The 115,343-nt window shown below is 70.8% G+C and carries 99 protein-coding genes and 4 pseudogenes (2 of these 103 only partly in view); 50 read left to right on the top strand and 53 right to left on the bottom strand.

Going from position 1 to position 115,343, the window contains the following annotated elements; genetic code table 11:
- The 3 genes from J3486_RS14840 to J3486_RS14830 all read right to left on the bottom strand — a co-directional run.
- Positions 1-943: the start of a DUF6493 family protein gene (locus J3486_RS14840; RefSeq protein WP_207820754.1), read on the bottom strand. It extends 1,694 nt beyond the left edge of the window; only the first 943 of its 2,637 coding nucleotides appear in the window; the start codon lies at positions 941-943; its stop codon lies beyond the left edge, outside the window.
- A complete protein-coding gene (locus J3486_RS14835) occupies positions 940-2,343 on the bottom strand; it encodes an SWIM zinc finger family protein (RefSeq protein WP_207820753.1) in 1,404 nt (467 codons plus the stop codon). The genes J3486_RS14840 and J3486_RS14835 overlap by 4 nt, the downstream gene beginning before the upstream one ends.
- A gap of 175 nt (positions 2,344-2,518) precedes the next feature.
- On the bottom strand, positions 2,519-4,102 hold the full coding sequence (locus J3486_RS14830) for an alkaline phosphatase (protein ID WP_207820752.1): 1,584 nt from the start codon (positions 4,100-4,102) through the stop codon (positions 2,519-2,521).
- Between the two features lie 240 nt (positions 4,103-4,342).
- Between J3486_RS14830 and J3486_RS14825 the strand changes: the two genes are divergently transcribed.
- Complete coding sequence (locus tag J3486_RS14825) at positions 4,343-4,759, top strand: VOC family protein (RefSeq protein WP_207820751.1); 417 nt, start codon at positions 4,343-4,345, stop codon at positions 4,757-4,759.
- Here J3486_RS14825 and J3486_RS14820 read toward each other — a convergent pair.
- Positions 4,717-6,168, bottom strand: coding sequence for a PLP-dependent aminotransferase family protein (locus tag J3486_RS14820; RefSeq protein WP_207820750.1), 1,452 nt, complete (start codon positions 6,166-6,168; stop codon positions 4,717-4,719). The two genes, J3486_RS14825 and J3486_RS14820, sit on opposite strands and share 43 nt — an antisense overlap.
- Positions 6,169-6,274: 106 nt before the next feature.
- On the opposite strand from J3486_RS14820, the pseudogene J3486_RS14815 reads away from it, so the two are divergent.
- Positions 6,275-7,102: pseudogene (locus J3486_RS14815) on the top strand (EamA family transporter); the annotation flags it as partial.
- 39 nt (positions 7,103-7,141) lie between these two features.
- On the opposite strand, the gene J3486_RS14810 reads toward J3486_RS14815, so the two are convergent.
- Both J3486_RS14810 and J3486_RS14805 read right to left on the bottom strand, forming a co-directional pair.
- A complete protein-coding gene (locus J3486_RS14810) occupies positions 7,142-7,972 on the bottom strand; it encodes an alpha/beta fold hydrolase (protein ID WP_207820749.1) in 831 nt (276 codons plus the stop codon).
- A gap of 122 nt (positions 7,973-8,094) precedes the next feature.
- Positions 8,095-8,751, bottom strand: coding sequence for an NADPH-dependent F420 reductase (locus J3486_RS14805; protein WP_207820748.1), 657 nt, complete (start codon positions 8,749-8,751; stop codon positions 8,095-8,097).
- 112 nt (positions 8,752-8,863) lie between these two features.
- Here J3486_RS14805 and sigJ point away from each other — a divergent pair, with 112 nt between their 5' ends.
- Both sigJ and J3486_RS14795 read left to right on the top strand, forming a co-directional pair.
- Entirely contained in the window at positions 8,864-9,745 is an 882-nt protein-coding gene (sigJ, locus tag J3486_RS14800; RefSeq protein ID WP_207820747.1) for an RNA polymerase sigma factor SigJ, read from the top strand.
- A 231-nt stretch (positions 9,746-9,976) separates the two neighbouring features.
- The gene (locus J3486_RS14795) at positions 9,977-10,738 is read left to right on the top strand and encodes a GntR family transcriptional regulator (RefSeq protein WP_207820746.1); all 762 of its coding nucleotides are present in this window, start codon (positions 9,977-9,979) and stop codon (positions 10,736-10,738) included.
- Between the two features lie 65 nt (positions 10,739-10,803).
- Here J3486_RS14795 and J3486_RS14790 read toward each other — a convergent pair whose 3' ends face one another.
- The 4 genes from J3486_RS14790 to J3486_RS14775 form a co-directional block, all read right to left on the bottom strand.
- Positions 10,804-11,166 (bottom strand): DUF1304 domain-containing protein, encoded by a 363-nt coding sequence (locus J3486_RS14790; protein ID WP_207820745.1) that lies wholly within the window; start codon positions 11,164-11,166, stop codon positions 10,804-10,806.
- 93 nt (positions 11,167-11,259) lie between these two features.
- The gene (locus J3486_RS14785; RefSeq protein WP_207820744.1) at positions 11,260-12,417 is read right to left on the bottom strand and encodes an ROK family transcriptional regulator; all 1,158 of its coding nucleotides are present in this window, start codon (positions 12,415-12,417) and stop codon (positions 11,260-11,262) included.
- A gap of 131 nt (positions 12,418-12,548) precedes the next feature.
- Entirely contained in the window at positions 12,549-13,199 is a 651-nt protein-coding gene (locus J3486_RS14780; RefSeq protein WP_207820743.1) for a response regulator transcription factor, read from the bottom strand.
- A gap of 14 nt (positions 13,200-13,213) precedes the next feature.
- On the bottom strand, positions 13,214-14,431 hold the full coding sequence (locus J3486_RS14775) for a sensor histidine kinase (RefSeq protein ID WP_207820742.1): 1,218 nt from the start codon (positions 14,429-14,431) through the stop codon (positions 13,214-13,216).
- Positions 14,432-14,539: 108 nt separating this feature from the next.
- On the opposite strand from J3486_RS14775, the gene J3486_RS14770 reads away from it, so the two are divergent.
- From J3486_RS14770 to J3486_RS14755, 4 genes are all read left to right on the top strand, one after another.
- On the top strand, positions 14,540-15,463 hold the full coding sequence (locus J3486_RS14770; RefSeq protein ID WP_207820741.1) for an ATP-binding cassette domain-containing protein: 924 nt from the start codon (positions 14,540-14,542) through the stop codon (positions 15,461-15,463).
- Positions 15,464-15,466: 3 nt separating this feature from the next.
- Complete coding sequence (locus tag J3486_RS14765; RefSeq protein ID WP_207820740.1) at positions 15,467-16,213, top strand: ABC transporter permease; 747 nt, start codon at positions 15,467-15,469, stop codon at positions 16,211-16,213.
- A 44-nt stretch (positions 16,214-16,257) separates the two neighbouring features.
- A complete protein-coding gene (locus J3486_RS14760) occupies positions 16,258-16,677 on the top strand; it encodes a hypothetical protein (RefSeq protein ID WP_207820739.1) in 420 nt (139 codons plus the stop codon).
- A gap of 93 nt (positions 16,678-16,770) precedes the next feature.
- Positions 16,771-17,583, top strand: coding sequence for an SAM-dependent methyltransferase (locus J3486_RS14755; protein WP_207820738.1), 813 nt, complete (start codon positions 16,771-16,773; stop codon positions 17,581-17,583).
- A 15-nt stretch (positions 17,584-17,598) separates the two neighbouring features.
- Here J3486_RS14755 and mug read toward each other — a convergent pair whose 3' ends face one another.
- The 7 genes from mug to J3486_RS14720 form a co-directional block, all read right to left on the bottom strand.
- Positions 17,599-18,144, bottom strand: coding sequence for a G/U mismatch-specific DNA glycosylase (mug, locus tag J3486_RS14750; protein ID WP_207820804.1), 546 nt, complete (start codon positions 18,142-18,144; stop codon positions 17,599-17,601).
- A complete protein-coding gene (gene purB, locus J3486_RS14745) occupies positions 18,141-19,580 on the bottom strand; it encodes an adenylosuccinate lyase (protein WP_207820737.1) in 1,440 nt (479 codons plus the stop codon). Before purB ends, mug begins: the two co-directional genes overlap by 4 nt.
- Before the next feature lie 2,123 nt (positions 19,581-21,703).
- Positions 21,704-22,390: a TetR/AcrR family transcriptional regulator gene (locus J3486_RS14740; RefSeq protein WP_307804814.1), complete on the bottom strand. Its 687-nt coding sequence runs from the start codon at positions 22,388-22,390 to the stop codon at positions 21,704-21,706.
- A complete protein-coding gene (locus tag J3486_RS14735; RefSeq protein ID WP_207820736.1) occupies positions 22,372-23,583 on the bottom strand; it encodes a globin domain-containing protein in 1,212 nt (403 codons plus the stop codon). The genes J3486_RS14740 and J3486_RS14735 overlap by 19 nt, the downstream gene beginning before the upstream one ends.
- A 128-nt stretch (positions 23,584-23,711) precedes the next feature.
- The gene (locus J3486_RS14730; RefSeq protein ID WP_207820735.1) at positions 23,712-24,623 is read right to left on the bottom strand and encodes an alpha/beta fold hydrolase; all 912 of its coding nucleotides are present in this window, start codon (positions 24,621-24,623) and stop codon (positions 23,712-23,714) included.
- 297 nt (positions 24,624-24,920) lie between these two features.
- A complete protein-coding gene (locus J3486_RS14725; protein ID WP_207820734.1) occupies positions 24,921-25,502 on the bottom strand; it encodes a hypothetical protein in 582 nt (193 codons plus the stop codon).
- A gap of 199 nt (positions 25,503-25,701) precedes the next feature.
- Complete coding sequence (locus J3486_RS14720; protein WP_207820733.1) at positions 25,702-26,607, bottom strand: RNA polymerase subunit sigma; 906 nt, start codon at positions 26,605-26,607, stop codon at positions 25,702-25,704.
- A 240-nt stretch (positions 26,608-26,847) separates the two neighbouring features.
- Here J3486_RS14720 and J3486_RS14715 point away from each other — a divergent pair, with 240 nt between their 5' ends.
- The 3 genes from J3486_RS14715 (at position 26,848) to J3486_RS14705 (ending at position 31,185) form a co-directional block, all read left to right on the top strand.
- Positions 26,848-27,582 carry an alpha/beta fold hydrolase gene (locus J3486_RS14715; protein WP_207820732.1) on the top strand — a complete coding sequence of 245 codons (735 nt, stop codon included), beginning with the start codon at positions 26,848-26,850 and terminating at the stop codon, positions 27,580-27,582.
- Between the two features lie 214 nt (positions 27,583-27,796).
- Positions 27,797-29,740: an N-acetylmuramoyl-L-alanine amidase gene (locus J3486_RS14710; protein ID WP_207820731.1), complete on the top strand. Its 1,944-nt coding sequence runs from the start codon at positions 27,797-27,799 to the stop codon at positions 29,738-29,740.
- An 86-nt stretch (positions 29,741-29,826) separates the two neighbouring features.
- Positions 29,827-31,185, top strand: coding sequence for an NAD(P)/FAD-dependent oxidoreductase (locus J3486_RS14705; RefSeq protein WP_207820730.1), 1,359 nt, complete (start codon positions 29,827-29,829; stop codon positions 31,183-31,185).
- Here J3486_RS14705 and J3486_RS14700 read toward each other — a convergent pair.
- From J3486_RS14700 to J3486_RS14690, 3 genes are all read right to left on the bottom strand, one after another.
- The gene (locus J3486_RS14700; protein WP_207820729.1) at positions 31,175-31,708 is read right to left on the bottom strand and encodes a hypothetical protein; all 534 of its coding nucleotides are present in this window, start codon (positions 31,706-31,708) and stop codon (positions 31,175-31,177) included. The genes J3486_RS14705 and J3486_RS14700 overlap by 11 nt on opposite strands.
- 211 nt (positions 31,709-31,919) lie before the next feature.
- Entirely contained in the window at positions 31,920-32,171 is a 252-nt protein-coding gene (locus J3486_RS14695; protein ID WP_229377988.1) for a hypothetical protein, read from the bottom strand.
- A gap of 190 nt (positions 32,172-32,361) precedes the next feature.
- The gene (locus J3486_RS14690) at positions 32,362-32,796 is read right to left on the bottom strand and encodes a cupin domain-containing protein (RefSeq protein WP_207820728.1); all 435 of its coding nucleotides are present in this window, start codon (positions 32,794-32,796) and stop codon (positions 32,362-32,364) included.
- A gap of 233 nt (positions 32,797-33,029) precedes the next feature.
- On the opposite strand from J3486_RS14690, the gene J3486_RS14685 reads away from it, so the two are divergent.
- Complete coding sequence (locus J3486_RS14685; protein ID WP_207820727.1) at positions 33,030-33,911, top strand: RNA polymerase subunit sigma; 882 nt, start codon at positions 33,030-33,032, stop codon at positions 33,909-33,911.
- A gap of 7 nt (positions 33,912-33,918) precedes the next feature.
- Here J3486_RS14685 and J3486_RS14680 read toward each other — a convergent pair whose 3' ends face one another.
- Positions 33,919-34,845, bottom strand: coding sequence for an RNA polymerase sigma-70 factor (locus tag J3486_RS14680; RefSeq protein ID WP_207820726.1), 927 nt, complete (start codon positions 34,843-34,845; stop codon positions 33,919-33,921).
- Between the two features lie 208 nt (positions 34,846-35,053).
- Here J3486_RS14680 and J3486_RS14675 point away from each other — a divergent pair, with 208 nt between their 5' ends.
- Positions 35,054-35,317, top strand: a complete 264-nt coding sequence (locus tag J3486_RS14675) for a WhiB family transcriptional regulator (protein ID WP_207820725.1) — start codon at positions 35,054-35,056, stop codon at positions 35,315-35,317.
- 102 nt (positions 35,318-35,419) lie between these two features.
- On the opposite strand, the gene J3486_RS14670 is transcribed toward J3486_RS14675, so the two are convergent.
- Complete coding sequence (locus tag J3486_RS14670; protein ID WP_207820724.1) at positions 35,420-36,169, bottom strand: SDR family oxidoreductase; 750 nt, start codon at positions 36,167-36,169, stop codon at positions 35,420-35,422.
- A 119-nt stretch (positions 36,170-36,288) separates the two neighbouring features.
- Positions 36,289-38,019 carry an L-aspartate oxidase gene (locus J3486_RS14665; RefSeq protein ID WP_207820723.1) on the bottom strand — a complete coding sequence of 577 codons (1,731 nt, stop codon included), beginning with the start codon at positions 38,017-38,019 and terminating at the stop codon, positions 36,289-36,291.
- Between the two features lie 170 nt (positions 38,020-38,189).
- Here J3486_RS14665 and fdxA point away from each other — a divergent pair.
- A pseudogene (gene fdxA, locus J3486_RS14660) lies at positions 38,190-38,477 on the top strand (ferredoxin); the annotation flags it as partial.
- An 82-nt stretch (positions 38,478-38,559) separates the two neighbouring features.
- Here fdxA and J3486_RS14655 read toward each other — a convergent pair.
- Both J3486_RS14655 and J3486_RS14650 read right to left on the bottom strand, forming a co-directional pair.
- The gene (locus tag J3486_RS14655) at positions 38,560-39,057 is read right to left on the bottom strand and encodes an Ohr family peroxiredoxin (protein ID WP_207820721.1); all 498 of its coding nucleotides are present in this window, start codon (positions 39,055-39,057) and stop codon (positions 38,560-38,562) included.
- A gap of 113 nt (positions 39,058-39,170) precedes the next feature.
- Entirely contained in the window at positions 39,171-40,067 is an 897-nt protein-coding gene (locus tag J3486_RS14650) for an RNA polymerase sigma-70 factor (RefSeq protein WP_207820720.1), read from the bottom strand.
- A 180-nt stretch (positions 40,068-40,247) separates the two neighbouring features.
- Between J3486_RS14650 and J3486_RS14645 the strand changes: the two genes are divergently transcribed.
- Positions 40,248-40,799, top strand: a complete 552-nt coding sequence (locus J3486_RS14645; RefSeq protein WP_207820802.1) for a DUF5134 domain-containing protein — start codon at positions 40,248-40,250, stop codon at positions 40,797-40,799.
- Positions 40,800-41,543: 744 nt separating this feature from the next.
- Here the strand turns inward: J3486_RS14645 and J3486_RS14640 are convergent.
- The 4 genes from J3486_RS14640 to J3486_RS14625 all read right to left on the bottom strand — a co-directional run bounded on the left by J3486_RS14640 (position 41,544) and on the right by J3486_RS14625 (position 46,192).
- Positions 41,544-42,929 (bottom strand): aldehyde dehydrogenase family protein, encoded by a 1,386-nt coding sequence (locus tag J3486_RS14640; RefSeq protein ID WP_207820719.1) that lies wholly within the window; start codon positions 42,927-42,929, stop codon positions 41,544-41,546.
- On the bottom strand, positions 42,929-44,029 hold the full coding sequence (locus J3486_RS14635; protein ID WP_207820718.1) for a phenazine antibiotic biosynthesis protein: 1,101 nt from the start codon (positions 44,027-44,029) through the stop codon (positions 42,929-42,931). The genes J3486_RS14640 and J3486_RS14635 overlap by 1 nt, the downstream gene beginning before the upstream one ends.
- Before the next feature lie 62 nt (positions 44,030-44,091).
- Positions 44,092-45,324, bottom strand: a complete 1,233-nt coding sequence (locus J3486_RS14630) for an NAD(P)/FAD-dependent oxidoreductase (RefSeq protein ID WP_207820717.1) — start codon at positions 45,322-45,324, stop codon at positions 44,092-44,094.
- A 103-nt stretch (positions 45,325-45,427) separates the two neighbouring features.
- Positions 45,428-46,192: a class I SAM-dependent methyltransferase gene (locus J3486_RS14625; RefSeq protein WP_207820716.1), complete on the bottom strand. Its 765-nt coding sequence runs from the start codon at positions 46,190-46,192 to the stop codon at positions 45,428-45,430.
- A 182-nt stretch (positions 46,193-46,374) separates the two neighbouring features.
- Between J3486_RS14625 and J3486_RS14620 the strand changes: the two genes are divergently transcribed.
- The 6 genes from J3486_RS14620 (at position 46,375) to J3486_RS14595 (ending at position 52,011) form a co-directional block, all read left to right on the top strand.
- Complete coding sequence (locus J3486_RS14620) at positions 46,375-47,313, top strand: 2-hydroxyacid dehydrogenase (RefSeq protein WP_207820715.1); 939 nt, start codon at positions 46,375-46,377, stop codon at positions 47,311-47,313.
- An 87-nt stretch (positions 47,314-47,400) separates the two neighbouring features.
- On the top strand, positions 47,401-49,020 hold the full coding sequence (locus J3486_RS14615) for a ubiquinol-cytochrome c reductase cytochrome b subunit (RefSeq protein WP_207820714.1): 1,620 nt from the start codon (positions 47,401-47,403) through the stop codon (positions 49,018-49,020).
- A 151-nt stretch (positions 49,021-49,171) separates the two neighbouring features.
- Positions 49,172-50,032 (top strand): alpha/beta fold hydrolase, encoded by an 861-nt coding sequence (locus J3486_RS14610; protein WP_207820713.1) that lies wholly within the window; start codon positions 49,172-49,174, stop codon positions 50,030-50,032.
- 128 nt (positions 50,033-50,160) lie between these two features.
- Positions 50,161-50,679, top strand: coding sequence for a GNAT family N-acetyltransferase (locus tag J3486_RS14605; RefSeq protein WP_229377987.1), 519 nt, complete (start codon positions 50,161-50,163; stop codon positions 50,677-50,679).
- 518 nt (positions 50,680-51,197) lie between these two features.
- Positions 51,198-51,503, top strand: coding sequence for a hypothetical protein (locus J3486_RS14600; protein ID WP_207820712.1), 306 nt, complete (start codon positions 51,198-51,200; stop codon positions 51,501-51,503).
- 67 nt (positions 51,504-51,570) lie between these two features.
- A complete protein-coding gene (locus J3486_RS14595) occupies positions 51,571-52,011 on the top strand; it encodes a hypothetical protein (protein ID WP_207820711.1) in 441 nt (146 codons plus the stop codon).
- An 88-nt stretch (positions 52,012-52,099) separates the two neighbouring features.
- On the opposite strand, the gene J3486_RS14590 is transcribed toward J3486_RS14595, so the two are convergent.
- The 3 genes from J3486_RS14590 to J3486_RS14580 form a co-directional block, all read right to left on the bottom strand.
- Positions 52,100-53,371, bottom strand: coding sequence for a 2-oxo acid dehydrogenase subunit E2 (locus J3486_RS14590; RefSeq protein ID WP_207820710.1), 1,272 nt, complete (start codon positions 53,369-53,371; stop codon positions 52,100-52,102).
- Between the two features lie 101 nt (positions 53,372-53,472).
- Entirely contained in the window at positions 53,473-56,160 is a 2,688-nt protein-coding gene (gene aceE / locus J3486_RS14585) for a pyruvate dehydrogenase (acetyl-transferring), homodimeric type (RefSeq protein ID WP_207820709.1), read from the bottom strand.
- Positions 56,161-56,265: 105 nt separating this feature from the next.
- Positions 56,266-57,006 carry an SDR family oxidoreductase gene (locus tag J3486_RS14580; protein WP_207820708.1) on the bottom strand — a complete coding sequence of 247 codons (741 nt, stop codon included), beginning with the start codon at positions 57,004-57,006 and terminating at the stop codon, positions 56,266-56,268.
- A gap of 271 nt (positions 57,007-57,277) precedes the next feature.
- Between J3486_RS14580 and J3486_RS14575 the strand changes: the two genes are divergently transcribed.
- Positions 57,278-57,739, top strand: coding sequence for a cupin domain-containing protein (locus J3486_RS14575; protein ID WP_207820707.1), 462 nt, complete (start codon positions 57,278-57,280; stop codon positions 57,737-57,739).
- Positions 57,740-57,770: 31 nt separating this feature from the next.
- Here the strand turns inward: J3486_RS14575 and J3486_RS14570 are convergent, their stop codons facing one another.
- From J3486_RS14570 to J3486_RS14560, 3 genes are all read right to left on the bottom strand, one after another.
- Positions 57,771-58,265 (bottom strand): cupin domain-containing protein, encoded by a 495-nt coding sequence (locus tag J3486_RS14570; protein WP_207820706.1) that lies wholly within the window; start codon positions 58,263-58,265, stop codon positions 57,771-57,773.
- Positions 58,266-58,333: 68 nt separating this feature from the next.
- On the bottom strand, positions 58,334-59,881 hold the full coding sequence (locus J3486_RS14565) for an MFS transporter (RefSeq protein WP_207820705.1): 1,548 nt from the start codon (positions 59,879-59,881) through the stop codon (positions 58,334-58,336).
- A gap of 128 nt (positions 59,882-60,009) precedes the next feature.
- Positions 60,010-60,480, bottom strand: a complete 471-nt coding sequence (locus J3486_RS14560) for a carboxymuconolactone decarboxylase family protein (protein ID WP_207820704.1) — start codon at positions 60,478-60,480, stop codon at positions 60,010-60,012.
- A 155-nt stretch (positions 60,481-60,635) separates the two neighbouring features.
- On the opposite strand from J3486_RS14560, the gene J3486_RS14555 reads away from it, so the two are divergent.
- The 5 genes from J3486_RS14555 to J3486_RS14535 all read left to right on the top strand — a co-directional run bounded on the left by J3486_RS14555 (position 60,636) and on the right by J3486_RS14535 (position 66,525).
- On the top strand, positions 60,636-61,424 hold the full coding sequence (locus J3486_RS14555) for a DUF427 domain-containing protein (protein WP_207820703.1): 789 nt from the start codon (positions 60,636-60,638) through the stop codon (positions 61,422-61,424).
- Positions 61,425-61,532: 108 nt separating this feature from the next.
- Positions 61,533-62,483 (top strand): alpha/beta hydrolase, encoded by a 951-nt coding sequence (locus J3486_RS14550; protein WP_207820702.1) that lies wholly within the window; start codon positions 61,533-61,535, stop codon positions 62,481-62,483.
- A gap of 35 nt (positions 62,484-62,518) precedes the next feature.
- Positions 62,519-63,238 carry an alpha/beta fold hydrolase gene (locus tag J3486_RS14545; protein ID WP_207820701.1) on the top strand — a complete coding sequence of 240 codons (720 nt, stop codon included), beginning with the start codon at positions 62,519-62,521 and terminating at the stop codon, positions 63,236-63,238.
- Between the two features lie 98 nt (positions 63,239-63,336).
- Entirely contained in the window at positions 63,337-63,678 is a 342-nt protein-coding gene (locus tag J3486_RS14540) for a hypothetical protein (protein WP_207820700.1), read from the top strand.
- Between the two features lie 75 nt (positions 63,679-63,753).
- The gene (locus J3486_RS14535) at positions 63,754-66,525 is read left to right on the top strand and encodes a LuxR family transcriptional regulator (protein WP_207820699.1); all 2,772 of its coding nucleotides are present in this window, start codon (positions 63,754-63,756) and stop codon (positions 66,523-66,525) included.
- Positions 66,526-66,541: 16 nt separating this feature from the next.
- On the opposite strand, the gene J3486_RS14530 is transcribed toward J3486_RS14535, so the two are convergent.
- A complete protein-coding gene (locus tag J3486_RS14530) occupies positions 66,542-66,967 on the bottom strand; it encodes an OsmC family protein (protein WP_207820698.1) in 426 nt (141 codons plus the stop codon).
- A gap of 91 nt (positions 66,968-67,058) precedes the next feature.
- The gene (locus J3486_RS14525) at positions 67,059-69,803 is read right to left on the bottom strand and encodes an AAA family ATPase (protein ID WP_207820697.1); all 2,745 of its coding nucleotides are present in this window, start codon (positions 69,801-69,803) and stop codon (positions 67,059-67,061) included.
- A 212-nt stretch (positions 69,804-70,015) separates the two neighbouring features.
- On the opposite strand from J3486_RS14525, the gene J3486_RS14520 reads away from it, so the two are divergent.
- Together J3486_RS14520 and J3486_RS14515 are read left to right on the top strand one after the other, a co-directional pair.
- Positions 70,016-71,449, top strand: a complete 1,434-nt coding sequence (locus J3486_RS14520; RefSeq protein WP_207820696.1) for an aldehyde dehydrogenase family protein — start codon at positions 70,016-70,018, stop codon at positions 71,447-71,449.
- A gap of 97 nt (positions 71,450-71,546) precedes the next feature.
- Positions 71,547-72,407: a helix-turn-helix transcriptional regulator gene (locus J3486_RS14515; RefSeq protein ID WP_207820695.1), complete on the top strand. Its 861-nt coding sequence runs from the start codon at positions 71,547-71,549 to the stop codon at positions 72,405-72,407.
- A gap of 10 nt (positions 72,408-72,417) precedes the next feature.
- On the opposite strand, the gene J3486_RS14510 is transcribed toward J3486_RS14515, so the two are convergent.
- Positions 72,418-73,026 (bottom strand): malonic semialdehyde reductase, encoded by a 609-nt coding sequence (locus J3486_RS14510; protein ID WP_207820694.1) that lies wholly within the window; start codon positions 73,024-73,026, stop codon positions 72,418-72,420.
- Positions 73,027-73,131: 105 nt separating this feature from the next.
- On the opposite strand from J3486_RS14510, the gene J3486_RS14505 reads away from it, so the two are divergent.
- The gene (locus J3486_RS14505) at positions 73,132-73,533 is read left to right on the top strand and encodes a helix-turn-helix domain-containing protein (protein ID WP_207820693.1); all 402 of its coding nucleotides are present in this window, start codon (positions 73,132-73,134) and stop codon (positions 73,531-73,533) included.
- Between the two features lie 21 nt (positions 73,534-73,554).
- On the opposite strand, the gene J3486_RS14500 is transcribed toward J3486_RS14505, so the two are convergent.
- The gene (locus J3486_RS14500; RefSeq protein ID WP_207820692.1) at positions 73,555-75,237 is read right to left on the bottom strand and encodes an FAD-dependent oxidoreductase; all 1,683 of its coding nucleotides are present in this window, start codon (positions 75,235-75,237) and stop codon (positions 73,555-73,557) included.
- A gap of 210 nt (positions 75,238-75,447) precedes the next feature.
- On the opposite strand from J3486_RS14500, the gene J3486_RS14495 reads away from it, so the two are divergent.
- From J3486_RS14495 to J3486_RS14485, 3 genes are all read left to right on the top strand, one after another.
- The gene (locus J3486_RS14495) at positions 75,448-78,261 is read left to right on the top strand and encodes a LuxR family transcriptional regulator (protein WP_207820691.1); all 2,814 of its coding nucleotides are present in this window, start codon (positions 75,448-75,450) and stop codon (positions 78,259-78,261) included.
- Between the two features lie 221 nt (positions 78,262-78,482).
- Entirely contained in the window at positions 78,483-79,214 is a 732-nt protein-coding gene (locus J3486_RS14490) for a sigma factor (RefSeq protein ID WP_207820690.1), read from the top strand.
- Positions 79,215-79,318: 104 nt separating this feature from the next.
- Positions 79,319-80,086 carry an SDR family NAD(P)-dependent oxidoreductase gene (locus J3486_RS14485; protein ID WP_207820689.1) on the top strand — a complete coding sequence of 256 codons (768 nt, stop codon included), beginning with the start codon at positions 79,319-79,321 and terminating at the stop codon, positions 80,084-80,086.
- 23 nt (positions 80,087-80,109) lie between these two features.
- Here J3486_RS14485 and J3486_RS14480 read toward each other — a convergent pair whose 3' ends face one another.
- Positions 80,110-80,880, bottom strand: coding sequence for a GNAT family N-acetyltransferase (locus tag J3486_RS14480; protein WP_207820688.1), 771 nt, complete (start codon positions 80,878-80,880; stop codon positions 80,110-80,112).
- 358 nt (positions 80,881-81,238) lie between these two features.
- On the opposite strand from J3486_RS14480, the gene J3486_RS14475 reads away from it, so the two are divergent.
- From J3486_RS14475 to J3486_RS14460, 4 genes are all read left to right on the top strand, one after another.
- Positions 81,239-82,042 (top strand): SDR family oxidoreductase, encoded by an 804-nt coding sequence (locus J3486_RS14475; protein ID WP_207820687.1) that lies wholly within the window; start codon positions 81,239-81,241, stop codon positions 82,040-82,042.
- 55 nt (positions 82,043-82,097) lie between these two features.
- Positions 82,098-82,925 (top strand): hypothetical protein, encoded by an 828-nt coding sequence (locus J3486_RS14470; protein WP_207820686.1) that lies wholly within the window; start codon positions 82,098-82,100, stop codon positions 82,923-82,925.
- Positions 82,926-82,966: 41 nt separating this feature from the next.
- Positions 82,967-83,947, top strand: a complete 981-nt coding sequence (locus J3486_RS14465; protein WP_207820685.1) for a Dyp-type peroxidase — start codon at positions 82,967-82,969, stop codon at positions 83,945-83,947.
- 122 nt (positions 83,948-84,069) lie between these two features.
- Complete coding sequence (locus tag J3486_RS14460) at positions 84,070-85,488, top strand: sugar porter family MFS transporter (protein WP_207820684.1); 1,419 nt, start codon at positions 84,070-84,072, stop codon at positions 85,486-85,488.
- A gap of 84 nt (positions 85,489-85,572) precedes the next feature.
- Here the strand turns inward: J3486_RS14460 and ilvC are convergent, their stop codons facing one another.
- Positions 85,573-86,571 carry a ketol-acid reductoisomerase gene (gene ilvC / locus J3486_RS14455; RefSeq protein ID WP_207820683.1) on the bottom strand — a complete coding sequence of 333 codons (999 nt, stop codon included), beginning with the start codon at positions 86,569-86,571 and terminating at the stop codon, positions 85,573-85,575.
- A 304-nt stretch (positions 86,572-86,875) separates the two neighbouring features.
- Here ilvC and J3486_RS14450 point away from each other — a divergent pair, with 304 nt between their 5' ends.
- Positions 86,876-87,943 carry a ferritin-like protein gene (locus J3486_RS14450; protein WP_207820682.1) on the top strand — a complete coding sequence of 356 codons (1,068 nt, stop codon included), beginning with the start codon at positions 86,876-86,878 and terminating at the stop codon, positions 87,941-87,943.
- Between the two features lie 33 nt (positions 87,944-87,976).
- Here the strand turns inward: J3486_RS14450 and J3486_RS14445 are convergent, their stop codons facing one another.
- Positions 87,977-89,158: a low temperature requirement protein A gene (locus J3486_RS14445; protein ID WP_207820681.1), complete on the bottom strand. Its 1,182-nt coding sequence runs from the start codon at positions 89,156-89,158 to the stop codon at positions 87,977-87,979.
- Between the two features lie 280 nt (positions 89,159-89,438).
- Between J3486_RS14445 and J3486_RS14440 the strand changes: the two genes are divergently transcribed.
- Positions 89,439-90,686, top strand: a complete 1,248-nt coding sequence (locus J3486_RS14440) for a cytochrome P450 (RefSeq protein ID WP_207820680.1) — start codon at positions 89,439-89,441, stop codon at positions 90,684-90,686.
- Between the two features lie 129 nt (positions 90,687-90,815).
- Here J3486_RS14440 and J3486_RS44055 read toward each other — a convergent pair.
- The 4 genes and pseudogenes from J3486_RS44055 to J3486_RS14420 all read right to left on the bottom strand — a co-directional run.
- Positions 90,816-91,025, bottom strand: a pseudogene (locus tag J3486_RS44055) (cysteine hydrolase family protein); the annotation flags it as partial.
- Positions 91,026-91,250: 225 nt separating this feature from the next.
- Positions 91,251-91,448 (bottom strand): hypothetical protein, encoded by a 198-nt coding sequence (locus J3486_RS44940; protein ID WP_207820679.1) that lies wholly within the window; start codon positions 91,446-91,448, stop codon positions 91,251-91,253.
- A 257-nt stretch (positions 91,449-91,705) separates the two neighbouring features.
- Positions 91,706-91,936 (bottom strand): zeta toxin family protein, encoded by a 231-nt coding sequence (locus J3486_RS44045; RefSeq protein ID WP_307804813.1) that lies wholly within the window; start codon positions 91,934-91,936, stop codon positions 91,706-91,708.
- Positions 91,937-91,966: 30 nt separating this feature from the next.
- Positions 91,967-92,398, bottom strand: coding sequence for a VOC family protein (locus J3486_RS14420; RefSeq protein ID WP_207820677.1), 432 nt, complete (start codon positions 92,396-92,398; stop codon positions 91,967-91,969).
- A gap of 323 nt (positions 92,399-92,721) precedes the next feature.
- Between J3486_RS14420 and J3486_RS14415 the strand changes: the two genes are divergently transcribed.
- From J3486_RS14415 to J3486_RS14405, 3 genes are all read left to right on the top strand, one after another.
- Complete coding sequence (locus J3486_RS14415; RefSeq protein WP_207820676.1) at positions 92,722-92,958, top strand: hypothetical protein; 237 nt, start codon at positions 92,722-92,724, stop codon at positions 92,956-92,958.
- A gap of 315 nt (positions 92,959-93,273) precedes the next feature.
- Positions 93,274-95,997 (top strand): AAA family ATPase, encoded by a 2,724-nt coding sequence (locus tag J3486_RS14410; protein ID WP_207820675.1) that lies wholly within the window; start codon positions 93,274-93,276, stop codon positions 95,995-95,997.
- Between the two features lie 766 nt (positions 95,998-96,763).
- A complete protein-coding gene (locus J3486_RS14405) occupies positions 96,764-97,153 on the top strand; it encodes an SsgA family sporulation/cell division regulator (protein WP_229377986.1) in 390 nt (129 codons plus the stop codon).
- 42 nt (positions 97,154-97,195) lie between these two features.
- Here J3486_RS14405 and J3486_RS14400 read toward each other — a convergent pair whose 3' ends face one another.
- The 3 genes from J3486_RS14400 to J3486_RS14390 all read right to left on the bottom strand — a co-directional run bounded on the left by J3486_RS14400 (position 97,196) and on the right by J3486_RS14390 (position 102,506).
- A complete protein-coding gene (locus tag J3486_RS14400; RefSeq protein ID WP_229377985.1) occupies positions 97,196-99,442 on the bottom strand; it encodes a DUF1735 domain-containing protein in 2,247 nt (748 codons plus the stop codon).
- A gap of 477 nt (positions 99,443-99,919) precedes the next feature.
- Positions 99,920-101,848, bottom strand: a complete 1,929-nt coding sequence (locus J3486_RS14395; protein ID WP_207820673.1) for an N-acetylmuramoyl-L-alanine amidase — start codon at positions 101,846-101,848, stop codon at positions 99,920-99,922.
- Positions 101,849-102,152: 304 nt separating this feature from the next.
- Positions 102,153-102,506 (bottom strand): antibiotic biosynthesis monooxygenase family protein, encoded by a 354-nt coding sequence (locus tag J3486_RS14390; protein WP_207820672.1) that lies wholly within the window; start codon positions 102,504-102,506, stop codon positions 102,153-102,155.
- A gap of 213 nt (positions 102,507-102,719) precedes the next feature.
- On the opposite strand from J3486_RS14390, the gene J3486_RS14385 reads away from it, so the two are divergent.
- From J3486_RS14385 to J3486_RS44680, 6 genes are all read left to right on the top strand, one after another.
- Positions 102,720-103,484: an ABC transporter ATP-binding protein gene (locus J3486_RS14385; RefSeq protein ID WP_307804812.1), complete on the top strand. Its 765-nt coding sequence runs from the start codon at positions 102,720-102,722 to the stop codon at positions 103,482-103,484.
- Positions 103,481-104,194, top strand: coding sequence for an ABC transporter ATP-binding protein (locus J3486_RS14380; protein WP_207820670.1), 714 nt, complete (start codon positions 103,481-103,483; stop codon positions 104,192-104,194). The genes J3486_RS14385 and J3486_RS14380 overlap by 4 nt, the downstream gene beginning before the upstream one ends.
- Positions 104,195-104,241: 47 nt before the next feature.
- A complete protein-coding gene (locus J3486_RS14375) occupies positions 104,242-105,114 on the top strand; it encodes a branched-chain amino acid ABC transporter permease (RefSeq protein WP_207820669.1) in 873 nt (290 codons plus the stop codon).
- Positions 105,111-106,166, top strand: a complete 1,056-nt coding sequence (locus tag J3486_RS14370) for a branched-chain amino acid ABC transporter permease (RefSeq protein ID WP_207820668.1) — start codon at positions 105,111-105,113, stop codon at positions 106,164-106,166. Before J3486_RS14375 ends, J3486_RS14370 begins: the two co-directional genes overlap by 4 nt.
- Positions 106,167-106,183: 17 nt before the next feature.
- Positions 106,184-107,353 (top strand): ABC transporter substrate-binding protein, encoded by a 1,170-nt coding sequence (locus tag J3486_RS14365; protein WP_229377984.1) that lies wholly within the window; start codon positions 106,184-106,186, stop codon positions 107,351-107,353.
- 140 nt (positions 107,354-107,493) lie between these two features.
- Positions 107,494-107,628 (top strand): hypothetical protein, encoded by a 135-nt coding sequence (locus J3486_RS44680; RefSeq protein ID WP_267878190.1) that lies wholly within the window; start codon positions 107,494-107,496, stop codon positions 107,626-107,628.
- A gap of 352 nt (positions 107,629-107,980) precedes the next feature.
- On the opposite strand, the gene J3486_RS44935 is transcribed toward J3486_RS44680, so the two are convergent.
- From J3486_RS44935 to J3486_RS14345, 4 genes and pseudogenes are all read right to left on the bottom strand, one after another.
- Positions 107,981-108,109: a hypothetical protein gene (locus tag J3486_RS44935; RefSeq protein ID WP_307804811.1), complete on the bottom strand. Its 129-nt coding sequence runs from the start codon at positions 108,107-108,109 to the stop codon at positions 107,981-107,983.
- Positions 108,110-108,367: 258 nt separating this feature from the next.
- Positions 108,368-108,760 (bottom strand): annotated as a pseudogene (locus tag J3486_RS45185) (NAD-binding lipoprotein); the annotation flags it as partial.
- A gap of 239 nt (positions 108,761-108,999) precedes the next feature.
- The gene (locus J3486_RS14350) at positions 109,000-112,722 is read right to left on the bottom strand and encodes a S8 family serine peptidase (protein ID WP_207820666.1); all 3,723 of its coding nucleotides are present in this window, start codon (positions 112,720-112,722) and stop codon (positions 109,000-109,002) included.
- Positions 112,723-113,024: 302 nt separating this feature from the next.
- Complete coding sequence (locus tag J3486_RS14345; RefSeq protein ID WP_207820665.1) at positions 113,025-113,288, bottom strand: DUF2630 family protein; 264 nt, start codon at positions 113,286-113,288, stop codon at positions 113,025-113,027.
- A gap of 369 nt (positions 113,289-113,657) precedes the next feature.
- On the opposite strand from J3486_RS14345, the gene J3486_RS14340 reads away from it, so the two are divergent.
- Both J3486_RS14340 and J3486_RS14335 read left to right on the top strand, forming a co-directional pair.
- Complete coding sequence (locus J3486_RS14340) at positions 113,658-114,545, top strand: aromatic prenyltransferase (protein ID WP_207820664.1); 888 nt, start codon at positions 113,658-113,660, stop codon at positions 114,543-114,545.
- Positions 114,546-115,045: 500 nt separating this feature from the next.
- Positions 115,046-115,343 carry the 5' portion of a sigma factor-like helix-turn-helix DNA-binding protein gene (locus J3486_RS14335; RefSeq protein WP_229377982.1) on the top strand. It continues 209 nt past the right edge of the window, so only the first 298 of its 507 coding nucleotides appear in the window; the start codon lies at positions 115,046-115,048; the stop codon falls past the right edge of the window.

The following is a 115,343-nucleotide window of genomic DNA, read 5'->3' as shown; positions in this document are numbered from 1 at the left end:
GCAGCACCAACTGCGCCCGCACCAGCTTCTTCTCCGGCCGGAACAGCACCGCCACCGACACTTCGGCGAGCGAGCGGACCGGCACGTCGCCGTCCAGCGCCAGGGCGCCGAGCACCTTCTGCGCGTACCCGGCGACCGGCCCCGCCCCGTCCGCGCACAGCGCAGCCCAGTCGGCGAGCCGCTCCCGCTCCTCGTCGCGGCTCAGCGCCAACCGATCCAGCACCTTCAGGAACAACCGCAGGTCCGACGGTCGCCCGCCGCGCACCAGCCGGGCGACACAGCCGTCGACGACGACCTTGCGCTCCAGCACGCCTTCGGCCGTCAACGTGGCCAGACCGTGCGACCAGCTCACCGGGCTGTCCGCCTCGAACCAGTCCAGACGACCACCGATGTCATCCGTCTCGAACAGCGCCGCCGTCAGCGCCGCCAGATGAGGCTCGGCGCGCAACCGGTCGGCCAGCGAACGGCGGCCCCTGACCTCCCCGTTGACGTGATCCACCCAGCCGACGACGTACGCCTCCGTCGTCGGCACCGGGCAGCCGGACAGCGCGACCAGGCCCGAGACCACCTCGAACGACACACCACGCGACAGCGGCAGCGCGGCGAGGCGGTGCGCCACATCGGCCTGCCACTCCTTCTCGCGGTCGCCGAGCACGCGCAGCAACTCCGGCACGGCCTGCCCCGACCACCTCCAGTCGGCCGCCCCGATCCACGCCGCTGCCGCCGCCGCACCGGTGTGGCAGGCCGCCCCGGCCACGCGCAGGGCCGGATAGGCGGCCCGCGCCGGACGGCCCCACGGCTCCACGCGCAGTTCCTTGCGCAGGTCCTTCAGCGCCGGAACGCAGGCACGGCGCTCCGCGTCCGTCATCCCGCCGAGCAGCTGTGCCACCTGGTCCGGATCACCCTTGCGCACCCACTGCACCAGCGTCGTCCCGTCGCTCATCGCGCGCCCTCCACGACCGTCGCCGCCACGGTGCTCCCCGCGCCCGGAACGGCCTGGCCGCGGCGCGCCATCCGCACCGCGAGCGCGTGCTTGCAGGGCCCGCGCCCACCTCGATACCTGGCCCACCACACGCACGTACAACTCGACTTCCCCCCGTCCTCACGGACCCGGTGCACATGACCGTCCTCCGCCGTGACCGTGCTCAGCTCCCCGTCCAGCGCCACCGCTCCCGCCGCGACGAGGGCCCGGGCGTCCCGCAGCCGTGGATTGTGCCGCTCCACCCGGCTCGCGTCGTAGGGCAGTTCACGGTGGAAGTACGCCGCTTCCGCCGTGTCGTACCCGACCCGCCCCGACGTGCCGAGCCGGACCAGGGCAGCCCGCACCCGGTCCACCGGCAGCCCCGACGACGCGGCCAGATCGGCGAGATCGATGCGCGGCTCCCACGCGAGCAGCACGGAGATCAACTCGGCGTCCTCGGCGGCCTGGTCCGTGGCCAGTGCCTCCAGTACGCCGCCCTCGCCGGAGAATCCGCGCGCGGCGTCCGGAGAGAGGGTCAGCGTGAGCCGCATCCCGGGCAGCACCGCCTCCCACGCGCCGGCCACCGCCGCACCCGAGCCGACGGACGGGCCGTACACCCGCAGCGCCGTCGCGTGCCGCAACACCCGCTGCAGAGCGACGAGCCGCTCGGGACCCGGCAGACACACGGCGCCGGGCACCGCGCGCGTCGTCGGCCGCAGGGAGCGGCCCGCGGGCACCACCCAACGCGCCCCGCGCCCCGCCGAGCGCGGCAGCGACCGCAGGAACCGCACCGCCTCCGCCGCCGTCAGCTCGGCGCGCAGCTCGAAACCGGCCGCGATCACCTGTGCCTCGGCGAAGCCGCGCAGCCAGCGGTCCGGCAGGGGCACCTTCTTCTCCACCACAGGACCGTCGAGCGTCGTCACGGCCAGGGCGTCGGGGCCCACCCGAAGATGCAGCGGGTCGTCGGATCCGATCCGTGAAAGGGCCTGCCGCAGCGGGTTGTTGACGTCGACATTCGTCGTGCCGTGCCGTATGTCGTCGCCGTCGAGACCTTCCGCCAGGACGTCCAGGCGCGCATACACACCCCCGCAGCCGGAGAACGACTCGAACCGCAGCCGATCGTCGCTGCCCGTCACGACCGGGTCGAGCGAGGCCCGCAGTTGCGGCTGGTAGTAGCGGGCCGCCGCCACGTCCGCCACCGCGAGCAGTCCCGCCGACGCCACCTGGGGCGCCGTCAGGAACCCGGCGAAGAACTGCGGATGGTCCCGGGGGCCGGCGGGGGTGGCACCCCGCGAGGTCTCCAGTCCCAACTGCCGGGCGCCCGCGGCGGACTCCAGCGCGGAGGGTCGACGATAGGTCACGGCCTGTGTTGATCGCGTCATGGGAAAACCGTAGAGGCGACCACTGACAATCGGCCCTGACCTGCGACTACGGCCGTTTCAGTGGGAGTTGGCGGACGGCGTGGGCGGGTCGGGAACGGTCACTCTCCGCGCCCGGTCCGGGCGGCTGTCCTCCGCGCCCGGCCCGGTCGGCCGTTCTCCGCGCCCGCCCACCCCGTCACTGCCCGACCCGCCCCGGCTGCAGCGTCTGCGCGAAGAGAACGTCCCCGCCCTCCTGGCGCAAGCGCACCGTCAGCTCGCCGCTGTCGCCGTCGATGTCGACCTCGCCGAAGTACGGCGATGTCTCCATCGGGGAGGTGTTCGCCCGGTCCGGTGCCTTGATGAACGCCTGCCGCGGGCCGAACGTGCCGTCCAGCTTCGTCGCCTGGAAACCGCCCGCGGCCAGCGGGCCCGACACGAACTCCCAGAACGGCTCGAAGTCCTGGAACGCGGCCTTCGACGGCTCGTAGTGCTGCGCCGACGTGTAGTGCACGTCCGCCGTCAGCCACAGCGTGCCCGTGATCCGCTGGTGCTTGATGTGCCGCAGCAGCTCGGCGATCTGCAGCTCGCGGCCGAGCGGCGCACCCGGGTCGTTCTGCGCGACGGCCTCGAAGTTCGTCGCCCCGTCCGTCACGACCAGACCCAGCGGCATGTCGGAGGCGATCACCTTCCAGGTGGCTCGCGAACGCGACAACTCCCTCTTGAGCCAGGCGAGTTGCTCGGCGCCGAGGATGCCCGTGGTGTCGTCGGGCTGCCGGTCCGGCGAGTTGGCGTTGCGGTACGTGCGCATGTCGAGGACGAACACGTCGAGCAGCGGGCCGTGCCGCAGCACCCGGTACACGCGGCCCTCCGCGTCACCCGGCGGCAGCGTCGACACGGGGAAGTACTCGCTGAACGCGCGCAGGGAGCGCGCCGACAGCACGTCCACGTTCTTCTCCGTGTAGCGGGCGTCGCTGAGGATCTGGCCCGGGTACCAGTTGTTGTGCACCTCGTGGTCGTCCCACTGGGTGATGGTGGGGACCTGGGCGTTGAAGCGACGCAGGTTCTCGTCGAGCAGGTTGTAGCGGAACGCGCCGCGGAACTCGGCCAGCGTCTCGGCGACCTTCGACTTCTCCTCGGTGGTCACATTGCGCCACACCCGCCCGTCGGGCAGCGTCACGCTCGGCAGGATCGGGCCGTCCGCGTAGATGTTGTCGCCGCTGCACACGAAGAAGTCCGGGTCCAGGGCGAGCATGTCCTGGTAGACCCGGTAGCCGCCGCGGTCGGGGTTGATGCCCCAGCCCTGGCCCGCGATGTCACCGGACCACAGGAACCGCACCCCGTCGCGCCGCCGGACGGGCGCGGTGCGAAAGGTGCCCGGCACCGGAGCGCCGGTGCGCCGCGGGTCGTCCGGGTCGGCGAGCAGGACGCGGTAGTGGACCTGTTCGCCGGGCGGTAGCCCGTGCAGCCGCGTTGTGCCGGTGAAGTCGGTGTCGGGACCGACCAGCGGCCCGCGCCATCTGGTCGGGTTGCGGAACGACTCGGTGGCCGACGTCTCCACGATCATCCGGGCCGGCCGGTCCGAACGCACCCAGATCAGGCCCGAGTGCGCGGTCACATCGCCGGCCTGCACTCCCCAGCCCGCCTCGGGCCGGCCCGACAGGGCGAACGCGGGCGCCGCCGCGCCGCCGACCGCAGGCAGGGCGAGCCCCGCCGACGCGGCGAGCGCGCCGCGCAGCACTCCTCGACGGCCGGGCAGGGGACGTGACGGACGGTGCGACATGGGCGCCTCCAGTGACAGTCGGGACAGCGGTGCGGTGCCATGGCCACACCTACGGGGACGCCACGACGCGCACACGAACCCCAAGTGAACAACTGCCCCCACCGTCAGGGGAACCGGGCGCGCGCGGCCGCGTCCCGCGACCTAGGTCGCGAGACGGTCCAGGACCGGGCCACCGGCCGATGCCGGCAAGATCGCAGGGGCCCTACCGTCGGCATCACCTGACCGACGAAGGGAACTCCGATGACCGCAGTGCCGCAGCCCACCGCCCACCTCCGCATCGCCCGCCCGTCCCGCGACCTGGCCGCCGCCGAGGAGTTCTGGGCGCGCGGGCTCGGCCTGAGCGTCGTGTACCGGGCCGAGGGCGGGCACGCGCCCGGGGAGCACGATCTGCTGATGCTCGGCTGGCCGGAGGCCTCGTGGCACCTCGAACTCGTCCATGAGCAGGCGGCCCCGGTGACACCCCGGCCCACCGAGGAGGACCTGCTCGTCGTCTATCTGGACGGGCCCGTCCCGGACGAGCTGCTCGCGCGCCTCGAAGCGCACGGCGGCAAGCGCGTGACCTCGCCCAACCCCTACTGGAACGAGTGGGGCGCCACGGTCGAGGACCCCGACGGCTACCGGCTCGTGCTCTGCACGCGCGCGTGGTCCAACTCCTGAGCGGCGCCCGCGAGCAGCCGTACCCCCTCGGTGATCCGGGCGGGGGAGAGATGGGCGTAGCCGAGGACCAGGGACACCCCGTGACCACGCTCGTGCGCGCGCCCGTAGTGGCCCAGTGGGCGGACCGCGACACCTGCGGCGGCACACCGCTCCACGAGGCCGCTCGCGGGGTCGTAGGTGTCCGGAAGCGTGGCGATGGCGTGCAGGCCCGCCGCGATGCCCGAGACCTCGGTGCCGGGCAGGTACCTGTGCAGCGCGGCGACCAGGGCGTCCCGCCGCTCCTTGTAGGCGCGCTGGCAGCGGCGCAACTGCCGGTCGTAGTCGCCGCGTTCGACGAACCGGGCGAGCGTCGCCTGGTCGAGCGCCGGATTGCCCAGGTCCATGTAGCGCTTGCGCTCCACCACCTCGTCGGCCAGGGCGTCGGGCACCACCATCCAGCCGAGCCGGAGACCGGGCGCCAGCGACTTGCTCACCGAGCCCGTGTAGGCGACGTGTTCGGGATCGAGACCCTGGAGCGCGCCCACGGGGGCACGGTCGTAGCGGAAGTCGCCGTCGTAGTCGTCCTCGACGATCAGACCGCGCACGTCCCGCACCCAGTCCAGGAGGTCGGTCCTGCGCGCCGCCGAGTATGCGATGCCGGACGGGAAGTGGTGCGACGGCGTCGTGACCACGGACCGCACGCCCGAGGCCCGCAGCGACTTCATTTCGAGCCCCTCGGCATCCATGGCGACACGTACCGCCTCGGGTCCCGCCGCCGCGAACAGGTCCTCGTACTGCGGGCTCCCGGGATCCTCCACGCCGACGCCCTGCTCCCCGCGCGCGTGCAGTACGAAGCCGAGCAGCGTCACCGCCTGCGTCACCCCGGAGCAGACGATGATCCGCTCGGGGTCGGTCACCACGCCCCGGCGCCGGGCGAGCAGTTCGGCGAGGGCGGTGCGGAGCCGGGGGAGCCCGCGCGGGTCCGGGTAGCCGAGCCCCTGGTGCGGCAGGGCGGACAGCACGTCGCGCTGGGCCGCCGCCCAGGCGGCCCGGGGGAACAGCGACAGATCGGGGGTGCCCGGCACGAAGTCGGCCCGCACCCCGGGGGACGGGCGCGGGGCGAGATCACGGGTGCCGGGCGGCGCGCCCCGCACCGCGTCGCCGACCCAGGTCCCGGCGCCCCGGCCGCTGCGCAGATACCCCTCCGCGGTCAACTGCTCGTACGCCTCGGTGATCAGCCCCCGGGACACCCCGAGGTCCCGCGCCAGATCCCGGCTCGACGGCAGCCGGGTGCCCGGCACGAGGCGGCCCGAGCGCACCGCGTCCCGCAGCGCGGACTGCAGCGAACGGCCACGCGCGCGTGCCGGGGCGGCCGCCGCGGGCAGCAACAACTCCCAGGCCGCGGACGGCGGAGAGAACTCGGTCGTCATGACCGTGGACCCTAATGCGGCGTGACCGTCGTGCGCCGATTGGTCCAGGACAGAGCCCGTGAAGTGGCCCTCATTCCGGACCACTTCCGCTCCTAGCGTCGTTGCCATGAACGTCGCGACTCTTCGAGGCTCCCTGTTCGCCGCCCTCGCCTGCGTCCTGGTGGGCGGCTCCTTCACCGCCAACAGCGTCCTGGGCGACTACCCGTACGCGGGCGGCCAGTTCCTGCGCTACGGCGCCGCCTGCCTGCTGCTCCTGCCCGGACTGCGGCTCGCCCCGCTGCGTCGGCTCGTCCCGCGCCAGTGGGCGCGGCTCGCCCTCCTCGCCGCCGTGGGCATGGTCGGTTTCAACCTCGCGGTGCTCGCCGCCGAACGCTCGGCGGAACCCGCGGTGCCCGGCGTCCTCGTGGGCTGCGCACCGGTCGTGGTGGCCGTCCTGGTGCCGCTGCTGTCCGGACGGCGGCCCCGGCGGGCCGTGCTCCATGGCGCGTCGCTCGTCGCCGTCGGAGCCTTCACGGTGCAGGGCTGGGGGCACACGGACGCGGCGGGGATCGCCTTCTCGGTGGGCGCACTCGCCGGGGAGGTGGGCTTCGCGGTACTGGCCGTACCCGTGCTGCGGCCGCTCGGCCCGCGCCTGTTGTCCTGCACCGTGTGCGGCATCGCGGCCGTCGAGTCCGCCGCAGTGGGCCTGGCCGTCGACGGCGCCTCCTGGCTGCGCGTCCCCGACGGTGCGGAGGCCGCCGCCCTGGCGTGGCAGGCGGCCGTCGTCACCGTGATCGGCTTCGTCTGCTGGTACAAGGGCATGCAGCGGATCGGGGCCGAGCGCGCCACGTTGTTCTCCGGCCTCATCCCGGTCGCCGCCGCCTGCACGGCGCCGCTGGTCGGATCGGGGACGTACGGCGTAGCCCAGGGCGTCGGCAGCGCGCTCGTCGGCGCCGGGGTCGCCCTGGGCTCCGGGGCGCTGGGCCTGCGCCGGTCAGCGGCTCGTGTCCAGCACGACGCGGGCGACGAGCGCGGGGTCGTCGCTCATCGGAACGTGGCCGCAGCCGGGCAGCCGCACGAGCCGCGCGCCCGGCAGGACCTGCTTGGCGCGGATCCCCTGACGGCGCACGAGCAGCCGGTCGCGGGTGCCCCAGGCGACCGTCACGGGGACCTCGGGGACGTCGTCACGGAAGAGCACGTCCCGGCCCGCCTCCAGGGTCTGGCGGAACCCGCTCGCGTGGCGCAGCGCCAGCGTCTCGGCGACCACGGCCTCCGGTGAACGGCGGCCGGGGTGCGCGTAGATGGTGCTGGTGAGCGCGGTCCGCCCGGCCGCCGACCGCGAAAGACGCTCGATCACCGGCACCGGCAGCGCCCGCGCGCCCTGCCGCATCGCCAGCAGCGTGCCGAACGCGTACCGGCGCTCGGCCTGCGTCCAGAACCCGGCCGGCGACAACGCCGTGACCGACCGTACGCGTTTCTCGCGGCCCAGCTCCAGGGCGAGCAGACCGCCCAGCGAGTTCCCCGCCACATGCGGCCGGTCGATCCCCAGATGGCGGCAGAACGCGTCCAGGACCGGCACCACGCTCGTCAGGTCGTACGCGAGCCCGTCCGGCAGCGCAGGCGACGCGCCGAACCCCGGCAGGTCCACGGCGATGACGTCGCGCTCGGTGGCCAGGATCGGGATGACCGGCTCCCACGCCTGCCAGTGGTGGCCGATCCCGTGCAGCAGGAGCAGCGGCTCCCCGGCGCCCGCGCGCTCGTACGTGAGCGTCACCTCGCGCGGTCCGCCGGGGCTCTCGATGGTGAAGGACACCTGTTCCGCCATGTCGCTCGCTCCCTGTCCCCGCCACGCCTCGACGGTTCCTTAGACTCCTTGTCAGCAACAATTACCGCCGAGTAGCGTCCAGTTCAAGGGGGTGGCGCGAAAGGACGGAGGGGAGCGGTCGGTCAATCTCCCGTCTGGATGTGCCAGTTGAAGTGCGCGTGCCCCTTGTTGCCGTACAGGTTCAGCCACAGCGGCATCAGGAACTCCACACCGCGAGCCGTCTCGATGCCACCCAGGTCGATGATCCGCTCCGGCGCCCAGCCGAACTCGCCGAGCATGCCGCGCACCTCCTCCTTCGCGCCGGCGTCGTCACCGCTGAGGAAGAGCTGGTGCGCGCCCGGCAGCGCCGCCGGGTCCACCATCAGTGAACTCGTGAGCGTGTTCAGCGTCTTCACCACCCGCGCGCGCGGGAACGCCTTCTGCAACTGCTCGCCCACACTGCCGATGTCGTCGAGCGACGCCAGCCGCATCCCACCCTCGAACTGCTCCAGCTTGTTCGACGTGTCGACGACTACCTTGCCGTCCAGGTGCTCCGCACCGGCCGCCCGCAGCGCTTCGAGGGCGACATGTCCGCCGACCGCCTCGACGACGCGCTCCCCGAACTCGGCCGCGTCCGCGAACGTGCCGACACTCGCGCGCGGGCCCGCGCCCTGCGCCCACTCCATGGCCGCGGGGTTGTCCTTGCTGCGCGCCCCCATCCGTACGTCGTGCCCCAGCTCGACCAGCCTGCTCGCGAGGGTCCGTCCGACGATGCCCGTGCCCAGAACCGCGTACCTCACAACAGTTTCCTCCTGGTGCGCCCACCGCCTCTCGGTGGACGTGCGCCCATTGTGTGGGCGGACGTCCCGGTTCCGCCTGGACACGGCCGGATCCGTCGGATGGGATGGGGAGGTGGCCGCCGAGACACCGACCGACGCGTTCGATGAGCACCGCCCCGTCCTGATGGGCGTGGCCTACCGCATGCTGGGCCGGGTCGCCGACGCCGAGGACGTCGTACAGGACGCGTGGCTCCGCTGGTCCCAGACCGACCGGAGCGATGTCCGTGAACCGCGCGCCTATCTGGTGCGCATCACCACCCGACTCGCCCTCGACCGGTTGCGCCAGGTGCAGGCGCGGCGTGAGTCCTACGTGGGCCCCTGGCTGCCCGAACCCCTGGTCACGGACTTCGGTCCCACGGTGCCCGACACCGCGGAGCAGGCCGTCCTCGCCGAATCGGTCTCGTTCGCCGTCCTGGTCGTCCTGGAGTCGCTCTCCCCGCTGGAGCGCGCGGTGTTCGTGCTGCGCGAGGCGTTCGGGCTGCCCTTCGCGGAGATCGCCGCCACCCTGGAGCGCGCCGAGAGCACGGTGCGCCAACTCGCGCGACGTGCCCGCAAGCACGTCGAGGAGCGCCGGCCCCGGTACGACGTCGACCCCGTCCAGCAGCGCGACCTCACCCAGCGGTTCCTCGCCGCGGCCGGCGAGGGCGACCTGGACGGCCTGCTGGCACTGCTCGCACCGGACGTGCGGCTGGTCGGCGACAGCGGCGGCAAGTCCAAGGCGCCGCTGCGCGTCATCGAGACCGCCGACAAGGTCGGCCGCTTCCTGCACGGCGCCGCGGCGAAGGACGCGCAGCTCGGGTTCGAGTTCCGGTTCATGGAGATCAACGGTGCGCCCGGTCTGGTCGCCTTCCTGGGCGGCAAGCCCGACGCGGTGTTCCAACTCGCCGTGTTCGAGGGCAGGATTCAGGAGATCTATATCGTGCGGAACCCGGACAAGCTGCAGTCGCTGCTGTAGTCGGCCCGCGCACCTCGCACCTCAAACGCCGTACACCGGCGCTTCCTTCATGGCCGTCTCACCAACAGTGTGTGAACGCCCTGCTGCCGACGCCTGCGCGCGTCGCGGGCGATCGATGATTGGTCTTGACCAAGTCCGGGGGCGGCCCTACCCTCGCAGAGATAGTGCAGGAACCTTTAATAAACAAGGGCGCTAAAACGCCGCCGGGACACGGCGATTGCGGAGGACAGGGTGGGGACCACGCAGTTGGAAGCGGCACCGGAGCCGAAGTACTGGCACCTCAGGACCGTGCTCAGCGAGGCGCTCGACTCCGAGTTCGCCGTCGGGGAGATCCTGCCGAACGAGCGTGATCTCGCGGCCCGCTTCGGCGTCGCCCGCGCCACACTCCGCCAGGCACTGGAGCAGCTGGAGCTGGAGGGCCGGCTGCAGCGCCGCCGCGGCGTCGGCACCACGGTCGCACCGCCCCGCATGGGCGTGGACGTCTCCGCCACCGGCCACGACTGGCCGGGCGGCAGCGGGGACGCGTGGCAGGCAGTGGACTGCGCCCTCGACGTGCCGCCCACCGCCGTGGCCGACGCGCTGGCGACGGCCCCCGGCGAGCGCGTGCACGTGCTGCGCCGTACGCGCGTCTCGCACGGGCAGCCCGTCGCCGCCGAGCTGCTCTACGTCCCGGCCGCCTCGGTGCCCGACGTCACCGCCATAGACACCCCGTCCGGCGCCGCACGCGCGCGTGCCGTCCTGCGCGAGCTCCAGCGCCTCGGCCTCGACGGCCAGGACCGCGCGGTCGAGCTCGGTTCGGCCCGCGCCGACGACGCCAAGGAACTGGACCGCCTCCCCGGCGCCCCCGTCCTGGTCGTGACGACGCGCTACTTCAGCGAAGGCATCACGGCGGCGGTCTCCATGGCCACGTACCGCGCCGACACCTGCCGCCTCACCTTCGGCGACTCGCCCGGCGTGGAGATCCACCACGGCCCGCAGACCCAGGCTTCCTGAGGCGGGTCACCGAGGCTTGTGACGCACGTCCCGGGCGCGCCCGGGACGTGCGGGGCGACCGACGCTCAGTGGGACGCCAGCACCAGGGCGAGCCCCACGAGCGCCGGTACGGTCTGCACGAAGAGGATCTTCCGGCTGGCCGTGGCGGCTCCGTACACGCCGGCCACGGCCACGCACACCAGGAAGAACACCCGCACCTGGAAGCCCACGGGATCGGACGCCACCGCGCCCCACACGAGACCGGCGGCGAGAAAGCCGTTGTACAGCCCCTGATTGGCGGCGAGCGCCTTCGTCTCGGAGGCGAAGTCGAGGCTGGTTCCGAAGGCGGCCCGGGCCCGCGCGCCGGTCCACAGGAACATTTCCAGGACCAGGATGTAGGCGTGCAGCGCGGCAATGAGCAGCACCACGACCGTTGCGATGATCGACATGGGGAACAGGTTCACACACCGCGGGTCCGTGTGCGGATCAGGCGGGCCCGGCACCGGGTCCGCCGACGAGAGGCGCCCCGCAGGGCGCCGACCTCACCGGCGGGCCGTGACCGTCCCCTCCGTGGCGAACAGCTGCTCCTCCACGTGGTCGAGAGCCAGGCGCAGCGCCCCCGTGGCGACGGCCGCCTCCCCGAGCAGCGACAGGGCCACCCGGGGCGGCCGCAAGCAGTAGCGCTCCAGCTCGCTCCGGAGCGGGTCCAGCACTCCGTCCAGCCCCGCGGCCCACCCGCCGACGACCACCAGTTCCGGGTCGAGCGCGAGCACCAGCGCCGCGACATCGTGCACGAGCCGCTGGATGAACCGCTCCATCGCGGCCCCGGCCTGCTCGTCGCCCTGCCGTGCCAGCGCGAACACCTTCGCCACGGCCTGCTCGTCCAGCGGGTGCAGCGGCTCGTCCGTGGTCGACAGCAGCGTCTCGGGCCGCACCTCGCGGCCCAGCAGGTGCAGCGCCCCGATCTCGCCCGCGGCGCCCCCGTACCCCCGGTGCAGCCGTCCGCCGATCAGCGAACCGGCACCAGGGCTGAGCCCGGCCATCACGAACACCATGTCGTCCGTGTCGACACCGGCGCCCTTCCAGTGCTCGGCGACGGCCGCCGTGTTGGCGTCGTTCTCCACGATCACCGGGCACTTGAAGGACCGTCGCAGCCGCTCGCCCAGCGGCAGTCCCGTCCACCCGGGCAGCGCCGTGCCGAGCCGTACCGTGCCGTCCGCCTCGACGATCCCGGGGCTGCCCACGCCGACCGCGCGCAGCGAGTCGCGCGGCACGCCCGCGCGGCGCAGCAGATCGGCGACGACCCCACGCAACCGGTCGATGCGCTCGTCCGCGGGAGCGGCCTCGTCGACGTCCTTGGAGGCCGAGCCGAGGATCCTGCCGTCGAGCGCGGAGAGCACCGCGGCCACCCGGTGCGGCCCGATCTCCAGGCCCAGCAGATGCCCGGCCTCGGCCCGGAAGCGGAACTTCCGCGCGGGCCGTCCCTGGCGCCGCGCACCCGGCTCCTCGACCGACGTCTCCACGACGAGTCCGGCCTCGATGAGCCCTTCGACCACGCCCTCGACGGTCGGCCGCGAAAGCCCCGTGACGCGCGTGATCTCGGTCAGCGTCGCGAAATCCGTGGCACGCAGCGCGTGCAGCACCACCGCGGAATTGATCCGCCTGAGCAGAGAGGGATCCCCGCCGGTCAGCCGCCCCAACGTCAGTCCTCCCAGCTAGTGCCCGTGTCCGCCGGATCGTACTCGCCGGAGCCGACAGCGGCGAGGCCCGGGTGCACTTCTGTGGCGCCGTCCGCTCAGCCGGGCAGGGGGCGAAACGGACGAGTAGGACCTCAGCCCGGCGCGACGAAACCGGATTCGTACGCGGCGATCACCGCCTGGGTGCGATCCCGCGCCCCCAGCTTGGCCAGCACGGCGCTCACGTGCGACTTGACCGTCTCGGTGCCGACGACGAGATCCGCGGCGATCTCCGCGTTCGACAGCCCCCGCGCCATCAGCCGCAGCACCGCCGACTCCCGCTCGGTCAGCGCCGCGCGCTCCATCGCGGCCCGCGCGGTGGGGTTGCCGTGCTCGGCGGCGAGTTTGCGCAACGAGGCCGGGAAGAGGAGGGACTCGCCCGCCGCGACGAGCCGCACCGCGTGCACGATCTCGGCCGGCCGCGCCCGCTTCAGCAGAAACCCGTCGGCACCCGCGCGCAGCGCCCCGTAGACGTACTCGTCGTTCTCGAAGGTCGTGATCACGAGGACCTTCGGCGGCTCGGACACGGTGCGCAGCACCGCGCGCGTGGCCTCGATCCCGTCGAGCAGCGGCATACGGACGTCCATGGCGACCACGTCGGGACGCAGCTCGCGCACCAACGGCACCACGGCCGCGCCGTCCGCCGCCTCGCCCACCACCGTGATGTCGGGCTGCGCTTCGAGGACGGCCCGCAGGCCCGCGCGGACCAGGGGTTCGTCGTCGACCAGGAGGACAGTGAGGGGCACGCCGCCAGCCTAGATCACCCCACCGGCAGTTCGACGTGCACCTGCCATGCATCCCCGTGGGGGCCGGTCCGCGCTTCCCCGCCGAGCAGGGCCGCCCGTTCCCGGACGCCCCGCAGACCGCTCCCCGTGCCCCCCGTGGCGGACACGCGACCTGAAGGCAGCGGATTGCGCACCTCCAAGGTGAGCTGCCGGTCGGCGACTTGGAGGAGGACCGTGACCGGAACGGTTCCGCAGTGCCGCAGTACGTTCGTCAGCGCTTCCTGAAGGATGCGGTAGCCCTCCCGCGACACCGGGCCCGGCACGGTCTCCAGCGGTCCCGACACCGTCACCTCCACCTTCGTCCCCGAGGCCCGCGCCGAGTCGAGCAACCGGTCCGCCTCCTGGAGCGTCGGGCGGCTGCTCGCCGGCCGCTCGGCCTCCCGCAGCACCACCAGGACCCGCTCCAGATCCTCCAGCGCGGCCCGGCCCGTCTCCTCGATGGCGTCGAGCGCCCGGTCCGTGAACGCCGGATCGCCCGCGGCCCGCGCCGCCCCCGCCTGCACCACCGCCACCGTCAGCGCGTGCCCGATCGAGTCGTGCAGTTCCCGCGCGATGCGATTGCGCTCCAGAAGCTGCTCGGTACGCTCCTCCAGGGCCGCGAGCCGCTCCGTGGCCGACGGCCCGAGCAGCGTCAGAGCGGCCCGCGCCGTCAGCCGTCCGGCGCCCACGACCGCGTACAGCAGGACGAGCAGCACGACAGGGACGAGCAGCACGGACGCCCGGCCCCAGTCCGGCCGCGGCACCACGGACAGCCCGTCCGTCGCACGGCCCGCCGCGGCGCCCGTCAACTCCAGCACCAGCGCCATCAGTTGGCTGGTGGCGAGGGCGACCGACAGGCCGAGGACGAGGCGCAGCACCAGCCACGCGGCGGTCCTTCCCCGGTCCGCCCAGGACGCCGACGGGGCGACCGAGACCCGGCTCTCCTCGCCGCTGCCCGCCACGCGCGCGTGCCCGCCCGGAAAGAGCATCAGCCGCGCCTGCAAGCCCTCCGCCCGCCGGGCCACAGGAAGCAGCGCGAACGCCACCACGAACGGCACGGGCACCACGTACACGAGCAGCCAGTCACGAGCCGTCGGCGACGAAAGACCCGGAAAGACGGCGCCGCACACGAACGCGAACGCCGCCGCGCACAGCAGATGGAGCCAGCGGGTGTACGTGACCGCGCGGACGAGCGGTACCAGGAAGCGGGGCATACGGGCATCGTGCCAAACGACAGGTCCCGGGAGGCTCCCCCGGGCGGGGGAGACGATCTCCACCGACGGGGGAGGACCGCACCCCGTCCCGCCCGCGAGGCTGAGGCCATGACCAGCATCGACGTCCAGGACCTCACCAAGGAGTACGGCACGACGCGCGCCGTGGACCGGCTGACCTTCCGGGTCGCGCCCGGCCGTGTCACCGGCTTCCTCGGCCCGAACGGCGCCGGCAAGTCCACCACCCTGCGGCTCGCCCTCGGCCTCGACCGTCCCACCTCCGGGACCGCGCTCATCGGCGGCCGCCCCTATGTCACGTACGACGAACCGCTGCGCACCGTGGGCGCGCTGCTCGACCCGCAGGCCGCCCACGGTGCCCGCACGGCGCACGACCACCTGCTCGCCCTCGCCGTCAGCAACCGCATCCCCGCGCGGCGGGTCGGGGAGGTCCTCGAACAGGCGGGCATCGCCGCCGTGGCGAAGCGCCGCGTCAAGACGTTCTCGCTCGGCATGCGACAACGGCTCGGCATCGCGGCGACGCTGCTGGGCGACCCCGAAGTGGTGATCCTCGACGAGCCGTCCAACGGGCTCGACCCCGAAGGCATCATCTGGATCCGGGAGTTGATGCGCGACCTCGCGCGCGCGGGACGCACGGTGCTGGTCTCCAGCCACCTCATGAACGAGACCGCGACCTTCGCCGACCACCTCGTGATCCTCGGCCGCGGACGCCTGCTCGCCGACACCCCCATGACCGACTTCATCGCCGCCCACAGTGCCCGCAGGGTCCGGGTGCGCACCACCGAACCCGTCCGGCTGCGCGCCGCACTCGCGCGCGCGGGGCACACCGTCGTGCGCGACGACGACGGCCACTGCACGGTCGACGGCGTCACGGCCGCGGACGTCGGGACCCTGGCCGCGGCCGACGGCATCCCGGTCCTCGAACTCGCCGACGAACGGGCCTCCTTGGAGGAGGCCTACCTCGCCCTGACCGCAGGCGCCGCCGAGTTCGCCGCCGCACCCCTCCAGGAGGCCTGAACCATGTCGACCGCCACGTCCGCCAGCGCGGTGCTGCACTCCGAGTGGATCAAGATCCGGTCGCTGCGCGGCAGTCTCGGCTCGCTGATCGCCGTCTTCGCGGCCACCGTCGCCGTCACCGTCCTGGTCTTCGCCACCGTCGGGCAGTCCGAGGCGGAGAGCGGCGACGACCTGCTTTTCGGCGCCTTCTACGCCTTGAACTTCGGCCAGATCGCCGCCCTGGCCTTCGGGGCCACCGCGGTCTCCGGCGAGTTCCTGAACGGGGCGCTGCGCGTCTCCTTGGCGGCCGTCCCCCGCCGCGGTCTCTTCTACGCGGCGAAGACGGCCGTCATCGGTGGCTGTGCCTTCGCCGTCGGCACACTCACCACCTTCACGGCGTTCGTCGCCGGGCAGGCGTTCATGGGCGACGACGCGCTGCAGCTCGGCGACCCGGGTGCGGTGCGGGCCTGCGTCGGCGGCGGTCTGTATCTCGCGCTCATGGCGCTGTTCGCGGCGGGCCTGACCGCCGGCTTGCGCAGCGCCGTTGCCGTGCTGAGCATCCTCGTGCCGTTCCTGCTGATCGTGTCGTTCGTGATCGGCGACCTGGCGGGCTCGGCCGCCGACTACCTGCCCGACCGGGCCGGCCAACAGGTGCTGCGCCAGGACGCCGTGGGTTCCCTGGGCCCCTGGACAGGACTCGCTGTGACCGCGCTGTGGGCCGCGGCCGCCGTCGCCGCCGGCTGGTGGAGCGTGCGCCGCAGGGACGCCTGACGGACCGTCGGCCCGTTGTCAGTGGCGGACGCTTTACTGGATCCATGAACACCGCGGAGCAACTCGCGACGATCGACGGGCTGTGGTCCCGGCCCTTCCCGGCCGACCACGGCAGGTCGGCCGCGGGATGGGGCGGGCCCGGGTACGTGGTGGCGGAGCTGACGCGGCGGCACGGCGCGCGCGAGGAGGCCGAGGACCAGGCGGAGGCGGACCGCGACGGCCTGACGGCCCTGCTGGACGGGCGCTGGGGAGAGCCGTACCGGTTCAGCCTCTGGAGCGTGCACACACGCGCGCTGGAGCACGGCGAGGAGATACCCGAGCCCTGGGACTGGCTCAGCGCCTGCGCCCAGGACCTGCACCTGTGGAGCGTCGGCGAGCGCTGGGTCGCCCTCGCCGTCGCCCACCAAGGAGACGACTCGCCGTACCAGCTCCTCGCCGTGGTCACCGACGTGGCGCCGCCCTAGGGAGGGGTGCTCGGGGACGCGTTGGAGGAACTCCCGTGCAACTATGGGATCTTGAGCACCGTCGGCACCCCGCAGCACACGAATGGAGAGCACATGAGCGACGACAGCGCGCAGCAGCAGGGGGCCGAGGGGCGGATCTCCGCGCACATCGCGCACAACGCCCGCGTGTGGAACTACTGGCTGGGCGGCAAGGACCACTACGAGGTGGACGAGCAGGTCGGCGACATGGTCACGTCCATGTACCCGAGCATCGGCGAGGTGGCCCGCGCCGACCGCGCCTTCCTCGGCCGCGCCGTCACGTACCTCGCCGGGGAGGCGGGCATCCGCCAGTACCTCGACATCGGCACGGGCCTGCCGACCGTGGAGAACACGCACGAGGTCGCCCAGCGCATCGCCCCCGACTCCCGCGTCGTCTACGTGGACAACGACCCGATCGTGCTGACCCACGCCCGCGCGCTGCTCACCAGCTCCACGCAGGGCGCCACCAGCTACGTCGACGCGGACGCGCACGACCCGCGCGCGATCGTCGCGGCCGCGTCCGAGACCCTCGACTTCGACCGGCCTGTGGCGATCATGCTGCTCGGCATCCTGAACTTCGTCCTCGACACCGACAAGGCCACCGCGATCGTGCGGGAGCTCGTCGAGGCCATCCCCTCCGGGAGCTACGTGGTCCTCACCCACCCCACCCTGGAGCTGGGCGGGGAGGGCAACGAGGAGGCGATGAAGTTCTGGAACGAGAACGCGACGCCGCCGATCACCGCCCGCACCGGAGCCGAGGTGAAGGCGTTCCTCGACGGCTTGGAGATCCTGGAACCGGGCCTCGTCTCCTGCGCCCGCTGGCGCACCGAGGGCACCGAAGAGGGCCCGCTGGTCGCCCAGTTCGGGGTCGTGGCCCGCAAGCCGTAGCCGGACCGGGGGAGTTCACCCGGCGGCGGCCTCCCGCAGCCGAGCGAACTCCTCCGCCATGGTCTGCGCCGTCCAGTGGGCGTTGAGACCACTGGGGTTCGGCAGCGCCCACACCCGGGCGCCGCCGATCGTCCGCTCCTGCGGTCCGATCTTCGCCCGGGGCTCGCCGAACGCCGACCGGTACGCGGTCACGCCCACCACCGCGAGCCACTCCGGCTTCAGCCGTGCGACCTTCTCCTCCAGGAGACGGCCGCCCTCCCGGTACTCCTCGGCGCTCAGCTCGTCCGCACGCGCCGTGGCCCGCGCGACGACGTTCGTGATGCCGAGCCCGTACGTGAGCAGTTCCTCCTGCTCGGACGGCTTGAGCAGCCGGGGCGTGAAGCCGGACAGGTGCAGCACGGGCCAGAAGCGGTTGCCGGGCCGCGCGAAGTGATGGCCGGTGGCCGCCGTCATCAGGCCGGGGTTGATGCCGCAGAACAGAACGCGGAGGCCGCCCGCGACGACGTCCGGAACCGGACGGTCGCGAGCGGCCTCCAGGTCCGCTGCGGTGAGCCGCGTCAGAGGATCGCCCCAGGCGTGTACCCGGCGGCCTCCGGGTGCTGCTTGACGATCTCCTCGATCCGGCCGACGACCTGGCCGACCTGACCGGCCGCGGCGCCCGTGAAGGAGAGCTTGTCGGCCATCAGCCCGTCGAGCTGCGCACGGTCCAGCGGGATCCGGGCGTCGGCGGCCAGCTTGTCGAGGAGCTCGTTGCGCTCGGCGCCCTGCTCGCGCATGGCGAGGGCGGAGGCGACGGCGTTCTCCTTGATGGCCTCGTGGGCCTCCTCGCGGCCCACGCCCGCGCGCACCGAGGCCATGAGCACCTTGGTGGTGGCGAGGAACGGCAGGTAGCGGTCCAGCTCACGGGCGACGACGGCGGGGAACGCGCCGAACTCGTCGAGGACCGTCAGGAACGTCTCCAGCAGCCCGTCGAGCGCGAAGAACGCGTCCGGCAGCGCCACACGCCGTACGACCGAGCACGAGACGTCGCCCTCGTTCCACTGGTCGCCTGCCAGTTCGCCGGTCATCGACGCGTAGCCGCGCAGGATGACCATGAGGCCGTTGACGCGCTCGCAGGAGCGGGTGTTCATCTTGTGCGGCATCGCGGACGAGCCGACCTGGCCCGGCTTGAAGCCCTCGGTGACCAGCTCGTGCCCGGCCATCAGACGGATCGTCTTGGCCAGCGAGGAGGGGGCCGCGGCGAGCTGCACCAGCGAGGTGACGACCTCGTAGTCGAGCGAGCGCGGGTAGACCTGGCCGACGGAGGTGAACGCCTGCGCGAAGCCCAGGTGACCGGCGATCCGGTCCTCCAGGTCCGCGAGCTTGTCGGTGTCGCCGCCGAGCAGGTCGAGCATGTCCTGCGCGGTGCCGACCGGGCCCTTGATACCGCGCAGCGGGTAGCGGGTGAGCAGCTCCTCGACCCGGCCGTACGCGACGAGCAGCTCGTCGGCGGCGGTCGCGAAGCGCTTGCCGAGGGTGGTGGCCTGCGCGGCGACGTTGTGCGAGCGGCCCGCCATGACCAGCTCCGCGTACTCGCCGGACAGCTTGCCCAGGCGCGCGAGGACGGCCACGGAGCGGTCGCGGATCAGCTCCAGAGAGAGTCGGATCTGCAGCTGCTCGACGTTCTCGGTCAGGTCGCGCGAGGTCATGCCCTTGTGGACCTGCTCGTGCCCGGCGAGCGCGTTGAACTCCTCGATGCGGGCCTTCACGTCGTGCCGCGTGACCTTCTCGCGCTCGGCGATCGAGGCCAGGTCGACCTGGTCCAGCACTCGCTCGTAGTCGGCGATCGCGGCGTCAGGCACCTCGATCCCGAGGTCCTTCTGAGCCTTCAGCACGGCGAGCCAGAGCCGACGCTCCAGCTTCACCTTCTCCTCGGGGGACCAGAGGGTGGCGAGTTCGGCGGAGGCATAGCGTCCGGCGAGAACGTTCGGGATACGGGGCTTTGCAGGCGCAGTCACGTGTACGGAGTTTACCGGGCGTCCCTACAGGCTCCGAACCGTCCATCGAATGTAGGAACGTACAGGTCAGAGGCTCTTTGGGTGTTTGCGTCACACGACGTGCGTGAGAGGGGTGTGAGAGATATGTGAGATGCAGACGCTTCCTGGGGCGAACGACAGCGAACTGGGAGCGCTCAGCCCGGGGCGTCCAGGCGAGGACCTGGACCGTTCACGGTCCGAAACGATGGCGTTTGCTCCCTCTGTCTGGACGTCGTGATCCCGGTTCGTCGGCGGTGTTGGTGAATCGCATGTGACTGCTGGGGAGCATCGAAGCCCCGCCGGGTGATGCCGGCGGGGCTTCGTCATGCAGTGGGTCACGAGGCTGTTGTGACTGCATCGGGGCCTCGGTTGTACTCGGGCTCACCGGTTTCTAGAACGCGCAGGAGGGACGCGGTGACGACGCGAGATGCTCGGCCGATCAGCAGCACGCGGCACGGGAACTCGCCTCTCCGGACGAGGTCGTATCCCTTTGACCGCGACATTCCGAACGCTCGGGCCGCGGCCTCGACGCTTGCGGTTCCGCTCCAGGTGGCGCGGATGCGGTCGGGGCTGAACGTGTCGTGCTGCATTTCGCTGTTCTGGCTGCTCATTCCTGTCTGTTCGCGCCTTTCAAGTAGGTCCTCAGGCAGAGGCGAGGAAGCGAGTGCTGATTTTGCGTCCTGCGGGTCGACGCTCTCCGATTGAACGACAGGTCGGAGATGCGCTGGCAGGTGTTCGGGGGCAGGATCAATGATCCGCGGAAAGGCCGGTTTCGGTAACCGGGATTTGCCCGCTACGATGCCGCGCTCACTGAGGAGCGCACGTTCGGCTGGCCCGGCGCTCGCTGCGATCGAACAGAGTCTGGATGCCGCCCCGAAGGAGGTACCGCCAGCGCGTTGTGAAGCAGCGTCCATACCTCGGGGCCATGTGGGGGAGTACCGCTTCATCATGGGTGCAGAGACCGTCCGCCCATGATGAGATCTTCTTGAAGTCGTCTACCTCGCCCCGCTGACCAGGGCATTTGCACTACCGGGGTGCCTTGACCTGGTGTGATGCCTCTTTCTGGGTCTTTCACGCTCGGTCAGCTCTATGCGGCCGGTTCTCCCCACGGGCTCCCCAGGAAGCTCGATTCTCCCCAGATTCTCCCCAGCGAGCTTGTCTGGTGGGCCGTGCCGGATGGGCTCGAAGGCCCGTTGGCCGGTCACTCCACGCAACGACCGGGCCCCTACGTTGGTGCCAGTTGGGCTCGCAGGGTGGAGGCGGCTCGACCTGTTCCCGATGACCCATCATGTGGAGTGTGTCGCCATCCTCGAACCGACCGCAATGGGCTCCTGAGCTGCGGTTTTATGCGTGCGCATGATGTGCGGTGTGGGCGTTACGGGCGATATATTGACGCTGAAATGACGCTCGAGACGCTCATTTGACGCTCGTTCTGATGGAGTGTCAGGGGCCTTGTCGGGCAGGTCAGACCCTGACAAGGTGGCGAGCATCGAGGGGGCGCCGAGGGCAGGCGACGCTGAGCGTTGGACCTACTGAGTCGTGCTGATCAGATGTCCCGGAAGAGACCGATGGACACGGTGACCTGCCGCGATGCCTGGCTTGAGGTCGCTGACCAGTGCGAATGGCCTTGCGGCTGTTTCACGCTCATGCCGCTTAATAAGGCTGGAAGTCCCAGAAAAGTCCCAGGGAATCCCAGGGCCGACTGGCAGCTTTCGGCTCTGTACGGCACTACGGGCGCCGGTCGAACGGTTTCGTTTCCAGTGAGGGTGGTGGAGCCTGGGCGCCGAGTGACGTGATCCGGACGTACTCGTGCTGGACCTGATGATCGACGACGGGTCCGCGATCGCTGGTGGCGGGCCGGCCGTGCCACGAGCCGTACTCCGCCGGGAGGCGCACCATCGAGAGCCTCTCTGGAGCGTCCAGGCGATCGCGTCGATTGCCTGCGGGTGGTCGCGCCCGCGCCCGCCCCGCCTCGGCATCCGTGGGCTTTGGCCTGGGAGTGAGCCAGTATCGGCCGTGTCGAGGTCCCGCAGCGGTGAACGAGCGGCGGCCGCCATGCTGTGGCCCCGGACAGGGGTCCGGGGCCACAGCATGGGTGGGACGGGTCAGGTGGAGTGTCCCCGTAGGAGACGGATCATGGCGTGGTAGAGCTCCGCGCGCGGTGGTGCCTTGGGCAGGGCGACGGGGGGCGCGTCCTTGGTGGCGTAGGCCCGCAGCAGTTGTGCGGTGAGCCGGCGCGAGGCGTCGGAGGTCGGGCCTGCCGCGCGCAGGACACCGGAGTTGGCCATCAGCAGGATGGTGAGGTCGCGTTCGCTGAAGTCCTGGCGCAGATGGCCGATCTCCTTGGCCCGGGAGATGAGGTCGAGGACACGGCGTTCCGCTTCGGCACGTCGGGTCTCCACGGTGCCATCGGGGAATGTGAGGGTCAGGACCTCGAGGAAGGCCGGATCCGAGGCTTGCAAGGTGCAGACGCACTGGACGTAGTCGGTGAAGCCCTGCCAGGGGTCCGGGTTTTTCGAGCAGGTGGTCACGAGGTTGTTGTAGACGTCGACGCGGTCCTTGAACACGGCTTCGATGAGGAGTTCCTTGGTGGCGAAACGACGGAACAGGGTGGCGTTGCCGACGTCGGCCTCGCGTGCGACAGCTGTCATCGAGACACCGAGACCTTCGCGGGAGAAGAGGCGGTGGGCCGCCGCCAGGATGCGCTCGCGGTTGCGCTCGGCGTCGGCGCGCAGTGCCTCCGCGGGTTTCGGGCCCGGCGGCAGGTCGGTGGTCACGGTTTGCTGAGCCACAGGTCGGGGCCGAACACCTCGTAGTGGATGGATCTGGGGCTCAGGCCGTGGTCGAGCAGGTCGGTGCGGACTGCCTTCATGAAGGCCAGGGGGCCGCACAGGAATGCCGTGGTGTCGGGCGCGGGGGAAAGGCGGGCGATGTCGGTCAGGCCCTCGTTCACATGGACCGCGACGGCGTCCGGGTGGTCGATGTCCTCGTACCACACGTGTAGTGAGGCGTGCGGGAGCCGCTCGGTCAGTTCGACGAGTTCGAGCCGGTGGGCGTGATCGGCGGGGGAGCGGTCCGCGTGGACGACGGTGACGGGCCGGTCGGGTGAGGCAGTGGCCAGGTGCTCCAGCATCGCCAGCATGGGGGTGATGCCGATGCCCGCCGAGGCGAGCAGCAACGGGCCGTCACCCTGGTCGAGCAGGAGGTCGCCGAAGGGGAGGGAGACCTGGAGCGTGTCGCCGGGGCGGGCGTGGGCGTGCAGCCAGGAGGAGACCTCACCCTCGGGAACGCTGCCGCCGGGGGAGTGCTCCCGCTTGACGGTGATGCGCCAGGTCTTGAGGCCAGGGGCCGAGGAGAGGCTGTACTGCCGTATCTGGTGGGCCCCGTCGGGCAGTTCGACCCGCACGCTGACGTACTGGCCGGGGACGAAGGGGCCGGTCGGCGCCCCGTCGGCGCGTCGTAGGACGAGGGAGACCGCGTCGGGGGTCTCCTCGTGGCGGTCGCTGACCTCCATGGTCTGCCAGACGGCGCCGTCCTCGACCTGCGCCTGCGCGTACAGGCGCGCCTCCATGGCGATGAGGGCGTTGGCCATGAGCCAGTAGACCTCGTCCCAGGCGGCCGCCACCTCAGGGGTCACGGCGTCACCGAGGACCTGGGCGACGGCTCCCAGAAGGTGGCGGGCGACCAGCGTGTACTGGTCGGAGGTGATGCCGAGCGAGGCGTGCTTGTTCGCGATGCGGCCCAGGACGGCGTCCGGGCGCTCGTCCGGGTGGTCCACCAGCGCGGTCGCGAAGGCGGCGACGGCGCCGGCGAGCGCCTCACGCTGGGCGCCGTTCGCCTGGTTCGCCCGGTTGAACAAGTCGCGCAACAGTTCGGGCCGTTCCTCGAACATGCGGCGGTAGAAGAGTTCGGTGATGGTGCCGAGGGATGCCCCTACGGCAGGCAGGGTGGTACGCACGATCTGTGTGGATCGCTGGGACAGCATGCCGACTCCAAAATGGTAAATGAGATGCGTATTTTCCGGCGTGGGTCACCGCCGGTCTCTCATCCGTACTCGCATGATTGACCGGGCAGTGACTCACCTTGTGACAGATGCGGAGCACCCTGTGACGGTCAGGAGGAGAGGCCGCCGCGGTTCTTCAGGAACTCCAGCACGGTGGCGGCGAACAGGGCGGGCCGTTCGAGGTGGGCGAGGTGCCCGGTGTCCTTCAGGATCGCCGGCTCGGCGTCGGGCAGCCCCTGGTGCAGGAGCCGAGCCCAGCGCGGGCCGCAGATGAAGTCGTCGCTTCCGGCCAGGACCAGGGTTGCGGCGGTGATCCGGGACAGTTCCGCACGGACGTCGAAGGGGGCGCCCTGCCCCCGGTTGGGCTCCGCGTACATCCGCAGCAACCGGCGGGCGGGTCCGAACTCCCCTTCCCTGCCCCAGTAGTCGAAGAGATAGGCCGGCATGATCTGCCGCAAGACGGCCGTGGCGCCGTCGTCGTTGAGCGCGCCCAGCGGGGTGGTGAGGGCGTCGGTGTAACCGGCCACCTCGGGATGGGCGCCGACGTTGCGTTCCACGAACAGGTCCATGGCGGCGACAGCCGCCGACCAGAACGTTTCGTCCGCCACGGGAGAGGTGTCGTACAGAACGAGGCAGGCCAGGCGGTCCGGGTGCTCAAGAGCGTAGCGCTGGGCGACGAAACCGCCGTGGGAGTGGCCCAGCAGATGGATCCGTGGCTGTGCGAGGTGGTCGACGACCTGGTGCAGGAACTGCGCGTACGTGGGCACGGTGTAGTCGCGGGCGTCGGGCAGGCGCCCGGAGTTCCCGGTGCCGACCGGCTCGATGTACACCATGGTCAGGTGCTCTTCGAGTTCGGGGATCCTCAGGTAGTCCCAACCTATGCCCGGTCCGCCGGAATGAGCGACGCACACGGGGCCCGATCCGGCGACGTGGTAGCGCTGTTCGATGCGGGCAGGGCCGTGCCGGACAGTGAGGACATGAGTGCCGGGAGACAGCGGTGATGACTGGTACGAGTGGTTCACGCTGTCCGATGATCCGTGCGCGAAGGCGGTACTTCAAGAGGAAACGACACCGTTGATGACACTGTTATCGGTAGTGTCACTTCCCGGAGCCCGACAGTGTCATTTGGCGTGGCACGATGCGGTAGGCTGAATGCAGTGTTTCCGGCGCCGAGCTACCCCGCACGAGGACGCCGGGACACTGCCGCATCCGCTGCGCAGCACGTGGCGGGTGGCCGTGGCTCCCGGACGCCTTCTCGATCCCCCGCGAACCGGCGTCCGGGGGCCCGTGGTGTGTGCGGTTGGGCCACGGCGGAGGGCCTAGGACGGCAGAGAGCGGTAGAGGCCCCGGCCCGTGCGCCGGATGCGGGACGCGCCGACGAGTCGGTCGAGCGTGCTGCGGATCGCATTGATGCTCCCGCTGTCGGTGGCGCGGCCCAGCGCTGCCGCCACGTCGCGGGCGCGGACATCGGTGTCACCTGCCTGTGCGAGGTGGGCGAGGATCTGCTCCGTCAGCCTGCCGTAGGTGCGGTCCTCGCGGTGGGCCGCACGCGAAGGGGCTCGTGCCCCGGACACTCGCCGTTCGGGCCCCTCGACCGCCGCTTTCCCCGTGGTCCCGCGGGGGGTCTTCTCGCGCGGGGGCGGCTGCTGCGTGGATGCTGTGGGGGCGGGCCGGGGCGTGGCGGTGGGTTGCGCCGCGGGCGGTGGGTCCGCCTGGCCCGTCATCACACTTTCCAGAGCGTGCACGGCCCGGCGTACAGTGTCGAGATGGTCGGCTACGGCGGCGAGTTCCCGCTCCAACGACCGTTTCTGCAACTCCAGGCGGTCCAGCTCTCCTTGGAGGCTCTCAGCGGTGTTCTCGATGGTGCGTGCCGTGCGTGCCGTGCGTGCCGTACGTGCCATTCGTGATGCCGAAACCATTTCTCCCTCTCGCCCCCGACTCGCGTGCCACGCCCCGTCCAGCCGCGATGCGCCGCAACGATGCGTTCGGAACCCCGGCATGCGCTGGGATGACGATGCAGTGTGGATGGTGAAGGGCGTGTGCACAGGACTTGTCCACCGATTGTTGCCACTGTCATGGCAAACCGCAACGGTGCGTGCGCTATCGGAGCGTCGACCGTTCACCTTCTTGTACGCCGCGTTCGACGGCGTCGGTGGGACCACGGTTCCAGGCGCGCAACTTGTCCGGGTTGAGGACGGCCCACACGCGGGTGACCAGATCCCGGGTGACGGCGAAGCTGATGACCGCGGCGACCTTGTCGTGGTGGCCCACGACGAGGGCGGTGCGGCCGTTGGCAGGACGCAGCTGGAGGACGGTGTGGGGCTGCGGGGCGAGCAGGGTCAGCAGTGCGTGGCCCACCGCCCGACGGCCGTGCACCGGGCGGGACAGTGCGCGGACCTTGCCGCCACCGTCGAAATACGCGCTGACGTCCGGTGCCAGCAGGGACTCAAGACCCGCCGCATCCAGTGCGGCACATGCCCCGCGCACGGCGTGGACGACCTGGTCGTGCCGGTAGGGAGGCGTGGCACCTGCCCGGGGCTCACCCGGGCCGGGGCGGGCACGGCGGGCCGGTTCGGGCCAGGGGCCGGACCGTGGCCCCATGGTCTCCGTGACCGGCCGGGGCGGCGCGACGGGGACGGCGTCGAGAAAGAACGCGGCCTGTTCGGCCGGGGACAGTGTGTTCAGCGCCTTGCGCAGGATGTCTCCGACCTCTTCGGCCAGTGCCCGGCCGGGCACTGTGGCGGCTTCACCGGCGGCCGCGGGCGCGCCCTTCTGCAGGGGCAGCCGGGCCAGGCAGATGGTGCCCGTGGTTCTGGCCAGCCAGCTGCGCGGCTCGGTGATCCTCCTGCGCTGGGCGTCGCTCAGGGCGTACCACCGCCGGTAGGCATGGGCGACGACGTCCTCGGCCTCGGGGCCGAGGCCGAGCATCCAGGAGGCGACGTCCAGCAGATGCCGTCGCTCGTCGAGCAGCTCGGTGAGCGACGCTGCCTCACCAATGTCACCCATGGGGGTCCTCTCCTCCTGGGCCCCGCCACAGCCGCGGCGGGGCGTTCGTTGCACAGCAGACCGGGCGAGCGGGAATCCTGTGACAGGGGCCGGCGAGCACAGGGAGGGGCGGCTGAGCACGTCGGCGAGGCCGGGCGGCCCCGCGGTCGGCCGGAGGGCCGCACCATTAACACACGGTGTGACAAGATGTGATTCTCTCCCGCCCTGAGGCGCAGTCGTCTCCTGACGAAGGAATCACTCATGCCTGCCATCCTGATCCACGGCGTGCCCGACACCCACCACGTGTGGGACGGCGTGCGCCGGCACCTGACCCGCACCGATGTGGAGGCCTGGGACCTGCCCGGGTTCGGTGCCCCGCGTCCCAACGGATTCGGCTCCTCGAAGGAGGAGTACGTCGACTGGCTGATCCGACGCCTGGAGCGGGTCGGTGAGCCGGTGGACCTGGTCGGCCACGACTGGGGCTGCATCCTCACCCTGCGCGTCGCCTACCTGCGCCCCGATCTGGTGCGTACCTGGGCCGGCGGCAACGGGCCGGTCAACTCCGGTTATGTCTGGCACCCGTTGGCCAAGACCTGGCAGGACCAGGTCGAGGGCGACCGGTTCATGCGCGACCTGCGTGCGGAGCCGTTCGCAGCGGACCTGGCGGCCGGCTTCGACGTACCCCGCCGGCTGGCCGACGACATGGTGAGCCGCGTGGACGAGCCGATGAAGGACTCCGTCCTGAAGCTGTATCGCTCCGCCGTCACCATGGGGGCGGAGTGGGAACCGGGACTTGCGGCCGTGTCGGCGCCCTGTCTGGTGTTCTGGGGAGCACTCGACCCCGCGTGCCAGATCGAGTTCGGGCGCAAGCTCGGTGCCTCGCTGCATGCCTCCGCCGTGGTCGAAATGGACTGCAACCACTGGCCGCCGCTGCAGCGGCCTGCCGAGGTCGCAGAGATCCTGGAAGGCCACTGGAGCGCGCACGCTGGGGACTGACGACCGCTGCGACGGGCGCGGTTCCCACCCCGCGCCCGTCGCGCGTACACCAGCCATGTTCGGCAGAGCACAACTCCCATGGCGCAGGCCCCGCGTAGGCGTGTCCCTGCCCGCTCACCGGCAGGGACGCCTCGCGGAGCGATGCCGCGCGCATGACGAAGCCATCGTTCGGCTCATTCACAACAGTTCGGCTCATTCAACAGTGAGATGTGAGATGACAGAGACTTCACCCGCCCGGCCTTCTCGCCGCCGCCCCGCACTGCGAAGGCGGCCGGTCGCGCTCGGCGCCGCGGCCGTGGTGGTGGCGGGCGCCATCGCCCTTCCCGCGGTGGCCCGCGCGACGCAGGACGGCCCGGTCCGCACCGCCACGCTGCAACAGGAGTTCGCGCAGGCGGCCGAGGACTACCACGTCCCGCGGCACGTGCTGCTGGCCGTGGCCTACGAACAGTCGGCCTGGGAGACGCACCCGGGCCAACACAGCACCTCCGGCGGCTACGGCCCGATGCACCTGACGGACGTCACGGCGTCCATGATGGCGGGCGGCGCCGCGGGAACCGCCGGCCGCAAGGATGCCAAGAAGCTGGCGGACGACGACGCCCTGCACACCCTGCGCGCCGCTGCCGAGCTGACCGGCCTGTCGGCCCGTGCCCTGCGCGAGGACGCGGCGGCGAACATCCGCGGCGGTGCGGCGCTGCTCGCCTCCTACGAGAAGAAACTCCACGGCAGGCTGTCCGGCGACCCGGACGACTGGTGGGCAGCGGTCGCCCGCTACGGCCAGGCACGCGACCGGCAGGGCGCCGCCGCCTACGCCGACCGCGTCTTCGCCACGATGAAGAAGGGCGCCGCACGCAGAACGGCCGACGGTCAGCGTGTCCGGCTCGCCGCCGACCCCGCGGTCGCCCCGGCGCCCACGCAGCGCGGCGAGCTCGGGCTGCCGGCCGCGCCGGCCACGGCGACCGAGTGCCCATCGACCCTGGCCTGCACGTTCGTTGCGGCCCATCCGTCCAACGGACAGGTTGCCGACCGGCCCGCCAACGGCATCGACATCGACCAGATCGTCCTCCACGACACAGAGGGCTCCTACGCGTCCGCCGTCGCCAACGCCCAACTCCCGGGCACGGCCTCGGCACACTATGTGATCCGCTCCTCGGACGGGGCGGTCGTGCAGATGGTCCCCACCCAGAATCTCGCCTACCACGCAGGCAACTACGTCACCAACATGCACTCGGTCGGCATCGAGCACGAGGGCTTCGCCGCCCGGGGCGCCACCTGGTACACCGAGAGCCAGTACCAGGCCTCGGCCGAGCTGGTGAAGTACCTGGCCGAACGCTTCGACGTGCCGCTCGACCGGCAGCACGTCATCGGGCACGACAACGTCGTGGGCCCCAATTCCGCGCTCGCCTCGGGGGTGCACTGGGACCCGGGACCGTTCTGGGACTGGGAGCACTTCATGGACCTGCTGGGTGTACCCGTCCACGGCAGGCACGGTGTCGGTGAGATCGGGACCGCCGTGACCATCGCACCCGGATTCGCCCGCAACCAGAACACCGTGCACATCTGTCCCGACGACGACCCGAGCGGTGCCACGCCCGAGTGCGCCGACGTGCGGCGGCCGACGAACTTCGTGCAGCTGCGCACCGAACCCCGCCTGTCCGCACCGCTCTTCGGCGACCAGGCCCTGCACCCGGACGGACCCGGCACCACCCGGATCAACGACTGGGGCAGCACCGCCCAGGCCGGGCAGCAGTTCGTCGTCGCGGACAAGCAGGGCGACTGGACCGCCATCTGGTTCAGTGGCAGCAAGGTCTGGTTCCACAACCCGCACGGCCGGAACACCGTGCCGGCGCCCGATGCGACCGTCGTCGCCCCCGTGGGCGTCGAAGCGGTCAAGGTCTACGGCACCAGCTACCCGGACCCCGCCGAGATCCCGGCGGGACTGTCGCCGTCGACGCAGGCGCCGCTGAGCATGTACACCGTGCCGTCGGGCCAGGCCTACGTCACGACGGTGACGCCACGGTCGACCACCGACTACTTCCCGGCGGCCGCCAAGGTCGTCCACGGCGGCAAGAGGATGTACACCATTCAGTACGGCCACCGCACATCCCTGGTCTACGAGGTCGACATGAGGGTGAAGAGGCGCCCGCACGGGGCGCGTTGAGACCCCGGTCAGGGTGGGGCCACGGTGTCACATCGAGTGCCGGCGATCGGTCTACAGGGTGAAGACCGAGAGGAACAGAGGACACCGTGCGTGAGATCTTGATCGTGGGTGGCGGTTACGCGGGTTTCTACACCGCGTGGGGCCTGGAGAAGAAGCTGCGGAGGGGTGAGGCGCGCGTCACCGTCGTCGATCCCCGTCCGTACATGACGTACCAGCCGTTCCTGCCCGAGGTCGTGGCCGGTTCGGTCGAGGCCCGCCACGCGGCGGTCTCGCTCCGGCGCCACCTGCACCGTACGCGGCTGGTCGCGGGCTCGGTGACGGAGATCAGCCACGGTGCGCGCACCGTCACGGTCCGCCCGGAGTCCGGGCCGTCCTTCGACCTGCACTACGACGTGCTGGTGGTGACGGCGGGGGCGGTCACCCGGACCTTCCCGATCCCGGGGCTGAGCGACCAGGCGTACGGACTGAAGCACGTCGAGGAGGCGGTGGCGATCCGCGACCACCTGCTCACCTCGTTCGACCGCGCGGCCGGCCTGCCGCGCGGGCCCGAACGCAGCAAGCTGCTCACGGTCACCGTCGTCGGTGGCGGATTCTCCGGGGTGGAGGGGTTCGGTGAACTGCTGGCACTGGCGACGGCGCTGCTTGAGCAGTACCCGGAGATCGAAGCGGACGAGCCGTCCTTCCACCTGGTCGAGGCGCGGGACCGGATCCTGCCTGAGGTCACCGACGGGCCGGGCGCCTGGGTGGTGCGTTCACTGGAGGAGCGGGGGGCCCGGGTGCACCTGAACACCCAGCTGGTCTCCGCAGAGGACGGACGGGTCCGACTGTCGGACGGCACCGAGTATGACTCGGGCCTGCTGGTGTGGACGGCAGGCAACGCCGCCAACCCCATCGTGCACAACCACACCGACCTGCCCGTCGACGAGCGCGGCCTGCTGACCGTACGGGCGGATCTGCGGGTCACCACGGACACCGAGGTGGTGCCCGACGTCTGGGCGGCGGGTGACGACGCCTCGGTGCCCGATCTCGCGGCCGGTCGGCCGGGCGCCCGTACCGTCCCGAACGCCCAGCACGCAGTCCGGCAGGGCAAGCGGCTGGCGAAGAACATCCTGGCGACCCTGCGCGGCCGACCGGCGAAGGACTACGTCCACCACAGCCTGGGCGTCGTGGCCACCCTCGGCCTCGGCCGCGGCATCTTCCAGTACCGGCGCCTGGTCATCAAGGGCTTCCCGGCCTGGCTGATGCACCGTGGTTACCACGTCCTGGCCATACCGAGCTGGGAACGTAAGACGCGGGTGTTCGCCGTGTGGGCCACGGCCCTTCTCTACGGCCGCGACATCGTCTCGCTGCTCTCCGTGCAGCACCCGCGGGATGCCTTCGTCTCCCGCGGTGAACCACGCCCGAGCGGGTCGCCCGCGGAGCCCGAGGACCGGGTCAGGGCTTGACGGCGCGGTAGAGCCCGCGACCGGCCCGCTGGACGCGCGAGGCGCCGACCAGCCGGTCGAGAGTGCTGCGGACGGCGTTGATGCTGCCGCTGTCGACGTCGCGTCCCAGCGCGGACGCGACGTCGCGGGCGCGGACCTCCGCGTCCGGCGCCTTCGCGAAGTACGCCAGGATCTGCTCGGTCAGTTTTCCGTACGTCTTCTCGCTGTCGGCGCCGTCATCGCTGGGGACGGGCTTGGCGGCCGGGCGTCGTTCGGCCTTGCCGGCGGACGACGCGGCGCGCGCGCTCTTCGGCTTCGGCGCAGCCGGGACGTCCACGGGGGCGGGCGGGACGGGGGCCGGGACGGCGCCGGGCATCAGGGCCTGAAGGGCGTCGAGCGCCCGCTGCACCGAACCGAGGTGGGCGGTGACCGCGGCCAGTTCTCTCTCCAACGCCTGCTTCTGGATCTCCAGCCGGGCCAGATCCTCCTGGAGACTCTCGGCGGTGGTCTCGATGTTGCGAGCCGTCTGGGTCACGGAGCCCATGGATTCCCTCTCGTCCTCAACCCTGTGTCCTGGCGGGACCGCTCGATGTCCGGGTCCGCCACCCGGCACGGCACCGGGGGATGGTGCCGAACATCATAAGCAGTGGCCCCGCCCGGCCGAGAACAGAGTGGGTGGACCCGCGCAGAACACACCGTTGTCAGGGGGACGAGGTGTCGGCCCGTGTGGCCGGGCCGACACCTCGTACGGGCCGTCAGAGACGCCCCGTCGGTGACGGGGTGAGCCCCGTGCCGCTCCCTTCGTCCGACGCCGCCGCGCCCTCGCCGCCTGTGGGTACGGACCCCGGCAGCCGTCGGATCCGCTCGGAGACTGCGGAGATCTGGGCGTCCACCGCGTCGATCGCTTCCCGGAGCACCCCGAGTCGCCCCTCGAGCACGGCAGCCTCAGCGGCCAGGGAGACGGTGACGGCGGCGGGATCGGTCGGGCGGTCAGCGCTTTGCGTCATCCTCGTGTCCCTCCTCGGCCCGCGCCGGAACTGCGGTGGACGGGCTTCGGGGGACCAGCGGTCGCCCGGACGCGACTGGTGTCTGTCCCTGCCATGCTCCTCCTTCGTCGCCGCGGGGCCCGGGCGGTCCACCGCGAGCCGTCGGTACCGCATTGACCGGGTAGCGGTGGGAGCTGTGACAGCCCGCGCGTTACGGCAGTTCGCAGCCGGGGGCCGGGGCGTCCTCGGAGAAGGGGGCGCCGTGCGGCAGGACGTAGAGCACCTCCAGGACCACGTTCGTCGCCCCCCGGTTCTCGCCGATGTGCACATGATCCGCACCCGACGGCTCCTTCAGGTAACTGCCCTTCTTGTAGACGCCGTCGGACGCGCAGGAGGAGTCGAAGTGGCTCAGTGTGCCCTGCTTGACGTAGGCGTACAGGGTGCCGTCGTGGTAGTGCCACCCGGTCGCCTGGCCGGGCGGAATGGTGATCTCGCGGAGGATGTAGTCCGTGTCACCGATGGTCCGCTGGGCAAGGACTCGGCCGCTGACGCCGGGGCCGCCAGGGGTGGCCTGGGCGGTCCACGGAACGAGCGAGAGCCCTGCGAGGGAGGCTCCGACGACAGCTGTACGTGCTGCATTGCGCATGATGTTTCCCTTCGGAACGTGAGAGTGAGGGGCGGCCCGGGGGCACCCTGGTGGGCGGCCTGCTCACACAACACACTGTATTGCCACTAAGTGGGACGGAGGGGCCGGTGCTCGTACCACCGTGGGTTTCGTTGCGGAGATGTCAGCATCCCTCCCACTTCCGCGTGCTGCGGGATCACGGGTGGGTGAGCGGGGACCGGCGGGTACCGTTCCGAGCGGAAGGGAGAGTCGGTATGGAGCACATCGGTGACACTTTGCCGCTGACGGAACTGCTCGACGAGCGGCGGCATTTGGTGGAGGTCGCGCGGTGGATGCTGGGCGGCACGGTCGCGGCCGAGCGGGTCACCGACGAGGCGTATCGGGAGTGGTACGGACTCTCCGACGGTCAGCGGGCGCGTATCGGCGCGCCCGGGAGCTGGCTGACCCACGTCGTGGGCGGTCTCGCGCTGGCGCGGCTGTCCCCCTCCGGGCCGGACGGGGACGCGCGGGCTCGTGCGCTCCGCCGCGAGCCCTGTGACGACGGTCCTGAGCGCGAGGCCGGGGAGGTGCTGCTGCGGGCGGTGGGCGCGCTGTCCCCCGCGCAGAGAGCCGCGTTCGTGCTCGACGGCATCTTCGGCGCGGCACCGGGCGGTGGGGCGCGACCGGTGCGGGAGCGCACGGGCCCGGCCGACCCGGTGGACCCGGTGGTCGCGGCCCGTGCCGGTCTGCTCGCCCGGAACGGCCGGCCGTCATCCTCGGCGCCCCGGCAGGACGAGGTCGCTCGCGCCGTGCGCCAGGCCTGCGTCGACGGGGACCACGAGGGACTGCGAGCAGTGCTGGCCGACGACGGCATCGCGTGTTTCGACGGCGGGGGCAAGATACGCGCACTGACCACGCCCGTCACCGGCGGCGAGCACGTCGCGCGGAACCTGCTCACCCTGCTCTCCGGCCGGCAGGACCTCACCGTGGCCACCTGGCCGGTCAACGGACGCACCGGGCTGGTCGTCCGCCGGCACGAGCGGGTCGTCGCGGTGCTCACCCTCGACCTGATCGACTCCCGTGTCGCCCGGATCTGGGCTGTCCTCAACCCTGACAAACTGCGGTCGTGGAACAGCGTGGCTCCGCACTACATGTGATGAACCGTCAGACCGAAATGGGGGTCGCCTCACGGGTGTCCGCGCGGGAGCGCAGAAGAGCTGCGATCTTGCCCGGATTGAAGACCCACATCACCTGATGGATGCCCCGGTGCGTGGCCGCCACGGTCATGAAGGTCGAGGCGCGGCCGTCGCGGTACAGAAGGACTCCGGCGCGGCCGTTGGCTTCGACCCGCCGCACCTCGACCGTCGGCCAGAACCGTGGATAGGCGGTCGACAGGTTCGCCACACGGGCCCGGCCGAGCACCGGGACGCGGGCCGCCCCGCGCATGCCGTTCCCGTCCGACAGGCTGACCGCGTCGGGGGTGAGCAGGGCTTCCAGCGAGGCGACGTCCCCGTGCCGGGCCGCGGTGACGAACGCGTCGAGGAGCCTGCGGTGTTCGGCCGTGTCGACGCTGCCCCGCTGCTCCTCGGTGAGGTGCTTGCGGGCCCGGCTCACGATCTTGCGCACGTTGACGGGGCTGAGCCCCAGGATCTGCGCGATCTCCGGGTAGGAGTAGTCGAACGCCTCCCGTAGGACGTAGGCGGCGCGCTCGGTCGGCGGGAGCTTCTCAAGCACCAGCAGCAGGGCGAGTTCCAGCGCCTCCGCGCGTTCGGCGCCCGCCTGCGGGTCGTCGCTGGTGTCGATGGGTTCGGGCAGCCACGGACCGATGTAGGTCTCCCGGCGGACCCGGGCCGACTGGGCCACGTTGATGGCCAGTCGGGTCGTGGCGCTCGACAGGAAGGCCGCGGGGCTGACCACGACGGTCCTGTCGGTGTGCTGCCACCGCAGCCACACCTCCTGAACGACGTCCTCGGCCTCCACCGCGCTGCCCAGCACGCGATAGGCGATGCCGAAGAGCCGCGGCCGGAGCTTCACGAAGACGGACACGGCCTCATGCAGGTCGCCTTCCACGGTGATCGCCTCTGAGTGCATGTGCTCGGTCTCCGTTTCAGTTGCCGGTTTTTGTCGGAGGCGCGGGAAACCTCCGCCCCAACAGACCGGACACACCGGCACTTCGTTACAGACGCGCGACGCACTTTATGCCACACATTCCCGACCGGCCGCCGTTTGGGGCCCGGTGTCACACATGTGTTGATCCGTCGGTCCTAAACAGTGTTCGTTCCCGAGCAGGAGGTGTTCCATGGATTGGCGCGATGTGAGCCTGTGCCTACGAGAGGACCCTGATCTCTTCTTTCCGGTGGGCAATATCAGGAGCGGTCAGACGGCCCTTCAGATCGACGAGGCGAAGGCCGTCTGCCGCCGGTGCCCGGTGGTGGAGAAGTGTCTGTCGTGGGCCATCGACGCAGGCCCGGTCGAGGGCATCTGGGGCGGTACGACGGAAGGAGAGCGTCGCGCGCTGCGGCTACGGGCGATGCGCGGGCCGGCGGCACAAGAGGCCGCGTGAGGGCGGCCGCACGCACTTCAGGGTGGCCCCGGCACCGGGGCCACCCTGAAGTGCGTGCGGTGGGCAGCGGGCACGCCTCGACGCCTGCTGCCCTGCAACGGCTCAGCCCTGCTGCTGCGCCAGCCAGTCGGCGAAGCGGGTCTGCCCGATGTGTGCGTCAGGACCGGGCAGCAGGGTGTTCTCCTGCAACTCGGCGCCGAAGTACGGCGCGTGCACGTCGGACACGACCGTACGCGGGTCGTTCTTGGCGGCCAGACCCTTGCGGATCAGCTCGTCCAGCTGGAACACGTCGGGCCCCGCGATCTCCACCACGCCGTTGACGGGCGTGCCGACAGCGGTGCGGCCCACGGTCGCGGCCACGTCGTCGGAGACGACGGGACGGATCTTGACCGGAGCCAGACGCACGGTGTCACCGTCGGTCGCGGACTCGGCGATGCCCTTCATGAACTCGAAGAACTGCGTGGCGTGCACGATGGAGTACGGGATGCCCGAGTCCTTGATCAGCTCCTCCTGCGCCTGCTTGGCACGGAAGTAGCCGCTCTCCTGGAGCCGCTCCGTACCGACGACGGACAGGGCCACGTGGTGGGTGACACCGGCGTCCGCCTCCGCCTTGAGGAGGTTGGTGGTCGAGGTGCGGAAGAACTCCATCACCGCGTCGTCCGCGAAGGAGGGCGAGTTGGAGACGTCGATCACGACCGAGGCGCCCGTCAGGACCTCGGCGAGGCCCTCGCCGGTGAGCGTGTTGACACCGGTGTTGGGGGCGGCCGGCACGGCCTCGTGTCCGTGCTCCTTGAGCCGGGCGACCAGCTTCGAGCCGATCAGGCCGGTACCGCCGATGACGACGACCTTCATGGGGGAATCCTTTCGGTGGTGCGTGGGTGCCGCGAGGGCAGAACTTTCGGTTCACAAGGAAAGACCGGGTTCACCTGGTGCGTGTGACACCGTGCGGAGGTGGTCGGCCCCGTTCCCGGCTACTCGACGAGCTTTCCTTCGCTGGAGACCTCCGCCATGAGCGCGGCGATCTCCTCCGGAATGGCGGGAATGCTCTCGTGGGTGACGCCGGTGCTCGGGGACCAGACGAGGTTGACGCGGAAGGCCGGATCCGTCGCGGGGAAGTCGCTGCGGTTGTGGCAGCCGCGCGTCTCCCGGCGCTCCAGCGCGGCTTCGAGCGTGGCCCGTGCGGCCAGGGCTGCCGACTTCAGGTCGAAGGCGTGGGCGAGGTCCTGGAATCCGGCGATGTCCGGGTGGACCCCTACGTTCTCCATGCGTTTCTCGATGAGGTCCAGCTCCGCCAGACCGGCGCGCAGACCCTCATCGTCGCGGACGACGCCCGCGTGCTCGGTCATGGTGTTGCGGATGGCGCGTTGCAGGGCGCGGACGTTCTCGGGCCCGTCGGCGGCGAGGAGTTCGTCGACCTCGGCGCGGGCCTCGGCCACGGCGGCGGCGCTGCGGGGCTGAGCGGTGAGCGCGTCCGAGTAGGCGGCGGCCGCCCGGCCGGTGATCCGGCCGTAGACCAGAAGCTCGATGAGGCTGTTGCCGCCCAGGCGATTGGCGCCGTGCAGTCCACTCGACGCCTCGCCGATCGCGTACAGGCCGCGGACGTCGGTGCTGTGGTCCTCGGGGCGGACCCAGACACCGCCCATCGAGTAGTGGGCCGTGGGTGCGACCTCGATGGGCTCCCGGGTGATGTCGAGCATCTGGAGTTCCAGGAGGGTCTGGTAGACCCGCGGAAGCCGCGCCATGATCGTCTGGCGGGGCAGGTGCGAGACATCGAGCCAGACGCCGCCGTTGGGTGTCCCCCGGCCCTCCTTGATCTCGGTGTACGACGCGAGCGCCACGCGGTCGCGTGTGGACAGCTCCATGCGGTCGGGGTCGTAGCGGCTCATGTACCGCTCGCCGAGGGCGTTGCGCAGGACGCCGCCCTCACCCCGGGCCGCTTCGCTGACCAGCGTTCCGGCGGCGTTCTCCGGCTCGATGATGCCGGAGGGGTGGAACTGCACCAGTTCGGGGTCGCGCAGCCGGGCCCCGGCCTCGACCGCGAGGCGGAAGGAGTCGCCGGTGTTCTCGTCGCGTCGCGAGGACGTACGGCGCCAGATGCGGGTGTGGCCGCCGGCCGCGAGGACGACGGCGTCCGCGTGGATGAGGTAACGGGTGCCGTTGTTCAGGTCGAAGCCGTAGGCCCCGAACACCGCGCCGTCGTGGACCAGCAGACGGGTGATGTAGACGGTGTCGAGCATCGGGATGTTCAGCTGGCTCGCCCGCCGGATCAGCGCCCGCTGGATCTCCAGGCCCGTGTAGTCGCCGGCGAAGGCGGTCCGCCGGAACGTGTGGGCGCCGAAGAAGCGCTGGGAGATACGGCCGTCCTCCTCACGCGCGAAGGCCATCCCGTACCGCTCCAGGTCGTCGATGCCCAGGGCGGCGCCCCGGGTGACGATCTCGGCCGTACGGGGGTCACCGAGCAGATAGCTCTCCTTGAGCGTGTCGGCGGCGTGCTGCTGCCAGCTGTCCTCGGGGTCCATCGTGGCCAGGGCCGCGTTGATGCCACCGGCGGCCAGTGAGGTGTGGGTGTCCTCCTTGGGACGTTTGCCGACGGCGAGTACGTCGACACCGGCCTCGGCCAGCTCGATCGACGCCCGCAGGCCGGCTCCGCCGGTGCCGATCACCAGCACCGTGGTGGCAAGACGTTGTTCGGTAAGGGCCACGATCACTCCCGTCGCTCTGGGTGGGTCACGGACAAGTGACAGGCCCGGTCTGCGGTTTGTGACACGGGGACCGGTGTCGTGACGGTGAACACCAGCCGTGTCCAGGTGTCACACCTTTGCGGTGTCTTCGGTCACATGGATGAGCTCGAAGCCCGGAGAGGAGCAAGGGAATGACCTACGTCATCGCGCAGCCCTGTGTCGACATCAAGGACCGGGCGTGCCTGGCCGAATGCCCGGTGGACTGCATCTACGAGGGTGAACGCACCCTGTACATCGACCCCGGCGAATGCGTCGACTGCCATGCCTGCGAGCCGGTGTGCCCGGTGGAGGCGATCTTCGCGGAGGAAGAGCTGCCCCGGCACTGGGCGCACTACCGGGCCGTCAACGAGGAGTTCTTCGGCGACGGCCGGCCGCAACGGCGTGACCATCCGGTGGTCGAGGCTCTGCCGCCGCAGCACGTGCGCAAGAAGGAGATCTCCGGGTTCGCCGTCCGCAAGGAGGAAGCCGCCGACGCGGATCCGTGGTTCCCGCTCTGACGGGTCAGGGCGCGAGCGTGATGGTGATCGGGGTGCCCCGCCAGGCCATGCGGGCGTACGGGCACAGCGCGTCGGCCCGCTCCATCAGGCTCGTGGCCGTCTCGCGCGGGACCCCGGGCCATCGGACCACCAGGTCGACGTGGAGCAGATAGCCGCCGTCCCCGGGATCACGTCCGAACGCGACGGTCGCCAGGACGGTGACGGCCGTGGGATCGAGTGACTCCTGCCGCGCGAGAAGGCTCAGCACGCCGTGGAAACAGGCCGCGATTCCGGCCGCGAACAACTGCTCGGGATTGGTCCCCTCCCCGGTGCCGCCCAGCTCGGCGGGCATCCGCAGCTCCAGGTCCAGGGCGCCGTCCGAGGAACGCGCACGGCCGGACGCCCGTCCGTGCGCGGCCGCACCGCCGTCGACGGTCACCGTCGTCGTGTAGAGGGGAGCGAACTCGTCCCCGGCGAAGTCCTTCTTGGTGGACAGGTCGGGCAGCCGGATCGGATCGGTCATGGCAGGACTCCCGGTCGTCATGGTGAGGTTTCCGTGCTGCATGACCGGCGAACGGTTGTTCCTGTGACGCCGGCTGGCGCCGCGTCGCAGGGCCAGGAGCCGCCGTGGGCGGCTCAGTCCCGCAATGAGTCCACGTAGGGCGCCAGTTTGGCCGGGTTCAGCATCCACATGATCCGGTCGATGCCCGCCTCCGAGACGTCGAGCGACAGCAGGCCGACCGGTTCCCCCTCGGAGGAGATCAGCACGGCCGGCAGACCGTTCGCCTCGACCCATCGGATCTCCGTGCGCGCCCAGAAGCGCGGGGCGAAGGCCACGAGGTAGCGCGACACGTGAGTCCGTCCGAGCACCGGGATCCTGGAGGCACCGCGGATCCCGCCGCCGTCCGAGTAACTGACGACGTCAGCGGTCAGGATGTCCTCCAGGACCGAGAGATCGCCCGTCCGGGCCGCGGAGAGGAACACCTCGAGCAGACGCCGGTGGGCGACGCGCGTGACGCGCGCCGTGCGCTCGGCGGCCAGGTGTTTGCGGCCCCTGCTCACCAGTTGACGTGCGTTGGCCTCGGTCGTCTCCAGGATCTCGGCGATCCGGCCGTAGGGGTAGTCGAACGCCTCCCTCAGCACGTAGGCGGTGCGCTCCACGGGATTCAGCTTCTCCAGAAGCAGCAGCACCGCCAGTTCCAGGGCCTCGGCACGCTCCGCGCCCAGCTGCGGATCCTCCGTCGTGTCGACGGGATCGGGAAGCCACGGCCCGACGTAGGACTCCCGGCGCACGCGCGCGGACTGCGCCAGGTTGATCGCCAGCCGTGTGACGATCGTGGTCAGGAAGGCGGCCGGTTCCTTCACCTTCGTGCGGTCCGTGTTCTGCCACCGCACCCAGGTGTCCTGCACGACGTCCTCGGCCTCCACCGCGCTGCCCAGAACGCGATAGGCGATACCGAAGAGCTGAGGACGTACCGCGAGGAATTCCTTCGTCGCTCCGTCAAGTGTGTCGGGGCGGCTGCCGGCGTGCATAAGGGATCCCTTCTGGCCTTGTGCGCACCATGCTACAAGCGGCCACCGTGTGACCTTTCGCGGCCGACCACATGCGAGCGCTCGATGTACTTCCAGCAGCACACCGTGTCACGGATCGATCGCGTACGCGGTCATGACTGCGTACGGCAGCGGATCAGGAAGGTGCACCCAGTGGGGGAAATGTCGTCCGTGCGCACACCCGTCGACGTCGAACACGGCCTGCTCACGGTGCTCTTCGCCCTCGTCGCGGCGCACGCGCTGTGGCAAGGCATGCGGACCCGGGGCGTCGGACGCAGCGGCCGGGTGGATCACCTCCTGCACGGTGTCATGGCCGCGACCATGGCGGTGATGCCCTGGAGCCCCGGCCATCGGCTGTCCGGCCGGACAGCGGAGCTCCTGTTCACGGCCGCCGCGCTGTGGTTCCTCCTGACCGGCCTCGACCGCCGGGCCGCGCACACCGTCGCGGCGATCAGCGCACGTCTGCCGTCGGCGGTGGGCATGGCCGCGATGGCCTGGATGCTGCGCCCGTCCCACGACCGGGATCCTGTGGTCACAGCCGTGCTGACGGTCTATCTCCTGGCGTGTGCGCTCTGGTCGTTGACCCGACCCATGCCCTCGCTGCGGTCCGCCACCTGGAACGCGCACCGCACCGAGGGGGCGGATCCGTATGCCCGGACGCGCCATGGGGCGATGGCGTTGGGGACCGCGCTGATGCTGCTGATGCCCCACTGAGCTTGTCCGTCATGGTCCGCGTCGCCCCGGGGACGGGTCAGGGCGTGCTCCTTGAGCGTGGGCTTCCGCCGCCCCATGACGTGGTCGGAGCGCATCCGTCCCCGCACCCGACCGGCAGGTCGGCCACGCGGCGGAGCCGGATACTGACGTCGACCGCCATGGCGCAGATGCCTCAGCCGGCGAGCAGGGCCCGCATCCACTGGTCTTCGCGTTGCTCGATGTATGCAGCGTCGTTGTGCCAGGCGTCGCCGTGGCCTTCGGCCCACGGTCCTGCCCAGGGCTGGGCTCCTCGGGCTGCCCGGTCGCGCAGGAAGTCGTGCAGGGAACGCGTACGGCGCCCCAGTAGCGCGACCGACCGACGACGTCCGGAATCATCGAGAGCGTAGGCGTCGGCGAAGACGCGCAGTCGGTCCGCCGCGGTCCACCGTCCCTGTCGATGAAGGCCCACCGTGGCTCGTCCGCGACCACGAGGTTTCAGGGGGCCAGGTCGTTGTGGGGCGATGATGTCACTGTCCTCGGCCGGGCTCAGCGTCCGCCACCACGCGCCGGACGGTGGCGTGAAGTCCTGCACGGCGTCGTGGAAGTTTTGGATCAGCCGCGCCCCGCGAGCCAGTTGTCGAGCGGGTTCCATCGGCGAGAACCGGTCGGGCCAGACCACATGATCACCCCATTGAGCAAGGAGCGAGCGGCAGAGTGGGGACGGAGGTTGGAGAACAAGCTGAGAGCGTGATCGCGAACCTCCCGTCACAGCGTGCCGACAACCGCCTTGCCGCGCATCAGGAAGTCCGACAGATAGCTGTCGTGGGGTATGCCGGGCGCCATCCAGTAGGTCGGGTGGTCGCCGACGTGCACATTGGCGACGGTGGGTTCCGCCACCAGCCTGTCGAGCAGGCTCCGGTCGCGGGTGAGGGCCGTGAGCACGAGGGTGTCTCGCAGCGGAGCGGTGCCGTCCGTCCGGTTCCAGGGGGCCACCCATACGCAGGGAAAGGGCAGTTCGGTCCGCAGCTGCTCGGCGCCGGCACTGGCGGCCTGGTGAACTGCCGGGCGCAGCACGGCACTTCCGTCGCCCAGATCCTCCACTATGCCGTCGCCGCCGAGCCAGGGCCGGGTCCCGGCCGCCACCAACCGCAGATAGGAGTCGAGGGCCCGGGCCCGCTCCAGGCCGCACACCGGAAGTACCGCCCGCTGGTCCTGGGGTGGCAGGGAGGGCAGTGAGGACAGACTGGCAGCGAGGGCCTCGGCGAGCGGTGCCGGATCGCCCTCGACGAGCACGGCGGTGGCGTTGACGCACGCGGTGCCGCCTTCGTCGGCGACCGACGCGACGATCGTGTCGAGGTGCGCGCGCCAGTCGGTGTCCGCCGTGACGAGGATCTTGCTCCGGCCCGGCCCCTGGGGCAGCACGCGGGGATCGCCCGCGTACCGGGCGACGACGTCGTCGCCGCCGTACACCACCGTGCGGTCGGCGCCGCGGATCAGCATGTCGGCGGCCCGGTGGTCCGTGGGCAGCAGCACCAGTTGGTCCTGTCGGACACCCACCCGATGCAGCGCCGCGACCAGCCGGTGCGGGGTGAACGGCTCGCGCCGCGACGGGCGTACGGCCACGCGGTAGCCGAGAGCCAGGGCTTCCAGCCACAGCCGGTGGACGCCGGGGTGGTTGCCGGAGGCGTTGACGGCGAACACATCGCCGCGCCGTGCCCAGACGGCGTGCCCGGCGTCCATGTGTGCAAGGCCCGCGAACGTCCCGCGCGGCCTGCCCTGTTCCGCGGACGAACGCGCCAGGGCGACGAAGCGCGCCGTGCCCCGGGTCGCGGCGCGCACCACCGGGAGCGGCGTCCCGGCCGTACGGCTGACGAGGTCCTCGTATGCGGGTACGTCCAGGCCGCCGACGGTGCCCGAGGCGAACTCCTCGGCGGCCGCCGCAAGGAGCGTGTCGACCTGGGCCGCCGGTACGGGCTCGGCCCCGCGCAGCGCGGACAGCGCCCGGGTCACGTACACCGGCGGCACCAGGCTCAACCGCGCCACCTCTGCGCCGGTCACGTCGTGCACCGTGCTCGGCACCCGTGTCCGGTAGGGGCCGCGGGGACCCAGCGCGTCCAGCTGAACCGGCTGCGGATGCGGGGGAGTCGGCATCAGTACACGTCCTCGATCACCCGGTCGCCCTCGACCACGGAGACCGGCGCGACATCGGCGACGGCGTCCCCCGCCTGCCCCTCCGCCGGCCGCACTCGGACGGCCGTGTCGCGTTCCGCGTTGTTCGGGATGAGCATGGACCTGCTGACATGACTGACGATCACCTGGCCACGTTCGCCGAACCCGACCGGTTCCCGGGTGCCCGGCGTCACGACCGACAGGAACACGTACGGCGACACCGGGTCGAACACACAGGGCTCGTCGGGGCCGAGCCCGACGCGTTCCAAGAGCGCGGTGAGCATCATGGTGTTGCCGTACATGCCGATCAGGGCGCTGTCTGGGAAGACGTCCGTGGCCAGCAGGTGGCGGGTGTCCGGGTCCATGTGCGTCCCGCCCCAGACGATGGCCCGGACCGAGCCGTTGATGCGCTCCAAAAGGTCGTCCTCGCGGGCGAAGCGCTCCAACAGCGGAGTGGTGGCGGCGAGTACGCCGACGGTCTGCGTCGACAGGATCCGTCGGCACTGGTCGACGAGGTGGTCCGTGTAGGACTCGACCTCGTCCTCACGACCTGCGGCGATCAGCTTCTTCACCCACCGCGGATCCATGTCGACGCTCAGCGCCGGGCCGCCCAGCGAGCGCGCCGCCCGTTGCAGGACGTCCCCCACCAGGTGCGGGCCGGTCGGCGCCACGGTCAGCCACTGCGCGCCGACGGGCAGGCCGTGGGCGCGCAGCCGTCGGTCGATGTGCGCCGTGCTGTGCCACACCCAGTCGTCGAGCTGGATGACCCGCTTCGGAGCCCCGGTCGTCCCGCCGCTGTCGAAGACGTTGACGAGACGGACGCCGCTGCCGTAGCCACGGGGGACCAGGTCCGCCACGGGGACCACGCGCAGTTCGTCGGTCAGATCGGGGAAGAGGGACAGATCGGCGACGCCCTTGACGTCGTGCCGGGGGTCGAAGGCGAGGCGGCCGGCCCGGTCCAGCCAGAAGCGCGAGCCGGTCGCGGGGTCGAAGTGCCAGCGCATGGCGGCTCGTACGTACGCGTCCGGGTCGACGTCGTCGAACGGCCCGGCGTCCAGGACGGCAAGGGGTTCGGGGGCCATGACTGGTCCTCTCCAGGCGGATCGTCGAAGGAGGGTGCGCGAGGGGCGTGTCAGGTGGCGCCTCACGGAACGAGGCTCTCCAGGGGGACCCCGGGGTCGGCGAGCGCGTCGTCGTCGGTCTCCGTGCCGGACTCGACGAGGGACCGGACCGTGTCGATGACGTCCCACACGTTGACGCTCATGCCGGCCAGGACCCGCTTGCCGGACATCCAGAAGGCGATGAAGCGCCGCTCGTCCCGCGCTCCGCGGAAGACGACCCGGTCGTAGCCGCCCGGCTCCACATACCCGGTGTACTCCATACCGAGGTCGTACTGATCGGTGTAGAAGTACGGCAGCCGGTCGTACTCGGCCTTCATGTCCAGCATGCTCAGCGCGGCGGTGCGCGGCTGGTGCAGTGCGTTGGCCCAGTGCTCCACGCGCACATGGCGGCCGAGCCGCGGGTGGTAGGCGTTGGCGACGTCGCCGGCGGCCCAGATGCCCTCGGCGGAGGTCCGCAGACGCGCGTCCGTGACGATGCCGTTGCGCACGTCCAGGCCCGCCTCCTCGGCCAGCCGTACGTTGGGTGTGATGCCCACTCCGACCACCACGGCGTCCGCGGGCAGTCGGGTGCCGTCGGCGAGCACGACGCCGTTCACGCGTCCGCCCGTTCCGGTGATGCGCTCGATCTCGGCCCGGGCACGCAGATCGACACCGTGGTCGCGGTGCAGGCCGGCGAAGACCTCGGCGGCCTCGCGCCCCAGGACCTTGAGGAGAGGCAGTTCGCCATGTTCGAGCACGGTCACGTGCGCCCCGGCCGTCCGGGCGGCCGCCGCCGTCTCCAGGCCGATCCAGCCGCCGCCGACCACCACGATCCGAGAGCCCTCGGTGAAGGCGGCCCTGAGCCGGTCGCTGTCGCCCAGGCGCCGCAGGTACAGCACGTTGTCCAGGTCCGCGCCGGGGACGGACAGGTGCCGGGGCGTGGAACCGGTCGCCAGGAGCAGCCGGTCGTAGCGGACGCGGCTGCCGTCGTCGAGGCGCACCGTGCCGCCCGGCCGGTCGACGGACGTCACGGTCCGGCCGAGCAGCAGGTCGACCTCGTTCGTCCCGTACCAGTCCTCGGGGTGCACATGGACCGACTCACGGTCCTCCTTGCCCAGCAGATAGCCCTTGGACAGCGGTGGCCGGATGTACGGCCGTTCCTGTTCGTCGCCGATGACGACGAGGGGTCCGTCGTGACCGTGCGCGCGCAGTTCCTCCGCGGCCTTGCCGGCGGCCAGGCCGCCCCCGACGATCACGAACGTCTTCACACGTGACATGTTGATTCCAGTCCCAGAAGGTGTGGTGCGGTCGTCCAACAGACCGGGTGGCGAAGCCAGTTGTGACAGGTGGACGGAGGCGGGACACCCGGTGTCCCACGGCTCATGAGCGGTGCCGGAGGCTGACGGCGAGCAGTTCCGAGTCCTCGTATCCGGGCAGCGGGACGAATCCGTGCGGAGCCAGCTCGCCGATGAGCCGGGAGCGGGTCGCGGGCCACATCCAGAACGTCTCGGTGTGCCGCCGCAGCACGTCCTCACCGCCTCTGACCCAGTAATCGGCCCGGGCGCGGATGCGGTAGCCGACGGCCGACATCGTCATGCGCCCGCCGTAGGTGTGCGCGCCGACGCGCTGGTCCGTCAACAGGCGCACGACGGTGCGGACGGGGAGCCGGGCCGGCGGCAACTGCACGAACAGCGAACCGCCAGGGGTGAGGGCCGCGCCGATGGCGGGCCACAGCCTCTCGCGTACGGCGGGCGCAAGGCAGCCCACCACGTTGTGACAGACGGCCACGTCCGCGACCGCGTGCAGCGCCGCCTCGTCCAGGGAGCGCGGGTGCACGGTGACCCGGCTCCGCTGCTCGGAAGGAAGGGCGGCGAGCCGGGTCAGCAGAGACGTGCGCATGGCGCGGGCCGGCTCGACCGCGTGCACGTCGGCCCAGGAGTCGGCCAGGGCCAGCATCGTCACCCGCCCGGTGCCGGCCCCGATGTCCAGCACGCCGCGGCGCGCCGTCGCGACCTCGCGGCCGTAGAGGCGACGGACCCGCGCCTCGTCCGCGTCGGCCTGGAGGATGTCGTAGAACTCCGCGGTGACCGCGTAGGAATCGGATTCCCGTCGGATGTCCGACGGTCCGCTGATGACAGTGTGCATGCCCGGCATGACAACGTATGGGCAGTGTGTGTGACAGCGAGGGTGAGCGATCGCATCACGGGCCGCTGTCACAGAAGCACACGGTGCGCAGTCAATGATCCGGCTCCGTCCGCGCCCTTCCATGAGCGGACCGGTGGCCCCGAAACCGTCGTGAAACCGTCGTGAGAGCGGAGTACGTCGTCATGACCGCGCGTTCCCCGAAAGTATGGCTGCCCGCGCAGTTCGGCCGGCTCGCCGATCTGCCCCCGGGCCTCGACTACGCCCGTTGGGACGGCCGTTCGGGCTATCCCACGGACCCGGCGGAGGTCGAGTTCTACGTCCCTCCGCTGACCAAGGACATCGCCGTCATCGCAGGGCCGCTCGCCCGGATGGCCCGGCTGCGGGCGGTGCAGGCGCTCAGCGCCGGGACCGACGAACTGCGGGCGGCGCTGGCCCGGCTGCCCCGCGAGGTGACCTTGTGCAGCGCGAAGGGAGTTCCGGCCGCCGGCACGGCGGAGCTGGCCCTGGCGTTGATCCTCGCCGGCCTGCGGGGCATACCGGAGTCGCTCCGCGCCCAGAACCGGGAGGACTGGTCCCCACAGACCTTCTCGTCCCTGTACCGGCGATCCGTGCTCATCGTCGGGTACGGGGCCGTCGGCTCCGCCCTGGAGGAACTCCTGACACCCTTCGGCTGCGCCGTCACCCGCGTCGGGCGGGAGGACCGGGAAACGCCCCGGGGGCCGGTGCGCTCGGTACGGATGCTGCCCGAACTCGCCGCGGACGCGGATGTGATCGTGCTGTCCACCCCGCTGACCACGGCGACCCGTGGGCTCTTCGACGCCGGTCTGCTGTCCCGCATGAAGGACGGCGCTCTGCTCGTCAACGTGTCCCGGGGCGCGGTCGTCGACACCGACGCCTTGGTGAAGGAGGTGCACGGGGGCCGGCTACGGGCCGCCCTCGACGTGACCGACCCCGAGCCGCTCCCGCCGGGGCACCCGCTCTGGACCGCGCCCGGCGTCCTGATCACCCCGCACGTCGGCGCGTTCACCCCCGACCTGTGGCCTCGTCTCGAAGCGCTCGTCCGACGCCAGTTGGTCCGGTTCGCCGCGGGTGAGGAGCTGGAGAACATCGTCACACGCTGACGTCGGCCCGCCCGAAGGTGTCACACCTTTGCGGTCGTCCCGGTCTTGACTGGGACGAATCGGCTTCGCGAAACGAATGGTGACGAGATGGGCAACGACAGTCGGCCTACCGAGCCGGAACAGCGGCGCGGGGGAGAGCGACTCGCCTCGTGGGCGGACAGCAGGACGGGCCTGCGCGCACCGCTGCGCTCCGCACGGCGGCTGGTCTTCCCGGACCACTGGTCGTTCCTGCTCGGCGAGATCGCGCTCTACAGTCTCGTCATCCTGCTGATCACGGGTGTCTACCTCAGCCTCTACTTCCACCCCTCCGCCGACCTCGTGGTCTACGACGGCCGGTACGCGCCGTTGCGGGGTCAGTTGGTGTCCCGGGCCTTCGACTCGACCCTGCACCTCTCCTTCGACGTCCGCGGCGGTCTCCTCGTCCGCCAGGCGCACCACTGGGCGGCGCTGGTCTTCGTGGCCGCGGTGTTCGCGCACCTGATGCGGGTCTTCTTCACCGGCGCGTTCCGCAAGCCGCGCGAGCTGAACTGGGTGCTCGGGTTCCTGCTGCTTGTCCTGGCCATGTTCGCGGGCCTGACCGGCTACGACCTGCCCGACGACCTACTGTCCGGAACCGGCCTTCAGGTCGTCAACGGCACACTGCTGTCGGTCCCGATCGTCGGAACCTACTTGTCGTTCTTCCTCTTCGGCGGCGAGTTCCCCGGCGAGGACCTGATCGCCCGTTTCAACACCCTGCACACGCTGGTCATCCCCGCGCTGTTGGTCCTGCTCCTGGCCGGCCACGTGGCACTGGCCGTGCGCCACCGGCACACGCAGTACCCGGGGCCGGGCCGCACCGAGAAGAACGTCGTCGGCCTTCCGTTCGCGGTGCATGCCGTCAAGTCCGCCGGCTACTTCTGCCTCGTCTCCGGCGTGATCTTCATCATGGCCGCCGTGGCCCAGATCAACCCCGTGTGGGACTACGGCCCCTTCCGCCCCGACCAGGTCTCCGCCGGATCCCAGCCGGACTGGTACATGGGCGTCGCGGACGGCCTGCTGCGCGTCATGCCCGGCTGGGAGATCGACCTGTGGGGTCACACGCTGGCCCTGGACAACTTCCTTCCCCTGCTGGCCGGGATGCTGCTCTTCCTGGCGATGGGCGCCTATCCCTTCCTGGAAGCGTGGGTCACCGACGACGACCGGGACCACCATCTGCTGGACCGCCCCCGCAACCGCCCGGTGCGGACCGCCCTGGGGGTGGCCTGGCTCAGCGTCTACGCGGTGGCACTCATCGGCGCCGCCAACGACGTGATCGCCACCCGCCTGCACGTCTCCGTCAACTCCGTGACCTGGACCGTGCGCGTCGGCCTGTTCGTCGCCCCGGTACTGGCCTTCGTCCTCACCAAGCGCCTCGCGCTCGCCCTGCAACGGCGCGACCGCGACAAGGTGCTGCACGGGCGCGAGACCGGCGTCATCAAGCGTCTGCCGCACGGCGAGTACGTCGAGGTCCACGAGCCCCTCGACCAGGCGCAACTGCACACCCTCACCGCCCACCAGCAGTACCGGCCGCTGGAGGCCGGGCCCGAGCCGGGCCCCGCCGGCTCCGTGCCCGCCCGCACCCGTCGCCTGCGCGTCGCGCTCAGCCGCGCCTTCTACGGACCGGGCACCCAGATCCCCAAGCCCTCGCCGACCGAGCACAAGGAACTCACCGGCCGGCACCGGCCCTGAGCCGAAGCGGCCGCACCGGCATCCCGGCGGACGGTCCGTCGGCCGACGGACCGTCCGCCGGGACCCTCGCCCGCCCCCCGTCCGGGAGACGCGGGCACCGATCACCGAATCCCGATCACCCATCCTCAACTCCGTCCGAAAGGACATCGCCATGAACCGAACCACTCGTACCGGCCGAACCACCCGTACCGGCCGGACCCGTACCGCTCTCACAGCCCTCGCCACCGCGAGCGTCTTCGCCGGGCTGCTCGTCACCACCACCGGGTCGGCCGCCGCCGACAAGGGCGCCGCCACCGAGGCGCCCAAGCCCACCGTCGTGCTCGTCCACGGCGCGTTCGCCGACGCCACCAGCTGGAACGACGTCATCCGCAGGCTGCGGCACGACCACTACCCGGTGGTCGCCGTCGCCAACCCGCTGCGCTCCCTGAGCGGCGACTCCGCCTATCTCAGGGACGTCCTGGCCGGCATCGACGGTCCCATCGTCCTGGCCGGACACTCCTATGGCGGCTCGGTGATGAGCAACGCCGCCACCGGCAACGCGAACGTCAAGGCGCTCGTCTACCTTGCGGCCTTCCTCCCGGAGAAGGGCGAGAGCGCCGCCGACCTGGCGGCCAAGTTCCCCGGCAGCACCCTCGGCGACGCGCTGCGCCCGGTGCCGACCACCAACGCCGACGGCTCCCCGGTCAACGACCTGTACATCCGGGACGAAGCGTTCCATCACCAGTTCGCGGCGGACGTGCCCCGCGCCAAGACGGACCTGATGGCCGTCACGCAGCGGCCGATCACCGACGCCGCCCTGGCCGAGGGCGCGGCCGAACCGGCCTGGAAGACCATCCCGTCCTGGGTCCTGGTCGCCACGCAGGACCGCAACATCCCGGCCGCGACACAGGAGTTCATGGCCGAGCGGGCCCACGCCCACACCTCGAAGGTACGAGCCTCGCACGCGGTGAGCGTCTCGAAGCCCGGGAAGGTCACCGAGGTCATCGAGGACGCCGCCCACTCGGTGCGCTGACCCCGACACGGCTCTTCGTGTGTCACAGCCGGCCGGTGCGGCCGGTCAGGTGTGGGCGACCCGCCCCACCGGCCGACGGCCCGGCGGGCCACCTCCCGCACCGGTACCGGATGTGCAAGGACGAACTCATGCGCCGCGAACCGCGGATCACACCGACAGGCCCCGCCGACCTCGCCCGCACCGTGGCACTGCACCGCCGCTGCTCGCCGCAGACTCTGTGGAGTCGCTACCACCGGGCGATGCCCGACCCCGCCATCTACCTGCCCGGCTTGCTGAACCGCCCCGGCTCGGTCCACCTGGCGGTGCGGGACGCTACGGGTCGCCACATCGCCGTGGGCCACCTGATGCCGGATCACTCCGCGGTGGAGGCCGCGCTGCTGGTCGAGGATGCCTGGCAGGGTCGCGGACTCGGGACCCGGCTGCTGCGGCGTCTTGCGGGGTACGCGCTCGGCGGCGGCTGGGAGACCCTCTACGGGCTGTTCCTGCCCGGCGACGAACGGATCGACGCGATCCTGCGCCACGCGGATGTTCCCGTGCACCGTACGCAGGAAGGCGACTCCGTCACCGCGTGGGCCTGGACCCGCGACCTCGCGGACCGGGGCGCAGGCCCGGCGACGACCGGGGCCTCGACGCCGACGCCGTCGTGAAGGCCTTTCAGATCGCGACACGACCGGCAGCGCCCCGTCGTAACGAGGGAGGCCGCGCCGGAGTTCATGAGGCGATCGGCGGCCGGTGAGGCCTCGACGCGTCGCCGGGCACAGTCGCAACCGAACCCGGTGGACCTGCCGCTTTCCGCTGCCTGCGATCGCGACGTGAGCGGAAGCCTTGGTGTCGTTGACCCGGATCCGGTCCTGGACCTCAGTGACGACCGGCCATGGACGGTGCCGGCGGCTGTCCGAAACCGGACGTCCTGCTCATCGGGTCGTTGAGGCCTCAACACCGTTCTGCTACAACGTCGTGCCTCACGTTCAGATCACACACCGGGGTACTCATGTCTTCGCAGCCACCTCCGCCGTCGCAACCTGGCCCCGGAGGCCGGCCGCCCACCCCTGATGGTGCGACAACCCCACCCTCTCAACCACCGCCGTACGGGCCGGTTCCCCAGCCGACGCCGGCTGCCCCCGCGCTCCCGCCCGAGAAGCCCTGGTATCGCAACTCGGTCATCATGGCGGCACTCATCCCCACCGTAGTGTTCGGAGGACTGGCCACCTACCTCGCCGTGAACGCAAACAAGAGCAGCGAAACCAGCGCAACGGCGGACAAGGAAACCAATGAGCGCGAGAAGGAGGCCAAGGAAAGGGAGGAGGCCATCGCCAACGGTGCACCCATCAAAATCACCGCCGGCGAGTCTCCGATCTTGAACTACCGGTTCGCGTTCGAGAAGGCCACCTACGACTTTCCGGACGTCGCCAACAGCACTGTCTGGGACCACGAGTTCAACGCCTGGCTCACGAAGAACGGGGCGCGATGACCTGAACCGACGGGACATGCATGGAACGCTCGTTCTCCCGCCGGTCATGGGTGGACCGGGGGAGGACGTGGAGCGGGACGTACTGGGCTTCGACGTCGGCCAGTACGACGCCCTGCACGCCTATCGAATGGAGCGCGGCTACCCCAAAATCGGGGCGCCGGGCAAGGGCACCGATACAGAGATCGCTCTTGGAAGAAGCTTCTACAAGAAGCCCATCGTGATGGAGCAGAACGACGCCCGCACATTCGATGTCTACTTCGCCTCGAACAAGGACTGCACGTTCGGGCTCGACGTCAACGTGACGGTGGACTCCACCGACACCTGGGTGACGGTTCCCGTGGGATTCTCGTGGGACAAGAGGGACACCTATACGGCCATCGCGGGGCCGGACGAGCCCTACGACACTCTGGTGCGACCCAAGGCCGATGGTTCAGGAATGGAGGCCGGAAACGCGATGCGGGAGGGCGGGGTTCCCGGCGTTGCGATCACCGTGAACGACGTGCCCTAAAGCACGCCGGGGCGGGACATGGACACGACTGGCCCGCGTCCCCTTCCCGCAGGAAGAGGACGCGGGCCGCGCTGTTGGGCTCCTCGGCCTACGCCACGGTGTCGGCGTACAGATCGTCCTCGAACACCGCTGCCTCCAGGATCGCCTTCACCGAGGTCAGGTAGCGGGCCGCGTCCGCCCCGTCCACCAGCCGGTGGTCGTACGACAGCGACAGGTGCACCAGGTCCCGGATGGCGATGACCTCGTCGTCGCCGTCGCGCACGACCGCCGGACGCCGGACCGTGGCTCCCACCCCCAGGATCGCGGCCTCCTTCGGCGGCACGATGACGGTGTCGAACAGGGCGCCGCGCGAACCGGTGTTGGAGATCGTGAAGGTTGCGCCCGTCACGTCGTCGGGGGTGAGGTGTCTGCCGCGGGCCCGCTCGGCCAGGTCGTGGACGGCTCGGGCGAGCCCAGTGACCGTCAGGTCACCGGCCGCCTTGACGACCGGGGTCATCAGGCCGTCCTCCGTGTCGACCGCGATGCCGATGTTCTCGGTGTCGAAGTACGTGATGGTCCCCGCGGCCTCGTCGATCCGCGCGTTGACGACGGGGTGCGCCCGCAACGCCTGGGCGGCGGCCTTGATGAAGAACGGCAGCGGCGACAGCTTGAGTCCCTCGCGGGCGAGGAAACCGTCCTTCGCCCGGCTGCGCAGCCGCATGAGCCGCGTGACGTCGACCTCCACCGTGGTGGTCAGCTGCGCTTGCTCCTGGAGCGCCTGCTTCAGGTTGTTGCCGATGGCACGGCGTATGCGGGTGATCGGCACCGTACGGCCGCGCAGGGTGGCGGTGGCTTGAGGAACGGCGGGGGGAGAGGGCTCAACTGGATGTGCCGGAACGGCAGTTGGAGCAGGGGTCGGTGCTGCGGCTAGGGCCGGAGCCGGAGCCGGAGCCGGAGCCGGAGCCGGAGCCGGAGTCGGAGCCGGAGCCGGAGCCGGAGTCGGGGCAGGTGTCGGTGCCGGGGCAGGTGTCGGCGTGCTGGGCCCCGCGGTGGGCGTGGGCGGTACGGCCGCGGCGGGAGCCGGTGGTGTGGGTGGTGTGGGTGGTGCGGCAGGTGCGGGAGCCGGGGCCGTCGGTGCCTCGTCCGATGCGCCGATGACGCCGAGCGCGGCGCCGACCTCGACCGTCTCGTCCTCCGCTGCGACGATCTCCAGCAGGACACCGCCGGCCGGGGCAGGGATCTCCGTGTCGACCTTGTCGGTGGAGACCTCCAGTAGCGGTTCGTCGGCCTCGACGCGCTCGCCCACCTGCTTCAGCCAACGGGTCACGGTGCCTTCGGTGACGGATTCACCGAGCGCGGGCAGGGTGACGGAAACCGTCATGATGTCCTCAACTCCTCATGGCCGGCGGGCGCGACGCGACGTCCCGCCGGATCTGTCGTTCATGGTCTGTGTCGTATGGAGCCGGTCGCGCCCGGGGTGTCTCAGAGGTCGAGGCCGTAGCGTGCGCGGGCCTGTCCGACCGTCGAGGGGAGGATCTGCCCGGCCCGCGCCAGCCGGTCGAGGGCGCTCACGACGATCGACTCGGCGTCCACCCGGAAGTACCGGCGAACGGCCTCACGCGTGTCGGAAAGACCGAAACCGTCGGTGCCCAGGGAGTAGTAGTCCTGCTCGATCCACTGGCTGATCTGGTCCGGTACCTGCCGCATCCAGTCGCTGACCGCCAGCACGGGGCCGGGTGCGCCCGCGAGCGCCTCGGTGACGAACGGTGTGCGCTCCTCGCCGCGCGTCCGGGCGTCGTCGGCGCGCATCGCGTCCCGGCGCAGCTCCGTCCAGGACGTCACCGACCACACATCGGCGTGCACACCCCAGTCATCGGCGAGGAGTTCCTGTGCCCGCAGCGCCCAGTGGACGGCCGTACCGGAGGACAGGAGCTGCAGACGCGGCCCGTCGGCATCGGGTTCGGCGGGCCGGAACCGGTAGATGCCCCGGACGATTCCCTCCTCGATACCCGGTACCGCGGGCATGGCCGGCTGATGCTTCGGCTCGTTGTAGACGGTCAGGTAGTAGAAGACGTTCTCGGGCCGCTCGCCGTACATCCGGCGCAGTCCGTCCCGGACGATCACTGCGATTTCGTACGCGAAGGCCGGATCGTAACTGACCGCCGCCGGATTGGTGGCGGCCAGCAGATGCGAATGACCGTCCCCGTGCTGCAGCCCCTCACCGGTCATGGTCGTACGCCCTGCGGTGCCACCGACCACGAAGCCACGGCCCATCTGGTCGCCGAGCGCCCAGAACTGATCGCCGGTGCGCTGGAAACCGAACATCGCGTAGAAGATGTAGAACGGGATCATCGGCTCGCCGTGCGTGGCGTACGAGGTCGCCGCGGCGGTGAACTCGGCCACGGAACCGGCCTCGGTGATGCCCTCGATGAGGAGTTGCCCGCTGGTGCTCTCCCTGTAATGCAGGAGCTGGTCCGCATCGACGGGGTCGTAGGTCTGACCCTGCGGCGAGTAGATGCCGGCCGTGGGAAACATCGACTCCATGCCGAACGTGCGGGCCTCGTCGGGGACGATCGGCACCCAGCGCGCCCCTGTCCGCTCGTCCCGCATCAGATCCTTGACCAGCCGGACCAGCGCCATCGTGGTCGCGATCTCCTGGTGCCCGGACCCCTTCTCCAGGGACTCGAAGGGCTTGGCGGGCGGCTCCGGCAGCGGCGTGGCCGTCACCCGGCGCAGCGGCAGGGGACCGCCCAACTCGGCCCGGCGCTCGCGCAGATAGCGCACTTCCGGCGCGTCCTGCCCGGGGTGCCAGAACGGGACCTGATCCCCGGCGAGCTCGCTGTCGGGGATCGGCAGGTCCAGTACGTCGCGCAGCTCGCGGAACTGAGCCATCGTCAGCTTCTTCATCTGGTGGTTGGCGTTGCGCGACTCGAACGCCGAACCCAGCGTGTGGCCCTTGACCGTCTGGGCCAGGACCACCGTCGGCGCGCCCCGGTGCTCCACCGCGGCCCGGTAGGCGGCGTACACCTTCAACGGCTCGTGTCCGCCGCGGGAGTTCTCGAACAACTCCACCACCTGCGCGTCGCTCAGGGACGCGGACAGGGCGGTCAGGGCGTCGCCGGTGAAGAAGTTCTCGCGTATGTACGGGGCATCGCGTGCGGCCAGGGTCTGCAACTGGGCGTCGGGCACGTGGCCCAGGCGCCGCACCAGGTCGCCCGTGGTGTCCCGCGCCAGCAGCGGGTCCCACGCCTCGCCCCACAGCGTCTTGACCACGTTCCAGCCCGCGCCGCGGAACCGTGCCTCCAGCTCCTGCACGATCTTCGAGTTGGAGCGGACCGGTCCGTCGAGGCGCTGGAGATTGCAGTTGACGACGAACGTGAGGTTGTCCAGGCCCTCCCGGGAGGCGAGGGTCAGGGCGGCCAGCGACTCCGGCTCGTCCGTCTCCCCGTCGCCCAGGAACGCCCACACCCGGGAGGCGGAGGTGTCCTTGATGCCGCGCGCGTGCAGATAGCGGTTGAAGCGGGCCTGGTAGACGGCGCTGAGCGGACCGAGACCCATGGAGACCGTCGGGAACTCCCACAGCCACGGCAGCCGCCGGGGGTGCGGGTAGGACGGCAGCCCGTGCCCGCCCGCCTCCCGCCGGAAGCCGTCCAACTGCTCGGCACTCAGCCGGCCTTCGAGGAACACGCGTGCGTAGATGCCCGGCGAGGCGTGCCCCTGGAGGAAGAGCTGGTCGCCGGAGCCACCCGCGTCCTTGCCCCGGAAGAAGTGGTTGAACCCGATCTCGTAGAGCCAGGCCGCCGACGCGTAGGTGGAGATGTGGCCGCCGAGCCCGAGGCGGGACGCCCGGGTGACCATCGCGGCGGCGTTCCACCGGTTGAGCGCGGTGATCCTGGACTCCATCTCCAGGTCCCCGTCGAACGCGGGCTGCTTGGCGGCCGGGACGGTGTTGATGTAGTCCGAGGACAGCAGCGGCGGCAGCGGGGCCCCGGACGCCTCGGCGAACTCGTGCACGCGACGCATCAGGTACGCCGCGCGTTCCGGCCCGGCGTTGCGCACGACGGCGTCGAGCGAGGCCCGCCACTCGGCGGTCTCCTCCCGGTCGCGGTCGGGTAGCTGGTCGAGCTCACTGGACGCGGGCGTCTCGGTGGGCCGGGACGGATCGTTCATGGCAGCCTTCCTGTCACGGCGTGGGGCGGGTGGGGCCGGCCGCGGACCCAGGGGGCCGGCGGACGGCGTGGAGCGCGGGCGGCGGCGCGGCGCCGCCCGCGGGGCTCAGCGGTTCTTGAGCCACTCGGTGAACGTGTGGTGGCCCAGGTGGGCGCCGGGGCCGGGCAGCAGGGTCCGCTCCCCGAGCACCGCGCCGAAGAAGGGCGCGCGGGCGTCGGGGACCACAGGACCGGTACGGCCCAGGAGGGCCAGGAGTTCACCGGCGGCCTCGTCGAGCCGAAGCTCCTGCGGCCCCGCGACCTCCAGCACTCCGAAACGTGGCAGTCCCACCGCGGCATGGGCGAGTGCCGCGGCGACGTCGTCCGTCGCGACCGGGCGCACCAGCAGCGGTGGCACGTGCACTCCGTCGGGCCGGGCCCCCGCCGTTGCGATCGCCTCGACGGACTCGTGGAACGGAGTGGCGCGCACCAGGGTGTAGGGCACGGTGGCGTGCCGCGCGAGATCCTCCTGTGCCGCCTTGGCCCGGAAATAGCCGGAGTTGACGCGGTCGGCACCCACCACGGACAGCGCCACGAAGTGCTCCGCGCCGGCCGCGGCGGCGGCCTTGAGGAGGTGGCCCGTCGAGGCGGTGAAGAACTTCGTGCTGACGCTCTGTTCGCGCGAGGGGGCGTCGGTGACGTCCACGACCACTTCGGCGCCGCGCACGGCCTGCGCCAGGCCCTGTCCGGTGCTCACGTCGACCGCGTCCGCGCGGGAGACCGGCACGACCTCCACCCCGTGGTCGCGGAGCCTGGCGACCGTCCGGGAACCGATCAGACCGGTGGCACCTATGACGACGACTCTCATCCGGATCTCTTTCGTCGGGGGCCGAGGGCCCTGCCGGGTGTCCGAGGCGACGGCGGCGCGGGCGTCCGCCTGCCACCGTGCTCACCTCACCTAGACAGGCCGCGGCCGGTTCTTGTGACACCGTGTCGGCCACGGCCCGCGCCGTCGTGTGTCACAGATTCCCGGGGCGCCCGGTCAGGAGAACCGAGCGGCCGCCACGGCCGCGACGATCACGTGATGGCGCGGACGACGTACCGCGCGGACACGGTGCAACCACGGAAGGTGCGACCCAGTGTCGGAGAACTCACAGCACACCCACCACGGCCACCACGGGCACGGCACGGGCGGCGAGGACGGCCCCAGCTGGACCCGGGCGGCGAAGATGCTCCAGGACGCCTCGCCGGTCGTCGTGCCCGAGGGCGCCTCGGCGATGACCATCCACGTCCAGTGGGAGCCCGGCGACCCCGGCACCCCGCCGCACCGCCACTCCGGCCCGGCGTTCGGGTACGTCATCAAGGGCGCCGTCCGCTTCGAACTGGAAGGGGAGCCGGAGCGCGTCGTCGAGGCCGGCGGCACCTTCTGGGAGCCCGGCGGCGACGCCATCCACTACCAGGACGGCAACGCACTGGACGACGAGCGCACCGAGTTCGTCGTCACGATGATGTGCGCCCCCGGCAAGCCCATGCTGGAACTGGTCGACGAGGCGGAACTGAAGGAGCGCGCCCACCTGCGCGCACCGCGGCCGACCGCCTGACACACAGCGCGGGGCCCCGTCCGATGTGTCGTCACTCCACGAAGTACGAGTCGTGCCGGTCGAAGAACGCGGCCCGCTCCTCCTCCGAGGCGTGCGCCAGCTTCGACACCTGCTCGAAGTACTCCTCACGCGGAGCGCCCGGTGTGAACAGCAGCAGCATGTCGGCCGGGGCGTCGGAGTCGTTGCGGAAGGCGTGCAGCCCGCCCTGCGGCACGTGCAGGAAGTCGCCCTTGCGGGCGTCGACCCACTGCGCTCCGTCGAAGAGGCGCACGGTGCCGTCCAGGATGTAGAACGACTCCGAGATCCGCTTGTGGAAATGCGTCTTGGGGCCGCCGGCCCGGGGCCGCATCTCCACCCGGTACAGGCCGAACTCGCCGCGGGTGGTGGCGGTCGTCGCCAGGTAGTGGGTGGCGTCCTTGCCCGGACCGCGCTGCCCGAGGTCCGGCGGTGTGGCGGCCGGCCGGAAGACGGCACTGACCTCCCCGTCCTCGCCCCAGTACTTCTGTTCCGGATACGGATACGACATGGCGGGTTCCTCGTCTCTCGGTTTCTCTGGGTCCGGCCGATGGTGCGGTCGACGGTTGGGGTTGTGGCTCAGTCGGCGGTTCGGCCGATGGCCCGGTGATGCGAGAAGCGGGACACCAGCGGTGGTTCCAGTGACCAGCCGTGCGCCCACCCGTGTGTCCGCCCGTGCGGCCGGTGCGCGTCCGGGGCGGTCCGCCTCAGCAGGGCGAAGGCCAGCACCGCGCCGGCGAACAGCAGCCCCGCGCACAGCGGCATGGCCCGGTGGAACGACGTGTCGAAGGCGGCAGGCGACCGGTATGCCTCCGGTCCCATCCCGACCAGGAGCGGCAGGGCCGCCACAGCCACCAGACCGGCCGCCCGCGCCGCGGCGTTGTTGATGCCACTGGCCACCCCGGCGTTCGCGGCGTCCACCGAGGACAACAGGGTCACGGTCAGCGGAGCGACCAGAACGACCATGCCCGCACCCATCACCAGCAGCGCGGGCAGCACGTCGATCACGTAGGACGAGTCCGGCCCGACCCGCAGCATCATCAGCATCCCCGCACCGCACACCAGCGGTCCGACGGTCAGCGGGATCCGGGGCCCCAGCCGCTGAGCGAGTACTCCCGACCCCGAGGAGAACAGCAGCATCAGCACGGTCGTGGGCAGCATCGCGGCGCCGGCCCCCAGAGCCGAGTACCCGATCACGATCTGCAGGTCCAGCGCGGTCAGGAAGAAGAACCCGCCCGTTCCCGCGTAGACGCACAGGGTGATCAGGTTGATGGCGGTGAACGGCCGGGAGGCGAAGAGGGCCGGCGGCATCATCGGGTCGGGGGTGCGCCGCTCCACGTGGAGGAAGGCGACGCTGCAGACGACGCCGCCGACGGCCGCGACGACGGCCACGGCACCGCCGGCCCGCGCCGCAGTGAGCGCGTAGGTGGTCAGGGCGAGTGCCAGGGCGCCCAGGACGGCGCCGGGCACGTCGAAGGCCGGCTGTCCCGGCGGTGCGGCCCGGTGGGGCCTGCCCACCGATTCCGGGACGTGTTTCAGCGCGACGGGCACGCACAGCAGCGCCGGGACGATGCTCAGCAGAAACGTCCACCGCCATCCGGGGCCGTCGACCAGCCACCCGCCGAGGAACGGCCCGAGGGCCGCCGCGATCCCACCGAACCCCGACCACAGACCGATCGCGCGCGGCCGGTCGTCCGGGTGGAAGGACGCCTCGATGATCGCGAGCGAGCCAGGAGTGAGCAGGGCTCCGCCGACGCCCTGCAGGGCCCGGGCGGCGATCAGTGTGCCGGCGTTGGGGGCGAGGCCGCACAGCAGAGAGGACGCCGCGAACCACACGACGCCGACGACGAACACCCGCCTTCGCCCGAGACGGTCGCCCAGGGATCCGCCCAGCAGGATCAGGCCCGCCAGGGTCAGCATGTAGGCGTTCACCGTCCACTGGAGCACCGCGAGATCGGCGCCGAAGTCCCGGCCGATGCGCGGCAGCGCGACATTGGTGACGGTCGAGCCGAGCAGGACGACGCTCGACCCCAGCACCGTCGCCAGCAGGGTCCACCGGCCGCGGGCACTGGCGATCCGGAGGACGGAAGGGGGGTCGTTGTCGTCCCTGGTGGGAGAGTGCTTCATGTCGAGTCCTGGCGTCGTCCGGTGCGGTGGGGCGAACGGATGAAGGGTGACCGGGGCCCGTCGCCCGGCCGGTGGCCGGGGAGGCAGGGCGACGGGCCCGCGCGTCCGGACGAGCCGGAGCGGTCGGCTCAGCCGAACATGCCGGGCTTGTAGCCGCCGGCCGGCTGACGGTTGATGATGTTGATGCGGTTGTACGCGTTGATGACCGCGATCAGCGAGATGAGCGCGGCGAGCTGGTCCTCGTCGTAGTGCTTCGTGGCGTTCGCCCAGGCCTCGTCCGAGACCCCGGCCGAGCCGTCCGCGACGCGCGTGCCCTGCTCGGTCAGTTCCAGGGCCGCACGCTCGGCGTCGGTGAAGACCGTCGCCTCGCGCCACACGGCCACCAGGTTCAGCCGCTGCTGCTCCTCGCCGGCGGCGGTGGCGTCCTTGGTGTGCATGTCGGTGCAGAAGCCGCAGCCATTGATCTGGCTGGCGCGGATCTTCACCAGCTCCTGGGTGGCGACCGGCAGGGCCGAGTGCACCGCCGCCCCGGCCGAGTTCAGGTGCTTCATGACCTTGCCGGCGAGCGCGTTGCCGAAGTAGTTGATGCGAGCTTCCACGGGGGATCTCCTCAGGTGCTGAACGGTTACGGTCCACTGACCGGGCACCCGCCGGTTCTGTGACAGTGCGGCCGTGGACACATCGGAGCTGCGATAAACACGGTGTGAGACCGCTAGCATTGGCGCACACCATCAGCGACTGCAAGGTGATCACCATGGCAACCGAAAGTGTTCTCCACCCGAGCCTCATCGTCCCGATCGGGCACGTCGAGCCCGTCCCGCGCCGCATCCGGGGCATGGTCGCCGGCCGGGTCGTCTTCGACACCCGTCGAGCCCTCTACGTGTGGGAATGGCAGGCCTACCCTCAATTCAGCATTCCCGTCGTGGACTTGGCCGACGGAGTGCTGCGCGACGACGGACACATGGAGCAGCTCGGCGCCGGACCGGCCCACCGTCACACTCTTCAGGTCGGTCCTGAGGTCCGCGAAGGCGCGGCGTGGGTCTGGGGCGACGGGGCGCCGGGCCCACTGCGTGACACGGTGCGTTTCGAATGGGAGGCACTGGACTCCTGGCTGGAGGAGGACGAGCCGGTCTTCGTGCACCCCCGTAGCCCCTACTCCCGGGTCGACGCCTTGCGATCGAACAGCCGGGTCCGGGTCGAGCTGGACGGCGTCGTGCTCGCGGAGGCCGGCAACTGCGTCAAGCTCTTCGAGACCGGCCTGCCGACCCGCTACTACCTCGACCCCGCGACCATCGACTGGACCCGGCTGCGCCATTCGGACACCGTCACCCGCTGCCCGTACAAGGGGACGACCAGCAGCTACTGGTCCTTCGACAGCGACACCGCCTCCCACGAGGACATCGCCTGGACCTACGACTTCCCGACCACCCACGTCCACCGCATCGCGGGCCTGACCGCGTTCTACAACGAGCACGTCGACCTGTACGTGGACGGCTTCCTGCTGCCCAAGCCCGGTCAGTCCGGCGCGACTTCCGCCGACTAGGCAGGCACTTTCGGTCGCTGTCGGCCCTGCGCGTCACACAATGGCTCCCGGTCCGGTCTCAGGGGAGGGAAAGAACTCCCGAGCCCACTGCCCGTAAAGGACCGCGCCATGAATGACATCGTTCTCGAGCCCGCCGCGCAGGACTTCGCCGACGCCACCGCCAAGCCGCCGCTGCTGTACGAACGGGGCGTCGAGGGCGCCCGCCAACTGCTCGACGAGGTCCAGTCGGGGCCGATCGAGAAGCCCGACGTGGACGAGAAGTGGATCACCGTTCCCGCGGAGGTCGGCGAGGTGCGGGTGCGCATCATCAAGCCGGTCGGCAGCACGGGTGTCCTGCCCGTGATCCTCTACGTGCACGGCGGCGGCTGGATCCTCGGCAACGCCGGCACCCACGACCGCCTGGTGCGCGAACTCGCCGTGGGCGCGCGGGCCGCCCTGGCCTTCGTCGAGTACGACCGTTCCCCGGAGGCGAAGTACCCGGTCGCCATCGAGCAGGCCTACGCCACCGCCCGCTGGATCACCGCCAAGGGCGGCGACGAAGGGCTGGACGGCTCCCGCATGGTCGTCGCCGGGGACTCCGTCGGCGGCAACATGAGCGCCGCCCTCACCCACCTGGCCAAGCAGCGGGGGGACGTGACCTTCCTGCACCAGTCGCTGTACTACCCCGTCACCGACGCGGGCCAGGACACCGAGAGCTACCGCACCTTCGCCCACGGGCCGCACCTGACCGCCAAGGCCATGGAGTGGTTCTGGGACGCCTACACCACCGACCCCGCCGAGCGGAACCAGGTCACCGCGTCCCCGCTCCGCGCGACCCTGGAGGAACTCCAGGGCCTGCCGCCGGCGTTCGTCGCCGTCGACGAGAACGACGTACTGCGCGACGAGGGCGAAGCGTACGCGCGCAAGCTGATCCAGGCCGGTGTGCCCACCACGAGCGTCCGCTACAACGCCACCCTGCACGACTTCATGATGCTGAACCCGGTCCGCGGCACCCAGGCATCCACCGCGGCGATCGAGCAGGCCGTCCACGTGCTGCGCAAGGCCCTGGGCACCCTGTGATCCCGCACCGCACCCCTCAGTGAAAGGCCCCTCCCATGAGTGAACAGAAACCCACCGTCGTCCTCGTCCACGGAGCGTTCGCGGACTCCTCCAGCTGGAACGGCGTCGTCGAAAAGCTCCAGTCCCACGGTCACTCCGTGGTCTGCGCGAGCAACCCGCTGCGCGGGCTGAGCAAGGACAGCGGCTACGTCCGACAGCTCGTGGAGTCCATAGCGGGGCCCGTGGTCCTCGTCGGGCACTCCTACGGCGGCTCCGTGATCAGCAACGCCGCACGCGGGCTCGACCACGTCAAGGCGCTCGTCTTCGTCGCGGCGTTCCTGCCCGACGAGGGCGAGAGCGCGGTCACGCTGTCCGAGAAGTTCCCGGGCAGCACTCTCGGCGAGACGCTCCGCCCCGTGCCGGTCACCCTCCCCGACGGCAGCCGGGCGGCGGATCTCTACATCGACAAGAGCGCCTTCCACCAGCAGTTCGCCGCCGACGTCCCTGAGAAGACGACGGCGGTCATGGCCGCCACCCAGCGGCCCGTCGCCGACGCCGCGCTCGCCGAGGGAGCTTCCGCCCCGGCCTGGCGGGACATCCCGTCCTGGGTCCTCGTCGCGACCGAGGACCGCAATATCCCGGCCCAGGTGCAGATCTTCATGGCCGAGCGCGCGAAGGCCACGGTCGTGACCGTCGACGCCTCCCACGCGGTCGCCGTCTCCCGGCCCGGTGACGTCGCCCGCCTGATCAACGAGGCGGTGCAGGCCGCCGTTTGAGCCGCACCGGTACCGGGGCGTGGTGCCTGAACCACCGCGCCGTCCTCGCGGCCCGGCTCCGCTCCGGACGCCGGGCCGCCGACGTCTGGAGCACATCCATGAGCACGGAGGAGCAGGCCGCTCGCGGCCTGGTCGACATAGAGGCATACCTGTACCGGGAGGCTCACCTCAGCGCCGCCCGGCTGCGCGTGGCCGCCTTCATCGCGCAGTCGGAGGGGCTGACCCACCGGCAGAAGAGAGACATCGAGGAGTGGTACCTCGACGAGCAGAAGTACGTCGCGGGGATGGTGACGCAGCACATTGCCGACAGCATCGCCGAGGCCGACGCGGACCACCACCGGCGTTTCCTGCGCAGGCTGCACCAACTCCTTACTGCTGTGGCCGTCCTGACCCTGCTGACCTCCGCCGGCACGGTGCTCCTGGTCTGCCTGCTCGCCTGATCAGGCCCCGAGCATCGCTCTCGTCGGCTGCGGACACGGTGATCACCGGAGGTATCGTGGCTGCGGGAGGCTTCCATGGTGAGGGGCGGGGCACGGGCCGGGCTGATCGGCCGACAGGACGAGTGCCGGATCCTCGACGACTTGCTCGCGCAGGCCAGAGGCGGCCGCAGCGGCGTCGTCCTGGTCCGCGGCGAGGCCGGGATCGGGAAGAGCGCACTGCTCCACCACCTGATCGACCGGGCCGACGGATTCCGCGTCGTGCGCGCGGCCGGCGTGCAGTCCGAGATGGAACTGTCCTACGCCGCACTGCACCAGCTCTGCGCCCCACTGCTGTCCCAGCTCGACCAGCTCCCCGGGCCGCAGCGCACCGCCCTGCGCACGGCGTTCGGCATGCAGACGGGGCCCCGACCCGACCGGTTCCTGGTCGGGCTTGCCACCTTGGGCCTGCTGGCCGGGGCCGCCACCGACCAGCCGTTGCTGTGCCTGGTCGACGACGCACAGTGGCTGGACCACGTGTCGTCCCAGACGCTGGAGTTCGTCGTACGCCGGCTGCTCGCCGAATCGGTGCTGCTCGTCCTGGCCGTCCGTGAGTCCGGCCCCCGCTACGTCCTCCCGGACCTGCCCGACCTGGAGCTGCACGGGCTGAAGGACCAGGACGCGCACCACCTTCTCGACTCGGTGGTCACCGGCCCCCTCGACCCGCAGGTACGGGACCGGATCGTCGCCGAGACCCGGGGAAACCCGCTCGCCCTGCTCGAACTGCCGCGCAGTCTGACCGCCGTGGAGATGGCCGGCGGCGTCGAGGGCTCCACGGCCCGGCCCGTGACCGGCCAGATCGAGGCGGACTACCTCCGCCGTATCAGGGCCCTCCCCGCCGAGGCGCAGTGCCTGCTGCTCGTCGCCGCCCTCGAACCGGTCGGCGACGTCGCCCTGCTGCGGCGGGCCGCCGAACGCCTGGACGTCCCGGTGGACACCGCCGTCACCGAGGTCGAGGCATCGGGTCTGCTGACGCTTCGCACCTGGGTCCGGTTCCGCCACCCCCTGGTGCGCTCGGCGGCGCACCGCTCCGCCGACGCCGAGGAACGGCGCCGCGTGCACCGCGCGCTGGCCGACTCGATCGACGTGAGCCTCGACCCGGAACGCCGGGTGTGGCACCTGGCGAGCGCGGCCACCGAGCCCGACGAGGCCGTGGCCGCCGAACTGGAGAGGTCGGCCGACCGCGCCCACCGCCGCGGCGGCCTCGCGGCCGCGGCCGCCTTCCTGCACCGGGCCGGCGAGCTGACCCCCGACCCCGAACGGCGCGCGGCCAGGACCTTGGCCGCCGCGCAGGCCAAGTTCCAGGCCGGCGCCTACGACACCGCGCGGGAACTGGTCGACGTGGCGGATCCGGATGCGCTCGGCGACGTGGGGGCCGGCCGGGCCGGTCTGCTGCGGGGACAGATCACCTCGGCGGCCCGGAGCGCCAGTGCCGGGCTGCCCCTGCTGCTCGAAGCGGCCCGGCAACTACAGCCGTACGACGTCGAACTGGCCCGCCAGACCTACCGGGACGCCATCCACGCGGCGCTCACCGCGGGCCGGCTCACCACGGGCGGGGTCCGCGACGTCGCCGAGGCCGTGCTGAGCCTGCCGGACCTCGGCCGCCCGGCCGACCGCGAGGACTTCCTGCTGACCGGCATCTCGCTGATGGTCACCGAGGGGTACGCCGCGGGTGCTCCGCTCGTCCTCGACGCCGTGCACGCCTTCAGGACACAACGCGGCACACCGCAGCACGCACTGGGCTGGCTCCCGCTCGTGTGCCGCATGGCGCACAGTGTGTGGGACTTCGCCGCCTGGTCCGAACTCTCCGCCCGCCTGGTCGAGTTCGCCCGGGAGAACGGTGCGCTCGCCGTGCTGCCCTCCGCCCTCCTGCTGCGCCTGTCGAACCGGGTCTTCGCGGGCGATCTGCGGGCCGCCGACTCCCTCAGGGCGGAGGCCGACGCGATCGGCGAGGCCACGGGCAGCACCTTCTTCGCCCATTACGGAGCCCTCGTCGTGGAGCCTTTCAAGGGCCGGGAGGCCCCCACCAGGCAGGCGATCGCAGCCGTCGAGCAGGACCGGCTGCTGCAGAACGAGGGCAAGGTCGTCACCGCCACCCAGTGGGCCGAGGCGGTGCTGTACAACGGCCTCGGTCGTTACGAGGAGGCATGCGCCGCAGCCGAGCTCGGCTGCGCGAACCCGCAGGAGCTCGGCCTGTCCCTGCAGTCCAGGGTCGAGCTGGTGGAGGCGGCGGCCGGGCTGGGCCGGCCCGAGCGTGCGGCCGAGTCGGTGCGCGCGATCGAGGAGATGGCCCGGGTCAGCGCGACGCCCTGGGCGCTCGGCACCTCGGCCGCCGTCCGCGCCCTGGTGGCGCGGGGAGCGGACGCCGAGCCCCTGCACCACGAGGCCGTCGAACAACTGGACCAGGCCCAGACCCGCATGGACAGCGCCAGGGCGCGGCTCCGGCACGGCGAGTGGCTGCGCCGCCAAGGGCGGGGAGCACAGGCGCGGGCCCGGCTGGGCGAGGCGTACGAGATGCTCGGCGAAGCGGGCGCCGAGGCGTTCGCGGAGCGTGCGCGGCGGGAACTGCGAGCCGCCGGAGTGAAGATGCGCCGCCGGGCCGCCGCGACGTCGGTCACTTTCACGGTGAAGGAGGCCGAGATCGCGCGGCTGGCCCGGGACGGGTTCACGAATCCGGAGATCGCCGCCCGGCTGCTGCTCAGCCCGCACACCGTGGAGTGGCATCTGCGCAAGGTGTTCGCGAAGCTGGGGATCTCCTCCCGCAAGGAGATCGGCTCGGTGGAGCTGGACGCCGTGGCGACCACGTCCTGACCCGGCGGCCCTGGGCTCAGGGCACCAGGGGCCCGTCGGGGGAGACGGCCTCGGGCTCCGCCAGCAACGCGGGCACGGTGACGATCTCCATCTCGTGCGTCAGCAGACGGTGTACGGGACAACGCCCGGCCGCCGTCAGCAACTGCTCCCGTTGGGCCGGCTCCAGGTCGCCGGTCAGCCCCAGGTTCTTGACGATGCGCCCCTGACCGCTGAACCGGACGGCCACGTCCACCCGGTCGAGCGGCCAGCCGTGCCGGTCCGCCAGAGCCCGCACGGCCATGGAGGTGCACGAGCCCAGCGCGGCCAGCACCAGCTCTCCCGGAGTAGGTCCGGCATCGGCGCCGGCGGGCTCGGGTTCGTCGGCGGTCAGCGTGTGGGTGCCGATCGCGACGGAGCGCGTGAGCCGCTCGCCCTCGGCGACGGTGACGAGGCGCGTGATCATGGGTCTTCCTCTCGGCAGGGATCCGGGGCCGTGGCGAAACGTGGCCCCGCCCTACAGACCGAACCTGCCGCGCAGCTGTGACAGATGCCTGTCACAGCTCCGTGTGCAGGGAACGCCGGGAGGTGATGCCGAGCTTGGCGTACACCTTGCGCAGATGCCACTCCACCGTGTGCGGGCTCAGGAACAACTGGGCCCCGATCTCGGAGTTGGTCAGCCCGTCCCGGGCCAGCTGCGCGATCTGCGCCTCCTGGGCGGTCAGGGTCGCCGTGGCGCCACCGTCGCGCCGGGCCACCGACTCACCCGAGGCCCGCAGCTCACGGACGGCGCGGTCGGCGAAGGCCTCCGCGCCGAACCGAGTGAACAGGGCGTGTGCCGAGTGCAGTTGCTCCCGGGCGTCGCCGCGGCGGCCCTCCCGCCGCAGCCACTCCCCGTACAGCAGGTGGGCGCGGGCCAGGTCCGTCGCAACGCGGGTGCGTCCGAGCCGTTCGATCGCCTGGCGGTAGTCCTCCTCGGCCGTGGCTCCCTGGCCGAGGAGCGCCCGGGAGCGTGCCTGGACGCCCAGCGCCCAGTCCGTGCCGGCGGCCGCGGTGGTCCGTACGAGCCGTTCCAGCGCGGTACGGGCCGCGTCCGTGCGGCCGCTGCGCACGCCGGCCTCCACCAGCTCGATCAGTCCGGCGTTGGCCGCGACCAGGTCGTTCGGGTGGGTGCTCGCCGAACGGGCCGCGTCGAACGCCTCCTCGAACCGGCCGAGGCCGTTGAGGAGTACGGCCTCGGCCCGCCGTGCGATGGCCACGCCGATGCCCTCACCGCCCCGCACGGCGTTCTCCACGCCCTCCTTGATCAGTGGGAGCGCTTCGTCCGCCCGGCCCTGCCAGGCGGCCAGCGTCATGGCGCCGAACGGGGTGAAGCCGTGGCCGACCGCCTCCTGGAGACGGGTGATCTCCGCGATGAGGAGGGCCGCCTCGTCCAGTTCCCCGGCGCAGGTGTGCACGACCACGCGGGAGTTGAGGGCGAGCGGCAGTTCCGCCAGTGCGCCGACCGCGCGGGCGGTCTGCACGTGGCGTGCCGCCAGTGTCGCCCAGCTCTCGTCGTCCCACACCTCGGCCGCCAGCGTCGAGGCCAGCCACGACCAGCGCAGGATCTGGTCCGGGTCGGTCTCCCGGCGGAACAGGTCCAGTGCCCTGCGCGCGCACGGCACCACGTCGTCGTACGCGTCGGTGAACCGGGTGGCCAGGGCGACCAGGAGCGCATCGGCGGCCCGCGTCGGGCCCTCGGCGGGCGCGGGTGCGGCGAGGCCGGCCACCGCCACCTCGCGTGCGTCCACGCCCGTGGTGAGACGGCCGGCGAACAGCGCGGCCGACAGAGCGTCCAGGAACGTCTCATGGGCCAGGTCGGTGTCGAGCGGAAGCAGGCGGCGCGCGGTGGCGAGCAGCAGCGGGATCGCCTCACCCGGACGTCCCGAGGCGAAGGTGAGCTGGGCGTGGACCAGCTCCGCGCGGGCCCGTTGCGCGTCGTCGAGGGCTTCGGCGCGGGCCAGCGCCAGGAGTTCGCGGGCCGCGGCGGTCGCGCCGGTGCGCAGTTGAGCCTGGGCCGCGGCAAGAGCGCGGGTCGCCTTGCGCTGCGGGTGGGACGTCAGGGCGGCTGCCCGAGCCAGGAAGGCGGCCGCCGCCGGGGTCGCGCCCCGCGCCGCTGCCCTTGCGGCCGATGCCTCCAGTTCGGCCGCGATCTCCTCGTCAGGCCGCACGGTCGCCCGCGACAGGTGCCAGGCGCGGCGGTCCGGGTCGAGGTCGGAGTCGGTCACCTCCGCAAGCACCCGGTGGGTCTCGCGCAGTTCGGCGAGGTCGGCCGCGCGCAGGACGGCGGAGCGCAGCAGCGGGTGTCGGAAGCGGATGAGGGCGCCTACGGCCAGCAGGCCTTCCGCCACTGCCGGGTCGATCGCGCTCGGGCTGATGTCCAGCCGCTCGGCGGCCCGCCGCAGCAGGGCGACGTCACCGACCGGTTCGGCGGCGGCGACGAGCAGCAGGCGCCGGGTCGCGGGGGGAAGGGTGTACACCCGGGCGACGTAGCTGCGTTCGATGCGGCACGAGACCGAACCCAGGCCGGGGGTGTGGAGCGCGTGCTCCGATCCCATGTCGGGCCGGTCGTGCGGCAGTTCCAGCAGGGCCAGCGGGTTGCCGCGGGCTTCGGCGAGAATGCGGTCGCGGATCTGCGCGTCCATGGGGCCCACCGCCGACGCGTTCAGCAGGTTCCGGGCGTCCGTGTCGTCGAGGCCGCCGACCATCAGCTCGGGCAGGCCCGCAAACTCGTCGTTTCCGCGCTGCTCCCGGGAGGCGAACACCAGAGCCATGGGTTCGGCGAGCATTCGGCGTGCCACGAGCGCCAGGGTCTGCGCGGAGACCTGGTCGAGCCACTGTGTGTCGTCCACGAGGCAGAACAAGGGCTGCTCCGCGGCGACGTCGGTCAGCAGTCCGAGGACGGCGAGGCCGACGAGGAACCGGTCAGGCGGCGGTCCTTCGCTCAGGCCGAACGCCGTGGCCAGGGCGTCCCGTTGCGGAGCGGGCAGGCGATCGAGGCGGTCGAGGAACGGGGCGCACAGCTGGTGCAGCCCCGCGAACGGCAGCTCCATCTCGGACTCGACCCCGGCCCCACGGGCGACACGGTGGTGTGCGACGCGGGTCTCCAGATGGTGCAGCAGAGCAGACTTGCCGATCCCGGCGTCACCGCGCAGGACCAGTACGGCGCTGTGACCGGCTTCCACCTCGGCGGCCAAGGCGTCGAGCGCCTCCCGCTCACGGCGTCGGCCGCGCAACTGCTTCGAACCCTCGTCACCGCTCATCCTGCCCCCATCCCCAGGAGAGCATAACAAGTGCTCCAGGGCCGGGACCGCTGAGGAGAAGCGCTTGCGGGCCGCCCTGGCGAGAGTCCGTTCGCCAGGCCGCCGGAGCGCGACGGACGCGTTGGGGAAGTACGGACGCGCCGGTGCAGTGACGTGGATCATGGGCCTGGGAGGGCATGGATGCCGTGCGCCGGGCGAGGTCTCCTGGGCACATGAACACAACACACACGGTTTCTTTCCCGGCACCGTCCCACTGGATCGACGGCCGCGCCGTCCGAGGCTCCGGGCCACTGCTCGACGTGGTGAATCCCGCCGACGAGTCGGTCGTCGCCACCCTGCATGAGGGGACGGACGCGGAGTTGGATCTGGCGGTGAGCGCCGCGCGCGCCGCGTTCGACGGATGGGCGGCGACGTCGGTGGAGCACCGGGCCGCCGTCATGCGGCGCCTGGCCGCGGGCCTGGAGAAGCACAGTGAGGAGCTGGCGGCCGTCATCACCCTGGAGATGGGCGCGCCGATCAGCTTCTCCCGGCAGGCGCAGGTGGGCTTCCCGGCCGCCTCGGTGCTGGCCGCGGTCGCGGCGGCCGAGCGGTTCGAATGGACGTACGAGGTGGAGAACTCGCTCGTCGTCCGCGAGCCCATCGGCGTCGTAGGGGCGATCACTCCGTGGAACTTCCCGCTCCAGCAGCTCGTGACCAAGGTCGTCCCCGCGATGCTCGCGGGCAACACCGTCGTGCTCAAGCCGTCGGAGCTCTCCCCGCTCAGCGCGCGGATGTTCGCCGAGCTGGCCGCCGAAGCCGGCCTACCCGACGGTGTGTTCAATGTGGTGCAGGGCAGCGGACCCGTCGTCGGCGAGGCACTCGCACGGCACCCGAAGGTCGACATGATCTCCTTCACCGGCTCCACCCGGGCCGGCCGTGCCGTGTCCGTCGCCGCCTCGGGGACCGTCAAGCGGGTCGCACTGGAACTGGGCGGCAAGGCGGCCCACATCATCCTTCCCGAGGCGGACCTGGACACCGCCGTCCCCCGGGGTCTGGCCTTCGCCTGGGCCAATGCCGGCCAGGCATGCGGCGCCTACGTGCGCATGCTCGTCCCGGAAGCACTCCAGGAGACGGTGGTCGAGAAGCTGCGGGCGGCGGCCGAGGAGTACGTCGTCGGCGACCCGGCCGACGAGGCCACTCGCATCGGCCCGCTCGCCTCGGAGACCCAGCGCCGGCGCGTCGAGGGCTACATCCGCCGCGGCGTCGCCGACGGCGCCACGCTCGTGGTCGGCGGCCCCGGCCGTCCTGAGGGCCTGGAGGCCGGCGCCTACGTCCGGCCGACCATCTTCTCCGACGTCGACCCCGCGTCGGTCATCGCCCAGGAGGAGATCTTCGGCCCCGTACTCGTCGTCATCCCGTACGTCGATGACGACCACGCCGTCGAGCTGGCCAACGGCACGATCTACGGGCTCAACGGCGCGGTGTCCGGCGATCAGGAGCACGCCCTGGCGATCGCCAGGCGCCTGCGCGTCGGCCAGGTCGATGTCAACGGCGGTCCGCACAACTTCCAGGCGCCCTTCGGCGGGTACAAGCAGTCCGGCAACGGCCGGGAGATGGGCCGTGCGGGACTCGAGGAGTTCCTGGAGACCAAGGCGATCACCCGGTAGCGCGGTCCGCGATGGTGTGACACACCGTGTTTCGGGAATGCGCTGTTCCATTCGCATCGTTGACCGTGAAGGAAGGTGGGACCACGAGAGGACAGCGATGACGGACCGATCAGCTCTGGCGGCCTTTCTCCGGACCAGGCGCGAGGCGCTCCAGCCGGAGGAGGTCGGCCTCCCCCGCGGGCGCCGCAGGCGAACGGCGGGGCTGCGTCGCGAAGAGGTCGCGTCCCTGTGCGACATGTCGGTGGACTACTACCGCCGCCTTGAACAGCCGCGGGGCCCCCGCCCCTCCGAGCAGATGCTCGCCGCGCTCGCCCGCGGTCTGCGTCTGTCCCTGGAGGAGCGGGATCACCTCTTCCGCCTCGGCGGCCACGCGGTGCCGCGCCGGGTGCGCGGGGAGGACCACGTCGATCCGGGAATGATGCGCATCCTGGACCGGCTGGAGGACACCCCCGCCCTGGTGATGGACCATCTCGGCCGGACGCTGCGGCAGACGCGTCCGGCCGTGGCACTGCTGGGCGACACGACGGTGTACACCGGCCCGGCCCGCAGCGCCCACTACCGCTGGTTCACCGACCCCGCCTCCCGTCTGATCCGTCCGCGCAGCGAGCACGCGGAGCAGAGCCGCCTGATGGTGGCCGATCTCCACGAGGCGTACACCCGCGACGGCGGGGACTCGCGGGTCGCCGAGCTGGTGGACGCGCTCATCGACAAGAGCCCCGAGTTCGCCGGTCTCTGGCAGCAGCGGCCCGTCCTCGGGCCCTCCTGCGCTCCCCAGCGTTTCCTCCACCCCCAGCTCGGCATGCTGGAGTTGCACTGTCAGACACTGGTCGACCCTGCCCAGGCCCAACGTCTCGTCGTCTACACCGCCACCCCGGGAACCGCGAGCGACACGAATGTGCGCCTGTTGTCCCTGCTGCCCGACAGCCTGTCACAGGACGGGGTCGTACGGGGTCACTAGTGCGGAGGGCTCAGGCCCAGGCGACAGCGTCCTCGTGCGCGAGCCGCGGCATGCGGTCGAACTCCGGGGGACCGGCCGGGTGGCCGATGTTCACGACGAGGACGGAGTGCCAGTCGCCGTCCTGGAAGAACTCCTTGTCGATGCCTGCCGCGTCGAAGCCGGCCATCGGTCCGGCGGCGAGACCGCAGGCGCGTACGGCGAGGATGAAGTAGCCGGCCTGGAGCGGGCCGTTGAAGGACGTGATGCCGTCCCGCTGGGTGGCGTCGGCGGCGAAGTGCTCCTTCAGCTCGGGCTTGATCGGAAGGATGTGCGGGATGTGCTCGTGGAAGCGGTGGTCCACGGCCAGAACCGCGACCGCCGGCGCCGAGGCCGACTTGGGCCGGTTCCCCTCGTCGAGGTGGGGCAGCAGGCGTGCCTTGCCTTCGGGGGTGCGGATGTACAGCACGCGCAGCGGCTGCAGGTTGGCGGCGGTCGGGGCCCAGCGGGCCAGCTCCCAGATGTCGGTCAGCGTCGCGTCGTCGACCGGCGTGTCGGCGAACGCGTAGGTGGTGCGCGCGTCCGTGAAGAGCGCTGCTCTGGCTTCGTCGCCGACCCGGGAAAGGGGAACCGAAGTGGTCACGTCGAACTCTCCTTGCTCGCAAATATGAAGCTGCTCTGCTCTGCAATGCTACTTCGAAAAACAGAGCGACATGGGCGAGCGTAGCACCCTGGCTATCCTGGGCACATGAAGGAAGCAGCCGACCCCCGATCGCCCGGCGCCGGCGACGCTCCCGCCGGACAGCACCATCCGGCGGCCTGCGACGGCGCCCTGACGAGGGCGTTCGGCTTCCTGGGCAAGCGATGGAACGGTGTCATCCTGGCCACGCTGCAGCACGGACCCCTGGGCTACGCCGAGTTGCGGCGTGCGGTGGACGGCATCAGCGACTCGGTCCTCTCGGAGCGCCTGTCCGAACTGTCGGGTGCGGGCCTCACCGTGCGTGAGGTGGAGCCCGGTCCGCCGGTCACGGTCCGCTACCGCCTCACGCCCGACGGGACGGCACTGATGCCCATCCTCGGTGAGCTGGCCGGCTGGGCCTCCCGCCACCTGCCGGAGACGTCGGCCACCGCGCGGCGCGGCAAGAGCTGAGCCGGCCGCGCCGGCCCCGGGTCACCGGGGCTGCCGCGGTGACCCGGCATCGGCCCCGGGCTCGCGCCGTGCCCCGCCGGCCGGGGACCACACCAGAGCGACCGCCGGCCCGGGGTCGGCACCGGGGTGGTCGGACCGGTGGTGACCGCCGCGGGTCTCCCGGCGTTCCCGCGCGCACTCCAGCGTCGCGCGCGCCGCGAGCAGCGCCGACCGGAGGTCGTAGGCGTACGCGAGGTCCTGCAGACCGCCGATGTCGATGTGGATCCCGGCGTGCGCCGTGCGGGCCTCGATCTCGCCGAGTCCGTCGAGCCCGGCGGCGATCCCGGCCTCGTCGCGCACGACGCCCGCGTGCTCGGCCATCACATGCCGCACCGAGCGCAGCAGGGCGCGGACGTTCTGGTCGCCGTCGGCCGCCAGCAGGCGGGTCATGTCCGTCTCCGCGGCGCGCACCGCCGCGGGGGAGCGCTGTTGCACGGTGAGCCGGGCCGAGTACTCCGCCGCCGCCCGGCCCGCGATCCGGCCGTGGACGAGGAGTTCGAGCAGCGCGTTCTCCTGCAGCCGCCTCGCTTCGTGCGGTGCGCCGGCCGCCTCCCCGATCACGTAGAGCCCGGTGACCTCGGTGCTGTGGTCCTCGGGCCGCACCCGGACACCGCCCAGGGAGTACTGGGCCGTCGGCGTGACCTCGACCGGGTCACGGGTGATGTCGAGCGTCTGCACGTCCAGCAGGGTCTGGTGCACCTCGGACAGTCGCGTCAGGACGGTCTCGCGCGGGAGATGGGACAGGTCGAGCCACACCCCGCCCGACTGGGTGCCGCGCCCCGCCCTGATCTCCGTGCAGGCGGCCGCCGCGACCCGGTCCTGGCTGCAGCGCTCCAGGTGCTCGGGTTCGTAGCGCGTCATGAACCGTTCGCCGAGGTTGTTGAGCAGCACGCCGCCCTCGCCGCGGGCCGCCTCGTCGAGGAGCAGGCCGGCCGCGTGCTCCGGCCCGACCAGCCCGAGGGGATGGAACTGCACCAGCTCGGGGTCGCGCAGCCGGGCGCCGGCCTCGGTGGCGAGACGCAAGGCGTCGCCGCCGCTCTCGTCGCGGCGCGAGGACGTGCGCCGCCAGATGCGGGTGTGTCCTCCGGTCGCGAGGATCACGGCATCGGCGTGCATCAGGTAGCGCGAACCGTCGACGAGGTCGAATCCGTAGGCGCCGAAGACCGTTCCGTCGTCGACCAGCAGCCGGGTGACGTACACGCCGGTGAGGACGGGGATGCCGAGCTCCGCCGCGCGGATCTGCAGCGCCCGGTGCACCCCCGGTCCGGCCTGCTCGCCGGCGCACGCCGTGCTGTCGTGCGCGTGGCCGGACCGGCGCCGGACCTGCCCGCGGTGCTCGGGGCGCGGGCCGTGGCGTCCCATGTCCTGGCTGCTCTGCTCCGCGTAGCGGGCGACGGCCCGGGCGGTGCGGGGGTCGGCCAACAGGCGCCCCTCACGCAGCGTTTCGGCCGCATGCCGCTGCCAGGCGTCGTCGGGCGTGGAGCCGGCCGTGGGCCACAGGGGGGCCGCGGACCCGAGGGGCGCGGGCGTGTTCTCGACCGTGTTCTTGGCCACGGCGATGACTGAGACTCCGGCCTCCGCGACCTCGATGGCGGCACGGAGGCCTGACCCGCCGGCTCCCACCACGAGAACGGATGTGGCGAGCTGGTGACCGAGCGACGACATGGGGGGACCTCCTGCGACGGGTGTGAACATCGGCACTGGTCGACCGGACAGCGGGCTCTTTTGTGACAACTGCCGGAGGCTTATCGACGTGGAGACCGTCACAGGCGACGGGCACACGGGGGTGCACCGTTCCAGGTATCGTTTCAAGGCTTGTTCCGACCATGATGTGGGGTCCCTTTTATCCCCAGATGTCCCGAGGAGCCGCGTCGCATGATCGCCAGTCCGCTTCCCGATCTGGTCGGCCGGCAACACGAGTGCGCGGCACTCGACGACCTGCTGTCCGGGCTGAGCGACGGCGAATCGGGCGTCCTGGTGGTCCGCGGCGAGGCCGGCATCGGCAAGTCGGTGCTCCTGGAGTACGTGGCCGCGCAGGCGTCGCGGGTGAAGGTGACCTGGGCGCACGGCATCGAGGCGGACATGGAGCTGCCCTACGCCAGCCTGCACCAGGTGTGCACCCCCTTCCTCGGCGAACTCGACGAACTGCCCGAACCCCAGCGCGACGCCCTGCGGGTGGCGTTCGGCATGGCCGCCGGAGATCCCCCCGACCGCTTCCTGGTCGGCCTGGCCGTGCTGACCCTGCTCACCCGGGCCTCCGAGACCCGGCCGGTGCTCGTCCTGGTCGACGACGCCCAGTGGCTGGACCAAGTGTCCCTGCAGACACTGGAGTTCGTGGCGCGCCGCCTGCTCGCCGAGCCGGTCGCCATGGCCTTCGCGGTACGGGACCCCGAGGGCGGAGCCGCCCTCAGCGGACTGCCGACCCTGCGCCTCCAGGGACTGGACACCGCCGCGGCCGGCCGGCTCCTGGAATCCGTCGTCGGCGGCCGGCTCGAGAAGCGGGTCCGGGACCGGTTCGTGACGGAGATGGACGGCAACCCGCTGGCGCTGCTGGAGTTCTCCCGCGGACGCAGCGCCGCCGAGCTGGCCTACGGTCTCGACTCGTCCATCCGGCCGGGCGCCTACGGACCGGTCGCCGGCCGCGTCGAACGCGACTTCGCGGGCCGCATCGCCTCCCTGCCGGAGGCGACCCGCACCCTGCTGCTGATCGCCGCGGCCGAACCGGTCGGCGACGCGCGCCTGCTGGTGCGAGCGGCCGCCCGACTCGAGATCGTGCCCTACGCGGCACCCGCCAAGGCGGCCGGACTGATCGAGTTCGGCGAGTCCGTCAGGTTCCGGCACCCGCTGGTCCGTTCCGCCGTGTACCAGGGGGCCACTCCCGAGGAACGCCGGACGGTGCACCGGGCGCTGGCCGACGTCACGGACCCGGTTCTCGACCCCGACCGGCGCGCCTGGCACGCCGCCCAGGCCACCGACGGGCCGGACGAGGACGTCGCCGCCGGGCTCGAACAGTCCGCCGACCGCGCGCGTCAACGCGGCGGCATTGCGGCCGAGGCGGTGCTGCTGGAGCGTGCGGCCGAGGCGACACCTGACGCGTGGGCGCGCGGCCGCCGGGCCCTCGCGGCCGCCGAGGCGCACTTCTCAGCGGCGGCGCCCGACCGCGCCACCGAACTGGCGACGGTGGCCGAACTGTGTCCCCTGAGCACCCTGGACCGGGCCCGCCTCGCGCGCCTGCGGGCCCGCATCCTGTTCGCGCGCAGCCGCAGCGACGAGGCGGCCCCGCTGCTGCTCGAAGCTGCCGCGCAGTTCACCGCCGCCGCGTCGCCGATGGCGCGCGAGACGTACTTGGAAGCGATCAGCGCGACCATCTTCGCGGGCCGCGTCCACGGCCCGACCGGTGCCCGCGCGGCGGCGATCGCCGCCCGCAACTCGGGGGCTCCCCCTTCCGGTTCGGAGGCCGCCGACCGCCTCCTGGACGGGGTCGCCGCGCTGCTCGCGGACGACCCCGACAGCGGCGTCCCGGCGCTACGGGGCGCTCTCGACCTGCTGGTGCACGAGGAGCTCGACACCCGGGAGGCGGTCATGCGCTGGCTGCTGCTGCTCCCGGTCGCCCTGGAGGCGTTCATCCATTACGCCTGGGACCTGCACGCCTGGGACGCCCTGTCCGGCCGGGCCGTGCGACTGGCCCGCGACATCGGAGCGCTCGGCGCCCTGCCGCCGGCCCTCATCTACGCCGGCGGCGTGCACATCCACTACGGCAACTTCCCCGAGGCCGACCGGATGATCGACGAGGCCGACGCGCTCGCCGCCGCCACGGGCCACGCCCCGCATCAGTACGCGACCCTGGTCCTGGCCGCGTGGCGCGGCGAGGCGGACGTCGCCACCGGCATCATCGACGAGGCCCGACAGCAGGCCGAACAGAGCGGCGAGGTCTCCCTGCTGGGAGCCACCGGCTACATCCAGGGGGTGCTCTTCAACGGCCTGGGCCGCTACGAGGAGGCGCTGGAGGCAGCGCGCGAGGGCATCGAGCACGACGGATTCAACTTCACCGGCCTGTCGCTGGTGGAACACGTCGAGGCCGCCACCCGCTGCGGCGAACCCGACCAGGCCCGGGCCTCACTGGCCCGGCTCGTCCAGCTCACCGGGGCCGCCGAGTCCGGTTGGGCGCACGGCGCCGCCGCCCGCTGCCGGGCGCTGCTGGCCGATGGCGAGGAGGCCGACGGGCTGTACCGGACCGCGATCGAGGAGTTCGGGCGCGGCGGTGTGGCCGTCGAAGTGGCGCGCACCCATCTGCTGTACGGCGAGTGGCTGCGCCGCGCCCAGCGCCGCTCCTCGGCCCGGGAGCAACTGCGCACGGCGCACGAGATGTTCGACGGCATGCGCGCGCACGCCTTCGCCGAGCGGGCCCGCCGCGAGCTGCTCGCCACCGGTGAGCACGTCAGCGTGCGGGAGGACCGGCCGGCCAGCACCCTGACGCCGCAGGAGTTCCAGGTGGCCGCGCTCGCCGCCGACGGCATGACGAACGCCAAGATCGGCGCGGAGCTGTTCATCAGCCCGCACACCGTGGAGTGGCACCTGCGGAAGGTGTACATGAAGCTCGGCATCAATTCACGCCGCGCGCTGCCCGGCGCCCTGGGCGACGCCCCGGCCGACGACCTCCACGACCAGGACGCGGCGCGCAGCGCCTGACGCCCGGCACGGACCCGACGGGCTCGGCCATGGGTGGGTCGCGGGGCCCGCGGGGGAGCCCCCCCGGGTCCATGGGCCCCCAACCCCCGGGGGCCACGGACCCCACCACGGGGTCCCACGGACTCCACCACGGGGAAGCAGGGGCGCGGGGGGCGGTGTCCCGGGGCGAGGGTGGAACCACGCCCTGGACGGGCGTCCCCTTCCACCCCGAGGAGTTCCCCATGCCCGCGACCAGCCTGCAGAAGACGACCGACCCCGCGCCCGCCCGGCTCGCGGGCCACGACGACATGGACACCGCCCTCGGCACCTTCCTGGCCGAGCGGACACGGCTCTTCCGCATCGCCTACCGCATCCTCGGCGACGTCACGGGGGCCGAGGACGTGGTCCAGGAGGTGTGGCTGCGCTGGCAGCTCACCGAGCGTGCGGCCGTCGACAATCCGGCCGCGTTCCTGGTGACCGCCACGACCCGGCTGGCCATCAACGTGGTCCGCTCCGCACGCCACCGCCGCGAGGTCCCGGTCGAGCCCCAGCTGGCCAGCCTCGGCGACCGGGTCGCCTCGGACCCCGTGCCGAGCGTCGAGCACAGCGTGGAGCAGAGCGTGGCGGTCGAGGGGGCCCTGGCCCTGCTCATGGCGCGCCTCACCCCCGACCGCCTGGCGGCCTACGTCCTGCGCAAGGGCTTCGGCTACGCCTACGCCGAACTGGCGGCGCTGCTGCGCATCAGCGCCCCGAACGCGCGGGTGGTGGTCCACCGGGCGCAGGCCCGCCTGGAGTCCGGCAAGGAGCACCCGGTCCCTGCCGAGTCGCACCGGCGTCTTGCCGCCGCGTTCCGCACGGCCGCCCGCACCGGCGACCTGGACGCCCTGCTGGAGCTGCTCACCTCCCAGGGCCAGGTGCGCCGCCTGCCGTCGACGTCGGGACCCGCCTGCCGACCCGTCGCGCAGGCAGCGTGACCCGCCGGCCGGGGCCGACACATGTCACACTGTTCAACGTTTGACGACAGTGTGAAAACACACCATGCTGTGTGTGTACCAGTGAAGACAGTAAGGAACATGCGATGTCCGCAGAATCTCCCGACCAGACCTTCGCGGGCCACGTGGCCGTCGTGACCGGAGCCGGCACCGGCATCGGCCGGGCCACCGCCGTCGCCTTCGCCGCGGCCGGCGCCCACGTCCTCGGGGTGGGGCGGCGCGAAGAACCGCTGAAGCAGACCGCGGCGCTGCACCCCGGCATCGAGGTCCTGGCGCTCGACATCTGCCGCGCGGGCGCACCCGCCGAAGTGATCAGGACCGCCGTGGAGCGCTGGGGGCGCCTCGACCACCTGGTCAACAACGCAGGCGCCACAGCGGTGATGCCGCTGGCCGACACCGACGAGCGCACGATCACCGACCTGCTCGCCCTGAACGTCGTCGCACCCAGCCTGCTCGCCCATGCGGCCCTGCCGCATCTGCGCGAGACCTCCGGCACGATCGTCAACCTTTCCAGCACCTACGGGCACCGGCCCATGCCGGGAGGTGCCCACTACGCGGCCACCAAGGCCGCCGTCGAACAACTGACGCGCAGCTGGGCGCTGGAACTGGCGGGGGAGGGGGTCCGCGTCAACTCCGTCGCCCCCGGCCCCACCCGCACCGACGTCATGCTGCACGCCGGTCTCACACCCGAGGCCGCCAACGACATGTACGCCTACGAACGCGAGCGCATCCCCACCCACCACATCGCGAGCGCCGACGAGATCGCCCACTGGGTGCTGCGGATGGCCGATCCCGCCGGGCGGCACGCGACCGGCCAGGTGATCACCGTCGACGGCGGACTCGAACTCGTCTGACACCGCCGTGTGCTGAGGGTGCCTCAGGCGGGGAAGTCGAACAGGCGATAGCCCCACACCGGCGTGAAGTCGAACCGCCGGTACAGCGCCTCACCTGCGGGACTGGCCACCAGCGCCGCCACATCCATGCCGCGCTCCCGCCCGACCCGGAGCGCGGCGGCCGTCAACGCGACACCGACCCCCTGCCTCCGGTGCTCCTCGGCGACGTGCACGAGGAAGATCCCGGCGACGCCGTGGGCGGCGATCACCGTGGTGGTCCCGACCACCCTGCCCTCCCGCAGGGCGGCCAGCCGGACGATGTCCCCGTTGTCCGCGCGCCGCGACTCGATGTGCACCATCGCGTCCTGCAGCGCGGACCCGATGCCCATCGACGTCCGGTAAGTGGAGACCAGTTCCGCCAGCCGTCGTGCGTCCCGGACCTCTTCCACCCGCAGCCCAGGGTGCGCCGACGGCGGCCCGGCCGGTCGGGCGAGCGAACGGACCATCACCGGAAGGCTCGCGACCTCCCGTCCGCCGTGGCGCCGCAGGAGGCCGGCCGTGTCCGCCGGGCTGTCCGGACCGACCCACCACCACCAGGGCACTCCTGCCAGTTCCCGGCGGGCCACCGCCACCGCCGCCCCGGCCTCGGACGGCTGGACGAGCCGCACCACGCCGTTGAACTGCGGCGCGGCAAGTCCGCTGCGGAACCGGTCGACACCATGTCCCGGCCGGCCGCCGGTCTCCCAGCCGAGCAGGTACTGACGGAAGTTGGCGAACACCGGGGCCATTCGAGCGGGCTGCGCCCTTGACAACATCTCTCTCACCTTGCGCTTCCCTCCACACTGTGTCCGTTATCGTTGCGTTCGGCGTTCCCGGTCCGTCATCGACCGCCAGGAGCGCTGCTGCCCGAGCGCCCGCACCCCATCACGCCAGAAGGAACCGGACACCGGATGCGTAGCAGGAAGGCCGCCGTCGTGGCGACCGGGGAGACGTGGGAATGACATGTTCTATCACACTGTCCCCCGACCTCAAGGCGGCCCGGAACAAGGTGTTCACGCTCCGATGTCACACATCGGGCGTCGGCCCGGTCAAACCCCTCAGCCGATTGGGGCGTTCGCGCACCGGCACGGCCCGTGAACACCGCGAGGCCGGCCGCAAGAGGAGGGGTGCTGCATGAAGGTCGTGGTGTTCGACGACGGCTCACTCATGGGCGTCGAGACAGCTCTGTGGGTCCGCGACCACGGGCACGAGGTGGCCGTGGTCTCGGCGCCCGAAGGCCTCGACGCGCTGCCACCGCAGGAGGTCACCGACGCCCTGCGCGGTTGCGCGGTGGTCGTCGATCTCCTTCACCAACCGTCCCCGGCCACCGGCACGTTCCCCGCCCGCAAGGACCCTCCCGAGGACGGGGCGGATCCCCTCGGCCCGTGGCTCTCCTCCACCGGCAGACTCCTGGACGCCGCTGTCGCCGCCGGGGTGCGACACCACGTGTGCCTCTCCGCAGTCGGCGTGGACCGGGTGAGCGGTGACGGCACCTTCCGGGCGCTGCGGAACCGGGAAACCATGATCGAGCGCTCGGGCACCGCCTACTCCATTCTCCGCACCACGCAGCTGTTCGAGGCCGCCGAAGGGATCGCCGACACGGCCACCGAGGACGGCATCGTCCGCGTGCCGCCGCTGCGGGTGCAACCGGTGTCCTTGACCGACGTGGCGATGTTCCTCGCGCACCTCGCGGTGTCCCGGCCGCTGGGCACGGTGCGCGAGATCGCCGGCCCCGAAGAGTTCGCTCTCGACCGCTTCGTGCGGATCGCGCTCGCGACCGACGCGGCCTACCGCCCCGTGCGCACACACCTCCACAGCCTCTTCTTCGGGGCCCGCCCGCGCGCCGCGGACCTTCTTCCGCGCACCGGCGCCTTCATCGCGCGGACCAGCTACCGCGCGTGGCTCGCCGGTCGCCCCGCGCCCGAGGTCAGCTCCTGACCGGGCTGACGGCCCCGCCCGCCACACCACCCCGATGCCACAAGAAGGCCGACAGATGAAGACACTGGACATCCAACTCCTCGGTGCGCCCCGCGCACTGGCGGCCGCACCATTGCGCCCTGACACCTCACCGCACACCGGACGGGCCTTGCGCCGCTTCGCCCTGGAACTCCACGTCCCCGACGAGCGCCACGAGGAACTGGAGGCCGAACTCCACGCGGCGGCGACCCCTGAGGGACCGCACCTGCCCGGCAGCCAGGGGAACTGGCGTGTCCTCGACGGCTGGAGCACGGTCTCGACAGGACACCGCCGTGAGATCCGCATCTACCGGATTCAGGTCGAGGAGGTCGAGGTTCTGGACCCCTCGGCCGTCGAGATCGACGGGCTGCCCCTGCGCCCGCGCGGCTACCGCGAACACGTTGAAGCCGGCACCCTCACGGTGACCCTCGTAGCGGACGTCCGTGACGAGGACGACGCGCAGCGCCTGGAGGAATCGCTCGCGCACCCGGACGCCTTCCACGACGTCGTCCGCCGGGGCATCAGCGACACGCCCCTGCGCATGCGGTTCGGGCGGTGTGTGTGGCAGCGGGCCCAGGACGGAACGCGGCGCCACCACCTGGAACTGATAGCCGGCAAGGGCGGGCAGGAAGCAGGCCACCGCGCCCGCGACCTGGCCGGCCAGCCGCTCCTCGCGCGCACCGCGGAAAGAACCATGGCCACCTCCCGCGCGCTGGCGGACCTGCTCCAGGAGCTGCACGCGCGCGGAGTGCTGGACGAACCCCGCCTGCGCGCCATCGAGGCGGCCGCGACGCCCCGTCCACCGACGCGCGAGGAAACGCGCGAACTGACCCGCACCGACCGACTGAGCGACTACTGGCGCTGAACGCGCCCGCCGCGCACCACCCCAGCAGAAAGCGATGATCCATGCCCGCAGGAGCCGAGGAACCCGTTCCGCAGATGATTCTGTCTCCGCTGACCAGTGCGGCGATCTTCCTGGTCGTCACGGTCGACGACGCAGGCGAGCCGACCGTCCGTGACCTCCTGGCGGACCTCGGCTCACTGGAGCGGGCCGTGGGCTTCCGCGCCCACCCCGATGGCCTGCTGAGCTGCGTGGCAGGCATCGGGTCGCACGCCTGGGACCGCCTGTTCGCCGGCGAACGCCCGGCCGGTCTGCACCCCTTCAAAGAACTGCGCGGCGCCCGGCACCGGGCCGTCGCCACCCCCGGCGACCTGCTGTTCCACATCCGTGCCACACGACAGGACCTGTGCTTCGCCCTCGCCACCGAGATCATGAGCCGGCTGCGCGGAGCGGTCACGGTGCAGGACGAGGTGCACGGATTCCAGTACTTCGACGAACGCGACCTGCTCGGCTTCGTCGACGGCACGGAGAACCCCACCGGCGCCCGGGCGCAGGCCGCCGTGCTCGTGGGAGAGGAGGATCCCGGCTTCACCGGCGGCAGTTACGTGGTGGTGCAGAAATACCTCCACGACCTCGACGCCTGGCGGGCCCTGCCGGTCGAGGCCCAGGAGCGGGTGATCGGCCGGCGGAAACTCTCCGACGTCGAGCTGGCGGACGACGTCAAACCGCCGAACTCCCACACCGCCCTTGCCACCGTGACGGACGTGGACGGCACCGAGCGGAAGATCCTCCGCGACAACATGCCGTTCGGGACAGTGGGCACCCAGGAGTTCGGCACGTACTTCATCGGCTACGCGCGCAGCCCCGAGGTCACCGAGACGATGCTGGAACGCATGTTCCTGGGCACGGACGAGGCGACGCACGACCGAATTCTGGACTTCTCCACCGCGGTCACGGGCACCCTGTTCTTCACCCCGACCACGGACTTCCTGGAAGACCCGCCCCCGCCGCCAGTGCCGGACACCGGCCTGCCCGGGCGCCCGTAGGGCCGCCCCTCACCCCTGCCTCCACCCTCACGCATGCCCCGCACCCGTGCACCGATGTCTTTCGCCCGACGGCCGAAGGGCGCGCCGGCCCGGCCGCACGGCCCGTGCCACAAGGAGTTCACATGACCAGCACCGCCGAGATACCCCCGTCGTCGGCCGGGGCGGCCGACCCCGCCCCCCTCGCCCACGTCGCCTCCATCGCGGCCGCCGCCGCGATGGGCGGTTTCCTGTTCGGCTACGACAGTGCCGTGATCAACGGCGCCGTCGAGGCCATCCGGCACCGCTATGACGTCGGCTCCGCCGTACTGGCCCAGGTCATCGCCATCGCCCTGATCGGCTGTGCCATCGGTGCGGCCACCGCGGGCCGTATCGCCGACCGCATCGGCCGGATTCGCTGCATGCAGATCGCGGCGGCCCTGTTCACCGTCAGCGCCGTCGGTTCCGCGCTGCCCTTCGCGCTGTGGGACCTGGCCCTGTGGCGGGTCATCGGCGGGATCGCCATCGGCATGGCCTCCGTGATCGGCCCGGCCTACATCGCGGAAGTCTCTCCGCCCGCCTACCGCGGGCGGCTCGGCTCCTTCCAGCAGGCGGCGATCGTCGTCGGCATCGCGATCTCGCAGCTCGTCAACTGGGGTCTGCTGAACGCCGCGGGCGGTGACCAGCGCGGCCGGCTGATGGGCCTGGAGGCCTGGCAGGTCATGCTCGGCGTGATGGTCGTTCCGGCCGTCCTGTACGGGCTGCTTTCCTTCGCGATACCGGAGTCCCCGCGTTACCTGATCGCCATCGGTCGGCACGAGGAGGCCCGCCGTGTCCTCGGCGAGATCGAGGGCAGGGGAACGGATCTCCAGGCGCGCGTCACCGAGATCGAGACGGCCGCGCGAGGGGAGGAGAGGTCGACCTTCAAGGACCTGCTGGGCAGCGCCTTCTTCTTCAAGCGGATCGTCTGGATCGGTATCGGCCTCTCCGTCTTCCAGCAGTTCGTCGGCATCAACGTCGCGTTCTACTACTCCTCGACGCTGTGGCAGTCGGTCGGTGTCGACCCGACGGACTCGTTCTTCTACTCGTTCACGACGTCGATCATCAACATCGTCGGCACGGTGATCGCGATGCTCCTCGTCGACCGGATCGGGCGCCGGCCGCTGGCCGTGGTGGGCTCGGCCGGTATGGCCGCGGCCCTGGCACTGGAGGCATGGGCGTTCTCCGCCCGCTCGGCCTCGGGTGAACTCCCGGCCGCACAGGGCTGGATCGCGCTGATCGCCGCCCACGCCTTCGTCCTCTTCTTCGCCCTTTCCTGGGGCGTCGTCGTCTGGGTCATGCTCGGCGAGATGTTCCCCAACCGGATCCGTGCCGCCGCCCTCGGCGTGGCCGCGTCCGCGCAGTGGATCGCCAACTGGGCGATCACCGCGAGTTTCCCGTCGCTGTCCGACTGGAACCTCTCGGGTACGTACGTCGTCTACGCGCTCTTCGCGGCGCTCTCCATCCCCTTCGTCCTCAAGTTCGTCCAGGAGACCAAGGGCAGGACACTCGAGGACATGGGCTGACTGCCTCGAAAACCGGGGGAGAGGCGGCCGTCCCGCACCGGGCGGCCGCGGACGGGGACGTGCGCCCCGCCCGCGGCCGACGGCCTACGCCTCCTCGTCGACCCAGCTCATCAGCTTGCGCAGCTCGCGGCCGGTGGTCTCCAGCAGCAGTTCGGAGTCCTGCTCGCGATACGCGTGGTACCTCTTCAGGCCGCCGTGGTACTCGGCCATCCACTCACGGGCGAAGGTGCCGTCCTGGATCTCGGCGAGGACCTTCTTCATCTCGGCCTTGGTGGCGTCCGTGATGATCCGCGGGCCGGTGACGTAGTCGCCCCACTCGGCGGTCTCGGAGATCGACCAGCGCATCTTCTCCAGGCCGCCCTCGTACATGAGGTCGACGATGAGCTTCAGCTCGTGCAGGCACTCGAAGTACGCGATCTCCGGCTGGTAGCCGGCCTCGGTCAGCGTCTCGAAACCGGCCTTGACCAGAGCGGAGACACCGCCGGCGAGCACGGCCTGCTCACCGAAGAGATCGGTCTCGGTCTCCTCGGTGAAGGTCGTCCTGATGACGCCGGCACGGGTGCCGCCGATGCCCTTGGCGTAGGACAGTGCCAGCGCCAGAGCCCCACCCGTCGCATCCTGTTCCACGGCCACCAGGCACGGCACCCCGCGGCCCTCCTCGTACTGACGGCGCACCAGATGCCCCGGCCCCTTCGGCGCGACCATGCACACGTCCACACCGGCCGGCGGTTTCACGAAGCCGTAGCGAATGTTGAACCCGTGGCCGAAGAACAGCGCGTCGCCGTCCCGCAGATGCGGAGCGATGTGCTGCTCGTAGATCTCGCCCTGCAAGGGGTCCGGTACGAGGATCATGATGACGTCCGCCTCGGCGGCGGCCTCGGCCACCGACACCACCCGCAGGCCCTGCTCCTTCGCCACGGCCCTGGACGCGGAGCCCTCGTGCAGGCCCACGCGCACATCGACGCCGGAATCCCGCAGGGACAACGCGTGGGCATGGCCCTGGCTGCCGTAGCCGATGACCGCGACTCTGCGGTTCTGGATGAGGGAGAGATCGGCGTCCGCGTCGTAGAACAGCTCAGCCATGGAACACACCTTTCTAGGACAGCTCCCCGTCGGCCCACCGGCCGAGACCAGGCCGACAGAGCACGGCCTGCGCAGGAGAAGGAACAGGAAGAAACAGGCGAGTAGAGCCGGTAGCGGCAGCAGTTGCCTCCCCGCCACCGGCGCCCGGGTGCCACGCACACCGGACCCGTCATCACAACAATGACACTATCTCACGCACACTGTGCGCCGACCGCATGTCACCTCTGCCGGACAGTGTCACAGATGCCCCGGCTCGCCGGTCAGTGGACTGATATCCACGCCGACGAGCCGAAAGAGCTTTGACATGCCCCAGGACCAGTCCATCACGGCCGGCGCCACCGCGACGACCGGCATCACGACCCTGGAAGACCTGCGCACCCACCTCCAGTGGGCGATCGAGGTCGAGCACTCCACCCTCCCGCCCTACCTGACCGCCCTCTACTCCCTCGACCCCGAACGCAACGCGGACGCCGTCCAGTTGATCGGCGGAGTGTTCGTCGAGGAAATGATCCACCTCGCCCTCGTCGCGAACCTGCTCAACGCCGTCGGCGGCGAACCCCGCCTGGACACGCCGCACATGCTGCCGCCGCACCCGCGGACCATGCCGCACGCCGATCCCTCCATCGAGCTGGCGCTCCTGCCGTTCGGCAAGGAAGCCCTCGGCATGTTCCTCCGCCTGGAACAGCCCGCGCACCCGGGAGACGCGGCGGAAGGCGACCACTATGAGACGATCGGACAGTTCTACGACGCGATCGAGAAGGGCCTGCGCGACCTGTGCGCCGAACTGGGCGAGGACCAGGTCTTCACCGGGGACCCCGCCCGCCAGGTCGCCGGCGGCCCGTTCGTCCACACCGCGGGCCACCTCGCCCCCGTCACCGACCTGCGCACCGCTCTCGCGGCGCTGGAGGAGATCGTCGAACAGGGCGAGGGCGCCGCGCGCGCCGAGGTCTGGGACGGTGACAAGGACGTGGTCCACCCCGAGACCAAGGCCGTCTCCCACTACTACCGCTTCCAGGAACTCGCCGTAGGACGCCGCTACCAGCTCGGTGACACCCCGCAGTCCGGCCCCACCGGGGAGACCGTGACCGTGGACCCGGCCGGAATCCGGCCGGTGCGCCCCAACCAGCAGCTGGCCGACCACCCCGAAGGCCACGCGATCCGCACCGCGCAGGAGGCGTTCAACCAGACGTACTGCAAGATGCTCCAGATGCTGGAGCAGGCCTTCAACGGCAACCCGGCGATGCTGGGCATGTCCGTGGGCACCATGTACGCGGCCAAGGGTCAGGCGCAGAGCCTGATGGCGATGCAGGACGACGACGGCCTGGCGGCCGGCCCGACCTTCGAGTACATCGCCCCCGAAGACCGGGCCTAGCCGACGCACGGCACCCGCCCCGCGACAGACCCGTCAGGAACCGGACTTCTTCTCTTCACGCCGCGCGAGAACGACAGAACCCGCGATGAGGAGCGAGGCGACGACCCCGGTACCGAGCACGGGAAACGGTGCGAACGTCAAGGACAGGACGACCACGGCCGCGGCAGGCGGAAGGACATTGCCTGCCGCGGACACCTGGGCGGCCCGCCGGTGCAGCAGCCACACACAGGTGACGAAGAGGGCGACCGGCACCGTGTACACGGCCGCGGCCTGGACATCGGTCAGCGCGCGATCGCCGGTGACATGAGCGACATTGACCGCGAGCGCCGCACCGACGGCAGCCGCCGCCGCGAACACCACGTAGTGCCCGTAGCCCCACAACATCGCCGTCCGCTGAGTCCGCAGCCGCCGATGCGCTTCCTGGGCGAAGTACAGCCACCACAGCGCGAACACGGTCAGCAGCCCGCCCAGGGCGACCGGCAGCACGGCCCCGAGCCGCCGGTGAGTCTCCAGCGCGTCACCGACGGCAAGCCCTGCGGCCATCACGGACTCGCCGAGCACGATCAACGTGAACAGGCCGTAGCGCTCGGCTATGTGCTGAGGGTGCCAGGTCGTGCCCTCAGCCCGCTCGGCCCAGACCGGCACCGCCAGTTCCAGCCCGGCCAAGGCGGCGAACGTCACGGTCCCGCCGTCCACCGGCACCGCCAGCCGCACCAGCCATGCAGCCTGTAGCACCAAAATGCCCACGGCGTACCGCACCGCGGACCGCCGCCGTTCCCGATCCGTACAGGCGGCACGCACCCACTGGCTGACCATGGCAAGCCGCATCACCACATAGCCCCAGGTGATGACAGCGAAGTCTCCGCGCTCCAGGGCGGCGGAGGCCCCCGCGGCCATCACCAGAGCGCCGATGATCTGAACCAACGTCAGGAGCCGGTAGGGGACATCGTCCGTGTCGTAGGCCGACGCGAACCAGGTGAAATTCATCCAGGCCCACCAGATCGCGAAGAACACGAGCGCATAACCGAGCAGACCGTGCCCCGGACGACCCGAGACCAACTCGTGCTCGAACGCGGACGACGCCTGCGCGACAGCCACCACGAAACACAGATCGAAAAACAACTCCAGCGCACTGGCGGCACGATGCTCCTCACCGGAGTGACGAGCCAGCATCGGCCGGTACCAAGCGGTGAACATGTTCGTGGACTGACTCATGACGTCCTGATCCCTGGGCGGAACGGCCTTCGATGACGCCTTCGGTTCACGTCGGCGACCGTCGGCCGAGGTCGTCGGATACGACCGGGCCCGACGGCGATGTGTGACACGCGCCCCGGAGAGGTCGCAGGGCGGGCCGTCCAGCGACCGGCCTGTCACAAGTAGCCCGATTGCACTGTCAGTGGTGCGAGGCCGGCACGGAAGGTGTCGGCCCGCGGCACGAACGACACCAACGACACGAACTGCCGTCACCCCGGCCGCCCGCCCTGGAGGAACCTCCATGCCCGAACAGCTCCCCCAGCCGTCGCTCCTCGTCCTGGACCCTGAAGCCTCCGACCACCACGCCGAGCACCAGGCGTTACGCGCCCGCGGCCCGGCCACCCGTGTGGACGTCCTGGGCCTGACCGTCTGGTCGGTCACGGACCCCGCCCTGCTCAAGCAGCTGCTCACCAGCGCGCAGGTCTCCAAGGACGGCCGCGCCCACTGGCCCGCCTACGCCGACACCGTGTCCACGTGGCCGCTCGCTCTGTGGATCGCGGTCGAGAGCATGTTCACGGCGTACGGCGGCGACCACCGCAGGCTGCGCCGGATGGTCGCGCCGGCGCTCAGCGCCCGCCGCATCCAGGCACTGCGGCCGACAGTGGAGTCGATCGTCACCGCCCTCCTCGACGACCTCGACGCACGGCCTTCCAACCAGAGCGTGGACCTGCGCGAACACTTCGCCTACCCCCTGCCCATCGCGGTGCTCGGCCGCCTCATGGGCATCCCCGACACCCAACTGCAGGGATTCCGCTCCGTGGTGGACGGAGTCTTCGACACCACCGCCACCGCCGAGCAGGCTGCCGAGAACACGACATCCCTCTACAAAGCCCTCGACGACCTGATCGCCGCCAAACGCGCCGAACCCGCCGACGACATGACCACTCTCCTCATCGCCGCCCGCGACGAGGAGGGCGACGGCGACGGTTTCACCGACCGCGAGCTGCGCGACACGCTCCTGCTGATGATCAGCGCCGGTTACGAGACCACGGTGAACGTCATCGACCAGGCGGCCACCGCCCTGCTGACCGACCCCGGACAGCTCGGCCATCTCCGCGCGGGCCGCGCGAGTTGGGACGACGTCGTGGAGGAGACCTTGCGCCACGAACCGGCCCTCAAACACCTGCCCCTGCGCTACGCGCTCACCGACATCCCCCTGCCCGGCGGCGGGACGATCCCCCGCGGCGACGCGATCCTTGCCTCCTACGCCGCCGCCAACCGCCACCCCGACTGGCACGGTCCCACCGCCGACCGCTTCGATGTCACCCGGCCGACAAAGGACCACCTCTCGTTCGGCCATGGCGTCCACTTCTGCCTGGGCGCCCCGCTGGCCCGTCTGGAAGTGGCCACGGCGCTGCGCCTGCTCTTCGCCCGCTTCCCCGACATCGAACTTGCCGTTCCCGCCGCCGAGTTGAAGCCTCTGCCCACTCTGATCGGCAACGGTCACCGGACGCTGCCGGTCCATCTTCGCCGCAGGACGGTGGGATGACCGGATTCCAACATCTACAGCTACTTCGCCCTGCTCTGCCAAGTGAGAGAGTACGTCGTGCACGATCATCGCGTAGCGCGCCAGCATCGGCGGATAGGAGTCAGGGCCGCCATCGGGAGCGGTGGCGTCCTTCACCAACGTGTCCCGGTGGCCGTGTTCCATCGCGCTGCGAGCGGTCGACTCCACGCACATCGTTCCGATCATCCCCGCCACGACGACGTGTTCGATGCCGTGGCGCTTGCGCTGGATATCGAGGCCGGTGGTAGCGAACAGGTCGAGGCTCTTGTGCGGGGCGATGCTCACGTCGCCGGGACCGGGCCGCAGGCCGGGGTGAGACACGATCGTCGACCCGTTCAAGGACGCCTCGGTCCTGTTGAAGGCCAAGGATGACAAGCCCGGCAAGCTGCTGGCTGGATCCACCGTCAAGGTCGGCAGCGGTGACAAGACCCTCCTCACCCTGATCACCGGCTCCGACGGTACGGCCACCGGCAAGCTGCCCGTCAACTCCCGTACGGGTAAAGACTTTTGGGTCAAGCAAGTCAAGGCACCCGCCGGCTACGACCTCTACAAGCCCTCGAAGGACTTCAAGGCCACGCCAGGCGATCCGGTGACGGTCGCCACGACCAACGCGAAGACGGCGACCACTCCGCCACCGACGGAGAAGCCGACCGACAAGCCGAGCGACAAACCCTCCCAGGGCGAGGAGACCCCGGCCTTGTCCGACTCGACCACCACCACCTCTGACGAGACCGCGTCGAGCACCGCGGCGCCCGCCCCCGAGGGGGCGCTCGCGCACGCCGGCGCCGGCCTCCTGATCGCCGCCGGCGGAGGCGCCCTCGCAGTAGCCCGCCGCCGTCGGACGAACTACTCCACCGACGAGAGGTATTTCCTCCCGCAGCACTGCCGAAGGCCCCCGGAATCACCGGATTCCGGGGGCCTTCGCATGGGCGCACGGACGGTGGGGGGCCTGGCTCACCTCCTCCGGTCGCGCGTCTGGGACCTGGAGAGCGCCCGGGCTGCTACCGAACGTTGGCGGCCACCAGATGTGGGTAGGCCTCGTGCGCGCTCTTGTACAGGTCCCGGCTCACCCGCACGGCGCCACCGCGCCGCTGCATGTGCACCAGGTCGGCGAGCGTCGTCTTGCCCGAGCAGGGCTGCCCGGCCACGAACACCACCACCGGCCGCGCCTGCGGCACCCAACACTTCTCGGTGGAGAAGGTGATCTCCCGGTAGGGCGCTGACGGTTCCACGCACCGTCGGTCGAGTCGCACGGCGAAGCCCTACGGGTTCGGCACCTCCTGAAGGACCCAGCCATTGCCGTCCGGGTCGGTGAAGTCCGCGTACGTGCGGTAGTTGCGGCGCTGAGGGTCAGGTCCGCTGATCCACCTCTCGTCCGTACAACGGTGGAAGATGTCGCTGGTGTCGTGATAGACCTCGCCCACCTCCACACCCCGGCCGACCAGCTCGTCCCGTGCCTCGAAGATGTCCGAGACAATGAGGTGGAGGCCTTTGGACGACCCGGGGGCGGCCAGGGTGACGCCGGTGCCGAAGAGCACCGAGCAGGGCGAACCCGGGGGTGTCATGTGGACGACCCGGTAGGTCTCGTCCGTGACGTGGTCGGCGTCCAGACGGAAACCGACCGCCTGGTAGAAGGCCTTCGCCCGGTCGACGTCGGAGACGGGCAGCACCAGGACTTCCAGTTTGAGATCCACTTGTCGTCACTCTCTTACGGTTCACCGTGCAACGGTGTCATCGGATCAGGCGGCACAGCCCGCGCCTTCGAGTGTGTGGCCTCCATCGGCCACCATCACACGGTGTCGCAGGATACCGCCCCGAACCTGCGGCAGGCGAACCGGTGGTGGAAGCGTCCTGTGGGGGCGAGGTTCCGATTCGGCCAATCATGGCTGGTAACCCGTACAGCGCAAGAGATGAGGCTTGCCGACCTGTTGATCAACGTGACACGGTGTCACACGTTGTTCCTGTGCGTCGTCGCGCACCGCTGGCGCCGCACTGTCGAGGAGAGGAAAAGTCACACATGTCATTTCTGGGCTGGAAGAAGAAACTTGTCTCCGCGAGCCTCGTCGCGCTGGGTGCGACGGGCGTCACGTTCGGGGGAGCCGCAGCCGCGCACGCCGACACCGTGATCGGGCTCTACGACACGCAGGCTCAGTGCCTCGCGGTCAAGGTCGTCTACCAGAGCAACGACCCGGGCGGCAGCTACTACTGCGACAACGACCACGAGGCCGGCGTCTGGTACCTCTGGAAGCGGTAGGTACTTCGGTCCATACCGTGACGCATGTCGGCCCACCGCCCCGGTCGGTGGGCCGACGGCTTCCTTCGCACACGACCCCGAGCGCAGGAGTCGTGGTCGTGGACAGAGAGTCATCACGTAGTCATTCGACTGTTGACCGAGCCGGACCCGTCTCAAGGGAAGAGGTCAGGGGCAGGTAAAATCCGTGCCCGTGACCGATGTCAGAGGTGTGCCGCCGACGCTGAGCCTGATACGAAGAAAAACGGCGGCTGAGCGGCCGACCACCACCATGTGCCTGAGGGGCGCTTCGTCCGGACCGGAATCAGTGCTCACGGCATGATCGGTCGGGACGAGGAGCTGAAGGTCCTGCACGGCCTGCTCTCGAGCACGGTGGCAGGCAAGGGCGACGCGCTACTGGTCCGCGGAGACCCCGGTGTCGGCAAATCCTCTCTGCTGCGCACGTTCGGTTCCCATGCTTCTGACCAGGGGGTCAGAGTCCTTCGCACCTCCGGCGTCGAGACTGAGCAGTGGCTGCCGTTCGCCGCGCTGCACCTGCTGCTCCAACCGGTTCTCGGCGGAGCCGACGCCTTGCCGGCCCCGTACCAGAAGGCACTCGGTGGCGCCTTCGGGGCCAGTGACGGGGAACCCGAAATCTATCGAGTCGGGATGGCGGTGCTCGAGCTGCTCGCCGACGCCGCCGACCGCCAGCCCCTCCTGCTGCTCGTCGATGATCTCCAGTGGGTCGACTCCTCGAGCCGTGACGTGCTCGGATTCGTGGCCCGGCGTACCCGGGACCTCCCCATCCTCATGATCGGCGCGGCACGAACCTCGTCACCGGGCACGTACACCCTGGGGACTCACGCCGAACTCGTTCTGGAGCCCCTCTCCCCGGCCGCAGCGGCCGAACTGCTCGACGCCGACGCCCCGGGCCTGGCGGACGCGGTGCGGGCCCGCATCCTGGAGCGCGCCGCCGGCAATCCTCTCGCGCTCGTCGAACTGCCGAGGGCGGCGCAGGGCATGTCACCCCGGCTCGACGATCTGCCCCTGACCCAGCGACTGGAGACCGCGTTCGCCTCCCGCACCGACTCGCTCACCCGCGAGTGCAGGACGTTCCTCCTGGTCCTGGCGGCGGAGCCCACCGCACCACTGAACCAGCTCCTCGACGTGGCAAGTCGTCTCGCGGGCTCGGAAGTCTCCGTGTACGCCCTGCAGGAGGCCGTCGACGCGGGACTGGTGGTTCTGACCGGTCGCACACCGGAGTTCCGGCACCCCTTGATGCGCTCCGCGATCTACACCCGGGCATCCGTCGCCGACCGGTTGTCCACCCACCAGGCCCTGGCCGAGACGCTGGAGGGATCACCTGGGCGGCGGCTCGTCCACCTTGCCGCTGCCACGCTCGGTCCGGACGACGAACTGGCCTGCCAGCTGGAGCGGTTCGCCGACGACGCCCAGAAGCGGGGGCAACTGGCCGCGGCCGTACCGGCCCTGCGCCAGGCCGGAGAGCTGGTGCGCGATGCACGCCGCCAGACCGGCCTCCTGGTCCGTGCGGCCGAGCTGGCCAGCGAGATCAACGACCGTGTCCAGGCCCAGATCCTGCTCGACAGAGCTGACCTGGCGGAGTTGGGCCCCACGGAGCGGGCTCGCCTCATGCTGGTCTCCGACAAGGCCGCGTTCGAGCCCGATGAGCCGCAACGCCGCATTCAGGACATGATCGACGCGGCAGCGGGGGCGTTCGACGTCGGCAGTACGAACGTCGCGGAGAACCTGCTGTGGCGTGCGGCCGCCCGATGCTTCTTCCAGGACGGTGACGCACGCGTGCGTGCCCAGGCCGCCGCCGAACTGGACCGGTGGAAGCCCGACCCGGACGCCCCCCACGTCCTGACGGTACGGGCCTACACGGAACCGTACCGCCATGGGACCGACCTGATCGCACGGCTCGAAAAGCTGGAGCCGGACCGTGAGGACGGTCGGCTGCTGCACTACCTCGGCAGCGGTTCGATGGTCATCGGTGACATTGGCCGTGCCACGCGTCATCTGGCTCAGGCGGCTGCCGTGTGGCGGTCGCAGGGCCGCCTCGGGCTGCTCGCGCGATCCCTGGCGGGATCGTGGCCACGTCTGTACCTCGGGCAGCTGGCCCAGGCACGGGAAGAGGCCGCGGAAGGGATCGCCCTCGCCGAGGAGACGGGGGAGTGGATCGTCTGGCTCGGCCTCAAGGCCACGTCGGCGCTCGCGGCGGTGCTGCGGGGAGAACACGAAGCCGCAGCTCGGACGGTCCGGGAGCTGAGAGCGCACAGCCTCTTCCCCGTCATGCCCTTCGCGAGCGTCATGACACAGCAGGTCGACGGCCTCCTCGCCCTGTTCGACGGCAGCGCCGTGGAGGCGTACGACATTCTCGCGCGTACGTTCGACAAGTCCGACCCGCACTACCACTCGACCAGTCGCTGGCTGCTCGTCCCGGACCTGGTGGACGCGGCCGCGGCCGCGGGCCGGACCGAACAGGCGCGAGAGTTGCTGGCCGAGCTGCCGGAGCTGGCGGACCGGCTGCCCTCGGAAATGATGATCGTCGCCCGCACCTACAGTGCGGCAGTCCTCGCTCCGGACGATACCGCCGAGGAACGCTACGACTCCGCGCTGTCCGCACTGCCGGACACATGGCCCCTGTCGCGTGCCCGACTTCACCTCCAGCACGGCCGGCGACTGCGCCGACAGCGTCGGAACGTGGATGCGCGCAAGCCGCTGCGGCTCGCACGTGACGAGTTCGACCGAGTCGGTGCACAACCCTGGGCTGACATGGCTCGTGAGCAATTGCGTGCTGCGGGGGAGTCGGACGGACGTCGGCGCCCGAGCAAGGGCGAGAGCCTGACAGTCCAGGAACGGCAGATCGCCGAGTTGGCCGCGCAGGGGCTGAGCAACCGGGAAATCGGCCAGCGCCTGTTCATCTCGCACCGCACGGTCGGAGCCCACCTGTACCGGATCTACCCACGCCTGGGCATCACCAGCCGCGGCAGGCTCTCCGCAGCGCTGGCCGCGCTCGGAGACGACCAGCCGACCTCGGGCTGAGCGGGCTCCGCCCGGACGGGCGGAGCCCGGAGAGCCGACGCTCCTTCGGACTCGCCCGGCCGGGCCGGCATCACACGAAGGCGCCGCTTCCTGGCGGAGCGCCACCACCGGACGGTCGAGTTCCTCACACGTGCTGTACAGCGTGGGGGTCGTCCGGACGGCGCTGCCCTGTGCGATATCCGTGCGCGCGACCGTGAGAACACGGTGTTGCTTGAGCAGCACCGTCGCCACCCTCTGTGCCTGCGCGCAGTCCCTCATCGCAGGAAGTCGAAAGCTGGTCAGCGCTCGTGTGGGCCTGACCGGACATGACCGGTAACGCGCCTGCCGCCCCGCCGTCGCGGCGGCCGAGGCCATGGACGTGCGTCGATTCACTGCTATCCGCTGGAACCGGTCGCGGAACATCGCGAGCGAGCGTCACATGCTTCGAGCGTCCACATCGGGCACGATCGGCGCGTGCCTCACGGCCGTCACACCAGCCGTGGGTGCCACTGTCTTGCCACCCTGAGACGTACTGTTGTGGTGCTTGCCCGCGGTGATCTGTCCGCGCCACAGCCTGGCGTGCCGCGCCCTTCGTCTCTCGCGGGTCTCCGTGTGAGTCATACCGTCAACCGACTGATGACCTTCTGGCTGATCCGGACCACAGTGACTGTGATCCCCTATCGTCCAACCGGAAGGAATCGCCGTCATGAGTGGTGACCAACACAGTGTGCAGGCACAACACTCGGCCGCGCATGCTCTCCTCCCTCTCACCTTGTGCCTCAGCCAGATGACGGGTGCTCTCGAATGGGAGGACGTGCCGACAGAGTTCCGTTACGATCCCGACCACCCTCTCCTCGTGACGATCCGGTTCGCTCCCGAGGGTGCCCCGCCGGTCACCTGGCATGTCGGCCGTGACCTGCTTTACGAGGGTCTGCGCACCACGAGCGGCCTGGGGGACGTGCAGGTGTGGGCCGACGCCCCCGCGGACCGGGAGGCCGCGTGGCTCCAGATCAACGCACATGGTGGCTTCGCCATCTTCAGCCTGCCCGTCCCGGAACTGGGGGAGTGGCTCGACCGCACGTACCTGCACGTCCCGGCCGGTACGGAGTCGTCGCGGCTCGGCACCGACGCTTTCCTCTCGAAGCTGTTCGACGAACCCGAGGCCTCGGCTCGATGACCTCGGGACACTCGGCCGGGGATGTTCACCCCCCCCCGGCACTCATCGCAGGCCGAAGGCGCGGATCAGGGTCTGGCTGACGCCATTGCCCTCGATGTCCTTCGCCGTCGTCCGCAGGCTCGCGTAGCGCGCCTTCCCCGGTGCGTCGAGCCGTGCCGTCCAGCCGTCCGCCGACGGCCGTAGCGCCGGCCGGCGCCAGGTGGCGCCGTCGTCGTACGACACCTCCACGGTCGCCGTGCGGATCGCGCCGGCTCCCGCCGCGCCCTTGAGGTGCGAGGCCGTGACGGTCAGGTCCGTGCGCCGGTGGACGCGGCCCGACAGATCGGCGTCCACCGCGTAGTCGAGCTGTACCAGCGGCAACGGTGTGAGACGGGTGGGATCTGTGGTGGCCGAGGTGAAGTCCCAGACGGTGCGGCTACGGGTCGAGTACGGGCGGTCCGGGAGGTTCCGGCTGCCCTCCAGCACCAGCCGGTAGGGCTTGGGATCAGGCGACAGGCCCCCGGCCACGACGATCCGTTCGTTGACGTCCTCACCGAGCAGTTCGCCGCCCTGGTAGAGCGAGATCCGGGACGTGTCGCTGTCGGCCCAGACGACGCCCGCGTGCCCGCCGGAGTCGCCCCACGCGGTCATGACGGAGGTGCTGATGTGGTCACCGGCCCGGAAGGGGCCCTGCACACTGGTGCCGTTGTCACTGAGCAGACGTGGATGCTGGATCGGGGCGAACCAGGTCTCCCGTGTGGTGCTGCGCGGCGTGTACGAGCGCGCCACGCCCCGCTGGCCCAGGTCGGACCTGGAGGCGAAGGAGACCCACTGGACGTCGTCGTCCGCGGTGACCCACGAGGTGAGTTCACCCTGGGCCCGGACCTGGGTGGGCACGATGCCCAGCGGACGGCCGAGGAGGGAGATGTCCTGGCGGTACTCGACCGCCTGGCCCTGCGACGTGTCGCGGAACGTGTCGTCAACGCGTGCCAGCTCGGCGGCGGCGGGACGGTAGGACGGGTCCCGGGGAACCGCGCCCTCGTGGCGGCGGACGAGGTCGTAGGCGTAGCGGGGGGTGGGGTGGGAGACGACCTGAAGGGTGATGGTGCCGGTCGCGCGGAACCGGGCCAGCAGCCGCGTGCTGTCGTCGGTGCCGAGCGATGCCACCGGCAGCGGGGCGGCCTCCGGCAAATCGGCCCAGGGGTCGAACTTCCCGTACCCGTTGTTCAGGATCAGGAGCTGACGGGCCCCCGCCCTCGCCGCCGCGGCGGCCTGGTCCCTCGGGGTGACGGTGTCGCTGCGGCGGACGACCGCGACGCGGTTGCGGACCTCCACCCCGCGGAACTCGGCCACGGAGCCGTCACCCGCCCAGGCGGCCCGGTAGGCACGCGTTCCCTCGGGGAGCTGGGACGACAGGCTTTGGACCGTGACGTCGTCGAAGACCTGTGAGCCCGCGGAGAACGTCAGCGGAGGCTGGATCTGCCGCCAGCGAGTCGCGAAGTTGTACGAACCCGTCCGCACCTCGGGCGTGGGTGTGACCCACAGGCTGTCGTAGCGCCAGTACTCGGCCACGTAGCTGTCCATGAAGGGGAACAGCCCGGTGTTGCCGCGGTACTGGTCGATCCGCAGGAACTGGTTGGCAGTGGCCCGTGGTGTGAGGGCGGCCGCCTTGCGCAGGTCGTCGGCGTCGAAGGCGACCGTGCGGTCCCCGTCGAGGTCGATCTCGGGAGCGGTGAACATCGCAAAGCCCAGCGTGTGCGTGCCGTCGACGCCGGGGACGGCGGAGTTCAGCCACACCGAGTAGGTGCTCGGGGACAGCCGGAGGTCCAGGCGGCCCGAGGCGCCCACGGAGTAGACCTTCGGCGCGGTGTTGCGCTCGACGTCCTTGAGGATGACGGTTCCGGACAACGGTTTGTCGTGGCGGTCCTTCGCCCTGAGCGCCAGAGTCGCCCGACGGCCCTCCTTGTTCACCCCGACCGGGGTGCGGGCCAGCACGGCTCCGTCGGCGCCGGTGGCGACCAAGCGGGTGGCGTACGCGCCGTTGTCCTCGGCCGCGTCGAGATGTGTGATCACGCCGACGGAAGCGGTGCCGTGCGCGGGCACGGTCACCTGTGCGTCCGACAGGGTGAACAGGCCCTCGGGCAGCTCGGCGGGGCTCAGCGTGAGATCGAGCGTGACCGGGGCGGGGCCGGAGTTCGTGTAGGTGACGTCCCGGCGGACGGTCTGACCCGGGGCGTAGGGGTAGTGCGTCTGAGCGAACGCGTCACCGGACACCAGCAGCGTCGAGCGCACTGCGGCAGCGACGTCCACCCGCCCGCTGCCCGCGTCGAACGGGCTGAATCGCTGGGTGCCGGCGGTGGTGCCGACCAGCGCTTCCTTGAGCCGCTGCCCCGTCCAGAAGGCCGTGCTGTCCTACGACGAGGAGTCCGAATGGAGGCACCCGGCGCGCCGCGTTCCCGCCACTGCGGGTCCGTGCGGCGGACACACAGGGCGGCGCGGTAACCCGGATGGCGATACGGGCGACCGACCTCGGGTGAAAGGCATCATGATCAGGCGTCGTTCCGACGCGAGGAGCTGGTCCCGCGGGCAGTGAAATCCCAGCGGTGGGTGGCCTTCCTCGAAGGTCACCCACCGCTGGCGGGAGCGTCGACTGGACGGGAGCGCAGACAGTCAACGACCCCTGCCGAAGCGGGGGCCGGGACGACGCCGGAAGGGAGGGCGCGTCACCGCCGACGACGGCGACGCGTCGGCCCTTCTCGAATTGACGTCACGGGACGGATCCGCCGGTCAGACGCCGTCGTTCTCCCAGTGGTGGGTCGCCGTGGTCGCAGTGACGGCGTCCGCGTAGACGAGTGCGACGCGATGGTTGTACTGCACCGTGTACATCTTCCTTCCGCCGATGACGACCGCTCCGCTGGACGGGAAGTAGTCGTCGGTGGCCGAGGCGTCCTGGGTGGCCACGTACGCCTGTCCGGCCGGGATGGAGTACATGCTGAGCGGGCCCTGCGTGGAGGCGCCGAGACCGGCCGGATATTCGGCCTTGTCGGGATAGCTGGAGCCGTAGAGTGCCACCGGAGCGCTCCCGGCGGGCTTGATGATCTTCACTCCGTAGCGGAGACGGGTGTTGGCGCCGCCCGGGTTGTGGAACCAGACCTTCGCCCCGCTGAACCAGACGGCGGTCCAGTCCTCCCGCACCTCCGCCACCACGAACTGCTGACCGGCCTGGGCCGTGCTGCCCCAGTCGTTCACCCGGTTGGTGCCCGCAGCGGTGCCGTGGATCGCCTGGTCGCCGAAGAGCGGGGCGGTCTCGCTGGGGGCGGTGCGCAGGTAGACGAAGTTGGTCCGCTGCTGCCGTTCGGTGCAGGTGGGCGTCTGCCCGGTGGGGTCGTCGGAGGGGCACACCTGGAAGGTCTGCACGTTGTCCGTGAACGAGGGCGTGACCGCCACGACCTCACCCGGCTGGGGCACCTCGGGCAGCCCACTGACCGGAGCCCCGACCAGGTTCATGAAGTGGTTCCAGTCCCACGCGTAGCCGGGGTCCCAGTGCATGCCGGCGACCAGCGCGGAGTTCGGTCCAGCAACGTTGTCATGACCGATGAGATGCTGCCGGTCCAGGGGTACGCCGAAGCGCGCGGCCAGATACTTCACCAGGTCGGCCGTGGCCTGGTACTGCGACTCCGTGTACCAGGCGGCGCCGTGAGCGGCGTAGCCTTCGTGCTCGATCCCGATGGAGTGCAGGTTGGTCGAGTAGTTCCCGGCGTGGAAGGCGATGTCTTTGGTCGGGACCATCTGGGTGACCGCGCCGGACGACGACATGACGTAGTGAGTCGAGGCGGGATTGGTGGGGTTGGCCAGGCCCGCGACACCGGCGTCGTACGTGGACTCCAGGTCGTGAATGACGATGGTGTCGATGCGGATGCCGTTCGCGGGGCGATTGGCCACTTGGCCGCCGACCGGAGAGCCGGCGACGAAGGTGCAGTCGACCGTGGTGGGGCATTCGGTGGCGGCCGTCGTGGACGCCTTCTCCAGGTGCAGTGCGTCGATCTGCCGCCGGTCGGGGGCGACCGAAGGGCTGGCAGCCAGGCGCAGACGCTGACCGTCCTGGGTCGTGGCGGAGGCGCCGGCGCGTATCGTGCGGAAGACGCGGTCGGCGAAGCTAGCGGCTGCCTTCTCCTGCTTGGCCTGGCTGTAGCGGGCCACGGCCCCGTACCACTCGGCGGGGTCCGTGGGCGTTGTGCCGACCAGTTCCCGCTCGTACGTGGCCAGCAGCGCGGCCCCGCCCCGGATGTTCGCGGCGTCGTCCTCGCGCAGGTCCCGCGGCGACAGGCCGGACAGTTCCGCGGCCCGGTGCAGTGTGTGGAGAGCGGGGTCGGCGGCGAGGGCATCGAGGTCGGCACGGCCCGCGGCACCCGCACCGCCGCCGGCCAGCATGGCGGGGGTGACGTCGGTGAGATTCATCGGCCCGTAACCGCCGTCGGTGCTCGGCAGGCCACCGTGTCCGTCCCACGCTGATTCCTGGTGGGACAGGGCGAGCAGGACGGCGGGCGGTACGTGGTATTCGTCCGCCGCGGCGAGCAGGGCCTCCTGGCGCTTCCCCGAGGCGTCAGTCGCCGTGTCGGCCTGCGCCGCGCCCGACATGGCCAACAGACCACCGGCGACGAGTGCGCCCACCGTGACACCGACGGGCAGCAAGGCTGCCCTTCGTGGCTTGTGCAAGGTGATGCTCCTTATCAAGAAGTAACGGGCATCGAGGCGCGCCGACCAGCGGCCGTGGCAGGCCGTCGGGGCAAGGCAACTCGATGCGGGGATGACTGTAGGGCGAAGCTGGTTGTAGTGCCACGAGAATTCGCATGGTTCAACACGGTGTGGTGCCAACACGGTGTGGTGGGACCCAGTCACCAGCGGCGCCGTTCGGCGTCGTCGGGGCGGTGAGTCCCTGCCTGACCGCAAGGTCCGGCGACGCAGACCCGTCGGCGGTCCTGCCTGCCCCGCCGAGCAGTGACATGACGGTCGGACCTCCTCAGGAGGGACGGAACTCGACGACGACGCGGTAGCTGGCGGGCTCGGACGTGATGTGGAGTTTGGGGTCGTCGAACAGGCGCTTGAGCGCGGCGTGCCACTCCTGATTGCCCGTGGCCCTGTCGAGTTCGCTGCCCGAGGACCACTCGGCGATATGGACGAACCGCGTCTCCGGGGCGTCGGCCAGGGGCCGATGCAGCCGGGAGCGGATGAATCCGGGCTGCCTCGACATGATCCGCGCGTTCTCCTGGTACGCCTCGGTGAAGTAGTCGGCCTCCTCCGATGGCACGGTGTAGGTCTTGATGAGGACGACCGGGTCGGCGGTGTGCGTCTTCGATTTCAGTGAGTCGGTCATGCCCATTCGACAAGCGACGGCTCGCCCTTGTGACGAGTGGTCGAAACCTCCTCAACAGCGGATTATCCGGCCGCAGTGTCACAACTACTGCGTGTCAACGGTCTACGTGGTGACCAATAGCGCCGCCGTAGGCGCAAGTTGAGGTCTGACCCAGTTGGTCGGACAGACATGTAGGAGAACAGTGCCAGTCTTATGTGCCGCCCGAGGCGGCCGGTGACCGCGTCGGTAGAGGTGTCCGCACTCACGGTGCGCTACGGCGGGGTGAAGGCCGTGGAAGACTTCACCCTCTTCCACTCCAGCGGTGGCGTGATCGGACTGATCGGCCCCAACGGTGCCGGGAAGACAACGTTGTTGAACGCTCTCTCCGGGGTGACACCTCCGACATCCGGAACCATACGCGTGAACGGCCACGACCTGACCGGGGTCGGCCCCGTGAGCACTGCCCGCCTGGGGGTTACCAGGACCTTCCAGAACCTCCAGATCTTCAGTTCGCTGACCGTGCTGCAGAACGTGATGCTGCCGCGCACCGCTCGCAGTGTGCACCTCTCTCTCGGCCATGTCCTGGGTCTGGCCACTTCCAGGAGGCGGTTCGAGGCCGAGCGCCGATCGGCCCGTGAGCTGCTGGAACGGATAGGACTCGGGCCCTACGCACACTTCCCCGCGGGGGACTTGGCATACGGACTCCAGCGCCGGGTGGAGATTGCGAGGGCGCTGGCGGGAGACCCCGCGCTGCTGCTTCTGGACGAGCCTCTCGCGGGGCTCGCGCGCGCGGAAAGCGCCGATCTGACGGCACTGTTCAAGGACATCGCGGCGAAAGGCGTGACCGTACTGATGGTCGAGCACGATGTCGCCGGCGTCTTCGCGGTGTCGGACCGAGTGTTGGTCCTGGACCATGGCCGGCTGCTGGCGGACGGCACATCCGAGCGGATCGCGGCCGACCCCCTGGTGCGCGCCGCATACCTGGGCGAGGAGACGTGAGCGAACTGCTGCGGGCTACTGGGCTGGTGTCCGGGTACGGCCGGATCGAGGCCCTGCACGGGGTGGACGTCTCGGTGGGTGCCGGACAGGCCGTGACCGTCATCGGACCCAACGGCGCCGGAAAGTCCACGCTGCTACGAACCTTGGCGGGCCTGTCTCGTCCATGGCGGGGAACCATCGAGTTCGACGGCACGGACGTCACCCGTTGGCCGGCGGAGCAGCGGACGCGAGCGGGGCTGGTGCTCGTTCCCGAGGGTCGTCATGTGTTCACCGGGCTCACGGTCGAGGAGAACCTGCGGCTGGGTGGCTATGTGGCTGACCGGGCCGCAACCGGGCTGGACGCGGTCTACGACCTCTTTCCCGCGCTCGTCGCCCGCCGACAGCAGCCCGCGGGCACTCTGTCGGGTGGCGAACAGCAGATGGTGGCCGTCGGCCGAGGCTTGATGAGCCGTCCGAAACTGCTGCTGCTGGACGAGCCTTCGCTGGGGCTCGCCCCGCAGGCCGTCCGCGTGGTGACCGACGCGCTCGTGGAACTGGCCGGCCGCGGCACGACGCTGGTCCTGGTCGAACAGAGCGCAGGTGTCGCCTTCCGGGTGGCACAGCGCGGACACCTCATGGAGCGGGGAGAACTCGTGGCCTCGGGGCCCGTTGGCCAACTGCGCGAAGACCCCCGGGTTGTTCGGGCCTATTTGGGAGGGCCCGTCGGATGAACGTTCCCGTACCGCAGTCACTCAGGATCGGAATCCGGTAGCCACGCATGTCGCAGTTCTTCGACTTCACACTCTCCGGACTTGGGGCTGGCACCACCTACGCACTGGTCGGGCTGGGCGTCGCCCTGGTGTATCAAGTCACCGGCGTCATCAACTTCGCCCAGGGTGACTTCGTCATGCTCGGCGGGCTGGGAGCCGCGGTGTTGCACGAAGCGGGCACACCCCTGTGGGCGGCGGCCCTGACCGCGACCGCGGCCACCTCCGGCGTCGGTGCCCTGCTGGACCTCGTCGTCGTCCGGCGAGCACGCGACGCCGACAGCGAACGGTTGATCATCTTGACGATCGGCGCGTCGGTGACCCTTGAGGGCGCGGCGCTCCTCCTGTTCGGCCCGGACTCCCATTTCGTCCCGTCTTTCTCCGAGGGCCACGCGTTCGATGTGTTCGGCGCCCACGTGGTTCGGCAGTACGTGTGGTGCGGGGTGGCCACCGGGCTGGCCGTCCTGTTGATGTGGCTGTTCCTCACCAGAACCTTGTGGGGTACCGCGATGCGCGCCACGGCCATGGAACCCGAGACGGTCCGCCTCGTGGGTGTCTCGCCGGCCCGGATGAGTCTGCTGGCGTTCACCTTGGCCGCGGCGCTGGGCGCGCTGGCCGGAGTGTTCCTGGCTCCGCTCCAGCCGCCGGACGCGTCAGTGGGCATCCCCTTCGGCCTCAAGGGCTTCACCGCGGCGGTCATCGGCGGACTCGTCTCCCCGGTGGGCGCCGTGGCCGGCGGGCTGCTGGTCGGACTGGTGGAGGCGTACGCCACCGGATATCTCAGCAGCGAGTACAAGGACACGCTCACCTACGGGCTGCTGCTCGTGGTGCTGTTGCTCCGGCCCACGGGGCTGCTGCGCCGGGCTTCGGTGGTGCGGGTATGAACGCGTCGCGCCGAGTACGCACCCTGGTCGGCTCTCGTGCCGCCGGGTACGTCGTCTTCGTCGTACTGCTGCTGGGGGTGCCCGCCGTCTTCACGAGGGTGCCCTTCTACACGATGTCGGTCGCGGTGCTGGTGTGTCTGCAGGCCACGGCGGCCCTGGGCCTCGTTCCGCTCGTCGGCCGTGCCGGACAGATCTCCCTCGGGCAGGCCGCCTTCTTCGCCGTCGGCGGATACACCTCCGCGATCCTCACCGGCAGATGGCACATCAACGCCCTGCTCGCGCTGACCGCCGGGGCCGCGCTGGCCATGGCCGTGGCCTACGTCGTGGGGCTGTTCATCTTCCGGGCGCAGGGCCAGTACCTGGCACTGGCGACCCTGTCGTTCGGTCTGGTGGTCAGCTCTCTGGCCAATCAACTGCCGCTGACCGGCGCCTCGAACGGCCTCGCGGACATTCCGTCGCTGGCGCCCTTCGGGGTGGAACTGGACACCGACCTGTCGGTCTACTACCTCGTGGCCGGCGTGCTGCTGGTCGCCGTGCTGTCCGTGGACGCGCTGCTGCGGTCCCCCGTAGGGGACGCGTTGAGCGCGCTGGGTGACAGCCCCGTGGCGACGGAGGCTGCCGGGGTGTCGGCCGCCGCGCTGCGCCGGAGCGCGTTGGCGCTCGCGGCCGGGCTTGCCTCGATCGCGGGCAGTCTGTACGCCCATTGGTCGTCCTTCATGGACTCCGGTCAGGCAGGACTCCTCAGCTCCGTGCAACTGCTCGTCATCGCCTCGGTCGGTGGACTGCGCACCCCGTGGGGCGCGCCGCTCGGTGCGCTGGTGATCATCTCGTTCTCCGAGGCGTCCAAGGACTTGATCCCGAAGGTGTTCCCGTCCGCCACCGGGAACTTCGACGTCATCGTCTACGGGATCGCATTGATAGCCGTGCTGCTGTTCCTGCCCAGAGGGGTGGGTGGGGTAACGGCGGTCCGCAGGGAGCGGTCGGTTCGGAAGCGGCAGGACGGTCCTGCCCCCGCGACGACGGCTCGTACACAGGAAAGAGAGACACAGTGATCCGGACAGGTTCTTCGTTGGCGCTGACCGGCGCGATCCTCGTCAGCGCCTTGGGGCTCACCGGCTGCGCCGCGTCCGCGAAGGACGACGGGACCGGCGGGCGGTCGAAGGGGGGTGACATCGCGATCGGCGCCAGCCTGGAATTGTCGGGGCCCACACAGAGCATTGGCACGGCGTACAAGAAGGCCCTCGAACTGCAAGTGGACTCGATCAACGCGCAGGGCGGAGTGCTGGGCGGACGCAAGCTCAGGCTGATCGTCAAGGACAACCAGACCAAGCCCGCGCAGAACATCACCAACGTCAACGACCTGATCAACAATGATCACGTCGTGGCAGTGATCACAGGTGGTTGTTCGGCGTGCACCGTCCCGGTGACCAGCATCGTGGAGAAGCGCGAGGTGCCACTGATCTCACTGGCGTCGGCAACGGCGATCACCAACCCGGTGTCGGAACGTCAGTACACCTTCAAGATCTCTCCCAACCCCGCTCAGGACGCCGAAGTGCTGCTGGCCGATCTGAAGAAGAAGGGGGTGAAGAGTGTCGGCCTGCTCAATGTCGACAACCCCTACGGACAGGAGGGCCGCACCGCGGTCCTGGCCCAGGCGAGGAAGGCCGGCATCAAGGTCACCGGCACACAGCAGTTCGGCCAGGAGGACAAGGACATGAGCGTCCAGGCGAAACGCCTGGTCGAGGATCGTCCGGAGGCCGTGGTCGTCTGGGCGGTCATGCCGGCTGCCGGGATCATCGCCAAGAACCTGCGGGACGCGGACTTCGACGGTGGTGTCTATCTGGATGCCGGTGCCGGTGCGGAACTCTTCGTCAAGGGCGCTCAAGGAGCCGCGGAGGGCGTGCACATGGTCTTCCCCCGCGTCCTGGCGATAGGTGACGTCACCTCGGGCAGTGAGAGCGTCCGGAACCAGAAGGAGTGGGTGGCGCGCTACACCGACGCGTACCAGGACTACTCCGGGTTCGCCTCCTTCGGGGCGGACGCTGCCCTGATGCTGCGCAACGCCATCGCCAAGTCGGGCGGCACGGACGGTCCCGAGCTGCGCGACACGATCGAGACCATCGGATTCGACGGAGTGTCCGGCCCGATCCGGAACTCGGCAAAGGAGCACTCCGGTCTCCGGCCCGAGTCGCTCGGCGTACTCGTGGTACGTGGCGGCGACTGGCATCTGGCGAACTGACGGGCGACTGAGGGCCACTCGTGGCCTTCCTTGCGAGGGCGAGGAGGCGACGCCGGATGACGGGTAGACGAAGAGTCATGGTGGACACACGACTTCGGCACGGGGAACGGACTCGGCAGGAATCCCGTAGGCGAGGGGCCATGGCGATCTGGCGGTGGGCCAGGTGGGCGGCTCTCTTCCTCGCCGTCGGCTGGGCGCTGAACTCGGTCGTCAAGCTGGTCGAGGGTGCGCAGGGACGCGAGCTGTGGTGGCCGTTGCTCAGTACCGTCATCTGAGCAGCGGAGACCGTGAACGGCTTCGCGACGTACCGTCGGATCAGGACCAGGACACTGCCGGCCCTCACCCGCCGGGCAGCGGCCTGACCGCTGTCCGGCCCACGGCCACGTCATGACCTCATTCAGGGGCGGGGCCGCGCGCAGGTCTGTCCTCCGCGCCCCGCCGGGCTTCCGGGAGCACGTCCGGACGCTCCGGTCGCCCGTCGGACGCGGTACCTGGGCAACGGTCACCCGCGTCCGGCGGGGCAACGATCATGATCTCGTCCGGGGAAGCCCAGACACGTCGTTCCGTCTTGCCGGGAACGAGGCGTACGTCGATCTCCCGGCGCGGGGTGCGCGCATCGTGCGCTCGCTACCCGATCGCGCACTCCCCACGCCTGAGGGCGGACGCCACCCGTCCGGGAAACACGTAGTGCGAGGCCGGGCGCAGGGCCAGGGCGCCACCCCGAGCGGCGAGGAGTTCCTCGAACACAACGGCCATGCCGGTGTTCTACGCGATCCTGGTCATGACCAGGGCCGTCAGCTCGCCGTACACAACGGCGTCCCACTCAGGTCCCAGCGGGGCCAGTGCCAGGCTGCGGTGGTCGGTCAGTTCGGCGACGACGGGCAGGGCCTGTCCCGTCTCCTCCTCGACGGTCCTCAGGTTCAGCAGCCTGAGCAGGAGCTGGTCGTCGGACCGGGCCCGGTGCGGAGCCGCGTTCGGTCCGAGCGCGATCACGCTGTCGTAGCCGAACAGGCCGGCCTGGCTGAGGACCATCTCACCGACAACGGTGAACACCTGGTCGGACCAGCCGAGCACCACCGCGTGCCCTTTCTCCAGCACCCTGGACCGACCCCGCCGCAGTTCTTCCAAGCGGTCACCCAGCCCGGTCGTGGTCACACCCACCAGGGTGGATACGCACAGCAGAGCAATCAATCCCAGGAACACCGACAGGAGCATCCGGAGCGGCGCTCCGGTCACCCCGCCGAGGCGGAGGGCCTCGGCGCTCGTACGCCACACCGCGACCAGCCGATCGAAGAGAGAGCGGGGTGCCCGCGGGTCGGTCCACACCAGGAGCGTGCTGACGGGAACGACGATCGCCAGACAGCAGGCGGCCAGCCGGCCGAGCAATGCCCTAGTGCTTCGGTCCAGTGTCCGGTCGAAGACGTAACGCGCTCGGTGGCGTCAAGAAACCGGACGCCGGCTCGCTATGTCGTGTCCCCCTACAGCCTCGCGCACCGCGTGTGCCATCAGCGGAAGAGTGCTGACGCGAGAACCGAGACCCACCGTGCCACCGAGATATTCACCCGATAGGGAACGGCACGGCGGGCTACGGCTCCGGCAGCGCTGCCCGGAGCCGTAGCCCGGTGTCCTGCCTGAGTGACGTCGGGTCAGCGGAGGCCGAAGGCCCGGGTGACCGTCTGGTGGATGGTGTTGCCGACGGTGTCCCGTGCGCTGGCGCGCACCGTGACGAACTCAGCCCTGCTCGGAGCGTCGAGGCGGAACCCGCCGTCTCCGGTGCGGTCGGCGCGGTGCCAGGTGCGGCCGTCGTCGTAGGACAGCTCCAGGGCGGGTGCGCCGAGGCGGCCGACGTGTGCGGCGTCGGGCAGGTGCGCGGCCGTCACGGTCAGCGGGGCGTGCCGCTTGGCGCGACCGGCGCCGTCGAGCTCGACGCGGTAGTCGAGCTGTATGAGCGGCAGCACCGCTTTGGCCGCCGGGTCGGCGGCGGCAGCGGAGACGAAGTCCCACCGGGTGCGGGTCGCCGAGGAGTACGGCGTGGACGGCGCCTTGCGCTCACCGGTGACGACGAGCCGGTAGGGCAGCTTCCCGGGGCCCGGAGCCTTGCCCTCGACGAGCGAGAAGACGCCCTCGCCGAGGGTCGTGCCGCCCTGGGACAGGGTCATGCGCTGCGTGGTCGCACCGGTGTCGTCCTGGCTGAGGCCGATGTGGTCCCGGCTGCCCCAGGCGGGGACGTCGATGGCCATCGAGTCACCGATGCGCAGGGGCGACCGGTACGCGTCGTTGAGGTGAGGTCGTTCGACGGGCCCGAACCACTCCTCAGACTGGCGGCTGCCGGGCCGGTAGGCCGTCTTGGCGCCGATCTCGTAGACCACGCCTGACGCGTACGCCTCCTGGTTCCAGCGGTAGTCCCCGGTGGAGACCCAGTCGGTACGGGTGCCTCTGACGGGCTCCGGTTGGGGGCCGCCGAAGGTCCAGCCGCTGCCCGGTACCCAGTCGTAGCGGAACTCCCCGCCCGACCTGTCGGGCAGCGGGCTGTCGAAGGCCACGTCGACCCGGGCCAGGGAGCGGGAGTCGGCCCGGGTGGTCATCCGGGTCGGGATCTCGTTGTGCCAGCTCGCCACGAGGTCGTACACGTAGGGGCTGACCGGCTGGGAGGTCACGGTGACCTGCGCACCGCGGACCTTCGCCTGGGCGGCGAGCCTTTCGCCCTCGTCGGTGCTCAGCAGCGCGACGTCGAGGGCGACGGGCGGCCCGAAGGGCTCGCCGTAGCCGCGCAGGGCACGGCCGTCCTCGTTGTTGACCACCAGAAGCAGTTCGGCCCCCGCGGCCACGGCGTTGGCCGCTTGGACACCGTCGGCGACGTCGTCGTTGCGGCGTACCACCACGGCCTTGCCACGGGCATCGATCCGGGCGTAATCGGCGTCGGCGCCGTTGCCCGCGAAGACCAACGGCAGTTTGCGCGTGCCCTTCGGCAGCGCGCTGACGCCCTCCTGGCGCAGGACGTCCGTGAAGTCCGTGGTCCGGGTGGACACCGTCAGCGCGGGCTGCTCCTTGCGCCAGCGGGCGCTGACGCGGAAGTCGCCGTGGGTCACCTTGTGGGTGGTCGGCTGCGCCCACAGGCTGTCGTAAGCGGTCTGGGTCTCCAAGCCCGTCCGGTACGTCATCCCTCCCATGGAGCGCTGGTAGTCCAGGCGCTGGTAGGTCGCCTCGGTCCGCTGGGGCACCGTCGTCTCGATGCGCTCGATCCGGCTCGCGTCGAAGGTGACGGTGGTGTCCTTCGTCAGTTGGACCTCGGGGTCCCCGAGCAGCGCCATGCCCCACGAATGGGGGCCATGGACACCGGGGACGGTCTTGTAGGCGAGGGCCGAGTAGGTGTCCTCAGACAGGTACAGCTCGGTCGTGCCGCTGTCGCCGACCAGGACGGGGAGGGACTCGGAGTCCCCCGACTTCAGCAGGTCGAACACGCCCGGCACAGGATTGCCGTCCGCGTCCTTGAAGTGCACCGTCAGCTTGTGCTGGACCGGACCCACGGACACCGCGGTGTGCGCCACGGTCCGCGCGTCGGCGTCCGTCGCGAGGATCTGGCCGCTGTAGGTGCGGCCACCGGCCGAGCCCGACCCGTCGATCGTCAGCGCGACATCGGCGGTGCCGTGCGCCGGCATGGTGACCCGGGAGGCGGACAGCCGGAACATCCCCTCGGGCGCGTGCGTCGCCGCGACCGACAGATCCAGGGTGACCGCGGTGCCGGTGGTGTTCGTGTACGTCACCGGGCGCCGCACGGGGCCCGGTGAGCTGCCCGGCGCGTAGGCGGTCGCCGAGGCGTACACCCCGGCGCGCACCGCGGCGTCGACGTCCACCCGGCCACTGCCGGCCTGGAAGGCGTCGTACTGCGGAGTGCGGTGCGATCTGCTGACGAGAACGTCCTTCAGAGCGCTGCCGGTGAGCTCGGGACGTGCGGCGGCGAGCAGAGCGGCGGCACCGGCGACGTGCGGCGTGGCCATCGAAGTGCCGCTCAGGCTCCGGTACGCACCGTTGCCGCCTGCGGCGAAGGAGGAGTTGGCGGCGAGGATGCCGACCCCGGGGGCGGTGATCTCCGGCTTCAGCGCGCCGTCCACCCGGGGACCCTGGCTGGAGAACGGGGCCAGGGTGTCGGTGCCGTCCACGGCGCCCACGGTCAGTGCGGAGGTGGCCACACCAGGGGCGCCTACGGTGCCGGCCCCGCCCCCGTTGCCCGCGGCGACGACGAACAGCGCGCCGGTCTGGGCGCTGAGCCGGTCCACGGCCTGGCTCATCGGATCGCTGCCGTCGGACTGCTCACTGGAGCCCAGGCTCATGTTCACGATCTTCGCGTGGCGTTCGACAGTGGCCCACTCCATGGCGGCCAGCGTCCAGGAGATTTGCCCGCGCCCCGAGTTGTCCAGCACCTTGCCGATACTCAGCCGTGCCCCGGGCGCCACTCCCTTCTCCTTGCCGTCGGAGGCCGCGCCGGTGCCGGCGATGGTGGACGCCACGTGGGTGCCGTGCCCGTCGTGGTCGTCGGTGTTCTCGTCCGGTACGAAGCTCTGCCGCGCCGCTATCCGGTCGGCGAGGTCCGGGTGCCCGGCGTCGACGCCGGTATCGAGCACGGCGACCTCCACACCCTGCCCGGTGTTGCCGCCGGACCAGGCCTTCGGGGCGCCGATCTGTGCGGTGCTGTCGGCGAGGTCGGCCTCGACCGGGGCGTCGAGCCAGATGTGTGCGACGCCGTCGCGGAAGGCTGCGTCGGTACGTGCATCCCCGATGCCGCCGTCGACCGAGTTCTCCCCGGTGACGGAATGCCAGAACTCCGCGGCCCGCGCCCGGTCGGCGCTGAGTGCGGCGCCCTGGACACTGGCGAGGTCGCGCACCTTTAGGGCACCGTCCGGGACAGCGGCCGTACGGCGCGCCGCCGCGTTCCGGTACGACACGATCAGTGGGAGCCGCTCACGGGAGGCATCGTCGTACCCGTCCGCGATCAGGTCGGTGACGTTGAACAGTTCGCGATCGAGGCTGCCCTTGGCGACGAAGGGCAGCGCGGACTCCGGGTACACGAACAGGTCACCGTCCGCCTCGGCGAGACGCGACCGCGTGGGCTTCCCGTCCGCGTCCCGCACGGTGACCGTCCCACCGCCTCCGCCCGAGCCCTGCCGACGGGTGGTCACCACGTCCCCGGTGATCAGTGTCACAGTGTGTTCGCCGGTGGGAACGGCGGTGGAAGACGGCGTCTCGTGCGCGGCAAGCGTGGGTGGGGAGCCGGGCCCTGCCATGGCTCGCACGCTGAACGGGCCCGTGAACACGAGCACCGAGGCGGCGGCAACAGCGGCCGTGCTCCAGCATCTTGGATGTCGCTTCAAGTGTCTGTATCTCCTGCGGTCGCGCCGAACGGGGACGATCATCCCCTGGCACTTCGAAGATGACCGAACAAACGGTCTGCTTCTCTGAAGCGCGGTGAGCATACGGTCACCCTGTACACCGTGTGAAGAGCGGCGGCCCACTCCTCGGACCGGCTCGACACTGTCACCCGAATGTCGCGCGATCGTGGCGGGCCGCCGTCCGAAGTTCCGCCCTCTGTCACACGGAGCCTTTCACTGCTCACCGACCGCAGGACACCGTTGAGCACCTCCCCCCTGACAGCCGCGCGACAGTCGGCTCCGCCTCAGGAGAGGTAGTCCTCAACCTCGGAGGCGGTCCGAATATGCGCCGTGTCGGGATTCTGACCTGCGGCGACGCGTGCCTTTCGTTGCCGGAGCAGGTCCCAGCACCGGTCCAGTTCGACCTCCAGACGGGCCAGACGGGCGTGCTCGGTCGACTCGTCGATCACGCGCTCGGCAAGCTGTTCTCGCAGGTCCTCCTCCTGACGGATCATTTCGTTGATGCGACCGAGGATCAGTCCCTCGGCGGCGGCTTCGGAGCCGGTCATGATTCTCCCTGGATGATGGGTTGCCGCTGTCGGTGCGGTCGACGGGTCAGTCGGCCGCACTCTTCACTGTCATTCCGGTGGGCGTGTCCCTGCATCAGCGATGTGACTGCTCCCACCGGGGGAGACCGGCCACGGACGGTACAGAGCGTCGCATGACGTTCTTCTCGTCTTGAGCTCGACGGCCGGCTCAGACAGTGTGATGAAGTCCAGTACGGTGTGGTGGCCGAGTGGCCCGGATGAGGTTGAAGTCACACAGTGTCGGACTGGTGGATAGCAAGGCGCCCCGGACGCGTGACCCTTGCGTTTACGGACCACGGGCGAGTCATGTGCACGAGCACCCCTATGTGATCCGGAAGAAGCAGGAGAGCAATGCCTACTGGTAAAACGACGGATCTGGCTCGGTTCCTTTCCGACCTCGAGACGTACGCGGAGCTTGCCGAGGTCAACTTCGACAACCGAGTCGTCGAGCAGGTGGTTGACGTTTTCGCGGAGCAGTTCGCTACGGGAACCATCACGGTCCGCACGACGACACACGAAGCCGCCATCCGTAGTGTGAACTTCCGTTACATGTACCCGGATTCGCCCCATGATCCGGTCGGGATCGCCCGGGCACACGGACTTCTTCCCGACGCCGATCCTGCCGTCATGTCGCTGCTCGCGGAGGTCACCGACAGGATCCCCCTGTGGTGGGGCCTGGACGCGTCCGTGGGAAACGGCGTACAGAAGGTCTGGGCGTTCTTCGAGCAGCCCCTGAAATTCAACGACATCGCTTCGCTGCAGAACGTGCCACCTTCCCTACGTGGCCATCGTGAACGTTTCGACGGGGCTCGTATCGACAGATTCGCGATCATGGGGTTCGATTTCCGCAACAACACGACGAACCTCTACTCCGAGATGGTCAGTCCCGGCTATTTCGACCAGGAAGAATTGGCCGGGATGATCCGGGACATGGGCTCCCTCCTGCCGGACAACGAGGAGATCGAGCGCTGCCGGGGAGCGATCAACGTCTACTACACGTTCGACTGGAACTCGTCGCGGGCCCGCAGGCTCTGCTTCGCAGTTCCGTCGAGGGAGGGGGAGTTCCCCGCCCACCTCCATCCGCTCGCCGCCCGCTTCGCCACCGAGGCTCCGGTGCAGGCTGAGCGGAGGGAACTGATCTTCAACCCGACCTTCAGTGCCGGTGGCGACTACTTGAAGATGGAGGCGGACTACACCGGTGATGCCGCATCCCGGGTCTTTGGCTACTGGAACCGCTGATCGCCCCTCGAACGCATCCATCACATGCACGGCCCCCGGGAGCAACGTTCCGGGGGCCGTGCCCGTAGGTGAGCGCAATGCCGAACATTAGGTTCCCCGGCGCCGCGACCGAGCTGTCTTTTCGTAACCAATGACCGGGCAGGAGCGCCGCCTGTGACAGGGCGACGGAGCCGAGGTCCATCCATTCCCGGGTACTTCACCAGAGAATGACTGTGGAATGACTGCCGATCCGCTCAGTGGTCCTGATCGCCTTCGGTGGCGGCGTAGGTTCGGACCATGAAGCACCACGACGTCTGAACGAGGCCCTTGTACGGCTACTCGTCTCGGGAAGGAAACGTGGAGTGATGGGCGCCAAGAGGGTTGGGAAACACGACAGTCGGGACGGACGGGGACGTGCGCAACCCTCGCTGTCGGACCGTGAACCACCCACCGGACCACCCGGTCGGGCGGACGACGTCTTCGCCCGGCAAGGGCCACGGCTGTTCAGGATCGCGTACGGCATGCTCGGCAGCGCCACGCAGGCAGAAGACGTCGTGCGGGACGTCCGGCGGCACTGGCAGACGACCGAGCGCGCGGTGGTGGCTGATCCACAGGTGTACCTGACCACGGCCGCGACTCGATTGTCGATCCGTGCCGCGCACTCCGCCAGGCTGCGGCGCGCGTCCTACATCGGCCCCTGGCTTCCCGAGCCCCTGGACACGGACAACGACGGGACCGCCACCGCGAGCACGGAGCCGGTCGAGTTCGACGTGCTCCTCATGCTCGAGCAGCTGGACATCGCGGAACGGGCGGCCTTCG

Origin of the sequence: Streptomyces sp. VRA16 Mangrove soil, from assembly GCF_017377775.1 — a bacterium.
GTDB lineage: Bacteria > Actinomycetota > Actinomycetes > Streptomycetales > Streptomycetaceae > Streptomyces.
Note: the sequence above shows the minus strand (reverse complement) of the source record. Positions and strands in the feature narration are given on the sequence as shown.

Coding starts and splice junctions, on each gene's coding strand:
- J3486_RS14375 (WP_207820669.1), top strand. CDS start 104,242: ATGTCGCAGTTCTTCGACTTCACACTCTCCGGACTTGGGGCTGGCACC.
- J3486_RS14570 (WP_207820706.1), bottom strand. CDS start 58,265: ATGTCGTATCCGTATCCGGAACAGAAGTACTGGGGCGAGGACGGGGAG.
- J3486_RS14465 (WP_207820685.1), top strand. CDS start 82,967: ATGCCCGCAGGAGCCGAGGAACCCGTTCCGCAGATGATTCTGTCTCCG.
- J3486_RS14685 (WP_207820727.1), top strand. CDS start 33,030: ATGGAGCACATCGGTGACACTTTGCCGCTGACGGAACTGCTCGACGAG.
- J3486_RS14630 (WP_207820717.1), bottom strand. CDS start 45,324: ATGTCACGTGTGAAGACGTTCGTGATCGTCGGGGGCGGCCTGGCCGCC.
- J3486_RS14600 (WP_207820712.1), top strand. CDS start 51,198: ATGGCGGCACTCATCCCCACCGTAGTGTTCGGAGGACTGGCCACCTAC.
- J3486_RS14535 (WP_207820699.1), top strand. CDS start 63,754: ATGGTGAGGGGCGGGGCACGGGCCGGGCTGATCGGCCGACAGGACGAG.
- J3486_RS14645 (WP_207820802.1), top strand. CDS start 40,248: ATGTCGTCCGTGCGCACACCCGTCGACGTCGAACACGGCCTGCTCACG.
- J3486_RS14580 (WP_207820708.1), bottom strand. CDS start 57,006: ATGAGAGTCGTCGTCATAGGTGCCACCGGTCTGATCGGTTCCCGGACG.
- J3486_RS44935 (WP_307804811.1), bottom strand. CDS start 108,109: ATGGCCGTTGTGTTCGAGGAACTCCTCGCCGCTCGGGGTGGCGCCCTG.
- J3486_RS14720 (WP_207820733.1), bottom strand. CDS start 26,607: ATGGGTGACATTGGTGAGGCAGCGTCGCTCACCGAGCTGCTCGACGAG.
- J3486_RS14495 (WP_207820691.1), top strand. CDS start 75,448: ATGATCGCCAGTCCGCTTCCCGATCTGGTCGGCCGGCAACACGAGTGC.
- J3486_RS14615 (WP_207820714.1), top strand. CDS start 47,401: ATGGGCAACGACAGTCGGCCTACCGAGCCGGAACAGCGGCGCGGGGGA.
- J3486_RS14415 (WP_207820676.1), top strand. CDS start 92,722: ATGTCATTTCTGGGCTGGAAGAAGAAACTTGTCTCCGCGAGCCTCGTC.
- J3486_RS14690 (WP_207820728.1), bottom strand. CDS start 32,796: ATGCGCAATGCAGCACGTACAGCTGTCGTCGGAGCCTCCCTCGCAGGG.
- J3486_RS14695 (WP_229377988.1), bottom strand. CDS start 32,171: ATGACGCAAAGCGCTGACCGCCCGACCGATCCCGCCGCCGTCACCGTC.
- J3486_RS14490 (WP_207820690.1), top strand. CDS start 78,483: ATGCCCGCGACCAGCCTGCAGAAGACGACCGACCCCGCGCCCGCCCGG.
- J3486_RS14605 (WP_229377987.1), top strand. CDS start 50,161: ATGCGCCGCGAACCGCGGATCACACCGACAGGCCCCGCCGACCTCGCC.
- J3486_RS14555 (WP_207820703.1), top strand. CDS start 60,636: ATGGCAACCGAAAGTGTTCTCCACCCGAGCCTCATCGTCCCGATCGGG.
- J3486_RS14635 (WP_207820718.1), bottom strand. CDS start 44,029: ATGGCCCCCGAACCCCTTGCCGTCCTGGACGCCGGGCCGTTCGACGAC.
- J3486_RS14475 (WP_207820687.1), top strand. CDS start 81,239: ATGAAGGTCGTGGTGTTCGACGACGGCTCACTCATGGGCGTCGAGACA.
- J3486_RS14445 (WP_207820681.1), bottom strand. CDS start 89,158: ATGAGTCAGTCCACGAACATGTTCACCGCTTGGTACCGGCCGATGCTG.
- J3486_RS14725 (WP_207820734.1), bottom strand. CDS start 25,502: ATGGCACGTACGGCACGCACGGCACGCACGGCACGCACCATCGAGAAC.
- J3486_RS14520 (WP_207820696.1), top strand. CDS start 70,016: ATGAACACAACACACACGGTTTCTTTCCCGGCACCGTCCCACTGGATC.
- J3486_RS14625 (WP_207820716.1), bottom strand. CDS start 46,192: ATGCACACTGTCATCAGCGGACCGTCGGACATCCGACGGGAATCCGAT.
- J3486_RS14650 (WP_207820720.1), bottom strand. CDS start 40,067: ATGCACGCCGGCAGCCGCCCCGACACACTTGACGGAGCGACGAAGGAA.
- J3486_RS14710 (WP_207820731.1), top strand. CDS start 27,797: ATGACAGAGACTTCACCCGCCCGGCCTTCTCGCCGCCGCCCCGCACTG.
- J3486_RS14505 (WP_207820693.1), top strand. CDS start 73,132: ATGAAGGAAGCAGCCGACCCCCGATCGCCCGGCGCCGGCGACGCTCCC.
- J3486_RS14820 (WP_207820750.1), bottom strand. CDS start 6,168: ATGACGACCGAGTTCTCTCCGCCGTCCGCGGCCTGGGAGTTGTTGCTG.
- J3486_RS14810 (WP_207820749.1), bottom strand. CDS start 7,972: ATGGCGGAACAGGTGTCCTTCACCATCGAGAGCCCCGGCGGACCGCGC.
- J3486_RS14500 (WP_207820692.1), bottom strand. CDS start 75,237: ATGTCGTCGCTCGGTCACCAGCTCGCCACATCCGTTCTCGTGGTGGGA.
- J3486_RS14675 (WP_207820725.1), top strand. CDS start 35,054: ATGGATTGGCGCGATGTGAGCCTGTGCCTACGAGAGGACCCTGATCTC.
- J3486_RS14830 (WP_207820752.1), bottom strand. CDS start 4,102: ATGTCGCACCGTCCGTCACGTCCCCTGCCCGGCCGTCGAGGAGTGCTG.
- J3486_RS14590 (WP_207820710.1), bottom strand. CDS start 53,371: ATGACGGTTTCCGTCACCCTGCCCGCGCTCGGTGAATCCGTCACCGAA.
- J3486_RS14735 (WP_207820736.1), bottom strand. CDS start 23,583: ATGCTGTCCCAGCGATCCACACAGATCGTGCGTACCACCCTGCCTGCC.
- J3486_RS14345 (WP_207820665.1), bottom strand. CDS start 113,288: ATGACCGGCTCCGAAGCCGCCGCCGAGGGACTGATCCTCGGTCGCATC.
- J3486_RS14530 (WP_207820698.1), bottom strand. CDS start 66,967: ATGATCACGCGCCTCGTCACCGTCGCCGAGGGCGAGCGGCTCACGCGC.
- J3486_RS44680 (WP_267878190.1), top strand. CDS start 107,494: ATGGCGATCTGGCGGTGGGCCAGGTGGGCGGCTCTCTTCCTCGCCGTC.
- J3486_RS14450 (WP_207820682.1), top strand. CDS start 86,876: ATGCCCCAGGACCAGTCCATCACGGCCGGCGCCACCGCGACGACCGGC.
- J3486_RS14525 (WP_207820697.1), bottom strand. CDS start 69,803: ATGAGCGGTGACGAGGGTTCGAAGCAGTTGCGCGGCCGACGCCGTGAG.
- J3486_RS14670 (WP_207820724.1), bottom strand. CDS start 36,169: ATGAAGGTCGTCGTCATCGGCGGTACCGGCCTGATCGGCTCGAAGCTG.
- ilvC (WP_207820683.1), bottom strand. CDS start 86,571: ATGGCTGAGCTGTTCTACGACGCGGACGCCGATCTCTCCCTCATCCAG.
- J3486_RS14340 (WP_207820664.1), top strand. CDS start 113,658: ATGCCTACTGGTAAAACGACGGATCTGGCTCGGTTCCTTTCCGACCTC.
- J3486_RS14390 (WP_207820672.1), bottom strand. CDS start 102,506: ATGACCGACTCACTGAAATCGAAGACGCACACCGCCGACCCGGTCGTC.
- J3486_RS14370 (WP_207820668.1), top strand. CDS start 105,111: ATGAACGCGTCGCGCCGAGTACGCACCCTGGTCGGCTCTCGTGCCGCC.
- J3486_RS14765 (WP_207820740.1), top strand. CDS start 15,467: ATGTCGACCGCCACGTCCGCCAGCGCGGTGCTGCACTCCGAGTGGATC.
- J3486_RS14470 (WP_207820686.1), top strand. CDS start 82,098: ATGAAGACACTGGACATCCAACTCCTCGGTGCGCCCCGCGCACTGGCG.
- J3486_RS14545 (WP_207820701.1), top strand. CDS start 62,519: ATGAGTGAACAGAAACCCACCGTCGTCCTCGTCCACGGAGCGTTCGCG.
- J3486_RS14770 (WP_207820741.1), top strand. CDS start 14,540: ATGACCAGCATCGACGTCCAGGACCTCACCAAGGAGTACGGCACGACG.
- J3486_RS14680 (WP_207820726.1), bottom strand. CDS start 34,845: ATGCACTCAGAGGCGATCACCGTGGAAGGCGACCTGCATGAGGCCGTG.
- J3486_RS14480 (WP_207820688.1), bottom strand. CDS start 80,880: ATGTTGTCAAGGGCGCAGCCCGCTCGAATGGCCCCGGTGTTCGCCAAC.
- J3486_RS14550 (WP_207820702.1), top strand. CDS start 61,533: ATGAATGACATCGTTCTCGAGCCCGCCGCGCAGGACTTCGCCGACGCC.
- J3486_RS14460 (WP_207820684.1), top strand. CDS start 84,070: ATGACCAGCACCGCCGAGATACCCCCGTCGTCGGCCGGGGCGGCCGAC.
- J3486_RS14790 (WP_207820745.1), bottom strand. CDS start 11,166: ATGTCGATCATCGCAACGGTCGTGGTGCTGCTCATTGCCGCGCTGCAC.
- J3486_RS14700 (WP_207820729.1), bottom strand. CDS start 31,708: ATGGGCTCCGTGACCCAGACGGCTCGCAACATCGAGACCACCGCCGAG.
- J3486_RS14640 (WP_207820719.1), bottom strand. CDS start 42,929: ATGCCGACTCCCCCGCATCCGCAGCCGGTTCAGCTGGACGCGCTGGGT.
- J3486_RS14715 (WP_207820732.1), top strand. CDS start 26,848: ATGCCTGCCATCCTGATCCACGGCGTGCCCGACACCCACCACGTGTGG.
- J3486_RS14835 (WP_207820753.1), bottom strand. CDS start 2,343: ATGACGCGATCAACACAGGCCGTGACCTATCGTCGACCCTCCGCGCTG.
- J3486_RS14760 (WP_207820739.1), top strand. CDS start 16,258: ATGAACACCGCGGAGCAACTCGCGACGATCGACGGGCTGTGGTCCCGG.
- J3486_RS14655 (WP_207820721.1), bottom strand. CDS start 39,057: ATGACCGATCCGATCCGGCTGCCCGACCTGTCCACCAAGAAGGACTTC.
- J3486_RS14565 (WP_207820705.1), bottom strand. CDS start 59,881: ATGAAGCACTCTCCCACCAGGGACGACAACGACCCCCCTTCCGTCCTC.
- J3486_RS14485 (WP_207820689.1), top strand. CDS start 79,319: ATGTCCGCAGAATCTCCCGACCAGACCTTCGCGGGCCACGTGGCCGTC.
- J3486_RS14825 (WP_207820751.1), top strand. CDS start 4,343: ATGACCGCAGTGCCGCAGCCCACCGCCCACCTCCGCATCGCCCGCCCG.
- J3486_RS14405 (WP_229377986.1), top strand. CDS start 96,764: ATGACGGGTGCTCTCGAATGGGAGGACGTGCCGACAGAGTTCCGTTAC.
- J3486_RS14755 (WP_207820738.1), top strand. CDS start 16,771: ATGAGCGACGACAGCGCGCAGCAGCAGGGGGCCGAGGGGCGGATCTCC.
- J3486_RS14620 (WP_207820715.1), top strand. CDS start 46,375: ATGACCGCGCGTTCCCCGAAAGTATGGCTGCCCGCGCAGTTCGGCCGG.
- J3486_RS14610 (WP_207820713.1), top strand. CDS start 49,172: ATGAACCGAACCACTCGTACCGGCCGAACCACCCGTACCGGCCGGACC.
- J3486_RS14515 (WP_207820695.1), top strand. CDS start 71,547: ATGACGGACCGATCAGCTCTGGCGGCCTTTCTCCGGACCAGGCGCGAG.
- J3486_RS14775 (WP_207820742.1), bottom strand. CDS start 14,431: ATGCCCCGCTTCCTGGTACCGCTCGTCCGCGCGGTCACGTACACCCGC.
- aceE (WP_207820709.1), bottom strand. CDS start 56,160: ATGAACGATCCGTCCCGGCCCACCGAGACGCCCGCGTCCAGTGAGCTC.
- J3486_RS14440 (WP_207820680.1), top strand. CDS start 89,439: ATGCCCGAACAGCTCCCCCAGCCGTCGCTCCTCGTCCTGGACCCTGAA.
- J3486_RS14540 (WP_207820700.1), top strand. CDS start 63,337: ATGAGCACGGAGGAGCAGGCCGCTCGCGGCCTGGTCGACATAGAGGCA.
- J3486_RS14410 (WP_207820675.1), top strand. CDS start 93,274: ATGATCGGTCGGGACGAGGAGCTGAAGGTCCTGCACGGCCTGCTCTCG.